Raw genomic sequence first — 112,751 nt, 5'->3', positions numbered from 1 at the left:
GGCGCTCGGCACTGCGATCCGCGATGCCCAGCACGAAGCTCACCTCGGCTGCCGCCGCGCGATGCGTCATCTCCGCGCTGCGGCTGTCCGACGGAAGCAGACCGCGCTCTTGCTCGGCGAGGCGCCCCACTTCGGCGAGCAGCTCCACCTTGCGCGCCTCCAAGCCGCGCTGCTCTTGCTCCACATCTTCCAGATCGGCGGCAAGCCGCTGCAACCGTGCGTGCGACACGGTGCCGGGAGCGAACGGAATCGAGGACATGGCTACAGTCTCCCCGGCACCACCGACGTCGAAGAGCCCTCGCAGGCCGATCCAGATTCAGAATCGCGGCTCGATCTTTGTTGTGCACCCTACAAACACAGGAAGCAGAATCAGAAGCGGCTCACAGCACGGCGTAGCCGTAGCGATCGGCGATGCGGTCGATGACGCCGGCCATCTCCGGGCGGTCGAGCCTGATGAGCGCCGACGGATGTTGCGGAAGCGCGTTCTCGGCCGGCTTCCAGAGCGCGACCACCCGCGCCGTCGGCACGAGGGAGGACGCCGAGACGACGCCGTCGAGCGACGGGTAGCGCTGGGCGATGGCCCGCGCCCAGGCGCGAGCCGCAGCACGACCGCCCGACGAGATGGCGGCATTGCCCCCGGCGACGGTGATCCAGTCGCTGTCGGAGAGATCGAGCAGACGCAGAGGCCGACGGGTCTCGAACACCGCGAGAGTCGGAGCGCCGACCCCCGTCCGGATCATGCGGGTCGACTGGAAGACCTCGAGCAGGGCCGCGGCGAACGACCCGTCCGCGCCACCACCGCCGGCCTCGCGCCCGAGGGTCTCGGAGCTCTCGAGCACGCCGTAGAGCACGCTCGCGTCGGTGTGCTCGCCGACGGGCTCGGGGTGGGGGTCGAAGCGGCCATCGAGCGGCCCGAAGGTGCGGAAGGCGTGCCATTCGCCCGAGTGGAGGCCCGAGGCGCGGAAGATGCGCGCGACCGCGGTACGGGGCGGCACCTCCCGGACCCACCTCGGATCCTCTTCGAGCTCGGGGAACCGCGCGGCGTCGGGTGGCGGGAGGTGCTCGCTCACGGCAGCCGGTTCAGCGCGTCATCGACGGCGGCGGCGGCGAGCGCGGGATCGCCGCCCTGCGCGAGCCATTCGAACGGAGCGAGTTCCTCGCCGCCGCTCACCAGGCGGGGGGCCGGGGTGGTGAGCACGCGCTCGGTGAGGAGCAGCGGCGTGCCGCGAGGGATCGCACGAGCGACCGCCGCCCAGCCGCGCGGTTCGCGGCCGTCGGGGAACTGGAAGAGCGGCAGATGCCAGCCGTCGGAGCGGCGCTGCGCGATGAGTGTGCCCTCCGCGCAGCGCTGGCGGACCCGTGCCGGGGTGACGCCGAGCCTGGCCGCGGCCTCGGCGACGGTGATGCTGTGCGCCGCGAACTCCCGTTCCCAGAGCCGCCCGCGCACAGTGGCGGGGAGCGCCGTCGGGGCGGTCAGCTCCGCTTCGTCGACCCCGAACCGCTCGAGAGCGGTGAGTTCGGAGGCGGTGAAGCCCCGGGTGCCGATGTGCTGGTGGGCGATGATCTCCGAGAGCAGATCCTCGGCTACGTCGAGGCGGTCGTCCTCGAGCTGCGTGACGAGTGCGCGCAGTCGATCGCGCGCGGGACCACCGCCGAGGGCACGACGGCCCCGGCCGGTGTTCTGGGGAAGCTGAGCGATCGACATGCCAGGTCCTTTCGTCTCCTTGTGTCAATAATACTCGAAAGCCTGGTTTTCGGAACTATGCCCTCCGCGAAACCCTCGTACATATGTTCGATTCGAGGCTCGGCACGGCCTAGAATGAGACGGTGATCTCGAATGCGCCTATCCGTTCATCCGCCGCCCACGCGCAGATCAGCGTCCGGGGCGCCCGCGTGCACAATCTGCAGAACGTCGACCTCGCGATCCCTCGCGATTCCATGGTGGTGTTCACCGGCCTCTCGGGCAGCGGCAAGTCGAGCCTCGCCTTCGACACGATCTTCGCCGAGGGGCAGCGGCGCTACGTCGAGAGCCTGAGCGCGTACGCGCGCCAATTCCTCGGGCAGGTGGATCGTCCCGACGTCGACTTCATCGAGGGACTCAGCCCCGCCGTCTCGATCGACCAGAAGTCGACCAACCGGAACCCCCGTTCCACCGTCGGCACCATCACCGAGATCTACGACTACATGCGCCTGCTCTGGGCGCGCGTGGGCGTGCCCCACTGCGCCGTCTGCGGAGAGCGCATCGAGTCGCAGACCGTGCAGCAGATCGCCGACCGGCTCATGGAGCTCCCCGAGCGCACCCGCTACCAGGTGCTCGCGCCGGTCGTGAGCAAGAAGAAGGGCGAGTTCGTCGACCTCTTCCAGGATCTCGCGGCCGCCGGCTACTCGCGCGCGCTCGTCGACGGCGAGCTGGTGCAGCTGAGCGACCCGCCCAAGTTGAAGAAGCAGGTCAAGCATGACATCTCGGTGGTCATCGACAGGCTCGTCGCCGGACCCGAGATGCTCGGCCGTCTCACCGATTCCCTGGAGACGGCGCTGCGTCTCGCCGGCGGCGTCGTCACGATCGACTTCGTGGATCGCGAGGCCGGTGCGGAGGATCGGCAGCAGCTCTTCTCCGAGCACCTGAGCTGCCCGAACCAGCACCCGGTGCAGCTCACGGAGATCGAGCCGCGCACCTTCTCGTTCAACGCGCCATTCGGCGCCTGCCCCGCCTGCTCGGGTCTCGGCACGAGCATGTCGGTGGACGAGGATCTGGTGCTCGGGGACCCCGAGCTCTCGATCTCCGAGGGTGTCATCGTGCCCTGGACGAGCCAGGGCAAGAGCCTCTACCAGTACTACGAGAAGCTGCTCGTCGGCCTTTCGGCCGACCTCGACTTCTCGCTCGATACGCCGTGGCAGGAGCTGAGCGACGAGGTGCGCGAGGCCGTGCTCTACGGCAACGACTTCAAGGTCAACGTGCGCTGGCGCAACCGCTTCGGCCGCGAGGTGAAGTATTCGAGCGGCTTCGAGGGTGTCATCCCGTTCATCGAGCGGCAGTACGCCGAGGCCGAATCCGACGCGAAGCGCGATCGCTGGCAGGAGTTCCTGCGCGAGGTGCCCTGTCACGTGTGCCACGGCCAGCGACTGAAGCCCGAGGTGCTCGCGGTGACCGTCGCGGGCGAGTCGATCGCGGGCGTCACCGAGTTCAGCCTCACCGACGCGAAGCGCTTCTTCGACGAGGTCGTGCTCACCGCGCGCGAGGCCAGGATCGCAGCTCAGGTGCTGCGCGAGATCCGGCTGCGCTTCGACTTCCTCATCGAGGTCGGCCTCGGCTATCTCACCCTCGCGCGCGCGGCCGGCACGCTCTCGGGCGGCGAGGCGCAGCGCATCCGTCTCGCGACCCAGATCGGCTCGGGTCTCACCGGAGTGCTCTACGTGCTCGACGAACCGTCCATCGGCCTGCATCAGCGAGACAACCGCCGCCTCATCGAGACGCTGCTCAAGCTGAGGGATCTCGGCAATACGCTGATCGTCGTCGAGCACGACGAGGAGACGATCGAGGCGGCCGACTGGATCGTCGACATCGGTCCGGGAGCGGGCGTCGAAGGCGGCACGGTCGTGCACTCCGGGGAGTACCGCGAGTTGCTGGGCAACCGCCGCTCGATCACGGGCGACTATCTCGCCGGCCGGCGCAGCATCGAGACCCCGAAGAAGCGCCGCAAGCGCGATCGCAAGCGCGAGCTCAAGGTCGTCGGTGCCCGCTCCAACAACCTGAAGAACGTCGACGCGACGTTCCCGCTCGGCGTCATGACGGCGGTCACCGGAGTGAGCGGTTCGGGCAAGTCGACGCTCGTCAACGACATCCTCTACCGGGTGCTCGCCAACCAGCTCAACGGCGCGCGTCTCGTGCCGGGCAAGCACACCCGAGTCACCGGCCTCGAACACCTCGACAAGGTCGTGCACGTCGACCAGGCGCCGATCGGCCGCACGCCCCGCTCCAACCCCGCGACCTACACGGGCGTCTTCGACAAGATCCGCACGCTCTTCGCCGAGACCCCCGAGGCGAAGACCCGCGGCTACCTGCCCGGGCGCTTCAGCTTCAACGTCAAGGGCGGCCGCTGCGAGGCCTGCTCGGGTGACGGCACGCTGAAGATCGAGATGAACTTCCTGCCCGACGTCTACGTGGCATGCGAGGCCTGCGGAGGCAAGCGGTACAACCGCGAGACGCTGCAGGTGCGCTACAAGGGCAAGAACATCTCCGAGGTGCTCGAGATGCCGATCGCGGAGGCCGAGGAGTTCTTCAAGCCGATCTCCTCGATCCACCGCTACATGAAGACGCTCGTGGACGTCGGGCTCGGCTACGTGCGTCTCGGGCAGAGCGCCACGACGCTGAGCGGCGGCGAGGCGCAGCGCGTGAAGCTCGCGACCGAGCTGCAGAAGCGATCGAACGGACGCAGCATCTACGTGCTCGACGAGCCGACCACGGGTCTGCACTTCGAGGATGTGCGCAAGCTGCTGCTCGTGCTGAACGGCCTCGTCGACAAGGGCAACACGGTCATCACGATCGAGCACAACCTCGACGTGATCCGCAGCGCCGACTGGGTGATCGACCTCGGCCCCGAGGGCGGCTCCGGCGGCGGCACGATCATCGCCGAGGGCACCCCGGAGCAGCTCGCCCGGCATTCGGAGAGCCATACCGGACGGTTCCTCGCCGAGGTGCTGCACGGCCGCCAGGCGAAGGCGGAGAAGGCGTCGGCGTGAGCCCCGACGACCACCGTCTCGCCTTCCGCCCGGCGCAGGGCGAGATCCCCACGAGCCCGGGCGTCTACCGTTTCAGCGACAAGCACGGCAGGGTGCTCTACATCGGCAAGGCGAAGAACCTGCGAGCCCGTCTCGCGAACTACTTCCAGCCGATGCACTCGCTCATGCCGCGCACCCGCACCATGCTCTCCCTCGCGGCGAAGCTCGACTGGACCGTGGTCGCGACCGACACCGAGTCGCTCGTGCTCGAGCACACCTGGATCACCGAGTTCAAGCCGCCGTTCAACGTCCAGTTCAAAGACGACAAGACCTACCCATACCTCGCCGTTACCCTGCGGGAGGAGGCCCCCAGGCTCATCATCACGCGCAACGAGCGCATCCGCGGCGCCCGCTACTTCGGCCCCTATCCGAAAGTGTGGGCGCTGCGCGAGACGACGTCGCTGCTGCAGCAGGCCTTCCCGATCCGCACCTGCAACGACGCCGACTACAAGCGAGCCGTGCAGAGCGGCCGGCCGTGTCTGGCGGGGCAGATCGGGCGCTGCAGCGGTCCCTGCTCGCAGAAGCTCACGATCGAGGAGCATCGCGAGCGCGTGAACGAACTCGTGGCGTTCCTGAACGGCGGCGACCGGAGCCATCTGCGCCGGCTGCAGCGCGCCATGCGCGATGCGGCTGCCGAGCAGCGCTACGAGGAGGCAGCGAGGCTGAGGGATCAGGCCCAAGCCGTCGAACACGTGATGGAGAGGAACGCCGTGGTGCTCGGCCTCGACGTGAACCTGGACGTGTTCGGGCTGAGGGCCGACGAGCTCGCGGCGGCGGCGCACCAGTTCATCATCCGCGGTGGACGTATCCGGGGAGAGCGCAGCTGGATCGTGGACGTGGAGCTCGACGATTCGCCCGGCACGCTGCTCGAACAGGTCATCCAGTCCGCCTACGAGGGCGATCGCGAGCCGCCCCCCGAGGTGCTCGTTCCTTCGCTGCCCGAGAACGCCCCCGAACTCGAGGAGGCGCTCAGCGCGAAGCGTCCGCGGCAGGGCAGGGTCCGGGTGCGCGTTCCCGAGCGGGGCGACAAGGCCCAGCTGATGGAGCGGGCCGTGCTGAACGCGGGGGAGCACCTCATCAGGCACAAGCTCAAGCGCGCTGCGGACCTCACCGCCCGCACCGATGCGCTCGCCGAGCTGCAGCAGGCGCTCGGCATGGAGGAGGCGCCGCTGCGCATCGAGTGCATCGATGTCTCGCACCTGCAGGGCACGGGGGTCGTGGCCTCGCTCGTCGTCTTCGAGGACGGCCTTCCCGCGAAGGGCGCCTACCGCAAATACCGCATCGAGGAGACGCGCGACGACACCGATTCGATCCACCAGGTGGTCTCCCGTCGCGCTGCCCAGCTGAACGCCTCGCGCGAGAGCGGGGAGCAGCCGTCGGGCGTCTACCGCGACCGGCCGCAGCTGCTCATCGTGGACGGCGGAGAGCCGCAGGTGCGCGCCGCCGAGCGCGCGCTGAGCGAGGCCGGAATCGACGATGTGGCCCTGTGCGGCATCGCGAAACGGCTCGAGGAGATCTGGCTGCCCGGCGATCCCTTTCCGGTGATCCTGCCGCGGACGAGCGAGGCGCTGTTCCTCGTGCAGCGCATCCGGGACGAGGCGCACCGCTTCGCGATCACCTTCCAGCGGCAGCGCCGCAGCACCGCGATCGCGAGCAGGCTCTCCGAGATCCCGGGACTCGGCCCGAAGCGGGTGCAGGGCCTGCTCAAGCACTTCGGATCGGTGACCCGGCTGCGGGCCGCTTCGCTCGAGGAACTCGCCGCCGCGCCCGGGCTCGGCGCGAAACTCGCCGAACAGGTCGCCGCGCACCTGCGGGAACCGGCCGCCGGAGCCCGCTCACAGTCTCCGAACGACTCCGCTGCCGCTAAGCTTGAGGAGAGCGTGGAACCGGAGCGCGGCGGGGAGGAATCGGAATGAACGACATGACGTCGACACAGGAGATCCTCATCGTCACCGGCATGTCCGGCGCCGGTCGCAGCACGGTCGCCAACACGCTCGAGGATCTGGGCTGGTACGTGGTCGACAACCTGCCGCTCGCCATGGTGAAGACTCTCGCCGACATGGCCGACAGGTCGGGCGGCGCTCTGCCCCGCATCGTCGCCGTCGTCGACATCAGGGGCCGGGACCTTTTCGAGGACATCCAGCAGACCGTCTCCGAGCTGCGCCAGAACGCGAAGGTGCGCGTCGTCTTCCTCGACGCGACCGATGAGATCCTGGTGCGGCGCTACGAGTCCGTCCGCAGGCCCCACCCGCTGCAGGCCGAGGCGGGCAGCCTGCTGGAGGGCATCAGGCTCGAGCGCGACCGCCTGCAGGAGCTGCGGGCCTCGAGCGATGTGGTCATCGACACCTCGCGCTACAACGTGCACGATCTGTCTACTGCCACCCGCGAACTCTTCTCCGACGAGGACACCCCGGGCCTGCAGCTCTCCGTCATGAGCTTCGGCTTCAAGTACGGTGCGCCCACGGACGTCGATCTCATGGTCGACATGCGCTTCCTCCCGAACCCGTTCTGGGAGCCCGAGCTCCGCGCGCTCACCGGCGTGGACACCGAGGTGAAGGACTACGTGCTGAGCCGCGAGGGCGCGGCCGAGTTCCTCGATCACTACGTCGCGGCGCTCACTCCGGTTCTCGCAGGCTTCCAGCGCGAGAACAAGCGCCACGCATCGCTCGCCGTGGGCTGTACGGGCGGCAAGCACCGCTCCGTCGCCTCGGCCCGGGAGCTCGCCGACCGTCTCGCCGGGCTGCCCGGCGTCAGCGTGAGCCTGCGCCACCGCGATCTCGGCCGCGAGTAGCTGCCACCGCGCGGCCGAGCGCCGCCGATTCCCATTCCACACCGCCCAGAGAGGATCATTTGTGCCGTCTACCGTCGAGGTGAAGAGCGAGCTCGTCCGTTTCCCCGCGTCCCAGACCGGAGAGCGGGTGGCCGAGGTCGCGACCGTTCTGCGCCTCGCCGGCGGTCTCCACACGATCTCCGGCCGCATCGCCCTCGAGGCCGAACTGCACACGCCGCAGATCGTGCAGCGCGTGCGCAAGGACCTCGCCGAGCTCTACGGCGTGCGCTCGGAGGCGAAGCAGCTGCCGCCCACGAGCACCCGCCCCGGAGCCCCGCAGTTCCTCGTGCGCGTCATCGACGGCGAGACCCTGGCCAGGCAGCTCGGGCTGCTCGATCAGCGCCGCAGGCAGATCCGCGGCCTCCCCAACCGCCTGACGACCGGCGCCCCCGCCGAGCTCGCGGCGATCTGGCGCGGGGCGTTCCTCGCCCGCGGTTCGATCACCCCTCCCGGCCGCTCTGTCGGCCTCGAGATCGGGTGCCCCACGAACGAGGTGGCCATGGCCCTCGTCGGGGCCGCGCATCGGATCGGGATCGACGCGAAGAGCCGCGAGATCCGCGGTCAGCACAAGGTGCTTATCCGCGACAGCGAGACGATCGGGCAGATGCTCGGCGCGATGGGCGCCTCCGAGGCTCGTGCGGCATGGGATGAGCTGCGGAAGGCCCGCGAGACGCGCGCCACCGCGAACCGTCTGGTGAACTTCGACGATGCGAACCTGCGGCGATCCGCGCAGGCATCCGTGGCCGCCTGCGCGCGCGTCGAACGCGCGCTCGAGATCCTCGGGGACGGAGTGCCCGAGCACCTGCGCTACGCGGGCAGCCTGCGGCTCACGCACCGCGAGGCCAGTCTCGACGACCTCGGCGCCCGCGCCGATCCTCCGCTCACGAAGGACGCCATCGCCGGCCGCATCCGCCGCCTCCTCGCGATGGCCGACAAGGAGGCCGCCGCGCGCGGCATCCCGGGGACCGAGGCGAACCTTCCCGAGGAGCTCGACTCCCTCTGAGAGCCCTCCGACTCCTCTCCGCCCGGCTGCGCGCCCCGCGCGCGAGGGCTAGGCTGGAACCGACAACTGTTGAACGCAGAGATTGGAGCGCCACATGGCCGCCTACTCACTTCCCGAACTGCCCTATGATTACGCTGCTCTCGAGCCGCACATCAGCGGCAAGATCATGCAGTTGCACCACGACAAGCACCACCAGGCCTATGTGACCGGCGCCAACACCGCGCTCGAACAGCTCGCCGAGGCGCGCGAGTCCGAGAACCTGGCCGCGGTCAACAAGCTGGAGAAGGATCTCGCCTTCAACCTCGGCGGCCACGTCAACCACACGGTCTTCTGGAACAACCTCTCGCCCGACGGGGGCGGGGAGCCCGAGGGTGAGCTCGCCGAGGCGATCAAGGATCAGTTCGGCTCGTTCGCCAAGTTCCAGGCCCACTTCACCGCCGTCGCGACGGGCATCCAGGGATCGGGCTGGTCGGTGCTCGCCTGGGATCCGATCGGCCAGCGCCTCGCGATCTTCCAGCTGTTCGATCAGCAGGCGAACGTGCCCCTGGGACTCACCCCGCTGCTCATGCTCGACATGTGGGAGCACGCCTTCTACCTCGACTACCTCAACGTCAAGGCCGACTACGTGAAGGCGTTCTGGAACATCGCCAACTGGCAGGACGTCGCGAAGCGCTTCGAGGCCGCTCGCGCGCAGACGCCCGGCCTCATCTGAGCCGTCCAGCCCCTCGTCCATCTCACCCGGGAGCCACACACCTCAATGCGCACACTCGAGTCGCTCGGCGACCTCAACGCGAAGACGGTCGTCATCCGATGCGACCTGAACGTCCCGCTGCGAGACGGCGTCATCACCGATGACGGCCGCATCCGCGCTTCGCTCACCACGATCCGCGAGCTGCGCGAGGCGGGTGCCCGCCTGGTGCTGATCAGCCACCTCGGGCGCCCCGCCGGTGCGCCCGAGGAGCGCTACTCGCTGCGCCCGGTCGCCGAGCGCATGTCGGAGCTGCTGGAGGCGCCCGTGGCGTTCTCCTCGGAGACGGTGGGCGAGGAGGCGGAGGCGGCACGCGCCGCGCTCGGCGACGGCGACGTGCTGCTGCTCGAGAATCTGCGGTTCAACCCGGGCGAGACGAGCAAGGACGAGGGGGAGCGACAGGCCTTCGCCGAGGAGCTCGCGAAGGGGGCCGACGCGTTCGTCTCCGATGGCTTCGGCGTCGTGCACCGCCGCCAGGCCAGCGTCACCGAACTCGCGGGCCTGCTGCCGAGCGCCGCCGGGCGCCTGGTCGCCGCCGAGTTGGAGGTGCTGCAGCGCCTCACGGAGAACGCGGAGCGGCCCTACACGGTCGTGCTCGGCGGATCGAAGGTCTCGGACAAGCTCGGCGTCATCGCCCACCTCCTGGAACGGGTCGACACGCTGCTCATCGGTGGTGGCATGCTGTTCACCTTCCTTGCTGCGCAGGGCCACGCCGTGGCCTCGAGCCTGCTCGAGAAGGACCAGCTCGACACCGTACGCGGGTACCTCGCCGAGGCCGAACGGCGCGGCGTGCGTATCGTGCTGCCGACCGATGTGGTCGTCGCGGAGGCCTTCGCGGCCGACGCGGCCCACGAGGTCGTCGCAGCCGATGCGATCGACTCCTCGAGCTTCGGCGAGGCCGGCATCGGCCTCGACATCGGCCCCGACTCCGCGGTGGCCTTCGCCGCGATCATCGCCGACTCGGCGACGGTGTTCTGGAACGGTCCCATGGGCGTCTTCGAGATGGAGGCCTTCGCGGGCGGCACGCGCGCCGTCGCGAAGGCGCTGACCGAGACACGGGGATTCACGGTCGTGGGCGGCGGCGATTCGGCTGCGGCCGTTCGCGCGCTCGGCTTCGCCGACGACCAGTTCGGACACATCTCTACCGGAGGCGGAGCCAGCCTCGAATTTCTCGAGGGGAAGGCTCTTCCCGGACTGGAGGTGCTCGCATGACCGAGCAGCGCACCCCGCTCATCGCGGGCAACTGGAAGATGAACTTCGACCACCTGCAGGCGATCGCCTTCGTGCAGAAGCTGTCGTGGAGCCTGAAGGATGCCAGGCACGACTACACCGACGTCGAGGTCGCGGTGTTCCCCCCGTTCACCGACCTCCGCTCGGTCCAGACGCTGCTGTCGGCGGACAAGATCTCGCTCTCGCTCGGCGCGCAGGACGTCTCGCCGCACGCCTCCGGCGCCTACACGGGCGACGTGTCGGCCGACATGCTGGCGAAGCTCGACGTCGGCTACGTGCTCGTCGGCCACTCCGAGCGCCGGCAGGGGCACGGCGAGGACGACGCGACCGTGGGCGCCAAGGCTCTCGCGGCGCACCGCGCCGGCATGGTCCCCATGATCTGCGTGGGCGAGACCGCCGAAGATCTCGAGGAGCACGGCGCCGCGGCCATTCCCGTCGCACAGCTCACCGCGGCGCTCGCGGAGCTCCCTGAGGACGCTGAGTTCGTCATCGCCTACGAGCCGGTCTGGGCGATCGGCAGCGGTCAGGCGGCGACGCCCGAGCAGGCACAGGAGGTCGCGAAGGCGATCCGCGACGCTCTGCGCGAACTGCGCGGGGACGAGCGCGCGGATGCGACTCGCGTGCTCTACGGCGGCTCCGTCGCGAGCCAGAACGTCGCCGGATTCCTCAGGCAGCCCGACGTCGACGGTGCGCTCGTCGGCGGCGCGAGCCTGAAGGTGGACGAGTTCTCGCGTATCATCCAGTTCAAGAAGCACGTCACGGGCGCGTGAGCCCGTCGCTCCCAGAGGGGAGCGGTATACTGTACGTTGGCCCATCGCGCCCTCATACCCGAAAGGTGAACGCGTGCTCATCCTCAAGATCGCCTTGATCGTCCTGCTCGTCCTCACGAGCCTGCTGCTCACGCTCTTCATCCTGCTGCACAAGGGACGCGGCGGCGGCCTGTCCGACATGTTCGGCGGCGGTGTCACCTCGAGCCTCGGCTCATCGGGCGTCGCCGAGCGGAATCTGAACCGGATCACCGTCGTCGTCTCGCTCGTATGGGTCGCCTCGATCGTGGGGCTCGGGCTCATCGCCCGGTTCTCGGTCGTGTAACGGGTCGCGTAACCACTCGATTCCAGACACTCAGGAAGGTTGTCGATGGCTGGCAGCAACGCCATTCGCGGCGCCCGCGTAGGTTCAGGCCCCATGGGGGAGAAGGACCACGGCGCGCGCGCCGACCGTATTCAGATCTCGTACTGGGACGCGCTCGGCAATGAGACCGTCCGCTACTTCGCCGCGGATGTCTCGCCGGAGGAGATTCCCGAGCAGATCGATTGCCCGAGCACGGGTCTTCCCGCGGGGCGCGATCGTGAGAACCCGCCGCTTCTGCCGAAGAACGAGCCCTACAAGACGCATCTCGCGTATGTGAAGGAGCGTCGCACGCCCGAGGAAGCGGAGGAACTGCTCGAGGCCGCGCTGCAGAAGCTGCGCGCGCGCCGCGGTTCCGCCAAGGTCTCGGCCTGAACGGGTCCCGCAGCACGAAGCAGAAGGCCCCGGGGATCTCTCCCCGGGGCCTTCTTCCGTGTCGTGCGGTCGGGATCCCTAGCTCGCGGCCAGTCTCGCCAGCTCGGCCTCGGCGTCGCCGCAGACGACCGTGATCACGGGGCGGCCGCGCTCGACGAGCACGTCGCGGTCGCCGCGGGCCTGGGCGGCGATGAGTGCGTCGAAGCCGCTCTCGGAGCCCGGGATCGCGAGGGATCCGGGCTCGGCGTCGACGATCTGCAGGTACGCGCCCTTCGCAGGCCCGCCCTTGTGCAGCTGGCCGGTCGAGTGCAGGTAGCTCGGGCCCCAGCCCAGCGCCACCGGCGCGCCGAGATCTGAGGCGAGGCGGTCGCGCAGCTCGCGGAGCGAGGCTGCGTGGGTCGCGCCGGGATCGAGGAAGGCCTGGATGACGACGTAGCCGCCGGCGGGGAGCGCAGAGCGCAGTTCGCCCAGGAGCGAGCCGTAGTCGGGAACGTTCGGCTGCTGCGCGGCCGTCTCCGACGCGGAGGCCGCCTCCGCGAGCGCGGCGCGCGCAGCGACCTTGGCCGATTCGACGTCGGGCTGATTGAAGGGATCGATGCCCATCAGCCTCCCGAGCGCGGCCGTCGCCGTCTCCCACAGCAGGAACTGCTCGCCCAGCCCGCCGCTCACGGCGACGCCCGAGGCGGGCGTGGAGGCCGTGCCCGCCGAGAGCAGGACGCCGAGCACATTCACCGGTGCGTCGTCCGAAAACTCGGGAGCCGTGCCGGTGAGGGAGACGGGGAGCACGCCGCGGCCGTCCTTGCCGGTGGACTCGGCGATGAGCTGCTCGATCCAGGCGCCGAGCTGCCAGTCGGCGTCGTCGCCGGCGCGTACGGCGAGCACGTAGCGCTCGGGCAGGCCCGAGGCGATCGCAGCCGCGAGCACGAGCGCCGGGTTGTCGTGCGCGTCACGCGCGAGGGCCTCGCGCGTCCCCTGCGCCTCTCCGACGAGCTTCGCCAGGTCGGTGCCCGCGAGCCCCGACGGCACGAGTCCGAAGGCCGTCAGCGCGGAGAAGCGCCCGCCCACGTTCGGGTCGGCGTTGAACACGTGCCGGCCGGCCGCACGCGAGTCGCGGTCGAGCGGCGAGTCGGGGTCGGTGACGATGACGATGCGGCTCTCGGGCGCGATGCCGGCGTCGCGGAAGGCCTGCTCGAAGGCCGCGAGGTGGCTGCGGGTCTCGATGGTGCTGCCCGACTTGGAGCTCACGACCACCGCGGTGCGCGCGAGGTCGCCCTCGAGGGCGCGGCGCACGGCCGCCGGATGCGTGGTGTCGAGCATGGTCAGCTCGACACCGGCCCAGCGGGTGATGACGGCTGGGGCGAGGCTCGATCCGCCCATGCCGCACAGCACGATGCGGTCGACGCCCGCCGCGGCGAACTCCGATCGCAGCCCCTCGATGGCGGGGATCAGCTGCTCCGCCGCGCCGGCGAAGTCGGTCCAGCCGAGGCGGATCGAGGCCTCTGCCTCGGCCTCGGGACCCCACAGCGTCGCGTCCTGCAGGAAGACGCGCGATGCGACGCGATCCCTCGCCAGCGCATCGAGCGACTCCCGGAACGCGGCACCTTCCGCGATCCCTTCCGCGAGTACAACCCGCAGGCTCATCGCTGCTCCTCGAGCGCCCGCTCGACGGTCTCGCAGAGCTCGTCCCACGAGGCGTCGAACTTCGACAGGCCCTCGGTCTCGAGCTTCGCGGTGACCTCGTTGTAGTCGATGCCCTGCGCGTCGATGGCGTTGAGCAGCTGGTTCGACTCGAGATATTCGGAGGTGACGGTGTCGCCGCGCACCTCGCCGTGATCGGCGAACGCGTTGAGCGTGGCCTCGGGCATGGTGTTCACGACGCCGGGGGCGACGAGCTCGCTCACGTAGAGGGTATCGGGCAGCGAGGGATCCTTGACGCCCGTCGACGCCCACAGCGGGCGCTGCGGGTTGGCGCCGAGACCGAGCAGCTGCTTCGCGCGCTCGGTGGCGAAGGACTGCTCGTAGACCTCGTAGGCGAGGCGCGCATTGGCGACCGCGGCCTTGCCCTTCAGTTCGAGAGCCTCGGGGGTGCCGATCGCCGTGAGGCGCGCGTCGATCTCGGTGTCGACGCGCGACACGAAGAACGATGCGACCGAGTGGATGGTCGAGAGGTCGATGCCCGCGGCGCGCGCCTGCTCGAGGCCCGTGAGGTAGGCGTTGATGACCTGGCGGTAGCGCTCGAGGCTGAAGATGAGCGTGACGTTCACGCTGATCCCCGCCGCGATCGTCTCGGTGATCGCCTCGAGTCCCTCGACCGTCGCGGGGATCTTGATCATGGCGTTGGGGCGGTCGACCTTCGCCCACAACTCGCGAGCCTGGGCGGCGGTGCCCGCCGCGTCGCGGGCGAGGCCGGGCTCGACCTCGATGGAGACGCGGCCGTCGCGGCCGCCGGTCGCGGCGTAGACGTCGGCGAAGATGTCGCAGGCGTCGGCGACATCGGCCGTCGTGAGCTCCACGATGGTCTCGGAGGCGCCGAGGCCCCGCGCTGCGCAACCGGCGATGCGGTCGCCGTAGCCGATACCGCCGCCGATGGCCGCGGCGAAGATCGTCGGGTTGGTCGTGACGCCGACGACGTCGCGGTCGCCGATGAGACGGGCGAGCTCACCGCTCTCGATGCGCGAGCGCGAGAGGTCGTCGAGCCAGACGCTCACACCGGCGGCGCTGAGGGACTGAGTGGGGGTCGTCATGCTTACTCTCCTGAGCTCTGGATGGAATCGCGGGCGGCGGCGACCACGGCGTCGGCGGTGATGCCGAACTCGCGGAACAGCGTCTCGTAGTCGGCGGAGGCGCCGAAGTGCTCGAGCGACACCGAACGGCCGTGCTGGCCGACGAAGCGCTCCCACCCGAGCGCGATGCCCGCTTCGACGCTCACGCGCGCCGTGACGTCGGAGGGGAGCACGCTCTCGCGGTACTCCTCGCTCTGCTCGGCGAACCACTCGACCGACGGCATGCTCACGACGCGTGCGCCGATCCCGTCGGCCGCGAGGCGCTCGCGCGCCTCGACGGCGAGCTGCACCTCGGAGCCCGTACCGATGAGCAGCACGTCGATGCTGTCGGTGGGGGAGTCGGCGAGCACATAGGCGCCCCGGCGCACGCCCTCGGCCGAGGTGCCCTCGAGCACGGGGACGTTCTGTCGGGTGAGAGCGATGCCGGTAGGCCCGGCGTGGCGGCTCAGCACCTCGTGCCAGGCCGCGGCGGTCTCGTTCGCGTCTGCCGGGCGCACGATGGCCAGGTTGGGGATCGCGCGCAGCGCGGCGAGGTGCTCGACCGGCTGGTGCGTCGGGCCGTCCTCGCCGAGAGCGATGGAGTCGTGGGTCCACACGAAGATGCTCGGCACGTTCATGAGCGCCGCGAGCCGCACGGCGGGGCGCATGTAGTCGGCGAACTGCAGGAAGGTGCCGCCGTAGCTGCGGGTCTTGCCGTGCAGCTGGATGCCGTTGAGGATCGCGGCCATCGCGTGCTCGCGGATGCCGAAGTGCAGCACGCGGCCATAGGGGGTCGCCGTCCACGCCCCGGTCGAGCGCTCGGCGGGAGCGAAGGAGGGGACGCCCGGGATCGTGGTGTTGTTCGAGCCCGCGAGGTCGGCGGATCCGCCCCACAGCTCGGGCATGATCGGGCCGAGCGCGGCGAGCACCTTGCCGCTCGCCGAACGGGTGGCGATGCTGTCGCCCACCTCGAAGGTCGGCAGCGCCTCGAGCGCGCCCTCGGGCAGCTCGCGCGCCTCGAGACGGTCGAACAGCGCCTTGCGCTCGGGGTTCGCCTCGGCCCAGGCGTCGAAGCCGCGCTGCCACTCGGCGCGGCGCTCGGCTCCTCGCTCGACCGCCTTGCGCGTGTGCGCCAGCACCTCGGGTGCGACGGCGAAGTGCTGCTCCGGGTCGAAGCCCAGCGCGCGCTTGAGGCCGGCGAGCTCCTCGGCGCCCAGCTTCGAGCCGTGGATCCCTCCCGTGTTCTGCTTGCCGGGCGAGGGCCAGCCGATGATCGTCTTCAGGATGATGAGCGAGGGCTTCGAGGTCTCGGCCCGGGCCGCCTCGATCGCCGCGTTCAGTTCGACGATGTCCTCGACGTAGTCGCCGGTCTTCTTCCAGTCGACCTCGATGACCTGCCACCCGTAGGACTCGTAGCGCTGCGCGACGTCCTCCGAGAAGGCGATGTCGGTGTCGTCCTCGATCGAGATCTGGTTCGAATCGTAGATGGCGATCAGGTTGCCGAGCTCCTGGTGGCCCGCCAGCGAGGAGGCCTCGGACGTCACGCCCTCCTGGAGGTCTCCGTCGCCCGCGATCACGTAGACGAAGTGGTCGAAGGGGCTGGCGCCCGGCGCGGCTTCGGGGTCGAACAGGCCGCGCTCGTAACGCGCGGCGTATGCGAAGCCGACGGCCGAGGCGAGGCCCTGACCCAGCGGGCCGGTCGTGATCTCCACGCCGGGCGTGTGACCGACCTCGGGGTGACCCGGTGTGCGGGAGCCCCAGGTGCGCAGGGCCTCGATGTCCTCGAGCTCGAGGCCGTAGCCTCCGAGGTAGAGCTGCACGTACTGGGTGAGCGATGAGTGCCCGACCGAGAGGATGAAGCGGTCGCGGCCGACCCAGTCGGCGTCGGCCGGATCGTGGCGCATCACTCGCTGGTGCAGGAGATAGGCGACGGGCGCCAGGCTGATGGCGGTGCCCGGGTGGCCGTTGCCGACCTTCTCGACCGCGTCCGCGGCGAGCACCCGGGCGGTGTTCACCGCAAGATCATCGAGCTCGTCCCACTGCAATTCGTTTCCCACAGATGCACCTTTCCAAGGGGAAGATTCGGGCGCGGTCGCGCACACCCCACTCATCTTATGGCAGCGGGGGTACGATGGTGAGTGATGTCCACCGAGATCTCAGCCCAGCCCCAGACCCTCGCGCCCCGGCGGAAGCGCTCGTTCGGCCGCACGGTCAAGAACTACGTCGCGCTCACGAAGCCGCGGGTGATGGAACTGCTGCTGGTCGTCACCGTGCCGGCGATGATCCTCGCCGCGAACGGCCTGCCCGACCTGTGGCTGGTGCTGGCGACCCTCGTCGGCGGCGCGATGAGCGCGGGCTCCGCCGGCGCGTTCAACTGCTACATCGACCGCGAGGCCGACCGGCTGATGAAGCGCACCAAGAACCGTCCGCTGGTGACGGGCGAGATCTCCGATCGCAACGCCCTCGTCTTCGCGTGGGTGCTCGGGGTGCTCTCGATCGCCTGGCTCTACCTCACGACCAACTGGCTCGCCGCCGTGCTCGGCGCCGCCGCGATCTTCACCTACGTCGTCGTCTACACGATGTGGCTCAAGGGCCGCAGCGAGCAGAACATCATCTGGGGCGGCATCGCGGGCTGCTTCCCCGTGCTCATCGGCTGGGCTGCCGTCACCGGATCACTCGACTGGCCCGCCTGGGTGTTCTTCCTCATCATCTTCCTCTGGACCCCGGCCCACTACTGGCCGCTCTCGATGCGCTACCGCGAGGACTACGCCGCGGCGGGCGTTCCGATGCTCGGCGTGGTGCGCGGGCGCGCGACCGTGGGCCTCCAGGTCATCCTCTACACCTGGGCGACGGTCGTCTCGAGTCTGCTGCTGATCCCCGCGAACGGCATCGGCTGGATCTACACGACTGTCGCGCTGCTCTCGGGCGGCTACTTCATCTTGCAGGCGCACCGGCTCTACGGCAGCGCGATCCGCGGGCAGGAGGGCAAGCCGATGCAGGTCTTCCACGGCTCGATCACCTACCTCTCCGTGCTGTCGCTCGCGATCGCGATCGACCCGCTGCTGCCGTTCTGACCCGAGGCCTGCGCGTGTAACGCGCGTGTTACGGCGGCGGGAGTAGCCTGAAGCTCATGCACCACGCCTCCGACCTCGACCCCAGCACCTCCGTCGTCGCCCTCGGGCGGCCCGCAAGGGAGACCGGCGCAGCGCTCAACCCGCACATCGCGCTGACGTCGACCTTCTTCGGCCGCGAGGCGCCGGGCGGCCCGGGTGACCGCGGCTACGCGCGATTCTCGAACGAGTCGTGGGAGCCGCTCGAGGAGGCCGTCGCGATGCTCGAGGGATCGTCGGTGCCCGCGCTCTCCTACGCCTCCGGCATGGCCGCCGTCGCCGCAGGACTCTCCCTCGTGCCCGTCGGGGGCGTCGCGCTCGTGCCGTCCACGTCGTACAACGGCTCGATCGGCCTGGCCCGATCCCTCGCGGAGAGCGGGGCGCTGCGGCTGCGTGAGATCGATCCCGTCGACATCGAGGCCACGGTCGCCGCGATGGAGGGCGCCGACCTCATCTGGCTCGAATCGCCCACCAACCCGCTGCTCGAGGTCGTCGACCTGCCCCGGCTGATCGCGGCGGCGCGCGAGCGAGGGCTCACGGTGGTCGTCGACAACACCTTCTCGACCCCGCTGCGCCAGCGCCCGCTCGAGCACGGCGCCGATGTCGTCGTGCACTCGGCGACCAAGTTCATCGCCGGACACTCCGACGTGCTGCTCGGCATCGCCGTCGTGCGCAATGCGGAGCTGCGTGCGCGCCTGCTCGCGCACCGCACGCTGCACGGCGCCATCCCCGGTCCGTTCGAGGCGTGGCTCGCCCTGCGCGGCCTGCGCACCCTCGCCCTGCGGCTCGACCGCGCCGAGGCCACGGCGGGCGTGCTCGCCGAGCGGCTGCTCTCGGCGCCCGGCGTGGCCCGAGTGCGCTATCCGGGGCTCGCGAGCGACCCCGGGCACGAACTCGCCGCGGCGCAGCTCGGGGGCTTCGGCGCGCTCGTCTCGATCGAGCTCGAGGGCGGAGCGGAGCACGCAGACGCCTTCGTGGCGGAGCTCGAGCTCATCACTCCGGCGACGAGCCTCGGCGGCGTCGAGTCGCTCGCCGAGCGGCGGCGCAGGCAGCCGGCCGAGCCCGTGCAGGTGCCCGAGGCGCTCGTGCGGCTGAGCATCGGCATCGAGCACGTCGAGGATCTGTGGGCCGACCTGAGCCGCGCTCTCGAGCGTTCGCGCGCCGGCCGCGCCTGAGGATGACCGCGCGGCCTTCGGGCCGCTCTCATCGCCCGCGCGGTTCGCGTCGGCGCACGGCCAGCACGGCGACGGTCTAACCGGCGGGCTCGGCGCTCTCTGCGGGCAGGACCGGCCGCTTGAGGCGCAGCACCACGACCGTCATCGTCGCGGCGGTGAGCGAGGCGAGCACCATGTGCACGCCCACGGCGAGGGGAGGCAGCCCGCTGCGGGCCTGGAAGATGCCCACCGCGATCTGCACGAGCATCAGGACGAGCAGCGCGATCAACCAGCGCAGCGGGCGAAGACGGCGCGCCGCCGCCCAGCCGAGCAGCACGAGCACGAGCACGAGCGTGATGTAGCCGGGCCACGCGTGCAGGTGACTGAGCACCGTCGCGTCGAAGCCGTCGCGCACCACATCCTCGTCGCCCGAGTGCGGCCCCGAGGCGGTGGTCAGCACCCCCATGAGCACGATCACCGCCATGCCGAGCGTGGCGACGTGCGCCAGGATCCCGAACCCCGAGGGCACCGCCCGCTCGCGCGGCCCGGGCGCCTCGCGCAGGCGCACGAGGAATGCGGCGGTCACGCAGACCAGCACGAGCGAGACGACGTAGTGGAAGCCGACGATGAAGGCGTTGAGCCTCGTGAGCACCGTGATGCCGCCCACGAACGCCTGGGCGACGACGCCGATGAGCACGAGCCAGGCGAGGATGACGAGGTCGTGTCGCCGCGGCGTCACGTCGAGCGAGCGCACCGCGGCGATACCGATGACCGTGAGCAGCACTGCAGTGAAGAACGAGAACACGGGAAGCCCGACGAGCGAGGCGGTGGTCCCGAACAGCACGCCCGCGGCGACGCCGTAGACCGCGTAGCCGAGCGCGTTGCGCACCGAGGGCCAGCCGCCGCACGCCTGCAGCAGCGCGAACAGCACCGCCAACGCGACGAACAGCAGCACGCCGGTGATCGTGCGGTTGCCGAACTCGATGATGCCGTGGATGCCCATCTCGGGCGTCGGGGTCAGCGACTCCGGCGTGCAGAGCGGCCACTCGTCGCAGCCGAGCCCCGAACCGGTGAGGCGCACGGCGCCGCCGGTGCCGATGATCAGGACGTTCAGCACGAACGAGGCCCACGCCGCCACGCGGAGGAGGCGGGAGGAGACTCCCACCCGGAGGCCCTGCTCGGGGGCCGGGGTTGCTGACGTACTCGCGCTGGACACCGAGTCTCCTCTCGTGAGCTTCCTCCGAGATCCGCGCTTCACAGGGCGCGGCACTCCCGAAACAGGCCGGAGTCTGTAGAATGGGAAGCTGTGGTTGCGTACTGCGAACCGACGACCGCTGCCGGGCAGCGCGTCGGAGCGGTTCGGTCCGAAGCCCAGACTACTGCACCGTTGCAGGGCCAGGTCTGTGCGCCCGAGTTCTTCGTGTGCGCACACGGGCCCTGCCCGGCGAGGACGAAGAATCAAGGGAGGGATCATGCCAGAGGTATTGATCGACCGACCCGAGCTCGAAGGCTTGGGCCAGTACGAGTTCGGCTGGCACGACAGCGATGAGGCGGGCGCGGTTGCGCAGCGCGGCCTCAGCGAGGACGTCGTGCGGAACATCTCGGGGCTGAAGAACGAACCGGAGTGGATGCTGCAGCGACGGCTCAAGGCCCTGCAGATCTTCGGCCGCAAGCCGATGCCGTCGTGGGGCGCCGATCTCTCGGAGATCGACTTCGACAACATCAAGTACTTCGTGCGCTCGACCGAGAAGCAGGCGACCACCTGGGAGGAGCTTCCCGAGGAGATCAAGGAGACCTACGAGAAGCTCGGCATCCCCGAGGCCGAGCGCCAGCGCCTCGTCGCCGGCGTCGCCGCGCAGTACGAGTCGGAGGTCGTGTACCACCAGATCCGCGAGGATCTGGAGAGCCAGGGCGTGCTGTTCCTCGACACCGACACGGCGCTCAAGGAGCACCCCGAGATCTTCGAGCAGTACTTCGGCACCGTGATCCCGTCGGGCGACAACAAGTTCGCCGCGCTCAACACGGCCGTGTGGTCGGGCGGCTCCTTCGTCTACGTGCCGAAGGGCGTGCACGTCGAGATCCCGCTGCAGGCCTACTTCCGCATCAACACGGAGAACATGGGCCAGTTCGAGCGCACGCTCATCATCGCCGACGAGGGCAGCTACGTGCACTACATCGAGGGCTGCACCGCTCCGATCTACAAGAGCGACTCGCTGCACTCCGCCGTCGTCGAGATCATCGTGAAGAAGAACGCCCGCGTGCGCTACACCACGATCCAGAACTGGTCGACCAACGTCTACAACCTCGTCACGAAGCGCGCGATCGCGGAAGAGGGCGCGACGATGGAGTGGGTCGACGGCAACATCGGCTCGAAGGTCACCATGAAGTACCCGTCGATCTACCTGGCCGGCGAGCACGCGAAGGGCGAGACCCTGTCGGTCGCCTTCGCGGGGCCCGGCCAGCACCAGGACGCGGGGGCCAAGATGATCCATCTCGCGCCGCACACCAAGTCGTCGATCCTCTCGAAGTCGATCGCGCGCGGCGGCGGCCGTACCGGCTACCGCGGCGAGGTGCGAGTGGAGGCGAACGCCCACCACGCGGCCAACTCGGTGGTCTGCGACGCGCTGCTCGTCGACACGATCTCGCGCAGCGACACCTACCCGGCGATCGACATCCGCACCGACGACGCCGAGCTCGGCCACGAGGCCACGGTCTCGCGCGTCAGCGAGGATCAGCTCTTCTACCTCATGAGCCGCGGACTCGCCGAGGAGGAGGCGATGGCGATGATCGTGCGCGGCTTCATCGAGCCGATCGCGCGCGAGCTGCCCATGGAGTACGCCCTCGAACTGAACAAGCTCATCGAGATGGGCATGGAAGGATCCGTCGGATAATGACCGAAGCTGTAGCAGAGAAGACCGCGCCGTCGGCGCAGGGCACCGAGCAGCACGGCGCGCGGGCGCACTCCGACGGGGACTGGGCGAACCGCGCCCCGGTGCAGACGCGCTCCGAGCGCCCCAAGTCGACCGATGTGGCCGACTTCCCGACGGTGACCGGCCGCGAGGCGGTCTGGAAGTTCTCGCCCGTCGCGAAGCTCGATGCGCTGCTGAACGGCGTGCTCGACGGCTCGCGCCCCCCGGTCTCGGTGAGCGAGGCGGCGGGGATCGCGAGCGAGTGGATCTCCCGCGACGACGCGCGCATCGGCCGCGCAGGCATCCCCGAGGACCGCGCCGCCGCAGCCGCGTGGAGCGCCTTCGGCGAGGCCCACCTGGTGACCGTCTCGTCCGAGGAGCAGGTCACGGCCGTCGTCGCGCGCGATGCGCTCGGCGCATCGCCGCGCGCCGCTCACACCGTGATCGAGGCCGCCCCGCAGAGCCGCGGCCTCGTGATCCTCGAGAACACGGGCGACGCGCGCGTCACCGAGAACGTCGAGATCGTCGTCGGAGACGGCGCGAAGCTGACCGTCGTCTCGGTGCAGCAGTGGGCCGACGACGCGATCCACCTCGCCGCCCACTACGCCACCGTAGGCCGCGATGCATCGCTCACCCACATCGTGGTGTCGCTCGGCGGAGGGATCGTGCGCCTCAACCCGGCGATCCACCTCGACCACGAGGGCGCGAACGGCGAGGCGCTCGGCGCCTACTTCGCCGATGCGGGCCAGCACCTGGAGCACCAGGTCTACATGGATCACGACGCCCCCCACACCCGCAGCCGCGTCACCTACAAGGGCGCGCTGCAGGGCGAGGGCGCGCACACCGTGTGGATCGGCGACGTGCTGATCCGCCAGAACGCGACCGGCACCGACAGCTACGAGCAGAACCGCAACCTGGTGCTCTCCGAGGGAACGCGCGCCGATTCGATCCCGAATCTCGAGATCGAGACCGGCGACATCGAGGGTGCGGGACACGCGTCGGCCACGGGCCGCTTCGACGACGAGCACATCTTCTACCTCCGGAGCCGGGGCATCTCGGAGGAGGAGGCGCGCAAGCTCGTGGTGCGCGGCTTCCTGCTCGAGGTCATCGCGCAGATCGGCGACGAATCGACCGAGGAGCGCCTGCAGGCCGCAGTCGAGGCCGAGCTGGCCGAGTCCGTCCGATAATGGCCCGCCACAAGGTGATCGCGGTCGGCGAGCTGGTGCAGGACCAGGCCGCCCGCGTCGTCGTCGAGGACGTGCCGATCGCGCTCGTGCTCGACGGCTCGGGCGAGGTGCACGCCATCGGCGACACCTGCAGCCACGGTCAGATCAGCCTCTCCGAGGGCTTCGTCGAGGGCGACACGCTCGAGTGCTGGGCCCACGGCTCGGCATTCTCGCTGCGCACCGGCGTCCCGCAGAACCTCCCGGCTTACGAGCCGGTACCCGTCTACGTCGTCGAGATCGAAGACGGCGACGTGTACATCGACCCCAACGTTACGAAAGAGATTGAACAATGAGCTCCGTTCTCGAGATCAAGGACCTGCACGTCAGCGTCGAGACCGATCAGGGTGAGAAGAAGATCCTGAAGGGCGTCGACCTCACCATCAGGCAGGGCGAGACCCACGCGATCATGGGCCCGAACGGCTCCGGCAAGTCGACGCTGGCCTACGCCATCGCGGGTCACCCCCGCTACGAGGTCACGAGCGGCTCCGTGCTGCTCGACGGCGAGGAGGTGCTCGACATGGAGGTGGACGAGCGCGCCCAGGCCGGCCTCTTCCTCGCGATGCAGTACCCGGTCGAGATCCCGGGCGTGACCAACGCGAACTTCCTGCGCACCGCGAAGACCGCGATCGACGGCGAGGCGCCCGCCATCCGCACCTGGATGAAGGACGTCAAGGAGGCCATGCAGCACCTGCGCATGGACGAGTCGTTCGCCTCTCGCAACGTCAACGAGGGCTTCTCGGGCGGCGAGAAGAAGCGCAACGAGATCCTGCAGCTCGAACTGCTCAAGCCGAAGTTCGCCGTGCTCGACGAGACCGACTCCGGCCTCGACGTCGACGCGCTGAAGATCGTGTCGGAGGGCGTCAACCGCGCCAAGGAGCAGACCGGCCTCGGCGTGCTGCTCATCACCCACTACACGCGCATCCTGCGCTACATCAAGCCCGACTTCGTGCACGTCTTCGTGAACGGCCGCGTGGCCGAAGAGGGCGGACCGGAGCTCGCCGAGCGCCTCGAGGAAGAGGGTTACGACCGCTTTCTCACGGGTGCTTCTGCCTGAGCGGCACGGTGTCCTAGGCTGATCGTATGAGCGAGGAAGCAACGACCGTTCCGCAGTCGATCGACCCGGAGTTCCGCGAGCAGGCGATCGAGGCGCTGAAGAACGTCTCGGATCCCGAGCTGGGCGTCAACATCGTCGATCTCGGCCTGATCTACGATCTGGCCTTCGACGAGGCCCACGACGCGCTCGTGATCAGCATGACGCTCACGAGCGCGGGCTGCCCACTGACCGACGTCATCGAGAACGACATCGCGGAGGCGCTCGACGGGCTCGTCACCGCCTTCCGCATCAACTGGGTGTGGATGCCGCCGTGGACGCCCGAGCGGATCACCGACGACGGCCGCGACATGATGCGCGCTTTGGGATTCGCCATCTGAGATGGCGAACTCCAACCCCCTTCGCTCGGCCGACGATCCTCGCCTCAGCAGGATCGCCGGGCCGAGCGCGCTCGTCATCTTCGGCGTGACCGGCGATCTGTCGCGCAAGAAGCTCATGCCCGCCGTCTACGACCTGGCGAACCGCGGTCTGCTCCCTCCCGGCTTCGCGCTCGTCGGCTTCGCGAGGCGGGACTGGGCGGATCGCGACTTCGTGGAGATCGTGCGCGAGGCCGTGCGCAAGCATGCCCGCACGCCGTTCCGCGAGGAGACCTGGGATCAGCTCGTCCAGGGCATCCGCTTCGTGCAGGGCCAGTTCGACGACCCCGAGGCGTACGCGCGGCTGAAGCAGACCGTCGACGCCCTCGACCGCGAGCGCGGCACGATGGGCAACCACGCCTTCTACCTGTCGATCCCTCCCCGCTCCTTCCCCGAGGTGGCGCGCCAGCTGTCGAGCTCGGGGCTCGTCGACCGCGCGGCGGATGAGGGGCCCTGGCGACGCGTGATCATCGAGAAGCCGTTCGGCCACGACCTCGAATCGGCCCGCCAGCTGAACGACGCGCTCGAGTCGGCGTTCCCGGCCGACGCGATCTTCCGCATCGACCACTATCTCGGCAAGGAGACGGTGCAGAACATCCTGTCGCTCCGCTTCGCGAACGCGATGTACGAGCCGATCTGGAACCGCAACTACGTCGATCACGTGCAGATCACGATGGCCGAGGACATCGGGGTGGGGGGCCGCGCCGGCTACTACGACGGCGTCGGCGCGGCGCGCGACGTGATCCAGAATCACCTGCTGCAGCTGCTCGCGCTCACCGCGATGGAGGAGCCGATCAGCCTGAGCGCCGAGCACCTGCGAGCCGAGAAGGAGAAGGTGCTCGAGGCCGTGCGCCTCCCCGACGACCTCGGCGCCGCGAGCGCCCGCGGCCAGTACGCGGGCGGCTGGCAGGGCGGAGAGCTCGTGAGCGGCTTCCTCGACGAGGAGGGCATGGACCCGCAGTCGCGCACCGAGACCTACGCCGCGATGAAGCTCCTGGTGAACACGCGCCGCTGGGCCGACGTGCCCTTCTACCTGCGCACGGGCAAGCGGCTCGGCCGACGCGTCACCGAGATCGCCGTGGTCTTCCGCAAGGAGCCGGGCGAGCTGTTCGGCAAGTCCGAGACGACCGAGCAGGGATCGAACGCCCTCGTGATCCGCGTGCAGCCCGACGAGGGCATCACGATGCGCTTCGGCGCCAAGGTTCCCGGAACCGCCGCGCGGGTGCGCGACGTGACGATGGACTTCGGCTACGGCCACGCCTTCACCGAGGCGAGCCCCGAGGCCTACGAGCGCCTGATCCTCGACGTGCTGCTCGGCGATGCGCCGCTGTTCCCGCGTCAGCGCGAGGTCGAGCTCTCGTGGCGCATCCTGGACCCGGTGGAGCAGCACTGGGCCTCCCGCGACGAGCCGCTGGAGCAGTACGCTCCCGGTTCGTGGGGGCCCGACTCCGCCGACGAGCTGCTCGCCCGCGACGGGCGGGCCTGGAGGAGACCGTGATCGAGGAACTTCCGCGCACGAGCATCAGCGCGGTCGCGCGCCGGCTCGTGTCGATGCGCCAGGAGAGCGGCGTCTCGGCGCTCGGCCGCGTGCTGACGCTCGTGATCGCCGCGAACGGACCGCTCGACGAGGCCGTGGTCGGCGCCGCCAACGACGCCTCGAACGAACACCCGATGCGCGTCATCGTGCTGCTGACCCGACCCGACAACCCCGAGGCGAGGCTCGACGCCGAGATCCGCGTTGGCGCCGACGCGGGTGCCAGCGAAGTCGTGGTGCTGCGGGCCTACGGCGAGGTGTGCAGCGGAGTGGAGAGCCTCGTCACCGGCCTGCTGCTGCCCGACGCGCCCGTCGTCGTGTGGTGGCCGGAGGAGGCGCCCCACCGCCCGGGATCCGAACCACTCGGACGCATCGCGCAGCGTCGCATCACCACGACCGCGGCGATCTCGGGCGGGGCGGAGCTCGCGCGCCGCTTCGCCGGCTACACAGCGGGCGACACCGATCTCGCGTGGACCCGTATCACGCGCTGGCGCGAGCACCTGGCGGCGATCCTCGACCAGCCGCCGCACGAACCGGTGCTGGCCGTCGAGGTGGTCGGTGCGGCAGGATCCCTCGCGACCCAGATGCTCGCCGCCTGGCTCGAACTCGCGCTGCGGGTGCCGACGACCTGCCGGCTGCCGCAGGGGGAGCCGCTCGCCGAGGGCGTGCGCTCGGTGACGCTGCGGAGGGCGTCGGGCGACGCGGTGATGGAGCGCGTCGGACCGTCGCGGACGCTGCTGCGGCAGCCCGGCCACCCGGAGCACGAGATCGTGCTGCCGCGCCGCACCCTGAGCGAGTGCCTCGCCGAGGAGCTGCGCCGGCTCGACGAGGACATCATGTACGGCCGAGTGCTGGAGCGGCTGAGCCGCATCCGCTCGGAGCAAGAGGCGAACGAGAACCGCACGAGTGAATGGAGCACCGGAGAATGAGTGATCGCACGGCGAACATCGGCGTGGTCGGCCTGGCGGTCATGGGTGCGAACCTGGCTCGCAACCTGGCCAGCCGCGAGGGCAACACCGTGGCGGTGCTGAACCGCAGCCGCGGGCGCACCGACGCGCTCGTCTCCGAGCACCCGGAGGCGGGTTTCGTGCCCGCATACTCCTACGAGGAGTTCGCGGCGAGCCTCGCGAAGCCCCGCACCGCGATCATCATGGTGCAGGCGGGTGCCGCGACCGACGCGACGATCGACGCGCTCGTCGAGGTCTTCGAGCCGGGCGACATCATCGTGGACGGCGGCAACGCCTACTTCCCCGATACCATCCGCCGCGAGCGCGCCGTGCGCGAGACCGGCATCAACTTCGTCGGTGCCGGCATCTCTGGCGGCGAGGAGGGCGCCCTCAACGGGCCGAGCATCATGCCCGGCGGCTCCGACGAATCGTGGGTCACGCTCGGACCGATCCTGAAATCGATCGCCGCGGTCGCGGAGGGCGAGCCCTGCGTCACGCACGTCGGCCACGACGGCGCCGGGCACTTCGTGAAGATGGTGCACAACGGCATCGAGTACGCCGACATGCAGCTCATCGCGGAGGCCTACGACCTCATCCGCCGCGGTACGGGGAAGAGCCCCGCCGAGATCGCCGAGATCTTCGCCGAGTGGAACCGCGGCGAGCTCGAGTCGTACCTCATCGAGATCACGGCGGAGGTGCTGCGTCAGAACGACGCAGCGACGGGCGAGCCCCTCGTCGACGTGATCCTCGACCAGGCGGGTGCCAAGGGCACCGGAGCCTGGACCGTGCAGACCGCGCTGTCGCTCGGAGTGCCCGTCTCGGGCATCGCGGAGGCGACCTTCGCGCGCTCGCTGTCCTCGCATCCCGAGCAGCGCGAGGCGGCGAGGGATCTGCCCGGCCCCTCGACCGCCACGCCGGTCGATGACGAGATCGCGTTCGTCGAGGATGTGCGCCAGGCGCTCTACGCGTCGAAGATCGTCGCCTACTCGCAGGGCTTCGACGAGATCCGCGCGGGCGCAGCCGAGTACGGCTGGAACATCGATCTCGGTGCGATCTCGAAGATCTGGCGGGGCGGCTGCATCATCCGCGCCCAGTTCCTGAACCGCATCGCCGAGGCCTACGCCGAGCAGCCCGAGCTGCCGCTGCTCATGGCCGCCCCCTACTTCGCCGACGCGCTCGGTCGGGGTCAGGAGGCGTGGCGTCGCGTCGTCGTGCACGCGACGAACGCCGGCATTCCGGCCCCGGCGTTCTCGTCGTCGCTCGCGTACTACGACGGGCTGCGCGCCGAGCGCCTGCCCGCGGCGCTCGTGCAGGGGCAGCGCGATTTCTTCGGGGCGCACACCTACCGCCGCGTCGACCGCGCCGGCAGCTTCCACACGCTGTGGTCGGGCGACCGCAGCGAGGTCGAGGCGTAGGCGGGCCCGATGCGCACCGTCGCAGCCCCCGACCTCGATGCGCTCTGCGTCGAGCTCGCGGCCGAGCTGATCGGCATCGTGCGGGACCGGCAGTCCGAGGGAGCGGTGCCGTGCATCGTCCTCACCGGCGGCAGCGGGGGAGCGGCCTCGCTCGCCGCGCTCGCGGCGCACCCCGACCGCGATGCCGTCGACTGGTCGCGCGTGCGCTTCCTCTGGGGCGACGAGCGCTGGCTGCCGGCCGGCGACCCCGAGCGCAATGACCGCCTCGCCGACGACACGCTGTTCGCGGCCGTCGGGGTCGACCCCTCGCTCGTGCACCGGGTCGGCGCGGCGGGCGGCGACCTCTCGCTCGACGAGGCCGCCGAGGAGTACGCGCGGCTCGTCGCGGGGATCGACCGCATCGACGTCGCGATCAACGGCGTCGGCCCCGACGGGCACGTCGCATCGCTCTTCCCGGGCCGCCCCGAGGTCGAGCTCGTCGGCGCCGAGGCACCCGCCGCGGTCGCCGTGCGGGAGTCGCCGAAGCCCCCGCCGGAGCGCGTCTCGCTCACGCTCCCGACGATCAACCGGGCGCACCGGGTGTGGCTGCTCGCCGCGGGCGAGGGCAAGCGCAATGCGGTGGGCGACGTGGTCGCGGGCCGTCCGACGCCCGCCGGACTGCTCTCCGGCACCGCCGAGACCGTGCTCTGGGCCGACGAGGCTGCGCTCGGGACGGCCGGCTAGCTAGACGGCGGCCTCGGGGCGAGCTCCGAGCCCCGGTCGGTAGACTAGTGCGGTTGCCCATTCCGGCATCGCCGCACGCGCAAGGAGCTGTTCACCATGATCATCGTCGAAGACCTCGCGATCGACGTCGGGGCCAGGCGTCTCATGTCCGAGGTGAGCTTCCGGGTGAACCCGGGCGACAAGATCGGGCTCGTGGGCCGCAACGGCGCCGGCAAGACGACGCTCACGCGCACGCTCTCCGGCGAGCTCCAGCCGGCCGAGGGATCGATCTCGGTCACGGGGGAGCTGGGCTTCCTTCCGCAGGATCCCCGCACGGGGGATCCCGAGCAGATCGCCCGCCACCGCATCCTCGACGCGCGCGGCCTCGGCACGCTGCAGCAGAACATCGCGAAGGCCACGGAGGACATGGCCTCCGAGGACCCCGTCGTCGCCGAGAAGGCGATGAAGCGCTTCGGCAACCTCACCGACCGCTTCCAGGCGCTCGGGGGCTACGCGGCCGAGTCGGAGGCCGCGACCATCTCGAGCAACCTCGGCCTGCCCGATCGCGTGCTCGACCAGCCGCTGAAGACGCTCTCGGGCGGCCAGCGCCGCCGTATCGAGCTCGCGCGCATCCTGTTCTCCGACGCCGACACGATGATCCTCGACGAGCCGACCAACCACCTCGACGCCGACTCGATCGTGTGGCTGCGCGAGTTCCTGAAGAGCTACCGCGGCGGCTGCATCATCATCTCCCACGACATCGACCTCGTCGGCGAGACGGTGAACCGCGTCTTCTACCTCGACGCCAACCGCCAGGTCATCGACGTCTACAACATGAACTGGAAGCTCTACCAGCGCCAGCGCGCCGCCGACGAGGAGCGCCGCCGCAAGGAGCGCGCGAACGTCGAGAAGAAGGCCTCCGCGCTCAAGGATCAGGCTGCGAAGTTCGGAGCCAAGGCGTCGAAGGCGGCGGCTGCGCACCAGATGGTGGCGCGAGCCGAGAAGATGCTCTCGGGCCTCGAGGAGGTGCGGCAGGTCGACCGGGTCGCGAAGCTGCGTTTCCCCGATCCCGCCCCGTGCGGCAAGACGCCCATCATGGCGCAGGGCTTGTCGAAGTCGTTCGGATCCCTCGAGATCTTCGCCGGAGTCGACCTGGCCGTCGACCGCGGCTCCAAGGTCGTCGTGCTCGGCCTCAACGGCGCGGGCAAGACCACGCTGCTGCGCCTGCTCGCGCAGGTCGACGAACCCGACACCGGCGAGATCATCGCGGGCCACGGCCTGAAGGTCGGCTACTACGCCCAGGAGCACGAGACGCTCGACGTCAAGGCCAGTGTGCTGCAGAACATGATCTCCGTGTCGCAGCACCTCACCGAGACCGAGGCGCGCAAGGTGCTCGGCTCCTTCCTCTTCACGGGCGACGACGTGCACAAGCCTGCCGGTGTGCTCTCGGGCGGCGAGAAGACGCGCCTCGCGCTCGCGATGCTCGTCGTGTCGAGCGCGAACGTGCTGCTGCTCGACGAGCCGACGAACAACCTGGACCCGGCGAGCCGCGAGGAGATCCTGGACGCGCTCGCGCACTTCAAGGGCGCCGTGATCCTCGTCTCGCACGATCCGGGCGCGGTCGAGGCGCTGAACCCCGAGCGCGTGCTCATCATGCCCGAGGCGACCGAGGATCACTGGTCGAAGGAGTACCTGGAGCTCATCGAGCTGGCGTAGCGCGGGCGGGCGGGGCCTCGGTTTCGATACTTCGACTCGTCGCGTCGCTCCTCGCTCAGCACAGCGCTCGCTTCGCCTCGCTCAACCGGCGGAGGAGGGGGCGCTCAATCAGCGGTGGCGTCCGCGTCGGGGTCGTCGCGTCCGCCCCGGTCGGGGACGGGCGGGTCGAGGCGGGCGATCGCGAACTCGGCGCCCTCGTCCTGCATGCCGTTGTCGAAGTACTCGACGTGGCCCTCCTCGTCGAGTTCGACGCCCTGCTGCAGGTCGAGGTTGCTCTGGCAGATGAAGTCGCGGGCGACGCAGTAGTCGCTGATGCGATCGGCGAACGGTGCGAGCGCGGCCTCTGGCCGGGGGAGGAGCCCGCCGAGCGCCGGGTCGAAGTCGCCCGCGTTGAAGGGCTCGGAGCCGACGAAGCGCGGGTCGCCGTAGAACACGATCGCGAGCACCCGCTCCGCGGCCTCCTCGCCGACCGCGCCCACGGTCGCGCCGATGATGCGAGCGTCGGCGCTGCTGAGGGCGTCGCCAATGATGAGCGCGCCCTGCGAGTAGCCGAGCAGCACGAAGCGCTGCTCCTCGCACGCCTCCGCCTGCACGTTGAGCGTGTCGATGAGCATGCGCACGCCCTCGGTCCCGCCCTCCTTGATGTCGGTGTCGGCCGGGTAGTCGAGGTCGAGGATCTCGACCTGGTCGGGGCGCGCCTTGGAGATCTTGCGGGCGACGGGGGAGAGCAGCTGGCCCTTGTGCGGCTCGCCCGTGCCGCGCACGGTGATCACGAGGTAGGGGGAGCAGTCGACGGGTTCGACGATCGGCTCGGGGTGCAGCTCGGCGTCGTACTCCTCGGCGGCCTCCGGCTGCGAGGGATCCTCCGTGACGTTCTCGAGCGATTCGCGCGCCACGGTGGGGTCGGGCGGCGAGGCGCAGCCGCTCAGCAGCGCCGAGCCCGCGAGGAGCGCGGCGGCGGCCGTCAGGAGGCGGCGCGCGCCTCTCCGGAGCGGGAACAAGCGGCGGAGCAGGAGCAGGCGGCGGAGCGCGCGGGAGCGGTCCGTGGCGTGTTCAGGCATCGAGCAGTGCATCCTCTTCCTCGGCGTCGCTGGGGCCGCGGCGGCGCCTGCGCTCGGCGCTGCGGCGATCCTGCTTCTCGACGGTCTCGCTCCCGGCGTTCAGGCCCCGGTACTCCCTGCGGGCCGCGTACGCGACCCCGATGCACGCGATCAGGATGAACACGTACCACTGCAGGGCGTAGGAGAGATGGGGCCCCTCGTCGCGCGCCGGTTTCGCGGGGAGCACGCCGTGCTCGCCCGCGGGCGTCTCGGAGACGAGCATGCCGTAGGCGCCGGTGTAGGCACCCGCGTGCGCCTCGTCGGCGCCCGTGAGCCTCGCCAGCTCGTCGAGCTCGATGCTCGCGACGGTGCGGTCTGACGCTGTGCGACCGGCGATGGGCGGTTCCGAGGCGCGGAGGCGCGCCTCGACGCGCACCTCGCCCTCGGGCGGCTGCGGCAGCGACGAGGGATCCGTGTCGCCCGCCGATGCTCCGTCGACGGGCACCCAGCCGCGGTCGACGAAGAAGACGCGGCCGTCCTCGGTGAGCAGGGCCTGGATGAGGTCGGACCCCACGCCGTCGGGGCCCGGGCGGTTGCGGGCGAGGACGGGGTCGCCCACGTACTCGCCGGTCACCGAGACGACGCGCCACTTCTGCGCGTCCTCGTCGAAGCGGTCGGGCCGCGGAAGCTCGGCCTCGAGCGGCACGGCCTCGGCATCGTAGTTCGCGTCGATCCTCGCGATCTCGGCCCGCGCCTCGGCGCGGCGATCGAACTGCCAGTTGCCGAGGAGCACGCAGGCGATCGCGAACACCAGCAGCATGGCGAAGTAGCCGATCCAGCGCGCCGAGTGGAGGAAGCGCCAGCCGATCCGCGTGTCTTCGGGGCGCGTCTCAGTCATCGAGTTCCTCCACCTCCCGCACCTCGAGCGGGAAGTCGCGGGCCGCGAGGAAGTCGCGCAGCACGTCGAGGTGCTCCGCGCACGCGAGCCAGGTCTTGCGGCGGTCGGCCGTGTGGAGCCGCGGGTTGCGCCAGAGGATCGCCCGTTCGGCCTCCGCCCGGCAGCCCGCGCGTGAGCACTCGAAGCGCCGGGCCGTCTCGCCCCCGAAACCGAGGTCGGGCAGCACGACGCCGCTCATGCGGAACCCTCGCCGCGTTCGCTCGGGCCCGAGGTCGGCCGTGCATCGCCGTCATCGGCAGGACCGACGCCGCCTGCAGCCGATCCCTCGCCCCCGCGTCTGGCCGGCTCGACATCGACCACGATCACCGCGTCGGACGGGAGCGATCCCTCGCCCCGCTCCTCCGGCCGCTCGGGCGCCGAGAGCTGCAGCGGCTCGGGCGCGTCGGGTGCCTCGCCGCCGCCGTGGGCGACGGCGTTGCCCACCATCACCGCGAACCAGGGGAGGAACACCGCGCCGGCGGCGACGAGCAGGACCCACCAGCCGCGCACCCAGAACAGCGACACCACGCACAGCACGCGCAGGCTCATCGCGATGAAGTACATGCGCATGCGGTGCGCGCGATCCTCCTCCGGGTTCACCCCGGCAGACGTCACGCTATAGCTCTTCGACATGCGCTCCCAACTCCGTACCCCACAAGCCTACGCGGTCTAGGCTGGTGCACAGCTGTCTGAACGGGCTGTCTGAACGGAAGGGATCCCTCATGACCACCTCGCGCACCGTACTCGTGACCGGAGGCAACCGCGGCATCGGCTACGCCATCGCCGAGCGCATGAACGCCGACGGCCACCGGGTCGCCGTGACCGCCCGTTCGGGCGAGGGCCCCGAGGGATCGTTGACGGTGCGCGCCGACATGACCGACGCCGCCTCCATCGATGCCGCGTTCGCCGAGATCGAGGCGCAGCTCGGCGCCGTCGAGGTGGTCGTCGCGAACGCCGGCATCACGAAGGACACGCTGCTGCTGCGCATGACCGAGGAGGAGTTCACGAGCGTCATCGACACGAACCTCACCGGCACCTTCCGCGTCGTCAAGCGCGCAGCCAAGGGGCTGCTCAAGGGGCGTTTCGGGCGCGTCATCCTCATCTCCTCGGTCGTCGGCCTCTACGGTTCGCCCGGCCAGATCAACTACTCCTCGTCGAAGGCGGCGCTCGTCGGCTTCGCCCGATCCCTCACCCGCGAGCTCGGCGCCCGCAACATCACCGCGAACGTCATCGCCCCCGGCTTCATCGAGACCGACATGACCGCCGCCCTGCCCGAGGAGCAGCAGAAGCAGTACCTCTCGAACATCCCCGCGAACCGCTTCGGCCAGGTCGCCGAGATCGCGGGCGCCGCCTCGTTCCTCGCGGGCGACGACGCCGCCTACATCTCGGGCGCCGTGATCCCCGTCGACGGCGGCCTCGGAATGGGGCACTAGGGGCGGCTGACCGGGGCTGCAGACCAGGGCTTCACCCGCCCCGCTTCTCGCCGGGCCGTTGCTCCCGCGCGAGGTGCAGCGCGAGCGCGGTGCGATCCCTCACCCCGAACTTGCGCAGCAGCGCCGAGACCGTGTTCTTGACCGTGCCGTGGGCGAGGTGCAGGCGCTCCGCGATCACGCGATTGCTGCAGCCCTCGGCGACGAGCCCGGCGACGGCGCGCTCCGTCGGGGTCAGACCGTCGCCCGCGGGTCGGTCGATGACGGTGCGGACCACCCGCGGGTCGACGACCGTGCCGCCCCGCATCACCTGCAGGATCGCCTCGCGGAGGCCCGAGGTTGACACGTCCTTGAGCAGGAAGCCGGCGGCGCCGGCGTCGAGCATGGCCCGCACCAGCTCGGTGTCGTCGAACGTCGTGAGCGCGAGCACCCTCGCCTCCGGGTGATCGCGAGCGCACCGCTCGGTGAAGCCGATCCCGTCGAGCACGGGCATCCTGGCGTCGACGAGCACGACGTCCGGAGACGACTCCGGCATCGCCGCGAGCGCGCGCCTGCCGTCCTCCGCCTCTCCCACGACCTCGATGTCGGGCTCCAGCTCGAGCAGCATCCGCAGGCCGCGCCGCAGGATCTCCTGGTCGTCCACGATCAGCACCCGGACCGGTGTCGAGACCGGGTTCACGAGCCGACCCGGCTCGTTCGGGGCTGCTGATGGGGCCGGTGCGGATGAGGCGGTGACAACGGAGATGGCACGGGTCGTACGGGCAGCACGACCCGCAGCCGGAAGCCGGTCGCGTCCGGCACGCAGTCGAACGTCCCGCCCAGCGCCTCGCTGCGTTCCCTGAGGGATCGCAGGCCGAAGCCCTCGGCGAGTTCCGGGGTGCTCTCGTCGGGGATCCCTTCATCACCATCGCGGATCTCTTCGTTGTTGCTGTTGTTGCTGTTGCTGCTGTTGCTGCTGTTGCTGCTGTTGCTGCTGCGGATGCCTTCGCCGCCGTCGCGGATCCCTCGGCCTCCGCCGTCGTCCGCGATCGTGGCCTCCACCCGGTCCGAGCCGACCCGCACGAGGATCTCGACCCGCTCCGCCTCGGCGTGCCGCACGACGTTCGTGAGCCCCTCCTGCACGAAGCGCACGAGCAGCAGCATCTGCTCCCGCGGCAGCTCCGCGAGCGGACCCTCGACGTCGAGCCCGATCGCCACACCGCTCGAGCGGAACCCGTCGGCGATCGCCGCGAGGGGATCGCCCTCGTCGAGCCGCAGCGCATCGAGCGGATGCATGGCACGCACCAGACGGCGCATATCGCGCAGTGCGTCGCCCGCCGTGAGCCGCGCCCGCTCGACCTCCTCCCACGCGCGATCGGGGTCGCGATCCCTCGCCCGCTCCGCGAACTCCAGCGAGAAGCCGATCGCCGTGAGTCGATGCCCCAGCCCGTCGTGCAGACCGTGGGCCGTTCGCGCGCGCTCCTGCGCCAGCACCAGTTCGCGCTCACTGCCGGCGTGGTCGCGCAGCTCCGCGTTCGCGCGCTGCAGCTCGCGCTCGGCCGTCTCGCCCGTGTGCAGCAGCACCGCGAACAGGCCCCCGATCAGCACGAACATGACAACCCCGAGCGCCTCGACGACGATCTGCGCCGGCGGCGTACCGAGGATGACATGCACACCCGAGCCGATGCCGACCACGATCGCCGCGTAGACCGCGACAGCGACGCCGCCGAGGCATCTCGCCACGACGAGCGCGGCCAGCCAGAGCATGCCGAGACCGAGGGTGCCGTTCGCGAGAAACGAGGCCGTCGTCGCGAAGCAGGCGAAGGAGACCCCGACGAGCGGTCGCGGGCGGTGCGCGCGGCGGGTCGGCCACCAGAGCAGCACGCAGCCGACCACGGACGCCGGCAGCAGAGCCGATGCCCAATCGGGCATGCGGCCGAGCGAGAGGAAACCGGCGAGCAGCGGTCCGACCGCCGCGACCGCCATCAGGCAGTCGAGCAGCAGTCTCCGCTTGTCGAGTCCCCGGCGCACACCTCAATGCTAGGCTGCGCCCGCTGCGGCACGCAGTGACCGCGGTCATCACTTCCGTGACCGCGGTTCGGTCCCGCTGCGCAGGGCGGATCGTAGCGTGAGGACATGACATCAGACACCGCACCCAGCGCCTCACCCTCACCCGGCCCTGAGCCCGTCTCCGTGCCCTCGCCCGCCCCGCGCCTCGGCGCAGGGCCGCTCGGCATCGGGCTCCGATCCCTCGCGGCGATCGCGATACTGGTCGTCGCGAACCTCGCCGTCGTTCCGTTCACCGCTGTGCTGAGCGCCGTGCCCGGGCTCCGGGAGCTGGGATCCGAGCTCTCGTGGGCCACGCTCGGAATCTACGCCTGCCTCGGATCGGTCATGTGGGGCACCGCGGTGCTGCTCGCCTGGCTGTGGGTGAGGTTCGTCGAGCGGCGCAGGCTCGCCGACATCGGGCTGCGTTTCACCCCGAGTTCGGCGCTCTGGCTGCTGCTCGCGACGCTCGCGGCGATGGGCGTGGTGCTCGGAACCGCGGCGGTGCTGCCGAGCACGGGGCCCGCGCCGTCGCCCGAGCAGGTCGCGGAGCAGGGGCCGTTCCTCATGGTGCTCCTGATGATGCTGATCCCGGCCTTCCTCGTGCAGGGGTTTCCCGAGGAGCTGCTGTTCCGCGGCATGCTGCTCTCGGCGATGCGGTCTCGACCCGTGCTCGCGGTCGCGGTCGCCACGCTGTCGTTCACGATCATCCACCTCGTGTCGAACGGGTGGCAGCAGACGCTCGGCGATCGCTTCCTCTTCCTCGTGATGCCCTTCGGCTTCAGCCTCTTCGCGACCGCGCTGCTCGTCTGGACGCGATCGCTCTGGGCCGCCGTGGGCGTGCACGGCGGCATGCACCTGGGCACGAACTTCTCCCAGCTCCTGCCTCCCACCGATCCTGCCCTGAGCTGGACCGTCGCGGGCGTGGTCTTCGCAGTGCTCGGCGTCGCGATCCTCGCGGTTCTGCTGAAGCGCGGGCGAGGGATCCCCGACGGCGCCGAGCGGTGGCGGTGATTTTTCGGGGGCGGCGGTGCCGGTCGGTGAGGGATCCCTGTCGAGACCCGGCCGCGGCACCGGCCCTGGGCGATCCGATCCGGGTGCGCGCCTCGTCGAACCGAGAATGTCGGAGGTCCGTGTTTCCATAGGGGCATGACCACCAGCCGCACCTTCGACACCCGCTCCGGGGCTCCGGGGGCGGGTGCTGCTGGCGCGGTTTCGGAGGCGCATCCGCTCGAGGAAGTGCTCGGGTGGCTCGAACGGATCGAGTCTCAGCAGCGCGCCTCCGACGCCGCGCGGATCATGCTCATCGCGACGGCGATGGACCAGACGGTCGGGGCCCCTGCGGGCGGCTCGGCGGCGGCCTCGCGGTCCGGTGCGGCTGCAGGCTCCGGTGCCGCCTCCGGCCCGGGTGCCCCCTCGGGCTCCGGTACCGCTACCGAGCTCGCATATCGTTCGTTGCGCGCCGAGCTCGCGGCCGCCTTCAACATCAGCGAGTACGAGGCGGAGCGGCAGATGGATCTCGCGCACCGCCTCTCGCACCAGTACGCCGCGACGCTCGCGGCCCTCGACCGCACGGAGATCTCCTACGCGCACGCTCGTGTCATCGCGACCGCCGGCCTTGTGATCGGCGCGGGCGATTCGCCCGAGTTGCGCCGCAGGCGGGCGGGGTACGAGGGAGAGATACTGGAGGTCGCGGTGCGCGAGACGCCCGGCCGGCTGCGGCCGATCGCGCGACGGCTCGCCGAACGGTGGGCCGAGCGCTCGCTCGACGAGCGGCATCGCGAGGCGGTCGTCGAGCGTCGCGTATGCATCGTCGACGGCGAGGACGGCATGGCCGAACTCTTCGCCCGACTGCCCGCGCTCGAGGCGCACGCGATCTACGACCGACTCACCCGAATCGCACGCGCGGCCGAACGAGGGGAGCGGAGGGTCCCGGCGCGGGGCGGGTCCGAGAACGAGGATCATGCGGCACCGAACGCGCAGGCGACACGTGAGCCGGAAGCGCAGCGGGGCCGGGAGCCCGCGCGGGAGCCCGCTCGGGAGACTGCGAACGCGGCCGAGACCCCTCCCGCTCGCACCCGCGATCAGCTGCGCGCCGACGCCTTCGCCGACCTCCTGCTCTCGGCCGACGAGTTCTCGCTGTTCGCGGGCAGCACGGGGGAGTCGGTGCGTGCGAACGTGCAGATCATCGTGTCGGGACAGGCGAGTCGGGCCGAGCAGTCGCCACGGACTTCGGCGGATGGAGCGGTGTTCGACGCCGGCGCCGACGCCGAACTCGCGGGATTCGGCCCGATGGACGGCGCGACCGCCCGGTGTGTCTCGTCGGAAGCCGAGCAGTGGGACGAGGTCGTACTCGATCCCGCGACGGGGAACGTGCTGTCGGTGGATCGGTACCGCCCGAGCGAGCGGATGCGCCGCCTGCTCGGCACCCGCGACCGGCACTGCCGCTTCCCGGGGTGCCGTGTGCCCGTGTCGCGCTGCGACCTCGACCACACCGTCGACGCCGCGCATGGAGGGTCGACCGCCACCGACAACCTCGCGCACCTGTGTCGCGGACACCACGTGCTGAAGCACCACGCCGAGTGGCGAGTCTCCCAGGAATCGGGCGGAGCACTCCGATGGCGCAGCCCGACGGGACGCGAATACGTCGACCGCCCGCTTGGCGCTATGAACGGGGGAGCATGCCGTGCCGGGCCCGACTGGCCTGCAGGGCAGACCAGACCGACCGGACCGACTGCGGATGCGGGAGCGCCGGCCACCGCGGCTGAGACTGCGAGCGAGACTGCGCGCCGGGCAGCACGCGTAGGCTCACGAAGGGCCGTGAGGTTCGTCACGTCCTCTGAACCAGTGCCGTAGAGGGGTGCGGAGCAGAGCGGTAGACGCTCAGCGCGGTAGGCGCCCGGCCGCGGGCAGCGCCGACGCCGGGTCGCTGCCGGCGGCGACTCGGCCGGCACGGGCGCGATCAGCCCAGGCGATCCAGCAGCGGGATCGCGAGCGCGAGATCGCCCTCGATCGACACGTCGGCCTGCTCCCGCACGATGGGCTTCGCGTTGTACCCGACTCCGAGCCCGGCGACCGACATCATGCGCAGGTCGTTCGCGCCGTCGCCGATCGCGACGGTCGCGGCGAGAGGGATCCCCGCCGCCTCGGCCCACTCGCGCAGCGCCTCTGCCTTCGCCTCCCCGTCGATGACGGGGCCGACGGTGCGCCCGGTGAGCGCGCCGTCCGCGACCTCCAGGCGGTTCGCCCGCCAGAAGTCGAGCCCGAGATCATCGGCGATCGGGTCGAGCACCTCATGGAAGCCGCCGGAGACCACACCGACCTTCCCCCCGCGCCCGTGCACCGCGGCGATGAGTTCGCGGATGCCGGGGGAGAGGCGCACGCGCCCATAGGCCTCGGCGAAGACGGTCTCGGGCGTTCCGGCCAGCGTCGCCACGCGCTCCGCGAGACTCTCCGCGAAGTCGAGCTCCCCGCGCATCGCACGCTCGGTCACCTCGGCCACCCGCTCGCGGGTCCCTGCGGCGTCGGCGAGGAGCTCGATCACCTCGTCCTGGATGGTGGTGGAATCGCAGTCGAGCACGACGAGGGGGGAGACGGTCATGCTCCCAGTCTAGGAGCCGGCGCGGCCGGTCGTGCGTCAGTCGATCCCTCACCAGCGCGCCGCGACCGCGGTCGCGGCGCGTCTCGTTAGGCTGGAGCACATGGTCAACGTGCTGCGACTCTCCGATGTCTCCTACGTGCGCAACGGTCGCCCCATCCTCGACGGCGTCGACTGGTCGGTCGACGACTCGGAGCGGTGGGTGATCCTCGGCCCCAACGGCGCGGGCAAGACGACCCTCATGAAGCTCGCCACGGCGAACGACTTCCCGACCTCGGGCACCGTCGACGTGCTCGACCACCGCCTCGGCAGGGTCGACGTGTTCGAACTGCGCAGCCGCATCGGCTTCGTGTCGTCGGCGACGGGGCGCCGCATCCCGCCCTCCGAGAAGGTGAGGGATCTGGTGCTCACCGCCGCGCGCTCGGTCGAGGGCCGCTGGAACGAGCACTACGACGACATCGACGTGCGACAGGCCGATCGGATCATCGCGGAGTGGGATCTCACCGAACTCGCCGAGCAGGCGTACGGAACGCTCAGCGACGGCGAGCGGAAGCGCGCGCTCATCGCCCGCGCCGTCATGACGGACCCCGAGCTGCTGCTGCTCGACGAGCCGAGCGCCAGCCTCGATCTCGGCGCGCGCGAGCGCCTCCTGCAGATGCTCTCGGGCTTCGCGCAGTCGCCCTACTCGCCCGCGATGATCATCGTCACGCACCACGTCGAGGAGATCCCTCCCGGATTCACGCACGTGCTCATGCTGCGCGACGGGCGTGTCGAGGCCGCGGGTCCCATCGCCGAGACACTCACGGCCGAGAACCTCGAGGCGACCTTCGGCATGCCGTTCGACCTCATGGTCGCGAACAGCCGCTACGCCGCCATCGCACGGCCGTAGCCGCCGCCGACCACCCACGAGACCGCCGCGGTGGACTCCGCGGGCCGTCGCCGCGGGAAACACCGTGGCCCAGCCGATGCCGCGCGGAACACCACGTCTCAGCCTCCGCCGCGCGATTCTCGTGATAAAGTAGATCCTTGGTGCGTCAGCGCCATCCACCCCAAGACCTCGGGGCGTGCTGCTACACGCCCTCATCAAGGCAACCGAAGGAACACTCATGAAGACCGACATCCACCCGGAGTACAACGCCATCGTTTTCCGCGACCTCGCGTCGGGAGAGACGTTCCTCACCCGCTCCACGCTGACCAGCGACAAGACCATCGAGCTCGACGGTGAGACCTACCCCGTCATCGACGTCGAGATCTCGAGCGCCTCGCACCCCTTCTACACGGGCAAGCAGCGCATCATGGACTCGGCCGGCCGCGTCGAGAAGTTCAACCAGCGCTTCAAGGGCTTCGGTGCGTAAAGCCCGGACCCCACAGAAATGGCGGAGGCATGCGCCTCCGCCATTTTTTGTGCCCGCGGCACTGCGCCGACGAGGTCCGGCCCGTCTACGAGGTCCGGCCCGTCTCCGAGGTCCGGCCCGCGCGCACGGGCCACCGACCGTCGGCGATGAACGAGGGATCCCTCACCCGCCGCATGTAGTCCTGGAAATTCGCGGCCTGCGCAGCGCTCCATTCCACCTGCGCGCAGTGCAGCTCGTCGAGCTCGCCCGGGATCACATCTGCGTACTTGACCGCGATGCGCTGCAGCACGCGCCCCGCCGCGATCGCGTCATCGCCGGCGTCGTGGGCCATGCCGATCTCCACGCCGTGATGCGCAGCGACGGCCTCGAGCGTGCGCTTGCCCTTGCGGTAGCGATCGAACTGCTTGTCGAGCACGAGCGGATCGATGACGGGGGAGAGGTCGGCGGGCCACTCCACGCCGTGCCGCCCAGCCTCGGCCGCCAGCAGCGAGAGATCGAAGGGCGCGTTGTAGGCGACGATGGGGAACCCGCGCTCCAGCATCTCGCGCAGCCGTTCCACGATCTGCCTCACGCCCACCGCCGCGGCGATGCCGCTCGCGCGCGCGACCTCCGTGCTGATGCCGTGCACCTGCACCGCGGCGGGAGGGATCTCGACCCCCGGATCGATCAGCCAGTCGTAGCGCTCGATCACCTCGCCGGCTGGCCCAAGGAGCGCGATCGTCGCACTCACGATGCGCGCGTGCGAGGTGTCGACACCCGTCGTCTCGGTGTCGAACACGGCCAGATTCGCGGCCCAGAGCGGCAGTTGTGCGGTCACGGCGATCCCTTTCGTCTCAGACGATGCTAGCGACTGCCGCAGGCGCGGCGTGCGCGAAGCCGCTTGTCAGGGCGCGCCGCTACTATCGATCCGTGACGAACGCACCCCACGCCATCTCCGTGCCGACCCTCGGCGTCGACACGCGCGCCTGGGAGCACGGCGACCCCGACGGGCGCACGATCATCCTGGTGCACGGCTTCCGCGGCGACCACCACGGCCTCGAAGGTCTCGCTGCCGGCCTCGTCGCAGCCCTGCCCGGAGTGCGCGCCCTGGTTCCCGACCTCCCCGGTTTCGGGGAGACCGCCGCGATTCCCGGCCGCACGCACGACATCGAGCTCTACGGCGAGTGGCTGCGGGAGTTCACGGCGAACGCGGCGCCCGGCGGCTTCGCCCTGCTGGGCCACTCGTTCGGCTCCCTCGTCGTGGGGGCCGCGATCGCTGGCGGCCTCGAGCCGAGCCGACTGATCCTCGTCAACCCGATCTCCTCGCCCGCCCTCGAAGGGCCGCAGGCAGCGCTCACGCAGCTGGCCATCGCCTACTACCGGGCCGCGGAGCTGCTGCCCGAGCGCGCCGCTCGCGGGCTGCTCGGCAACCCGGCCATCGTGCGGGTGATGAGCGAGGTCATGGCGAAGACGGGCGACGCGGAGCTGCGGACTTGGATCCACGGTCAGCACGCGAGCCACTTCAGCACCTTCTCGGATCCCTCGACCCTGCTGCAGGCCTTCCGCGCATCGGTGTCGCACACGGTCGCCGAGTTCGCGAGCTCCTTCTCGATGCCCACGCTGCTCATCGCGGGCGACCGCGACGACATCACCCCGCTCGCGAAGCAGCTCGACCTGCGGCACCGCGTGCCGGGCTCCGAGCTGCGGATCCTGCCGGGCGTCGGCCACCTCGTGCACTACGAGGCGGTCGACGACGCGGTGGCATTCATCGGGCGGTTCTTGACCGAGCCTCGGCCGGGCGCGCCGGCGTCGCGCATGACCTCGTCGGCCGTGGCCGTGCCGGCCGCCTTCGCTGGCGAGACTCGGGCATGAGACTGCGACGCATCGACGACCTCGCAGCGCCCGAGCTCGCCGATTACACCAGTCTGACCGACGTCGCGCTGCGACGCGTACGCGAGCCGGAGGAGGGCCTCTACCTCGCCGAGTCGCCGAAGGTCATCGAGCGGGCGCTCCGGGCCGGGCACCGGCCGCGCTCCGTGCTGCTGCTCGAGGAGTGGCTGCCCCGGGTCGAGCCCCTGCTCGTCGAGCACCCGGACGTTACCGTGTACGTAGGGGAGCCCGAGCAGCTCGAGGCGCTCACCGGGTTCCACATGCACCGCGGGGCACTCGCGTCGATGCACCGGCCCGCGCCGCTCGACCCAGCGGAGCTGCTGCGCGCTTCGCGGCGAGTGGTCGTGCTCGAGGATCTCGCCGATCACACGAACGTGGGTGCGATCTTCCGGTCCGTGGCCGCCCTCGGCGCGGATGCCGTGCTGCTGTCGCCCGCCTGCGCCGACCCGCTCTACCGTCGCGCGGTGCGCGTGAGCATGGGCGCCGTACTGCAGGTGCCTTGGGCGAGGCTGCCCGACTGGCGCGAGGCGGGTCCGATGTTCCGCGAGGAGGGGTACGAGCTCGTCGCCTTCGCGCTGCGCGACGACGCCGAGGACCTGGCCGACTACGTCGGGCACCTGCCCGAGCGCCTCGCGCTGATGTTCGGCTCCGAGGGGCCCGGCCTGTCGCGGCGCGCGCTCGCCTCAGCCGAGCGCTCGGTCGTGATCCCCATGGAGCACGGCGTGGACTCGCTGAACGTCTCCACGGCGGCCGCTCTCGTGCTGTGGGCCGTTCGGACGGCGTCTTCGGGGCGGAGCGAGGGATCCCTCGCCGCAGATGAGCGGGGCGACTCGTGAGCGCTCGCCCTGGTTCGCGCCGGCGCGCCCTCTGGTTCTCGCTGTTCTGGACCGCGGTCGGGGGAGCGTCGTATCTGCTCGGCGTGCAGAGCGCGCTCGGGCAGCGCGCGGAGGCCACCGTGCTCGACGCGGCGGAGTTCACGACGAACCCGCCGCCCCCGCTGAACCTCGTCTCGGAGGCGGGGATCGCGATCGCCCTCGCGGTCATCGGCCTGCTCGCGCTGGCCACTCACGGTTGGCGCAGGGCGATCGGCGTGGTCGCGGTGTCTGGAGTGGCGATCGGAGCGTCGCAGTTGCTGAAACTGCGGGTGCTGTCGCGGCCGGAACTCTTCGAACTCGACGCGCCCAACACCTTCCCGAGCGGGCACATGACGACGTTCACGGTGCTGGTCGCGGCGCTCATCTGGGCGGTTCCTGCCGTGGCGCGAGGGTTCACCGCGCTCGGGGGAGCGGTGCTGCTCTCCGTGGTCGCCTGGCAACTGCTGGCCTACGGGTGGCATCGCCCGAGCGACGTGTTCGGTGCGATCGCGCTCGGCGTGGCGGGCTTCGCCGCGGCGGCGCTGATCCGACCGCTGTCGAGCGGGCGAAGCGCGGTGATGGGGCGGTTGATCGCGATCGTTCTCGTTATGTCAGCTTGGGTGCTTCTGGCCATTGCGCTCGTCATGCTGGTCGTCGCCGTGTCGAGCGGGGACACCGACCTCATGCTCGGCGTGGGCCAGCTGGGCGCCTTCAGCATGAGTGCGTTCGCCACGCGCACCGTCATGCTGCTCGCCGAGCCGCGCTGAGCGAGCGCCGAAATTCTGGTTGCGCACCGGCTAACGCTTTGCTCGCCGACTCCGGCGGGTAGATGATCGGTGATTGCGGCGAACGGAAACGTATTCCAAGGAGGTGGCACGCACCTCGCCACAACCGCCGGTTTGCCCGCTGATCTCGGCCGTAGATTATCGGTGATTGCGGCGAACGGAAACGTATTCCGTGGAGGTGACGTGCACCGCACTGCAATCATCGGTCTGCTGCTGATCTCGGCCGCAGATTATCGGTGATTGTGGCGGATGGAAACGTATTCCAAGGAGATGATGCGCTCCGCGCCACAATCACCGATAATCTATATTATGTCAAATTAGATCGGGAAGGCCCGCTCGGCTCCTTCCCCTACGCAGCCCGCGGGCGTACCGTGAGGGTATGTGTCGCAGCATTCACACTCTCCACAACTTCGAGCCCGCGGCGACGACCGACGAGGTGCGCGCCGCCGCTCTGCAGTACGTGCGCAAGATCGCGGGCACGACCAAGCCGTCGCAGGCGAATCGCGAGGCGTTCGACCTGGCGGTCGACGAGATCGCCGGGTCCACCCAGCGCCTGCTCGACGGACTGGTGGCGCGGACTCCCCCGAAGAACCGTGAGGAGGAAGCGGCGAAGAAGCGGGAGCGTGCGATCGCCTCGGGTCGCTACGACCGCTGATCCCTGGCCGCTAGGAAGACCCGACGTAACCCGGCAGAATCCGGCCCCGAAGCGAGTGAGTGCGCCCGGAGGGACTCGAACCCCCGACCCTCTCGGTGTAAACGAGATGCTCTAACCAACTGAGCTACAGGCGCGCGCCCGCGAAACGGACCACCTCAGCATAGGGGAACCGGCACCGCCGCCGCGAATCGGGCGAGGCGCGCCGGTCCCCAGTGTGCGAGCGCCGCTCGCGAAGGCGAGGGATCCCTAACCCAGCGCCTCGATCGCCTCGCGGTAGGAGGCGAAGTCGCGCGCCTCCCCCGGCGCCGTCTCGAACGAGGCGAGCACGCGCCGGTCCTCGCCGATCAGCACGGTCGCGCGCGTGGCGATCCCTCGCTCCTCGACGAACGCGCCGTACTGCTGCGCCACCGCGCCGTGCGGCCAGAAATCGGAGAGGATCGAGAACTCGTAGCCCTCCTGCGCGGCCCACGCCTTCAGCGCCCAGACCGAGTCGACGGAGATGCCGAGCAGGCGCACGGAGCTGTCGGCGAAGACGGAGATGTTGTCGCGCAGCTCGCACAGCTCCCCCGTGCAGATGCCCGAGAAAGCCAGCGGGAAGAAGACGAGGGCGACCGGGCCCTCTTCGACGAGTTCGGAGAGCGTGAGCTCCTCGCCGTGCTGATCGGACAGCGTGAAATCGGGCGCCTGGGCGCCGACCTCGATGACCATGGGGTCTCCTGTTCCGGCGCCCGCGGCGCCATCGTTGCGGTGGGGTCTCCCCCAGGCTACTCCCGCATGGGCCGCCGCACCGTAGCCCGCACCGCCGCCCGCGCTGCCGACGGCGCACCGACGAGGATTGTGCCGTTGTGACACTCTCGACAACGGAATTGCGTGTTTTGCCGTGGAACTTCGCTAGTCTGGAGCGCAGCACGCGAATCCCGCGAGCTGTCGCAGTGCCCCGCGTCCGCGCATCAACCCGCGCGCCACCGGCACGCAACATGGTGATTGGAGCATCAATCTTGGCTGTGAACACTCAGGATCCCTACGCGCCGGACCACGACGACATCGATCCGCAGGAGACCGCAGAGTGGCGGGAATCGCTCGACGCTGTCGTCGACGAGCGCGGAGCGGGCCGGGGTCGGGAGATCATGACCAGTCTGCTCGACCGGTCGCGCCAGCTGCACCTGAACGTGCCGATGGTGCCGACGACCGACTACGTCAACACGATCGCGAGCGAGGACGAGCCCGAGTTCCCGGGCGATGAGAGCACCGAGCGCGAGTACCGTCACTGGCTGCGCTGGAACGCGGCGATGACCGTGCACCGCGCCCAGCGCCCGGGCATCGGCGTCGGCGGTCACATCTCGACCTACGCCTCGGCCGCCTCGCTCTACGAGGTCGGCTTCAACCACTTCTTCCGCGGCCAGGACCACCCGGGCGGCGGCGACCAGATCTTCATCCAGGGGCACGCCTCCCCCGGCATGTACGCCCGCGCCTTTCTCGAGGGCCGCCTGAGCGAGCAGCAGCTCGACGGCTTCCGCCAGGAGAAGTCGCAGGCGCCCAACGGCCTGCCGAGCTACCCGCACCCGCGCCTCCTGCCCGACTTCTGGCAGTTCCCCACCGTGTCGATGGGTCTCGGCCCGATCAACGCGATCTACCAGGCGCAGCTCAACAAGTACCTCACCAACCGCGGCATCAAGGACTGCTCCGACCAGCAGGTGTGGGCCTTCCTCGGCGACGGCGAGATGGACGAGGTCGAGAGCCGCGGACAGCTGCAGGTCGCGGCGAACGAGGGCCTCGACAACCTGAACTTCGTGATCAACTGCAACCTGCAGCGCCTCGACGGCCCTGTGCGCGGCAACGGCAAGATCATCCAGGAGCTCGAGAGCTTCTTCCGCGGCGCCGGCTGGAACGTCATCAAGGTGATCTGGGGCCGCGAGTGGGACGACCTGCTCGCCCGCGACACCGAGGGTGCGCTGCTCAACGTCATGAACACGACGCCCGACGGCGACTACCAGACCTACAAGGCCGAGAACGGCGCCTACGTCCGCAACCACTTCTTCGGTAAGGACGAGCGCGCACTGAAGCTCGTCGAGGACTACACCGACGACCAGGTGTGGGGTCTGCGCCGCGGCGGCCACGATTACCGCAAGGTCTATTCGGCGTTCAAGGCGGCGGTCGAGCACAAGGGCCGCCCCACCGTCATCCTTGCGAAGACGATCAAGGGCTACGGTCTCGGCCCGCACTTCGCCGGCCGCAACGCGACGCATCAGATGAAGAAGATGACGCTCGAGGATCTGAAGATGTTCCGCGACGCCATGCACATCCCGATCAGCGATGCGACGCTCGAGGAGAACCCCTACCTTCCGCCCTATTACCACCCGGGCGACGACAACCCGACCATCAAGTACATCCACGAGCGCCGTCGCGAGCTCGGCGGATACCTGCCCGAGCGCCGCACGAAGTCGCGGACGCTGGCGCTTCCCGAGAAGAAGAGCTACGCGATCGCCGCGAAGGGATCCGGCACGCAGGAGGCCGCGACCACGATGGTGTTCGTGCGCCTGCTCAAGGATCTCATGCGCGACAAGGGCATCGGCGACCGGATCGTGCCGATCATCCCCGACGAGGCGCGCACCTTCGGCATGGACTCCTACTTCCCCACGTCGAAGATCTACAACCCGCACGGGCAGAACTACGTGTCGGTCGACCGCGAGCTGCTGCTCGCCTACAAGGAGAGCCCGCAGGGCGTGCTGCTGCACGTCGGCATCAACGAGGCCGGCGCGAACGCCGCGCTCACCGCTGTCGGCACCTCCTACGCCACGCAGGGCGAGCCGCTCATCCCCGTCTACATCTTCTACTCGATGTTCGGCTTCCAGCGCACGGGCGACGCCATGTGGGCTGCGGGCGATCAGATGGCGCGCGGCTTCGTGATCGGCGCGACCGCAGGCCGCACGACGCTCACGGGCGAGGGCCTGCAGCACGCCGACGGCCACTCGCTCGCCCTCGCGGCGACGAACCCCGCCGTCGTCGCCTACGATCCGGCGTACGGCTACGAGATCGGCCACATCATGCGCTCGGGCATCGACCGCATGTACGGCGGAGAGCACCCCGACCCGAACGTGATGTACTACATCACCGTGTACAACGAGCCCATCGTGCACCCCGCGGAGCCCGAGAACGTGGACGTGGACGGCATCGTCCGCGGCATCCACAGGGTGAGCCCCGCGAGCGGCGACGGCATCCCCGCGCAGATCCTCGCGTCGGGCGTCGCCGTGCCGTGGGCGATCGAGGCCCAAGCGCTGCTCGCCGAGGACTGGGGCGTCGCGGCCGACGTGTGGAGCGTCACCAGCTGGGGCGAGCTCCAGCGCGACGGACTCGCCGCGGAGGCCCACAACTTCCGTCACTTCGACGAGGAACCGGGCGTGCCGTATCTCACCGAGAAACTGGCCGAGGCCGAGGGACCGTTCGTCGCTGTGAGCGACTGGGCGAGTCAGGTGCCCGAGCTGGTGCGCGCCTTCGTGCCGGGCGACTACTCGGTGCTCGGTGCCGACGGCTTCGGCTTCTCCGACACCCGTGCGGCCGCGCGGCGCTACTTCGGCATCGACCGCGAGTCGGTCGTCGTGAAGGTCCTGCAGCGTCTCGCTCACCAGGGCAGGATCGACGCCTCGATCCCGGCTCGGGCGGCCGAGAAGTACCGCTTGAACGACGTCAACGCCGGCACGACCGGCGGCGCGGGCGGCGAGGCCTGACCCGGCGGTCGTCCATGGATCGGACCAAGGAACAGGAGCTGGCCTGGCTGCGCTCCATCACCGGTGAGCTCTCGACGCGCACCATCACGCGGCTCGACGAGACGCTGCCCTGGTACGGCGACATGCCGCCGTCCAGGCGCAGCGCCGTCGGTCTCGTCGCGCAGACCGGCATCAGCTCGTTCATCCAGTGGTACGAGGATCCCTCCTCGACGCCGTGGATCGCCTCCGACGTCTTCGGCTCGGCACCCCGGGAGCTGCTCCGCTCGATCAGCCTGCAGGAGACGCTGCAGCTGATCCGCGTCGTGGTCTCCGTCGTCGAGGAGCGCGTGGCGCCCCGCAGCGAGGGGCTGCGGGAGGCGGTGCTGCAGTACTCGCGCGACGTGGCCTTCGCCGCCGCCGATGTCTACGCGCGGGCCGCGGAGGCCCGGGGACTCTGGGACGCTCGGCTCGAGGCGCTCGTCGTCGATTCGATCCTCACGGGCGAGAGCGATGACGAGCTGCCCAGCCGCATCGCGGCGCTCGGCTGGCACGGCGACGGCGAGTCGGCGGTGCTCGTGGGCACCGCCGACCGCGTCGTCGACGTGGACCAGCTGCGGCGCACGGCGCGCCACGCGGGCGCCGATCTGCTCGTCGGGCTGCAGGGATCCCGGCTCGTGCTCGTGCTCGGCCGAATGGAGCCGAAGCCGCGCGAGCCGGGCGCACCCCCCGAGGAGCCGCTGAGCTTCCTCGAGATCGCCGAGCAGCTCGCCGACGGCTTCTCCGACGGGCCGCTCGTGCTCGGTCCGCAGGTCGACAACCTCGTCGACGCCTCTCGCAGCGCCAGGGCGGCGCTCGCGGGGGTCGCGGTCGCTCGGGCCTGGCGCAACGCACCGCGCCCGGTCGCGGCCGACGACTTGCTGCCCGAGCGCGCTCTGGCGGGCGACGGCCTCGCCCGCCGCACCCTGATCGAGCAGATCTACGAGCCGCTGCGCGCGCACTCGGGCGAGCTGCTGGAGACGCTGTGGTGCTACCTCGACAACGGCCGGTCCCTCGAGGCGACGGCCCGTGAGCTCTTCGTGCACCCGAACACGGTGCGCTACCGCCTCAAGAAGGTGTCGGAGCTCATCGGTTGGAACGCCACGGGGGCCCGTGAGGCGCTCATCCTGCAGGCGGCGCTCATCGCGGGGTCGATCGCTCAGCAGGGCAGGCGGGGCGGTGCTCAGAAGCGCTGAGGCCCGATCCCCGCGGGTGAGGGATCTCCCCGCCGCCCCGCGTCGCCGCTTCCCTCCGTGTCCCGCCCCCGCGCCTCGAACCAGTGAGAAGTAGGCCCCTTTCAACAAAGGTTTCGCGATTTTGTCATCGACCATATGCAGAAACGCGGACCACGATCTGAGAAGATGAGAGACGTGATTGTTATCGCCTGCCCTGGACAGGGCTCACAGACCCCCGGATTCCTGAGCGAATGGCTCGAGCTTCCCGGCAGCCGCGAGTTCCTCGGCGAGGCCTCCGAGCGCGCCGGGGTCGACCTGATCGCGCACGGCACCGAGAGCGATGCCGAAACGATTCGCGACACCGCCGTGGCGCAGCCGCTCATCGTCGCTGCGAGCCTGCTCGCCTGGCGAGAGCTCTCGGCGCGCACCGACCCCGGAGGGGCCGGAGTCGCCGGGCACTCCGTCGGCGAGTTCGCGGCAGCAGCCGCGGCCGGCGTGCTCTCCGAGGGCGACGCGCTCGCCCTCGTCGGCGAGCGGGGTCGCGCGATGAGCGAGGCCGCGGCTCAGGTCGAGACCGGCATGTCGGCCGTGGTCGGCGGCGTCGAGGCCGATGTGCTCGCGAAGATCGAGGCCCACGGCCTCACCCCTGCCAACCGCAACGGCGGCGGCCAGATCGTCGCGGCGGGCGAGCTCGCCGCGCTGCGCGCCCTCGCCGACGACGCCCCCCGCGGAGCCCGTGTGATCCCGCTGCAGGTGGCGGGCGCGTTCCACACCTCCTTCATGGCGCCGGCGATCCCCGCGCTCGAGCGCGCGGCGGCGGGCGTCTCGGCCTCCGATCCGGGCAGGCCGCTCTGGACCAACTCCGACGGCTCCCGCGTGGAGAGCGGTGAGCGCTTCGTCGAACTGCTCGTCTCGCAGGTCGCGAACCCCGTCCGCTGGGACGCCTGCATGACCGGGTTCCAGGATGCCGGCATCACCGGCCTCATCGAGCTCACCCCGGCGGGCGCCCTCACCGGCATCGCGAAGCGGGCGCTGAAGGGCGTGCCCGCGGTCGCGATCAAGAGCCCTGCAGACCTCGACGCGGCGATCGCCCTGGTCGCCGAGTCCGCCTGACCGGAAGGATCACGTACATGGCATCACTCGTGCAGCCCACGGGGCCCGCCCACACCCGCATCCTGGGTCTGGGTGCCGCCCGCGGCGACCTGAACGTCCCCAACGACGACCTCGTGGGCCCCATCGACTCCTCCGACGAGTGGATCAGGCAGCGCACGGGCATCGTGCAGCGTCGTCGCGCGAGCGCGTCGGTGCAGGCCGTCGACCTCGCGGTCGAGGCCGGCGAGGAGGCGATCGCGAAGTCGGGGCTCGAGCGTTCCGAGATCGACGGCGTGATCATCTCGACCATCTCGAACGTCGCGGTGACCCCTTCGATGGCCGCCCTCGCCGCGCATCGCCTCGGCCTCACACCCGCCGCCGCCTTCGACATCTCGGCCGCCTGCGCCGGTTACGTGTACGGAGTCGCGCAGGGCGACGCGCTCGTGCGCGCGGGTGTCTGCAAGAACGTGCTCGTGATCGGCGCCGAGAAGCTCTCGGACATCGTCGATCCCACCGACCGCAGCATCTCCTTCCTGCTCGCGGACGGCGCCGGCGCCGTCGTCGTCGGCCCGAGCGACCGCACCGGCATCGGCCCCACCGTGTGGGGCTCCGACGGTGAGAAGTGGGACACGATCCGCGTCACCTCCACCTTCGAGGAGTACCGCGCGAACCCGACCGAGGTGCCGTGGCCGACGCTGCGGCAGGATGGGCAGACCGTGTTCCGCTGGGCCGTCTGGGAGATGGCGAAGGTCGCGAGGCAGACGCTCGAGGTCTCCGGCATCGAGCCGGGCGACCTGGCAGCCTTCATCCCCCACCAGGCGAATATGCGCATCGTCGACGAGTTCGCGAAGCAGCTCAAGCTCCCCGAGACGGTCGCGATCGCGCGCGACATCGAGATGCAGGGCAACACCTCCGCGGCTTCGATCCCTCTCGCCATGCACGCCCTGCTCGAGGAGCGGCCCGAGCTGTCCGGCGGCCTCGCGCTCACCATCGGCTTCGGCGCGGGGCTCGTCTACGGCGCACAGGTCGTCGAGCTGCCGTAGCCCCCGCGCGTCGCGCCGCGAGCGGCGCGCTCCCGGGTCAGACTGGTACGGCCGAATATACTTCCACAGTCCCATCGACACTCAACATCACCATCAACACAAGGAGAACCCACATGGCATTCAGCAACGAAGAGGTCCTGGCAGGTCTGGCCGAGCTCATCAACGACGAGACCGGCATCGCCGCTGACGTCGTCGCGCTCGACAAGTCGTTCACCGACGATCTCGACATCGACTCGATCTCGATGATGACCATCGTGGTCAACGCCGAGGAGAAGTTCGACGTGAAGATCCCCGACGAGGAGGTCAAGAACCTCAAGACCGTCGGCGACGCCGTCGACTTCATCGTCAAGGCTCAGGCCTAAGCCACCTGCACGGGGTCGGGCCGTTTCGGCCCGGCCCCTCCCCCACACACTTCCGTTCCACACCCGACCGCGGAGCACTCACACATGACGAAGAAGATTGTCGTTACGGGCATCGGCGCATCCACCCCCATCGGCGGAACCGCGCCCGAAAGCTGGACCGCCCTGCTCGCAGGAGAGTCGGGCGTGCGCACGCTCGACAACGACTGGGCCGAGCAGTACGGGCTCGCCGTGAACTTCGCGGGCACGGCCAAGGTCGACCCCGCCGAGGTGCTGGAACGACCGGTCGCGAAGCGACTGGATCCCTCGAGCCGATTCGCCCTGGTCGCGGCGCTCGAGGCCTGGGCCGACGCGGGCGAGCCCGAGGTGCCCTCCGAGCGTCTCGGCGTCGATTGGGCCACGGGGATCGGCGGTCTCTGGACCCTGCTCGACGCGTGGGACACCCTGCGCGAGAAGGGCCCGCGCCGCGTCATGCCCCTCACCGTGCCCATGCTCATGCCCAACGCGCCCTCCGCGGCGGTGTCGATGCACCTCGAGGCCCGCGCTTACGCGCGCACCGTCGCCTCGGCCTGCGCCTCGAGCACCGAGTCGGTGGTGAACGCCTACGAGCACCTGCAGGCCGGTCTCGCCGATGTCGTCATCGCCGGCGGCGCCGAGGCCGCGATCCACCCGATCACTCTGGCCTCCTTCAACTCGGCGCAGGCGCTCTCGAAGCGCGTCGACTCGCCCGAGACGGCGTCGCGACCCTACAACGTCGACCGCGACGGCTTCGTCATGGGCGAGGGAGCAGCAGCCCTGGTGCTCGAGACCGAGGAGCACGCCCTCGCGCGCGGCGCCAGGATCTACGCCGAGATCGCGGGCGGCGGAGTCACCGCCGACTCGTACCACATCACCGCTAACGACCCCGAGGGCCGCGGTGCTAGCCGCGCCGTGCACATCGCCCTCGAGCAGGCCGGCGCCACCCCCGATGACGTCACCCACATCAATGCGCACGCCACCTCGACCCCCGTCGGCGACATCGCCGAGTACACGGCGCTGCACAAGGTCTTCGGAGACCGCGTGAAGCAGATCCCCGTCTCCGCGACCAAGGCGGCCACGGGTCACCTGCTCGGCGGCACGGGTGCGCTCGAGGCGCTGTTCACGGTGCTCGCGGTGCAGAACCGCCTCGCTCCCCCGACCATCAACCTCGTCGAGCAGGATCCCGAGATCCCGCTCTCCGCCTCGCCCGAGGCGCAGCCGCTCGGCGATGGGCCGCAGCTCGCGATATCGAACTCCTTCGGGTTCGGCGGCCACAACGCCGTGGTCGCGGTCCGCTCCTACGACCGGTCCTGATCGGCGACCGGCATCGATCGGTCACCGCAGGTCATCCACTTCGATCCCAGAGGGATCCTGCCGCGCGTAACAGTTCGTGATCCGCTCGGCAGGATCCCTCGCCAACGCTACGGTAGTGAGCATGAAGCCGTTCCTCCTCATCACGACCCGGGGCGAGGACCTCGAGGCCGCTGACGAGCACGCGGCCTACTGCCGCCTCACGGGGCTCCTCCCCGAGGATCTCGAGTGGCGCCGCATCGACCGCGCCCCGCTCGGGCCGATCGACTTCGAACGCTACTCGGGCATCATCCTCGCGGGCAGCCCCTTCACCGTGAGCGAGCCCGTCGAGAGGAAGTCGCCGACCGAGCTGCGAGTGGAGCGCGAGCTCGCCGAGCTGCTCGACGAGGTCGTGCGGCTCGACGTGCCGTTCCTGGGCGTCTGCTACGGCATCGGCACGATCGGCGCGCACCAGGGCGCCCGCGTGGACCGCACCTACGGCGAGACCTCGCAGGCCGTGCTCATCAGCCTCACCGAGGAGGGCGCGCGCGACCGGCTGTTCCACGAGCTGCCCGCCGATTTCTACGCCTTCGTCGGACACAAGGAGGCCATCAGCGCGGTACCCGAGAGCATCGTCGTGCTCGCGGGCTCCCCCACCTGTCCCGTGCAGGCCTTCCGCGTCGGCAGCAACGTCTACGCCACCCAGTTCCACCCCGAACTCGACACGGCCTCGTTCTCCTCGCGGGTGCGCGCCTACGCGAGCCACGGCTACTTCGAGCCGAGCGAGGTCGACACGATTCTCGCCCGCGCGGCGAGCGTGGATGTGCGCGCCTCGCACATGGTGCTCGGGCGGTTCGTCGAGGAGTACCTCTGCTCGACCCCCGCGCCCGCGCCGAGCGTCGCGGCGTAGGGTTCTCCCGCAGGCTCGACGGGCGGAGCGAGTCGAATCCTGGATCGCTCCTCGATTTCGACTCGCTCCGCTCGCTCAATCCGCGGAGGGAGGCCTCGCCGACGCCGCCGCCCGCGCGGCGGCGGGCAGCGCCGCGATCACGCGTTCGATCGCGGCGTCGTCGTGCGCCGCGGTCACGAACCACGCCTCGAAGGCGCTCGGCGGCAGGTTGACGCCCTGCTCCAGCATCGCGTGGAAGAATGCCCGGTGGCGCCACGTCTCCTGCCGTTGCATGTCGGCGTAGTCCCGCGGCGCTTCGGTGTAGTCGCCGAAGACGGGGCTGAACAGTGTGCCCGCCCGCTGCACGCGGTGCGGCACCGAGGCGGAGGCGAGTGCCTCCGAGAGGCCGCTCGAGATCGCGTCGGCCGCGCGGCCCAGTCGAGCGTAGGCGCCGTCATCCGCAAGGCGGAGCGTCGTCAGTCCGGCGGCCACCGCGAGCGGATTGCCCGACAGCGTGCCCGCCTGGTAGACCGGGCCGAGCGGGGCGAGCAGCTCCATGAGGTCGGCGCGGCCCCCGAGCGCGGCGAGCGGGAGCCCGCCGCCCACCACCTTGCCGAAGGTGACGAGGTCTGGGGCGGCGCCCTCCGGCATGTCCGCGCGCTCGATGCCCCAGTATCCGCCCGGACCGGCGCGGAAGCCGGTGAGCACCTCGTCGAGAATCACGAGCGCGCCGTGCGCGTGCGCGAGCTCGATCATGCCCCGGGTGAAGCCGCGCTCGGGCGGCAGCACGCCCATGTTGGCGGCTGCGGCCTCGGCGATGACGGCGGCGATGCGGTCGCCGTGCTCGGCGAAGGCGCGCTCGAGGGCGCCGAGATCGTTGTAGGGCAGCACGAGGGTCTGCGCGGCGGTCTCGGCCGTGACGCCGGCGGAGCCCGGCAGGGCGAGCGTGGCGAGGCCGGAGCCGGCCTCGGCGAGCAGTCCGTCGGAGTGCCCGTGATAGTGGCCGGCGAACTTGATGAGGAGCGGGCGGCCCGTCGCGCCTCGGGCGAGCCGAATCGCCGTCATCGTGGCCTCGGTGCCCGTCGACACGAGGCGCACCCGCTCGACGAGCGGCACGCGCGCGATGATCTCCTCTGCGAGCTCGGCCTCCTCGGGCACGGAGGCGCCGAAGCCGAGCCCGCGGCTCGCCGCGCTGCGCACGGCCTCGACGACGTCGGGCTGCGCGTGGCCGAGCAGCGCAGGGCCCCACGAGGCCACGAGGTCGACGTACTCGGCGCCGTCGGCGTCGGTGACGTAGGGTCCGCTCCCCGAGACGAGGAAGCGCGGGGTGCCGCCGACGGAGCCGAATGCGCGCACCGGCGAATTCACACCACCCGGGATCACGCGGGAGGCCCGTTCCGCGAGTGCCGCGCTGCGGGCGGGGCCGGCGGGTGCCGCGGGAGTCGAAGCCGCAGGCACCGGCGCTCCGCCGATTCCGCCGCTCATCGGATCCACCCCGCGAGCTCGACGGCGAAGTAGCTCAGCACGGCATCGGCCCCCGCGCGCTTGATGCCGAGCACCGACTCCTCGATCGCTCGTCTGCGGTCGATCCAGCCGTTGGCGGCCGCCGCCTCGATCATCGCGGCCTCCCCCGACACCTGGTAGGCCCAGACGGGAACCGGACTGAAGGCCGCGACATCGGCCAGCACGTCGAGGTAGGACATGGCCGGCTTCACCATGAGCACGTCGGCTCCCTCGGCGAGGTCGAGCTCGGCCTCGCGCACGCCCTCGCGACGGTTCGCGGGATCCTGCTGGTACGAGCGGCGATCCCCCTGGAGCTGCGAGTCGACCGCCTCGCGGAACGGACCGTAGAAGGCCGAGGCGTACTTCGCCGAGTAGCCGAGGATCGCGGTCTCCTCGTAGCCGGCCTCGTCGAGCGCCTCGCGCACCGCCGCGACCTGCCCGTCCATCATGCCGGAGAGCCCGAGCACGGCCGAGCCGGCCGCCGCCTGAGCGAGCGTCATGGATCGGTAGCGTTCGAGGGACGCGTCGTTGTCGATGCCGCCGTCGCCGTCGGGGTCGAGCACGCCGCAGTGGCCGTGGTCGGTGAACTCGTCGAGGCAGAGGTCGGTCTGCACCACGAGGGCGTCGCCCGCCTCCTCCACGACGGCGCGCGTGGCGAGGTTGAGGATGCCGTCGGGGTCGTCGGCCGCGCTGCCGCGCGCATCGCGCTGCTCGGGCACTCCGAAGAGCATGATGCCTCCGACGCCGGCTTCGGCCGCTTCGGCCGCCGCGCGCCGCAGCGAGTCGATGGTGTGCTGCACGGTGCCGGGCATCGACGAGATCGGGCGGGGCTCGTCGATGCCCTCGCGCACGAACGCGGGCAGGATGAGCTCGGCCGGGTGGAGTCGGGTCTCGGCTGCGAGACGCCGCAGGGCCGGGGTGCGGCGGAGGCGTCGGGGTCTGATGACGGGTGGCCTGTTCATGCGTGGGTTCCTTCTGCGGGTGAGGGATCGGAAGCTGGGAGGGGGCGCCCGGCGAGCGCAGTGGTGAGCGCGTCGAGGAGCGCCTCGGGGGTGGGATGTTCGGCGACGGCCGCGACGGGGATCCCGTGCACGGCGAGTGCGCGGGCGGTGGGAGCACCGATCGCCGCGACGGAGATGCCCGAGGGGAGGTCGGTTCCACCTCCGGGGGCGGCACCGGCACCGGGCGCGGCGCCCTGCACCCGGGTGAGCGCGGGCCCGAATCGGCGGGCCGCCTCATCGGCGCCGGAGCCGCTGAGCACGAGAACGGCGTCGACCGCACCGGCGGCGACCCGAGCCTCGATGCCGGGGTCTCGCGGCGTCGGGAGCGTGCGGTAGGCCGTGACCCTCTCGGGCGCGTGACCGGCGCGGGCGAGGGCGGTCTCGATCTCAGTGCCCGCCAGCTCGGAGACGGGCAGGAGGATGCGCATGGCCGCCGCACCGACGGCCGTGCCCCCGCGCTCGACCGTCCCGATCCGCGAGAGCAGCGCCGCCGCGAGACCGACGGCCGTACAGTCCCGCTCGGGCTGCAGGGCCACCCGGAAGCCGCGCTCGCGAAGCGCAGCGGCGGTCGTCGGGCCCACCGCCGCCACATCGGCGTCCGCACCGGGCAGCGCGCCCGCGTCGGCGAAGGCGTGCGCGCCGTTCGCGCTCGTCACCACCAGCCAGTCGTACGCCCCGCGGTTCCACCGTTCGACGGCTGAGGCGAGCGGCGAGGGATCGCGGGGCGGCGCAGTCTCGAGGAGCGGCGCGACGATCGGCTCGCCGCCGCGCTCGCGGATCGCGTCGGCCCAGCGCGCGCCCGCGGCGCCGCCGCGCGGCACGAGGATACGGCGCCCCGCGAGCCCGGTGGTCATCGCGGTGCTCCCGGGAGTGATGAGTCGGGGCGGGACCCTCCCGGGCGGTCCGCCCCCGGTGCCGTCCCGGAGAGCGGAGCGATCATCGCGGCGCCCATCTCGAACAGGCGCTGCGCGACGGCCCGTCCGAGCCGCTGCGGGGTCTGCGCGTGCTCGGGGTCGCCTGCCGCCCAGGGCAGTTCCTCCACCGTGACGAGGCGCTGCGTGCCGTCGAGGCTCGCGACCTCGGCGCGCAGCACGAGCCTGCCCTCCCCGACGTGCGCGGTCGCGCCGACGGGCGCGCCGCAGCCGGCCTCGAGCGTGGCGAGGACGGCGCGCTCCGCGAGGGCGCTCGCGCGCGACTCCGCGTGGTCGAGCGCGGCGAGGGCCTCGGCGTATGGCGAGCGCGTCGCATCGTCGGCGCGCACCTCGATAGCCAGAGCCCCCTGCCCGGGTGCTGCCGGCGCCTCGTCGAGCGGGAAGCGCTCGGTGATCGACTCGGATCGCCCCAGCCGGTCGAGCCCGGCGCAGGCGAGCACGACGGCGTCGAGGTCGACGCCGACCCGGCCGAGGCGGGTGTCGACGTTGCCGCGCAGATCGCGCACGTCGAGGTCGGGGCGACGCGCGAGGAGCTGCGCGGCGCGGCGCGGCGATCCGGTGCCGACCCGCGCGCCGCTCGGCAGCGCGTCGAGCGTCAGCCCGTCGCGCGCGCAGAGTGCGTCGCGGGCGTCCGCGCGCTCGGGGATCGCGCCGATCCCGATGCCCGGGCAGGCCCCGGTCGGCAGGTCCTTCAGCGAGTGCACGGCGAAGTCGCACTCCCCCGCGAGCAGCGCGTCGCGCAGGGTGCTCACGAAGACGCCGGTGCCTCCGAGCTGCGAGAGCGGCGCGCGCGAGGTGTCGCCCTGCGTGGTGACGATCACGAGGGCGACGTCGAGCCCGGTCGCGGCGGCCATGATCTCGGCGACGGTCGTCGTCTGCGCGACGGCGAGGGCGCTGCCGCGCGTGCCCACCCGCAGCAGGCCGGGCGCGGCGTCGACGGCTCCCTCGGCGACGAACACGCGCGTCCCCTCTGCTCCGGTGTTGTGACGGTCGAGGGTGTTCATGCGGCTGACTCCTGGGGTCGGGCGGCTTCCCCGCGGTGCGGGTGGGGTGCGGTCGGACGGTGGCCGCCGCTGCGCGAGGGATCCCTCAGCGCCTCGAGCAGGCGGCCCGCCGCGGCGCGGGCGGCCGGCACGACCGAGGCGAGCCCCGTGCCCGCGACCCAGTCGCCGGTCACGTCGATCGCGGGCTCGGGTTCGCCCGTCGTGCGCGAGGGATCCCTCATCGCATCGAGCGGCGAGGGATCGGAGGCGGGCAGTGACATCTCCCACTGGTGCCTCGCGAAGGCGCGCACGTCGCGGGATGCGAGTTCGATCCCGAGTATGCGCGACGCGTCGGCCAGGGCGAGCGCGCGCGCCGCATCGTCGTCGAGACCGTCCGTCTCGGGCGAGCTGCCGGCGCGGCCGTAGGACAGCCTGAGCAGGTGTCTGCCCTCGGGGAGAGCGGCGGCGCGGTCGGGCCACTTCGCGGTGACGTGGGTGAGCGCCTTGGCGCGGATCCCGTGCTCCGCGCCGTCGGGGGCGACGAGCACACCGGTGCCGCGCGGGGCGCCGTCGAGGCGGGAGTCGTCGATCAGCAGTGCGATCACCTCGACGCGGTGCTCGGAGCCCGGCCGCTGCGGCAGGCCGAGGACGGCGCGGGCTCGAGACTCGGGAACCGCGAGCAGCAGCGCATCGGCCGAACCGGTTTCCTCGCCGGATGAGCCGCGCAGCAGCCAGCGGCCCCCGATCCGTTCGACGCCGCAGATCGGCGTGCGCGTGCGCACGGGAACGTCGGCCGCGGCGAGGTCCGTCTCCAGCGCCGCGACGAGCGGCGCCATGCCTCCCTCGAACGCCGCGACCGCCCCGCCGGCCGAGGTCGTGCGGTCGCGGAGCTCGCGGGCGGCGCGGAGCAGGGATCCGCGGGCGGCGAAGGCCTCGGCGAGTCCCTGCGCCGCCGTGACGGGCAGCTCCTCGGGGTCGGAGGCGTAGACGCCGAGCGTCACGGGACGCACGAGCCGTTCGACGACGCGGGCGCCGAGTCTGCTGCGCACCAGCGCGCCGAGCGAGCGCGAGCCGCGCCCCGCCCGGGCGGGCAGCAGGGGTTCGATCGCTGCGCGCAGCGCTCCCCTGATGCCGAGCACGCGGCGCGAGGCGGCCGACAGCGGCGCGACGGGAATGCCGAGGGTGCCGGCTGGCGGCAGCGGCGCAGCGACCCCGCCCGCGATCACCCAGCTGCCGAGCTGAGCCGGGGCCGCCACGCGATCGCCCAGCCCGAGCTCGTCCGCGAGGGCGGACACCGCTCCCCCGCGCGTCGCGAAGGCCTCGGCCCCGACGTCGAAGCGGTGGCCGCCGAACTCCGCCTGGGCGATCCTGCCTCCGAGCGCGTCCCCGGCCTCGTAGACCTCGACCGAGGCGCCGCCGCGGGCGAGGTCGCGCGCGGCCGTGAGACCTGAGATACCGCCCCCGACGACGGCGACCCGCGGTCGGTCATCGGGCATGGGCGAGCTCCACGATGCGCGTGAGCACCGTCGGGTCGGCCGTAGGCGGCACGCCGTGGCCGAGATTCAGCACGTGGGCGGGTGCCCGGAGACCGCGCCGCAGCACGTCGTCGAGGTGCGCTTCGAGGACGGGCGCGGGAGCGTCGAGGTAGGCCGGGTCGAGGTTGCCCTGCAGCGGCACCGCATCGCCGAGGCGGCGGCTGGCCTCGTCGAGCGGTGTGCGCCAGTCGACGCCGACGGTCACGGCGGTGTCTGTGTCCGTGTCTGTGTCTCGGCCGACCGATGCGATCTCCTCGAGCAGGTGGCCGGAGCCGACGGCGAAGTGGATCACGGGCACGAGGTCGCGCACGGGCGCGAGCGTGGCGCGCGAGGCGGGAGCGACGCGCTCGCGGTAGTCGACCGCGCTCAGGGAGCCGGCCCACGAGTCGAAGAGCTGCACGGCGCTCGCGCCCGCGCGCACCTGCGCCTCGAGGAAGGCACCGCTCAGCTCGGCGACCCAAGCGAGCAGTTCGCTCCAGGCCTCGGGATCGGAGTGCATGAGCGAGCGAGCCCGCAGGTGGTCCTTCGACGGGCCGCCCTCGACGAGATAGGCCGCCAGGGTGAAGGGTGCTCCGGCGAAGCCGATGAGCGGCGTTCCGCCGAGCTCGGCGACGCTCGCGGCCACGGCGTCTGCGACCGGTCCGAACGATTCGCGCAGGCGCTCGACGGGGTGCTCCCGCCTGCAGCGCGCGACGTCGGCCGCCGTGCGCACGGGGTCGGCGAACACCGGCCCGCGGCCCGCGACGAGCTCGACGTCTACCCCGGCGAGCAGGAGCGGCACCACGATGTCGCTGAAGAAGACGGCCGCGTCCACGCCGTGCCTGCGCACCGGCTGCAGGGTGATCTCCGACGCCGTAGCGGAGTCGAGGCATGCCGCGAGCATCGGGATGCCCGCGCGCAGCTCGCGGTATTCGGGCAGCGACCTGCCTGCCTGACGCATGAACCAGACCGGGGTGCGTTCGGGGCGGTCCCCGCGCAGGGCGCGCACGAGCGGGGCATCGGCCGTACGGCCGTCGAGCAGCGGGTGTCCGGCGGGAAGCGCGGCGGACCGGGTGTCGGTGAGATCGTTCATCGGATGGAATGCTAGCTTATAGATCTGATGAGATAGATCAGATCTACGGACTATCCTCATCCCAGCGACCAGAAATCCACCGAACCACCGGGCCGCGAGGCCGTCGAGAACCATCTTCACATGCTGCTCTGCCTTTCCGCTGACTACCGCAGGACCCCGATCCCGCTGCTCGAGCACCTCGAGCGACGCTCGGCCGAGATCGCCCGATCCCTCGCCGAACCGGGCTTCGCGCGAGGATCCGTGATCGTCGCGACCTGCAACCGCTTCGAGGCCTACCTCGACCTGCGAGAGGGCGACCCCGATGTCTCGGTCGGCCGGATCGCCGAGGCGGCCGGGGTCGAAACGGCCGAACTCTCCGAAGCGCTGGGCGTGCACACCGACGAGCTCGCCGCGGAGCACCTGTTCGCGGTCGCGTGCGGTCTCGAGTCGGCGGCCGTCGGCGAGGGCGAGATCGCCGGGCAGGTGCGCCGCGCCCACTCCGCCGCACACCGCGCGGGCACCGTCTCCGACCCGCTCGAGCGCCTGTTCCAGGCGGCGCACCGCGTCTCCCGCGACGTCAAGAACCGCACCGGCATCCAGGGCGAGGGCCGATCCCTCGTGCGCCTCGGGCTGCTGCTCGCCGAGCGCCGCATCGAATCGTGGGCCCAGGCGCGCGTGCTGCTCATCGGCACCGGCGCCTACGCGGGAGCGACGGTGGCCGCGCTGAACGCGCGGGGCGCGCAGCGCATCGCGGTGCACTCCCCCTCGGGCCGCGCCGCCGCTTTCGCCGACGCCCGCGGTATCGGCGCCGTGCCGCCCGAGGGCTTCGGTCATGCGCTCGCCACGGCCGACCTCCTCATCGCGTGCAGCAGCGTCAGCGATCCGCTGATCACGGCGCCCGACCTCGCCCGACTCGAAGCGCGCCCCCGGCTCCTCCTCGACCTCGGCATGCCCCGCAACGTCGACCCGGCCGTCGGATCCCTCGATGGCGTCGAACTGCTCGACATCGACGCCATCGCGCGGCACGCCCCCATCCCCGAGCTCAGCGCGGGCGCCGAGGCCCGCAGGCTCGTGCGGGAGGCCGCCGTCGAGTTCGCGGCCTCGCAGGCCGAGCGCGAGGCGCTGCCGACTCTCGTCACGCTGCGTGAGCACGTGCTCGGTCTTCTGGAGGACGAGCTCTGCCGCGCGAGGCGCGGCCCGCGCGCCGAGCGGGACGGCGACGCCGGGTCGAGCACCGAGATCGAGAGCGCTCTGCGCCGCTTCACCGGCCGGCTGCTGCACGAGCCGAGCGAGCGTATCCGCGCGCTGGGCAGGGCCGGTCGTGCCGACGAGGCGCGCAGCGCGACCGCGGCGCTCTTCGGGATCGGGGCCGACGCCTGACGGGAGCGGCTTCCGACCGCTCTCAGTCGAACAGCCGCTGCCCGACGAACTCGCCGCGGCGCACGCCCCCCGGAACGGCCCACAGGCCGGAGGAGATGTGCCTGATGTACTCGCCCAGCAGATCGTGCTTCAGGGATCGCTGCAGCCGCACGAACGCCGCGGGATCCCTCTGGAACGAGATGAAGAACAGCCCGGCCCCGAGCTGCCCGAGCTCGTTGGAGCCGTCGACGTAGTTGTAACCGCGCCGCAGGATGCGCGTGCCGCCGTTCTGATCGGGGTGCGCCAGACGCACGTGCGCGGCCATGTCGATGACCGGGGCGCCGTCGCGCTCGGCCGCGAAGTCGGGATGGTCGAACTCGCCGCCGCCCGTGAGCGGCGCGCCCGCGAGCTTGGTGCGGCCGAAAGTGCGCTCCTGCTCCGCGAGCGACGCGCGATCCCACGCCTCGATCGTCATGAGGATCTTCCGGGTGACGATGTAGCTGCCGCCCCGCAGCCATGCGGGAGCCTCGTCGCCGACCCAGACGTGCTCGGCGAGGGCCTCCGTCTCGTCGGACATCACGTTCATCGTGCCGTCCTTGAAGCCGAAGAGGTTGCGCGGCGTGTCCTGCCTGCGCGACGTCGAGGCGGTGCGGCCGAAGCCGAGCTGGCTCCAGGCCAGGTGCGTACGACCCACGGCGATGCGGGCGAGGTTGCGGATCGCGTGCACGGCGACCTGCGGGTCATCGGCGCAGGCCTGCACGCAGAGGTCGCCTCCGCTCTGCGCCGGCTCCAGCAGGTCGAATGCGAACGACGGCAGCGGCTCGAAGGCCGCGGGCAGCTGCGAGCGGATACCGTAGGGATCCTCGGAGCCTCCCTCCCCCGATCCGGTGAAGAGGGATCGCCCGAGCCCGAAGGTGAGCGTGAGGTTTCCGGCCTGCAGCCCCTCGGCCTCGCCCGTGTCGTCGGGCGGCAGCAGCGCGTCGCCCGGCTCGAGGCCGGTGCCGAGCGGCCTGCCCTGCGTGAGCCGCTCGGCGGCCTCGCTCCAGTCGCGGAGCAGTTGGATGAGATCGTCGCGGGAGGAGCCGGAGACCATGTTGAAGGCCGCGAAGTGCAGCCGATCCTGGGCGGGCGTGACGATGCCGGCCTGATGCTCGCCGTGGAACGGCACGACCGACGAGCGGCCCGCCGCGGTCTGGCCGCCGGCCGCCGAGGCGGCGATCGCGGCGCCGCCCGCTCCGCCGACCGCGAGGCCGGCCACTCCCGCCCCGAGCAGGCCGAGCAGTCCGCGCCGCGATGGGCGCAGGGCACCGGTCTCTCCGGATCCCTCGCCCTCGACTTCCTCGGGCTCCCCGCCCGCGGGTTCCATCGCTCCGTTCATGCCCGCTAGTTCTTCACGACCGCCGCGGTGAGCCTGGACATGGGCTCGCTCAGCGCGTTCAGCTTCGCCGCGAGCTCCTGCCGCTCGCCCTCGCCGACGGTGTCGTAGAAGACGAAGCCCTTCTCGTAGGAGCCGTAGGTGCCGAGCAGCGCGAACATGTCGTCGAAGGCGGTGTCGAGTTCGGCGACGAGATCCTCGGAGCCGTTCGCCTCGGCGAGACCGCGCACGGTGTCGAAGGCCACGTACGATCCCTCGACGTTGGCCGTGAAGTCCCAGAGGTCGGTGTGCGCGAACTCGTTCTCCTCGCCCGGCAGCTTGCCGTCCGGGGCCGCGATCTCGTCGAGCAGTCCTTTGGCGCCCTCGGTGATGTCGGCGAGCGTGAGACCGAAGTCGGGCGAGGCCACCTTCTCCTTGAGTTCCGTGATGTCGGCGACGAGCCGATCGCCGAGCTCGGCGCGCTGCTCCGGGGTGAGCGGGGTCAGATCGGGATCGCCCGCGTAGTCGCCGTTCGCGACCGCGGCGTCGTGCCAGAGGTCCATCTCGATGCGGTGGAACCCGGTGAACGGCAGTCCCTCCTCGTCGGCTCCCGGCTTGCGGTAGTCGATCTTCGGGTCGAGGTCGCCGAACTGCTCGGCGGTCGGCTCGATGCGCTCGTAGCTGATGCGAGCCACGGGGAAGAGCGACTTGGCCCGCTCGTCGTCGCCCGCCTTGTAGGCCTCGACGAGGGCCTCGACCTGCGGCACGAGCTCCTCGGTCTGCGCCTTCACGTAGGCGATGTACTGCTCCACGACCGCGTCCTCCTCGGGCGAGGTCTCCAGCGCCTCGCCGGTGACGGTGAACGCGGCCTGGCCGACGCCGGCGCCGATCATGCCCGGCTTGCAGCTGGTGAAGTACTCCCCGGGGTTCACCTGCACGGTGAGCTCGCGCGTCGCCCCCGGCGCGATGTTCTCGACCTCGCCGACGATGGTGAGCGCGTTGCCGCCGAGCACGTAGAACTCGTTGACCTTCGTGCCCTCGTTGGTGACACTGAAGGTGACGTTCCCGCTCTCGGCCTTCGGGGCTTCGACCGCGCAGTCGGTGTCGCTCGCTGTGACCGCGATGCTCTGGGCGTCGGGCGCCGCGTTGGGAACGCAGCCGGTGAGCAGCAGGGCTCCCGCCGCTGTCGCGGCGAGGGAACCGAGCGCGGCGAGGCGCGGAGTGCGGCGGGAGGTGCGTGGATTCACGGGGTTCCTTTCGAGAGGGCGACGGCCGGCGCGGCGGCGCGGCGTTCGCGGGTCGCGCGTCCCTGTGCGAGCGAGCGGCGCAGGAACAGCACGAGGGTCGGGACGAGGTAGAGGGCCCACACGAGCAGTTCGAGCTTCGTCATCTCGGGCGAGAAGCCGAAGGCGCCCTTGAGCAGCGCGCCGACGAAGCCGTCGGGGGCGATGATGTGAGGGATCCGGAAGGCCCATGCGGCGTCGCCGTACCAGGCGGCGAGGAGCGGCGCGGCGCCGGCCGGGGCCTCGGCGAAGGGGCCGGGCAGGAAGGCAGCCTCCTGCAGGTCGTGCACGCCGTAGGCGAGCACGCCGGCCGCGAAGACGATGAGCAGCACGCCGGACCAGCGGAAGAACCTCGTCAGGTCGATCCGCAGCATGCCGCGGAACAGTGCCCAGCCGAGGAGCACCGCGAGCACGATGCCAGAGACCGCGCTGAGGAAGCCGACGAGCGGCGAGATCTCGCTGGCGCGAGTGGTGGCCCAGATGAAGAGCGCCGTCTCGATCCCTTCCCGCCCGACCGAGATGAAGCCGATGGCGGCGACGCCCCAGCCGCCCCCGATGAGCGCGCGGTCGACCTGCTCGCGCAGCTCGCCGCTGAGCCCGCGCGCGGCGCGGAGCATCCAGAACACCATCCAGGTGACCATGGCGACGGCGATGATCGACAGGGATCCCCCGATCGCCTCCTGGGCGCGGAAGGAGAGCCCGTAGGCGCCGTAGGTGAGCACCGCGCCGATGACGAGCGAGAGCAGCACCGCGGCCGCGACGCCGAGCCGGATCTTGCGTGCCGCGTCGGGGCGCCCGATGCGCTTCACGTAGGCGAGCAGCACGCTCACCACGAGCGCGGCCTCGAGGCCCTCGCGCAGGCCGATCATCAGGGTTCCGATCATCTGCGCAGCCTTCCGTCTATCGTGAGATGTAGGTAAGGCATGCCTTACGAGTAGAACCTAGCACACTTCATCAGATCTATTCGCGGTTTTCGGCGCACAAAAGGGGCGGGAGCGGATTCGAGTGAATCCGCTCCCGCCCCTTCGGGTGTGCGACCTCGAGTCGGCGACTCGACCCCCCCTACTCCGCGTAGTGCGAGAACAGGAACCAGCGATCCTTGTCGAGCTGCTGCGCGATCGCGATGACGATGTCCTGGCTGACGAGGTCGATCTCGTCGAGCCCCTTCACCGCCGCGTACAGCGTCTCCAGCGTCGCGTCGAGCTGTGCGACGACCTCGCGCACCGTGATGTCGGACTGCTGGAAGCCGTCGCTCATCTCCGGCGTCGTGGTGCGGGCCGCGACGGTGCCGATGCGGCCGTCGACGGGCAGCCCGAGGGCCACCACGCGCTCCGCGACCTCGTCGGCCGCGTCCTGCGCGTGCGTCACGACCTGGTCGAGGAACTCGTGAACGCCCATGAAGTTCTCGCCCCGCACGTGCCAGTGGGCCTGCTTGCCGTTGACGCCGAGGGCGATGAGGTCGTGCAGCACCGGGCTGAGGTACTGCGCGACGCCGGTGGGGCGCTGCAGGTCGCCCTGCGCTGCGGGAATGTTGATCTGCTTGGTAGCCATCGAGTGGTTCCCCTTTCGTTCGTGCGAACTGTCACGTTCAAAGCTACGCCGATTCCTCGTGCGCGCAAGCAAGGTGAGGCTGCGCTCACTTCCCGTTCACCCGGAAGGCGAGGTCGAAGAGGCGTTCAGCGGAGCGCGCGGGCGAGCAGTTCCTCGGGGGCACGGCGCGGGCCCGTGAAGAACGGCGTCTCCTCGATCACGTGCCGCCTCGCACCCGTCGCCCGGAGCTCGCGCATGAGGTCGACGATGCGCGTGAGATCGTCGGCCTCGAAGGCCAGCAGCCACTCGTAGTCGCCGAGTCCGAACGAGGCGACGGTGTTGGCGAGCACGTCGCCGTAGTCGCGCGCCGCGGCGCCGTGCTCGCGCAGCAGCTCGCGGCGCTCCTCGTCGGGCAGCAGATACCACTCGCGCCCGCGCACGAAGGGATAGACGCAGAGGTAGCCGTGCGGCTCCTCCCCCGCGAGGAACGCCGGCACGTGCCCGCGATTGAACTCCGCGGCTCGGTGCACGCCGATGTTCGACCACACCGGCTGCAGGCGGCCGCCGCCCCACTCGAGCACGGCGCGATACGCCTCCTGCAGCGCCTCGGAGGTGGGCGCATGCCACCAGACCAGCACGTCGGCGTCGGCACGGAAGCCCGCGACGTCGTACCAGCCGCGAGTGGTCAGCCCCTCGATCGCGTCGAGCTCGCGGAGCAGGCCGCCCGCAATCTCGCGCCAGGCGGGCGAGACGCCGAGGCGGCCGCTGTCGCGCTCGATGCGGAACACCGCGTACATCGTGTAGTTCACATCGGCATTGATCCGCTCCGCGATCCCGCTGTGGTCGATCTGCGGCCGCTCCGCTGACGTCTCATTCGTCATTCGTCTGCTCCTCGTCTGGTTGCTTCGGCGTGCTTCGGTGCTCGTGGTCCGCGCTCGGGGCCTCAGTCGGCGGTGCCGGCGATCACGGGGATCCCGGTCACCTCTCCGTGGCGCATGCGGCAGCTGCCCGGGGGCGCGACGTCGGGAAGCGCGGGGAGGGATCCCTCGACACGCGGCTCTACGGCTTCGCCGCGCTCGCGAGCCGCGCGCTCCAGCACGAGATCCACGAGGCCCGAGACGAAGACGGGGCGCACGCCGACGGTGCCCGCGCGCACGGCGGCGATGCCCTGCTCGGCGGCCGTCTCGAGCGCCTCGACGTCGAGGTCGAACGCGACCTCCATGTGGTCGGAGATGAAGCCGATCGGCGCGATGATCACCTTCTTCACGCCCTGCGCCGCGAGTTCCTCGAGGTGGTCGTTCACATCGGGCTCGAGCCACGGCACGTGCGGGCTGCCCGAACGCGAGCAGTAGGCGAGCGACGATGAGATCTCGATCCCGTGGCGCTCGTGCAGCGCGGCGTCGATCGTGGCGCGCACGTCCTCGTGCTGCTCCCGGTAGCCGGGACCGGTGACAGCGGAGGCCTCCTGCATCGTGTCGGGGATGGAGTGCGTGACGTAGACGATGCGCGCGCCGTCGAGGCCTCCCTCGAGACGGGCCGCCGCCTCCTCGATCGCTTCGAGGTTGCCCCGGATGAAGCCCGGGTCGTTGAAGAAGGGGCGCACGATGTCGATCTCGGGCGCCTCGGCCCCGAGTTCGGCGATCGCGGCGGCGAGGTGCTCGCGGTACTGGCGGCTGCCCGAGTACGAGGCGTACGCGCTCGTGACGATGACGAGCACCCGCTTCGCCCCGAAGGCGCTCGCGTCGCGCAGCGTGTCGACCGTGTAGGGCGGCCAGTTGCGGTTGCCCCAGATCACGGGCAGCGCGGTCCCTCGCCGCTCCAGCTCGTCGCGCAGCGCCGCGACGAGCGCGAGGTTCTGCTCGTTGATCGGGCTGCGGCCGCCGAAATGGTGGTAGTGCTCGCCGACCTCGGCGAGGCGCTCCTCGGGGATGCCCTTGCCGCGGGTCACGTTCTTGAGAAAGGGGATCACGTCGTCGGGGCCGTTCGGGCCGCCGAACGAGCAGAGCAGGAGCGCGTCGTAGGGCAGGGCGTTTTCCGTCATGCCTGGAACGCTAGCACCAGGTCGCCTGTAGATCTGATGTATAAGATCTGATCTGGCGTGTCGGGGTACGCGTCCCGGTTCCCGCGTCTCACGCGGGCCGCGCGGACCGCGCCGATGGGCCCGCTCGATATAGTTGACCCAGGTTTCTCGCACATCAACAGGGGTCGTACATGACAAGCTCGACTCGCGGCTCTCAGAAAGCACGCGACACGCTCGATTTCCTCCGCGGACGCATCTCCAGCGGCGAATGGGCCGTCGGATCGCTGATCCCGAAGGAAGCCGAGCTCATGGAGTTGATCGGCGTCGGCAAGTCCACCGTGCGCGAGGCCGTGCGATCCCTCGCGGCCTTCGGCATGCTCGAGACCGTGCCCGGCGTCGGCACCTTCGTCCGCTCGCGCACCCCGGTCAGCACCATCCTCACCGAGTTCCTCGCCGAGCACGACCTCGAGGAGGTGCTCGTCTACCGCCGATCCCTCGAGATCGAGGCGGCGCAGCACGCCGCCGTGAACCGCAGCGAGGAGCAGCTCGAGGCGCTGCGCGACGCCTACGCGCGGTCGACCGCCGCGGGCGAGGGCACCACCGATACCTGCGACCGCAGCGCCACCCCCGGCGCCTTCCACCTGCTCGTCGTCGAGGCCAGCGGCAGCAAGCTGCTGCTCGACCTCTACATCGGCGTGCTCTCGATCCTGCAACGCGCGAGCACCGAGGGGCGCGTCATCCTCGGCACCACCATCGAGACGATGCACCGCGACCACGGAGCCGTGCTCGAGGCGATCGAGGCGCGCGACGTGCGCAGCGCGGCGCACTCGATGGCGCTGCACGTCGACCGCGACCTCGGGCTCCGCACCGACATGCTCGACTTCGCGCAGCAGACCGAGCGCGCAGCCTCCCTCATCGACGCCGGCTACGACCCCGAGTCCGGGCGGTAGCGGCGCTCTGCGGACGCGCTGCCGGGAGGTGCGCGGGCCCCGCTCGTGCTATCGCGTCGCGCGATCCCTCGCGAACACTGGTAGGGCGTGCGGGGCTTGAACCCGCGACCGACGGATTATGAGTCCGCTGCTCTGACCGACTGAGCTAACGCCCCCTGGCAACTGCTCCATCTTAGCGGGACCGGCCAGGGGGCGGAGCCATGTCGTCGTGCGGGTCGGTCGCCGGACGCCCCTACTCGATCGTCGTGTCGACGACTCCGTCGCGCCTGCGGCGCACGAGCAGCAGGATGAGTCCCAGGAAGAAGACGATCGCGCCCGCTCCCATCAGGATGTAGCCGATCAAGTCGAGGTTGACGACGTCGACCTGCACGTTGACCGCGAAGACGAGGATCGCTCCGATGACGAAGAGGACGATGCCGGTTCCGATGCTCATGATGAGTACCTCCGTTCCGCTCCCCATCGTGCCCTTCCGCGGCCGCCGTGCCGACCCCGTTGACGCGGCCGCTGCAAGCGAGTATGAGTGCGCCGCGACCCGCGGTCCGCGCGCGACTCACGGGCCCGCTCAGCGGCGCGTTCCGCCGCCCTGCCACAATGGAGCGCATGCAGCGCGACTTCTTCCTGCCCGACGCTCTCGAGGTGGCCCCGCGCCTGCTCGGGGCGACGCTGCGGCTCGACTCCCCCGACGGGGCGGTCGCCGTGCGCATCACGGAGGTCGAGGCCTATCACGGCGTGGGCACGGCGGGGCCCTACGACGCGGGATCCCACTCGAAGGACCGTCGCACCGAGCGCAACGCCTCGATGTTCGGCCCGCCCGGTCACGCCTACGTCTACTTCAGCTACGGCATGCACTTCGCGCTGAACCTGGTCTGCTCCCCCGCGGGCACGGCATCGGGGGTGCTCATCAGGGCCGGCGAGGTGGTCGAGGGATCCGAACTCGCGCAGCTGCGCCGCTCGGCGAGGCGAGGGATCCCCGTCGAGCCCCGCATGCTCGCCCGCGGGCCGGGAAACCTCGCCTCCGCGCTCGGGGTGCGGCGCGAGACCCATGACGGGCTCGATCTGCTCGCGGCACCGTTCGCCCTGCGACTCCCCGGGGCGGGCGAGGAGCCCCGCGAGATCGCGCGCGGTCCGCGCGTCGGCGTGGCGGGCAAGGCAGGAGGGCCCGCGTTCCCGTGGCGTTTCTGGATCGCGGGCGAGCCGACGGTGTCGTCGTTCAGGCCCGGGCGCGGGGCTCAGCCCTTCATCGCCACGCCGCGACGCCAGTAGCCCATGAACGCGACCTGCGAGCGCGCGATCCCGAGCTCGCGCACCAGGTGGCGGCGCAGCGTGGTCACCACCCCGCTCTCCCCCGCGATCCAGTAGTAGCGGTCGTGCCGGTCGTGCCGGGGGCCGATCTCCTCGCCGAGGCCCGAGTACTGCGGCGTCTCCCAGAGCAGCTCCTCACCCGCGACGTCCTCGATCGCGGGCTCCGCCCGCTCCCCCAGGTGCGCGAGCACTTCCGGGATGAGCGACGTGCCGTGCAGCGCCTCGCCGCGCGGCAGCCAGCGCAGCTCGACGCCGGCGGGCGCCGCGACGGGAAGGCGGTCTCCAGCCTCAGGCACCTCGATGAACGCGATGCCCCGCGCGTCGGCCGGGAGCTCCTCGAGCACGCGCGCGATGGCGGGCGCGGCGGTCTCGTCGCCCGCGAGCAGCACGCCGGCGGCTTCGCCGGGCTCGAACTCGATGCCGCCCCCGTCGAGGCGACCTCGGCGCGGTCCGATGATGAGCAGTTCGTCGCCGGCGGCGGCGCGGCTCGCCCAGAGCGATGCGGGTCCCGTCGCCCCCGGGGCGAGGTGCAGCACGAAGTCGACGACGAGCCGTGTCGCGCCGTCCGGCTCGACGCGCAGATCCCGGATCGAGTAGGTGCGCATCGATCCCCGCTCCGCCTCCGGGATCGCGAGCCACGCCGCGTACCAATCGGCGTCGTCTGCGAGTCGGGGCAGCTCCCCCGACGCGGGCGGGAAGATCAGCTTGATGCGCTGGTCGAGTGTGCGCTCGGGGTTGCCGATCTCGCGGAGATCCTCGCCGCCGAAGGTCACCCGCACGAAGGTCGGCGAGACCCGTTCGACAAACTCAACCGTCGCTCGGGCCACCCCGAACGGATTCTGCTGCGCCTGCGGGTTCGGTCTGGTTCTGGACATGATGCCTTCCGATCGGGATGACGAGTGGGGTGCCGCACACCGGGTCGGCGATCACCTGGCAGTCGAGCGCGAACACCTCGCGCACGAGCGGCGGCTCGAGCACCGTCGCGGGCGAGCCGACGGCGCGCACGCTGCCCTCGCGCATCGCGACGAGCACGTCGGCGTAGCGGGCCGCCAGGTTGAGGTCGTGCAGCACCATCACGATGGTGGTGCCGCGCGAGCGGTTGAGTTCGCGCAGCAGGTCGAGCACCTCGAGCTGGTGGGTGACGTCGAGGTAGGTGGTCGGCTCGTCGAGCAGCAGCACCTCGGTCTCCTGCGCCAGCGCCATCGCGATCCACACGCGCTGGCGCTGACCGCCCGAGAGCTCGTCGACCGCGCGTTCGGCGAGGTCGCCGGTGCCGGTGGCGTCGAGGGAGGCGGCGACCGCCTCGTAGTCGTGGGCGGTCCAGCGCGCCATCGCGCGCTGGTGCGGGTGCCGGCCACGGCCCACGAGGTCGGCGACCGTGATGCCCTCGGGCGCGATGGGGTTCTGCGGGAGCAGGCCGAGCACGCGGGCGAGCTCCTTGGTCGAGCGGGTGTGGATCGCGCTGCCGTCGAGCGTCACCGCGCCCGCGAGCGGCTTCAGCAGTCGCGCGCAGCTGCGCAGCAGCGTGGATTTGCCGCAGCCGTTCGGTCCGACGATAGCGGTGATGCGGCCCGGCTCGAAGACCAGGTCGAGGCCGTCGATGATGCGGCGGTCGCCGTAGGCGACGCCGAGCCCCTCTGCGGCCAGCCGGTGGGGGGAAGCGGTCATGAGGTCTGTCCTGTGCGGTTCATGCGGATGAGGAGGAGGATCAGGTAGGGCGCACCCAGCACGCCCGTGATGACCCCGACGGGGTAGCGCTCCCCGAAGAGGTTCTGACCGGCGAGGTCGGCGAGCAGCACGAGCAGCGCTCCGGTGCACCCCGCGGGCAGCAGCAGCGAGGAGCCCGGCCCCACGAGTCGGGCGGCGATCGGTCCCGCCATGAACGCCACGAACATGATGGGTCCGCTGCTGGCGGTAGCGAAGGCGAGCAGCGCCACCGAGGCGACGATCAGGACGAGACGCGCCCACGTCACCGGCACGCCGAGCGCCGTCGCCGTGTCGGAGCCGAAGCGCAGCAGCTCGAGGGACCGGCTGCCGAGCAGCAGCACGGGCAGCAACGCGCACGTCGCGAGGGCGAGCGGCAGCAGCTGCTCCCAGCTCGCGCCGTTCAGGCTGCCGGAGAGCCACTGCATGGCGCGCTGGATGTCCCACTCCGCGGCGCGTGCGAGCATGTACGAGGTGATGCTCTGCAGCATGGCGGCGAGACCGATGCCGATGAGGATGAAGCGCGTGCCGACGAAGCCCCCGCGATTCGAGAGCAGGAAGATGGCCCCCGCCGTGGCCAGCGCTCCGATGAGGGCGAACGCAGAGGTGGCCGACTCGTTCAGACCGAGCACGACGATCCCGAACACCGCGGCGGCCCCGGCTCCCGAGCTGATGCCCAGGATGTCGGGCGACGCGAGCGGGTTGCCGAGCATCGTCTGGAAGGTCGCGCCCGCAATTCCGAACGCGAAGCCGGCGAGCACGGCGAGCGTCGCGCGGGGCAGCCGCAGCTCGCCGACGGTGAACGATGCGCCCGGGACCGGCTCTCCGAGCACGACGCGGACCACCTCGTCGATGCCGTAGAACGTGCGGCCGACCATGAGCATCGCGAGGAACCCGATGAGCACCGCGACGGCGAGTCCGACGGTCGCGACTCCCCGACGGCGCAGCCGTCGCCTGCGCCCCTCCGCAACCAGCGCGGCGCTCACAGCTCCCTCACCCGCTGCCGGCGCACGATCCAGATGAGGAACGGAGCGCCGAGGAAGGCCGTGATCACGCCCGCCTCGACCTCTTCCGGACGCGCGATCACGCGCCCGAGCACATCCGCGGCGAGCAGCAGCACCGCACCGCCCAGCGCAGAGCAGGGCACCAGCCAGCGGTGATCCGGACCGATGAGGGTGCGGCACGCGTGCGGCACCAGCAGTCCGACGAAGCCGATGGGTCCGGCGACCGCGGTCGCCGCCCCGCAGAGCACCACCGCGCCGCACGCGGCGATCGCGCGCGTGCGCATCACGTGCTCACCGAGGCCCGTCGCGAGGGCGTCCCCCAGCGCGAGGCTGTTCATGCCGCGCGCCGTCCAGACGCAGACCGCGGCGCCGACGGCGAAGAAGGGCATGGCCACGGCGATGCTCTCCCAGCTCGCGCCGCCCACACTCCCCACCCGCCAGAACTGGAAGGTGCGCAGCAGGTCGACGCGCGGCAGCATGATGGCGTTCGTGAGCGAGATGAAGGCCGCGGCGCTCGCGGCACCCGCGAGCGCCAGCTTGTAGGGCGTCGCTCCCCCGCCGCCGAGCGATCCGACGACGTAGACGAAGAGGGCTGCGCCCGCCGCGCCGGCGATCGCGATCCCCATGAGCGGGAAGGGGCGGTGCACGCCGAGGAAGCTGATGCACGCGACCACGGCCAGCGCGGCGCCGCTCGAGACGCCCATGATGCCGGGCTCTGCGAGCGGGTTGCGGGTCACCGCCTGCATCGCCGTGCCCGCGACCGCGAGCGCCGCGCCGACGAGCGCGGCGAGCACCGTGCGCGGCAGGCGCTTGAGCACGGCACCCTCGCCGACGCTGTCGGAGGATCCCTGGAACGCGCCGATGATGTCCGCGAGCCCAACGTCTCGGGCGCCGAGCGCCACCGAGACGACGCCGAGCAGCAGCACCGCGACGCCGAGCACGAGCAGCCAGCCCGTGCGGCGCGCGGCGCCGCGACGCAGCACCTCCGCGGCGGGAGACCCGGGTCTCGCCGCCGCCCCGGTGGACGCCGCAGGCGGAGCGGCCGGTCGCCCGAGGATCCGAAGGGTCACTCGCCGCCCGAGCCCGCGGTCGCGTCGGCGAGCAGCGCGAAGTAGTCGTCGATGCCCCAGCCGATGGAGAGCGGCGACGGGTTCGCGGACGCGGCGAGCGGCGTCGAGTCCTCGAGGATCGCGATGCGTCCCTCCGCGATCGCCGGGATCTGCGAGAGGAGCGGATCCGCCTGGAGCTGCTTCACGAGCGCGCCGTCGGCATCGCCGTAGGTGACGAACACGTCGACGTCGGCGAAGCGGTCGGCCACGTCGGAGCTGAGCTCGACGTAGAACTCCTCCGTCTCGCCGCTCTCCTCCTCGACGATTTCCGGCTGGGGCAGCCCGAGGCCCGCGAGGAAGCCGGGCCGCGTGTCGTGCACGGTGTAGAAGCCGATCTTCGAGAGGTCGGAAGGGTTGAGGTAGGCGAAGAGCAGCTTCTTGCCGTCGAGCTCGGGGTGCGCGGCGAGCGAGGCCTCGATCTCGCCGTTGAGCTCGTCGATGAGCTCGCCTCCCTCCTGCTGCATGCCGATCGCCGCCGAGTCGAGCTCGATCATGTCCTCGAGCGAGGTGCCCCACGGCGTGTCCGGGTAGGCGACCACGGGCGCGATCTTGGAGAGCGTGCGGTACTCCTCCTCGGTGAGGCCGGAGTAGGCGGCGAGGATCACGTCGGGATTCGTGTCGTTGACGGCCTCGAAGTCGATCCCGTCGGTCTCGTCGAAGAGCACCGGCGTCTCGGCGCCGAGCTCCTCGAGCCGGTCCTCGACCCAGGGCAGCACCCCGTCGCCGTCGTCGTCGCCCCAGGCCGCCTTGCTCATGCCGACCGGTACGACCCCGAGGGCGAGGGGCACCTCGTGGTTCGCCCAGGCGACCGTCGCGACGCGCTCGGGCTTCTCTGCGATGGTCGTCGTGCCGTACACGTGCTCGATCTGGATCGGGTAGCCGTCGGCCGATGCCGCGGCGCCGTCGTCGGTCTGCGCCGATCCTCCCGAGGAGCATGCCGCGAGAGCGGCGGTGAGGGAGAGTGCGGCTGCGCCGCAGAGAAGACGTGAGACGCGCAAGAGCGTTCCCTTTCTGCCGGACCGTCGAGCATCGGAGGCTCGAGGCGCACCGTCCGGAGCGCCACATCATATGATGGTTAGGATGACCTAAATTGTCAAGTGTTGCGGTCACCCCTTCCGAGGCGAAGTCAAGGCTGCGAGGTCTCCCCTGCCTCGCCGGCCTCCGCGGTCTCCAACGCCGACTGCCCGGTCTGCGGATGGAACTTCGCGAGCCCCAGCACGCCCGTGACCGCGAGCGCGCCCGACACGACGAAGACGAGCGCCGCCCAGATGGGCGCGCCCGCGGCCTCGTGCAGCACGACGATGCCGATGAGCACGGCCACGATGGGGTCGATGACGGTGAGTCCGGCCACGACGAGGTCGGGCGGCCCGGAGGAGTAGGCGTTCTGCACGAAGACCATGCCGAGCAGGGCGCCGGCGGCGAGAGCCGCGACGCACGCCCAGGTGAGCCACTCGAACTCGCCCTGCTGCAACCGGCCGATGACCGCCTTCGCGAAGGTGGCGACGAAGCCGTAGAGCACCCCGGCCCCCACGATGTAGATGATCGCCACACCCCGGTGCCTGAATGCGATGAAGAGCAGCAGGGCGGTCAGCAGCACGACCCCGAACGTGACGAGGATCACGATGAGCTTCGCGTCGGTCACGGGCTGGTCGGCCGCGGTGAAGGCGGCTACGCTCACGAACACGACGATGCCCAGAACCGCGAGTGCGATGGAGCCCTTGACCCGCTTGCCGAGGCGCACGCCGCTCACGCGGGAGTTCAGCACGGAGGTGATCACGAGCCCCACGACCCCGATCGGTTGCACGATGATGATCGGCGAGAGGGCGAGGGATCCGATCTGGAACACGACGGCGAGACCGAGCAGCAGCGTGCCCGACACCCAGGAGGGCCGGCGCAGCAGCCCGATCACGTGGCGCAGCGAGAGCCCCGATCCCGCACTCTCGCCCATCAGGCGCTCGACCTTGTTGAGGCCGCGCGACTGGTACTGCGCACCGAATGCGAGCAGCGCCGCGCCGATGAGCGCGAGCGGGATGCCGAGGAACTGGCGCGGGTCGAGCTCGGTGACCTGGTCGAGCATGCTCAGCGGCTCTCGGAGTGCTCGCCCCGCATGAGGTCGACGAGGCGCGCCGCGGCGCGGGGCACCTCGTCATTGACGATGATCTCGTCGAATTCGTCTGCTGCGGCGAGCTCGACCTTCGCGGTCTCGAGCCTCCGGGTGCGCTCCTCCTCGTCCTCGGTGCCGCGGCCGACGAGTCGGTTCACGAGTTCGTCCCAGCTGGGCGGCGCGAGAAACACGAGGCAGGCCTCGGGCATGCTCGCGCGCACCTGGCGCGCGCCCTGGAGATCGATCTCGAGCAGCATGAGCTCGCCGCGCTCTGCGGACTCGACGACTGGGCCGCGCGGGGTGCCGTAGCGGAACCTGTTGTGCACGGTCGCCCACTCGAGCAGCTCGCCTTGGGCGAGCATGCGGTCGAAGCCCTCGTCGTCGACGAAGAAGTAGTGCACGCCGTCCTGCTCGCCCGGCCGCGGAGCCCGTGTGGTCGCGGAGACGGAGAGCCGCACCTCGGGGTAGTGCTCCCGGATGTAGGCCGCAACGGTGCCCTTGCCGACCGCGGTCGGCCCCGCGAGCACCGTGAGCGGGGGCCGCTCGCCCGAGGGATCGGCGCCGGTGCGTTCGCGCACGAAGCGCTCGAGGCGTTCGCGCTGCAGCTTGCCCAGCCCGCCGAGCCGCTTCCGATCGGAGATCTCGAGCTGCTCGCGGATGCGCTCCGCCTTGACCTCTCCGATGGCGGGGAAGGACAGGAGGTAGTCGGTGATGCGGAGCGTCGCGGCGGGGTGTCCGGGCACGCGGGACTGCTCGAGCACGCGCAGCGGAGAGGCCTCGCCGCTGCGCAGGCGCCTCTTGAGCTCTGCCCGCGCCTGCCTGGCGGCGATGGCGGCGCGGTTGGCGGCAGCGCGGTCCACCTCGGGCATCCGACGCGCCGCTTCCTGGGTTTCGGTCATGTGAGCTCTCCCCTTTCTCAGGGATCCAGCCTAGGCGCCACCGGCGAGCGCCGCAGCGATCGCATCGGCGCGGCCTCGGACGCGGGCGGACAGGCCTTCGGCGCCGCCCGCGAGGATGCTGCGGGACTCGTTGGCGAGCAGGGCGTGGCCGATACCGCCGAAGAGGCGCCCGGCGTCCTCGATCCGCGCTCCCTGATGGCCGAAGCCGGGGGCCAGCACGGGCAGGGCGGGACCGAGGCCGCGCTCGGCGGTGTCGATGCCGAAGGCCCCGAGGTCGAGCGTTGCGCCGAGCACGACGCCGATCGACCCGACCGCGGCACCGGGTGCGTGCTCTGCGTTCCAGTGCATCGCGTCGTCGACCATCGCCGAGGCGAGGGTGCGGCCGTCGGAGCGACGCGCGAGCTGCACGTCGCGCGCCTCCGGATTCGAGGTCGCCGCCAGCACGAAGAGGCCCTTGCCGTGCTCGCGCACGTGAGGGAAGGCGCCCGAGAGGGTGTCGAAGCCCATGTAGGCGGCGACCGTCATGGCGTCGGCCTCGAGCGGCGACCCCGGCGAGAGCCATGCGTCGGCATAGGCGGCGAAGGTGGAGCCGATGTCGCCCCGCTTCACGTCGGCGACGACGAGCAGCCCCGCGTCGCGCGCGTCGGCGAGCACCCGTTCGAGCGCTGCGAAGCCGCGCGATCCGAAGCGCTCGAAGAAGGAGATCTGCGGCTTCACGCACGCGGCGAGGCCCGCGGCTGCGGCCACGACCTCGCGCCCCATGCGCTCGGCCCCGGCCGCGTCGTCGTCGAGCCCCCACTCCGCGAGCAGCGGGGCGTGCGGGTCGATGCCGGCGCACAGGTGCCGGCCCGCGGCGAACTCCGCCGCGAGCCGGTCCCCGAAGGAGGCGGTTCCCATCAGGAGGCCGCCGCGCGGGCGCCGTCGCGATCCGCCTGGTACTCCTGCAGCGACTTCACCTCGAAGCCGCTCTTCTGCGCGGAGATCGCGCCGACCGCGGCTGACAGCTCCGAGACGGTCGTGAAGATCGGCTTGTCCGCGGCGACGGCCGCGGCACGGATCTCGTAGCCGTCGGCGCGGGCCGAGGAGCCCGAGGGCGTGTTGATGATCATGTCGATCTCGCCGCGGTTGATGAGGTCGACGATCGTGTCGCCCTCGGCGTGCGCCGAGTGCTTGCGCGCGACCTCCGAGGAGATGCCGTTGCGGGCGAGCACGACCTGGGTGCCCTGCGTCGCGAGGATGCGGTAGCCGAGCTCCTGCAGGCGCAGCGCCGGCAGCACGACGGCGCGCTTGTCGCGGTCCGCCACCGACAGGAACACGGTGCCGGAGGTGGGCAGCTCGCTGCCCGCGGCCGACTGGCTCTTCGCGAACGCGGTCGGGAAGTCGCGGTCCATGCCCATGACCTCGCCCGTCGAGCGCATCTCGGGGCCGAGCAGCGAGTCGACGACGAGCCCCTCGTGCGTGCGGAAGCGCTTGAAGGGCAGCACGGCCTCCTTGACCGCGATCGGCGCGTCGATCGGCGCGCGCGAGCCGTCGCGCTCGGGCAGGAAGCCGGAGTCGATCAGCTGCTGGATCGTCTCGCCCGCCATGATGCGGGAGGCGGCCTTCGCGAGAGGGATCCCGAGCGCCTTCGACACGAACGGCACCGTGCGCGAGGCGCGAGGGTTGGCCTCGAGCACGTAGAGCACGCCCTGGCCGATCGCGAACTGCACGTTGAGCAGGCCGCGCACGCCGATCCCCTCTGCGATGCCGAGCGTCGCCTCGCGCACCTGAGCGATCTGATCGTGGCCGAGCGTCACGGGCGGCAGGGTGCAGCTCGAGTCGCCCGAGTGCACGCCGGCCTCCTCGATGTGCTCCATGACGCCGCCCACGTACAGCTGCTCGCCGTCGTAGAGGGCGTCGACATCGATCTCGATCGCGTCGTCGAGGAAGCGGTCGACGAGCAGCGGGTGACCGGGGCCGACGAGGGCGTGGCCCTCGATGCGCTCGAAGTAGCCGCGCAGCGAGGCGGTGTCGTAGACGATCTCCATGCCGCGACCGCCGAGCACGAAGGAGGGGCGCACGAGCACCGGATACCCGATCTCCTCGGCGACGCGGATCGCACCCTCCTCGTCGATCGCGGTGCCGTTGCGAGGCGCGAGCAGTCCCGCGCGCTCGAGGATGCGGGCGAAGGCGCCGCGCTCCTCGGCGAGGTCGATGGCCTCGGGGGTGGTGCCGAGGATCGGCACGCCCGCGTCCTTGAGCGGCTGCGCGAGGCCGAGGGCGGTCTGCCCGCCGAGCTGCACGACGACGCCCAGCAGCTCGCCCGACGCCTGCTCGGCGTGGATGACTTCGAGCACGTCCTCGAGCGTGAGCGGCTCGAAGTAGAGGCGATCGCTCGTGTCGTAGTCGGTGGAGACCGTCTCGGGGTTGCAGTTGATCATGATCGTCTCGTAGCCCGCGTCGCTCAGCGCGAAGGAGGCGTGCACGCACGAGTAGTCGAACTCGACGCCCTGGCCGATGCGGTTGGGGCCCGAGCCCAGGATCACGACCTTCTTGCGGTCGCTCGCCGCGACCTCGGTCTCGAGGTCGTAGGACGAGTAGTGATAGGGCGTGAGCGCCGGGAACTCGCCCGCGCAGGTGTCGACGGTCTTGTAGACGGGGCGCAGGCCGAGGCCGTGGCGCAGGCCGCGGATCTCGCTCTCGCTGACCCCGCGGATCGCGGCGATCTGCGCGTCGGAGAAGCCGTGATCCTTCGCCTCGCGCAGCACATCGAGCGTGAGCTGCGGAGCGGCCTTGACCGTCTCGGCGACCTCGTTGATGAGCTGGATCTGGTCGAGGAACCAGGGATCGATCGCGGTCGACTCGAAGACCTGCTCGATGGTCGCACCGAGGCGCAGCGCCTGCTGCACGTCGACGATGCGGCCGTCGGTGGGGCGCTTGATGGACTCGAGCAGCTCCTCGACCGTGCGGTCCTGCGGTCCCCAGTGGAACGAAGTGCCGCGCTTCTCGAGCGAGCGCAGCGACTTCTGCAGCGCCGTGGTGAAGTTGCGGCCGATCGCCATCGCCTCGCCCACCGACTTCATGGTGGTGGTGAGGGTGTCGTCGGCGGCCGGGAACTTCTCGAACGCGAAGCGGGGCGCCTTCACCACGACGTAGTCGATGGTGGGCTCGAAGCTCGCGGGGGTCTTCTGCGTGATGTCGTTCGGGATCTCGTCGAGGCGGTAGCCGAGCGCCAGCTTGGCGGCGATCTTCGCGATCGGGAAGCCGGTGGCCTTCGAAGCGAGCGCCGAGGAGCGGGAGACGCGGGGGTTCATCTCGATGACGATGATGCGGCCGGTCTTCGGGTCGACGGCGTACTGGATGTTGCAGCCGCCCGTGTCGACGCCGACGCGTCGGATGATGTCGATGCCGATGTCGCGCAGCTTCTGGAACTCGCGGTCGGTCAGGGTGAGCGCGGGCGCCACCGTGATCGAGTCGCCCGTGTGCACGCCCACGGCGTCGACGTTCTCGATCGAGCAGACGACCACCGTGTTGTCGGCGGTGTCGCGCATGAGCTCGAGCTCGTACTCCTTCCAGCCCAGGATCGACTCCTCGAGCAGCACCTCGCTGGTCGGGCTGTAGTGCAGGCCGTCACCGGCGATGCGGACGAGGTCCTCCTCGGTGTAGGCGAAGCCCGAGCCGAGGCCGCCCATCGTGAAGGAGGGGCGCACGACGAGCGGGTAGCCGAGATCCTTCGCGAACTCCTTCGCCTCGTCCAGCGTGTGCGCGATGTGGGAGCGGGCCACGTCGGCACCCGACTCGATCACGAGATCCTTGAAGATCTGGCGGTCCTCGCCGCGGCGGATCGCGTCGACCTTCGCGCCGATGAGCTCGACGCCGTGCTTGTCGAGGATGCCCTGCTCGTGCAGCGCCATGGCCGCGTTGAGCGCGGTCTGGCCTCCGAGGGTGGGCAGGATCGCGTCGGGCCGCTCCTTGACGATGATCGACTCGATCACCTCGGGGGTGATCGGCTCGACGTAGGTCGCGTCGGCGAAGTCGGGGTCGGTCATGATCGTGGCCGGGTTCGAGTTGACGAGGATGACGCGCACGCCCTCCTCGCGCAGCACGCGGCAGGCCTGGGTGCCCGAGTAGTCGAACTCGCAGGCCTGACCGATGACGATCGGGCCCGAGCCGATGACGAGGACGGAGTTGATGTCTGAACGCTTGGGCATTAGTGGGTCTCCTTTGCGTCGTTCATCTCGACAGGCTCGATGAACGGAGCGCCGCTGGTCGAGCTCGTCGAGACCGAGGTGCGGTCCTTCACGAGCTGGCGGAAACGATCGAAGAGGTAGAAGGCGTCGTGCGGGCCGGCCGCGGCCTCCGGGTGGTACTGCACCGAGAACGCGGGGATATCGAGGCACTCGAGCCCCTCGACCACCTGGTCGTTGAGGCTGTAGTGGCTCACCTGCACGCGGCCGAAGCCCTCGGGCGCCTCGAGCTCGCCCTCGATGGGCGCGTCGACCGCGAAGCCGTGGTTCTGCGCGGTGATCTCGACGCGACCGGTGCGCTTGTCGAGCACGGGCTGGTTGATGCCGCGGTGGCCGAAGGGCAGCTTGTAGGTGCCGAAGCCGAGGGCGCGGCCGAGCAGCTGGTTGCCGAAGCAGATGCCGAAGTAGGGCAGCCCGTCGCGCAGCAGCTCGCGCAGCACGAGCACCTGCGCCTCGGAGGCGGCGGGATCGCCGGGCCCGTTCGAGTAGAACAGCGCGTCGGGCGCGATCTCGCGGATCTCCTCGACCGTGGTGGAGGCGGGCAGCACGATCACGTCGAAGCCGTGCTCCGAGAGGTACTGCACGGTCGCGCGCTTGATCCCGAGGTCGAGCACGGCGATCGAGCCGACGCGCTCCGATCCCTCGGCGGCCGGGACATCGTAGCGCTCCTGCGTGGAGACCTCGGCGGAGAGGTTGCGGCCCGCCATCTCGGCCTGACCGCGCACGAGCTCGAGCTGCTCGGCCTCCGAGAGCTGCAGATCCTCACCGGAGAACACCCCCGCCCGCATGGCGCCCGCCGAGCGGATGTGGCGGGTGATGGCCCGAGTGTCGACGCCCGAGATGCCCACGACCCCGTCGTTCACCAGGTCCTCGTCGAGCGAGCGCTCGGCGCGGAAGTTCGAGACGCGGCGGGCGGGATCCCTCACGACGAAACCCGACACCCAGATCTTGCGCGACTCCATGTCGGTGTCGTTGGCGCCCGTGTTGCCGATGTGGGGCGCGGTCATGAGCACGATCTGCCCCGCGTAGGAGGGATCGGTGAGGGTCTCCTGGTAGCCCGTCATACCGGTCGAGAACACGACCTCGCCGAGTGTGCGGCCGGTGGCGCCGTAGGCGCGGCCGGTGTAGCGCGAGCCGTCCTCGAGCACGAGCACCGCGGCGCCGTCGGGCACCGCCGTCGCGGGCGGAGCGGTGATTTCAGTTGTGGTGGTCATTTCGCGCCCTCCTGAGACGTCGAAGGTGTGAGTGAGATGCTGTCGATCGCCTCGGCGAACGCCGCCTGCTCGGCGGGATCCGCGAGGCGGAAGGATGATTCGACGACGCGGTCGCCCGCGCGCCAGCGCAGCAGCGAGAGGCCGTCGCGCTCGACCGCCTTGCCGACGCGGCCGCTCGCGGTGCCGGTGCCCCGGATGTCGGCGGCAGGAATGAACACCGGCCGCTCCCCCGTCACCGCGATGGTCGCGCCGCCCCTGCTCACGGTCAGCTCGGCGTATCCCCGGTACCGGAGGCCGGGGATCGCGAGTCGCTCGAACGGCGAATCGGCTGGCGTGGTCGAGACGTAGCTCACGCGGGGGAAGCTCGCGATCGGGGCGTCGTCGCGCGGGGTCGCTCCGCGCGATCCGACGCCGGGCATGATGTCCGCGTCGCGTCGCGCCCTGGCGCGCCAGGCCAGCCACATGCCCGCCAGCGCCAGCACGCCGACGGCGGCGAAGATCAGCGCGATCTGGGAGGCGCTCATCGGGCCCCGCCCGCCGCGGCCGCGACCGTCTCGGGGCTCACCACGTCGCCGCCGTCGAGCGTGAGGTAGCCGCGGCGCACGGTATAGGCCACCCTTCCGGGCAGCTCCATGCCGAGGAACGGCGAGTTCACGCTCTGGCCGCGCAGACGGTCGAGGTCGAAGACGCTGGATCCCGAGGGATCCACGAGCGCGATATCGGCGGGCTGCCCGACCTCGAGCGAGGCGGGGTGGCCCTCCAGCCGCCCGATCTCGGCGGGCTTCTGCGAGAGCAGCGTCTCGATCTCGGCCCAGCTGGCGTGGCCCTCGTTCACGAGCGTGAGCTGCGCGATCGGAAGCGCGGATTCGAGACCGACCATGCCGAACGCCGCGACGTCCCACTCGCACTCCTTGGCCTCGACCGGGTGCGGGGCGTGGTCGGTGGCGACGATGTCGATGACGCCGTCGGCGACCGCCTGCCGCAGGGCGCGCACGTCCTCGTCGCGGCGCAGGGGCGGATTCACCTTGTAGCGCGCGTCGTAGCTGCGGGCGAGCTCCTCGGTGAGGATGAGGTGGTGCGGGGTGACCTCTGCGGTCACCTGCACGCCGCGGGCCTTCGCCCAGCGGATCACCTCGACCGACCCGGCGGTCGAGAGGTGGCAGATGTGCAGGCGCGCACCGATGTGCTCGGCCAGCAGCACGTCGCGGGCGATGATCGACTCCTCGGCCACGGCGGGCCAGCCCTTGAGACCGAGCTCGCTCGACAGGGATCCCTCGTTCATCTGCGCACCCTCGGTGAGGCGGGGATCCTGCGCGTGCTGCGCGATGACGCCGTCGAAGGTCTTCACGTACTCGAGCGCACGGCGCATGAGCAGCGGGTCGTGCACGCACTTGCCGTCGTCGGAGAACACCCGCACCTGCGCGCGCGACTGGGCCATGGCACCGATCTCGCTGAGCCGTTCGCCCGCGAGATCCTCGGTGACGGCGCCGATGGGGCGCACCGTGGCGTAGCCGGCGGCGTCGCCGAGCGACTGCACCTGCTCGACCACGCCGGCGGTGTCCTGCACCGGCATCGTGTTGGCCATCGCGAACACGCTCGTGAAACCGCCGGCCGCGGCCGCGCGGGTGCCGGTGAGCACCGTCTCCGACTGCTCGAAGCCGGGCTCGCGCAGGTGGGTGTGGAGATCGACGAGGCCGGTCAGCGCGATGAGGCCGTCGGCCTCGATCACGCGCTCCCCCTCGCGCGGGGCGAGGTCGCCGCCGCGCTCCACGATCCGCCCGCCGGAGATGCGGAGGTCGACGGGGGCCGCGGAGCGGGGGTCGGCGCCGCGCTCGGTGAGCTCGGCCGCGATGCGGGCACCGCGGATCAGGATGTCGGGGTTGACTGCGTTCTCGACCGTTTCGCTCATGCGCTCGCCTCTCGTTCGCCGGACAGAAGAAGGTACAGGGCGGCCATGCGCACCGAGACGCCGTTCGCGACCTGCTCGAGCACGGTCGAGCGATCCGAGTCGGCGGCGCGGGACGAGATCTCGAGGCCGCGGTTCATGGGGCCGGGGTGCATGACGATGGTCTCGTCGCCGAGCCGGCCGAGACGCGCGTCGTCGAGTCCCCAGTTGCGGGCGTACTCGCGCTCGTTCGGGAAGAACGCGGCGTGCATGCGCTCGGTCTGGATGCGGAGCAGCATCACGACCTCGGGGCGCTCCTCGCGCAGCGCGGCGTCGAGGGAGTGGTGGATCTTCACCGGCCAGTCGCGTGCGCCGTAGGGCAGCAGCGTCTCGGGGGCGACGAAGCTGACGTGCGCGCCGAGCGCGTTCAGCAGCCACAGGTTCGAGCGGGCGACGCGCGAGTGGGCGACGTCGCCGACGATCACCACGGAGACGCCGTCGAGATCGCGGCCCCGGCTCGCATCGCCGAACAGCCGGCGGCGCATCGTGAAGGCGTCGAGCAGGGCCTGCGTCGGATGCTCGTGCGTGCCGTCGCCGGCATTGAGCACTCCGGCATCGATCCAGCCGCTGCGCGCGAGCCGGTCGGGTGCGCCGGATGCGGGGTGGCGGATCACGACGCCGTCGGCGCCGATGGCCTGCAGCGTCTGCGCGGTGTCCTTGAGCGACTCGCCCTTCGACACCGAGGACCCCTTGGCGCTGAAGTTGATGACATCGGCCGAGAGGCGTTTGGCCGCCGCCTCGAACGAGATGCGGGTGCGCGTCGAATCCTCGTAGAACAGGTTCACGACGGTCTTGCCGCGCAGCGCTGGCAGCTTCTTCATCTCGCGCTGCTGCGCCGCCGCCATGTCCTCGGCCGTGTCGAGGATCAGGATCGCGTCGTCGCGGCTCAGCGTGCGCGTGTCGAGCAGGTGCCTCATGCGTGCTCCTCCGATCCCTCGCTGATGCTCACCGCGTCGACCCCGTCGAACTCCACGAGACTCACGGAGATGCGCTCGTGCTTCGCGCTCGGCAGGTTCTTGCCGATGTAGTCGGCGCGGATCGGCAGTTCGCGGTGGCCGCGGTCGATGAGCGCCGCGAGTCGCACAGCCTTCGGGCGGCCGTGGTCGTTCAGCGCGTCGAGCGCGGCGCGCACGGTGCGGCCCGAGTAGAGCACGTCGTCCACGAGCACCACGGTGGCGCCGTCGACGCCCGCGACGGGCATGTCGGTGGGCTGCGGCGCCCGCGTCGGGTGCTTCGCGAGATCGTCGCGGTACATCGTGACGTCGAGCTGGTAGGCGGGAACCCCGACACCCTCGATGCGGGAGATGTTCGCGGCGATGCGCCTAGCGAGCAGCGTGCCGCGCGTCGGAATGCCGACGAGTACGAGGCCTGCGACACCCTTGTTCGCTTCGATGATTTCGTGCGAGATTCGAGTCAGCGCCCGCGAGATCTCAGCGCCTTCCAGCACTGTTCGCGTACCCATATTCGAGCCCCCCTTCTGCGCCTCACGGGACGCCAGTTAAAGAAAAGCTGCAACTTCTCCAGCTTAGCGCACGGCGCGGTACGCCCGCGCGGTTGCCGCGCCGCAGCATCACGGAGCGAGGCTCAGCCGCGCGGCACGGGAGGGCCGAGCTGCAGCAGCACGACGAATGCGACGGTGACGAGCGCGACGAGGATCGCGACCGACCACCAGGGGTTGCGCAGGATCCAGGCCTGCACGTGCTCGACGAACCCGCGCGGGGTCTCGCCGCCGGGCGCGAGCCGCCAGGGGCCGGCGAGCAGGCCGCGCCGATCGGTCATCAGTTCGAACGGCACGGTGGCGAAAGGGATCACCGCGCAGGCGAGGCCGAGGATCCCTCGCCCTGCGCTCCAACGCTGATTCACCCACACGAACACCGTCGACACGCAGTAGCAGAGGAACACGAAGCCGTGGATGCCACCCGCGACGGGCACCGCGGCCGCCGTCACCCCCGCGCCGCGCAGGACGAGGGCCGTGATGAGCCCCGCCCAGGTGACGACCTCTGCGAAGGCGAACAGGCGGAAGAGCTGGCGGGGAGACATCCTGCCAGCGTAGCGCGGCATCGCATCGGGGCACCTGGGGATCCCTCGCCCGTGACGGCCGCCGCTACTCTCGCCGCCCCTACTCCCCCGCGAGCTGACGGGTCAGCGCCGCCTCGTCGCTCAGCCGGGGCTCGGTGCGATACTCGGGGCGCACGCCGGTCTTCGACGCGTAGAAGGCCCGCACGCGGTCCATGTCGGCCTCGACGTCGCCGGTGAGTCGGATCGTCTCGCCGAGCCCGGCCGTCTTGGTCGAGCCGTCGGCGTAGCCGAGGGTGACGGGTAACTCGGCCGCCATCGCGATCCGGTAGAAGCCGCTGCGCCAGCCGTTGCCTTTCCGCGTTTCCTCCGGGGTCACCACCAGCAGGAAGCGATCAGTCTCGCGTGCCCTCGCGACGACCGCTTCGACGACGCCCGCGGCATTCGAGCGGTCGACGGGGATACCGCCGATCGCGCGCATGACCGGCCCCGCGATCCCTCGGAACAGCTCGCGCTTGCCGAGCCAGTGGATGCGCATGCGCGCGTCCCAGGCGATGCCGAGCATCAGCACGAAGTCGAAGTTGGAGGTGTGCGGTGCCCCGATCAGCAGCCTCGGGCCGGCGACGGGCTCGGCCTCCCGCACGAGGCGCCACGACGAGAGTCGCCAGAAGGCGCGGGCGATGGCCGCGCGTATCGAGTCCCAGAGCATGGCCTCAGCGTAGAGCATGGGTGCACGCCGAAGGCCCCGCCCTCCTCGGAGGAAGACGGGGCCTTCGGCGGCAGGGCTGAAGCCGCTACGCCTTCGCGTGGTCGGCGATGCGGCCGAGCACGCCGTTCACGAAGCGGCCGGAGTCGTCGGTGGAGTACTCCTTGGCGAGTTCCACGGCCTCGTCGATCGCAACGGCCGTGGGCACCTCGTCGTTGAAGAGGATCTCCCATGACGCGAGGCGCAGCAACGCCCGGTCGACATTGGGCATACGGTCGAGGGTCCAGCCCTGCGCATAGCTCATGATGAGCTCGTCGATCTCGTCGCGGTGGTCGGAGACCCCGTCGACGATCTCGCGCGCGTAGAGCCAGGAGGCGGCGCGATCCGGCTCGCCGACGGCGCGCTTCGCCTCGGCGGCGACGACCGCGGGCAGCGCTTCGCCGCGCACGTCCGCCTGGAAGAGCATGTCAAGGGCGCGCTTGCGCGCCTTCGTGCGTGCCGACAACGGTTCAGTCGTTCACGCGGCCGAGGTAGTCGCCCGTGCGGGTGTCGACCTTGACCTTCGTGCCGGTCTCGAGGAACAGCGGGACCTGGATCTCAGCGCCGGTCTCGACGGTGGCGGGCTTGGTGCCGCCGGTCGAGCGGTCGCCCTGCAGACCGGGCTCGGTGTAGGTGACCTCGAGCACCACCGAGGCGGGCAGCTCGAGGTAGAGGGGCTCCCCCTCGTGGAGGGCGATCTGCACGTCCTGGTTCTCGAGCATGAACTTCGCGGAATCGCCGACGACGGTGCCCGAGACGGTCAGCTGGTCGTAGTCGCTCTTGTCCATGAAGACGAAGTCGGCGCCGTCCTGGTAGAGGTACTGGTAGTCGCGGCGATCGACGTTCGCGGTCTCGATCTTGGCGCCCGCGTTGTAGGTCTTGTCGATGATCTTGCCCGAGACGACGTTCTTCTGCTTGGTGCGCACGAACGCACCGCCCTTGCCCGGCTTGACGTGCTGGAACTCGACCACGCTCCAGAGCTGACCGTTCTCCTTGATCACGGTGCCGTTCTTGATGTCGTTCGAGGTTGCCATGCGGGTGTTCTCCAAGGGTTCTGTGATGTTCGAGCGAATGATCGCAACGATCAATCCTACACCGGCGTCGCCGGGCACGCCCTGAAGGGACCCGACAAAGCGAGCCGTCATCGACGGGGATCCCTCTAGGCTCGCACCATGCACATGATCTTCCGCACCCTCTGGCACCTGTGGTTCGTGGGCCCCCGCGGCCGTCGCCTCGGCTTCGGCGATGTCTCTCGATCGCGCTTCCGCGTCTGGCCGACCGACCTCGACGTGCTGCGCCACATGAACAACGGGAAATACCTGTCGGTGATGGACGTGGCTCGTTTCGACCTGATCCAGCGCAACGGCGTGCTGCCGCTGTTCAAGCGGGAGGGGTGGTACCCGGTGGTCGTGGGGCAGACCATCTCCTACCGCAAGTCGCTCAACCCGTGGATGCGGTTCTGGATCGAATCGCGGATCCTCGGCTTCGACGAGCAGGCGGTCTACATCGAGCAGCGCTTCGTGCGGCCCGACGCGCAGCGCCGCCCCGAGATCTACGCACGAGCGATCGTGCGGGGTCGCATTCTGCGGCGCAGCGGCGGCACGGTGCCGGTCTCCGAGATCATCGAGAAGAGCGGCGCCGATCCCGAGCAGTTGCGCGTGCCCGAAGAGGTGCTCGCGTGGGGTCGTTCCACGCGGCTCCCCGCGACGCGGGCCGAGGCCCCCAGCATCTGGGAGGGTGAGGGATCCGCGCAGCGCGCTACTCGGCCTCGGGCGTGAAGTTCAGAGAGAGCGAGTTCATGCAGTAGCGCTGGCCGGTCGGCGTGCCGAAGCCGTCGGGGAACACGTGACCCAGGTGACCGCCGCAGCGGGCGCAGCGCACCTCGGTGCGCTCCATGCCGAGCGAGTGATCCTCGAGCAGCTCGACGGCGTCGGGATCCACCGCGTCGTAGAAGCTCGGCCAGCCGCAGTGCGAATCGAACTTGGTGCCGCTCTTGAACAGCTCCGCCCCGCAGCCCGCACAGGTGTAGAAGCCCGCGCGCTCCTCGTCGAGCAACTCACCCGTCCAGGCGCGCTCGGTCGCGGCCTGGCGCAGCACCGCGTACTGCTCCTCGCCGAGCTCGCGACGCCATTCTTCTTCGGTCTTCTCGACTTCGTATGCCATGGTTCGAGTCTACGCCCGTCCGGTGGGAGCAGCATCGGAGGCCGCTCGACTCGGCCGAATGCGACGGCGGGTGACGCCCGGCGACGCGGCGCGCTCCGCCCGCATGCCACCGAATCGTAAACTGGTGGGATGACTGACTCACGCGCGCAATCGACGTATCAGGTCCGCCTCGGCTGGGGCACGGAAGGGATCGAGCGCCTCGCGCAATCCGGCATCGTCGTCATCGTCGACGCGATCGGCGACTCCGCCGAACTCGCCGCGAGCGCGGCCTCGCTCCTCCACGCGCCGACGGTGTATCGCGGATCCCTGCGCAACGCGACGGCCACCGCGCGCGCGATCGTCGACGAGCAGCTCGCGCGCGGGGGTCGCACCGCGATCAACCTCGTGCTCGCCGGCGACGACGGTGCCTTCGCCGTCGAGGACTACCTCGCGGCCGGCGCGATCGGCGACGCGCTGTCCGCGCTCGGCCTCGATCACTCGGCCCCCGATGTCGCCGTGGCGACCGAAGGGTTCCGGGCGCTGAAGCGCGCGCTCAAGCACCTGCTCTCGGCGAGCGCGGCGGGCCTCGTGCTCGCGGCAGAGGGACGCCGTGACGAGGTCAGGGCCGCCGCCGAGCTCGACGCCGAGAGCGAGGCCGTGCGGGTCTGATCCCTCACGACGCCTGCTGTGCTGCTACCGGGCGACCACCTGGCGCTTCGATGAGATCACGCCGGTGTCGAAACCGGCGAGGTGCAGGCCGCCGTGGAAGCGGGCATGCTCGATCTTGATGCACCGGTCCATGACCACGTCGAGGCCGGCCTCCTCGGCGATCGCCGCGGCCTCCTCGTTCCACGAGCCGAGCTGCAGCCACAGCGCCTTCGCGCCGATCTCGACGGCCTCGCGGGCGACCCCGGGCAGATCCTCGTGCTTGCGGAACACGTCGACGATGTCGGGCACGACCGGCAGATCGGCGAGCGACGCATACACGGGCTGCCCGAGGATCTCGTCGGCGCGGGGGTTCACGAAGTAGACGTCGTAGGGCGAACTCGTCAACAGGTAGGTCGCCACGAAGTAGCTCGCGCGCGCCGGGTTGTTCGAGGCCCCCACGATCGCGATCGATTTCGCGCGGCGCAGAATGCCGAGCCGGGCGGCGGCGCTCGGCGCCTGCCAGGTGCGCTCGACGCGCTGCTGCTCGGGAGCCGGTGCTGGAAGCGCGCAGGCGGCTCCGGCCGCTGCGGCGTCTGCTCGGGTGCTGTCGTTCATCGCTGCTCTCCTGTCGCCGCTGCGAGTGCCTGATCCAGATCCCACACGATGTCCTCGGGATCCTCGAGGCCCACCGAGATCCGGATCAGATCGGCGGGCACGCCGCCCGCCTCGAGCTGCTCCGGGGTGAGCTGCTGGTGCGTCGTCGACGCGGGATGGATGACCAGCGTGCGCGCGTCCCCGATGTTCGCGAGGTGGCTCGCCAGCTGCAGCGAGTCGATGAGCTTCGCACCCGTCTCACGGGCAGCCTGCAGGCGCTCGGCATCGCTCCCGAACTCCGCCGACGGCCGCACGCCGAAGGCGAACACCGAACCGGGCCCGAGGGGGAGGTACTTCTGCGCGCGCTCCTGATGCGGGTGGCCGTCGAGGCCGGCCCAGGTCACGAACGAGACGCGGGGATCGCTCGCGAGCCACTCGGCCACGATGCGGGCGTTCGCCACGTGGGCGTCGATGCGCTGCGGCAGGGTCTCGACACCCTGCAGCAGGTTGAACGCCGACTGCGGGCTGAGCGCGGGGCCGATGTCGCGCAGCTGCTCGCTGCGGAGCTTCGTGAGGAATCCGTACTCGCCGAAGTTGTCCCACCAGCGGATGCCGCCGTACGAGTCGACGGGCTCCGTCATCGACGGGAACCTGCCGTTGCCCCAGTCGAAGGTGCCGGCCTCGACCACGACGCCGCCGAGGGTCGTGCCGTGCCCGCCCAGGAACTTGGTCACCGAGTGGATCACGATGTCGGCGCCGTGCTCGATGGGCCGCACCAGGTAGGGCGTCGCAAGAGTCGAGTCGACGACGAGCGGGATGCCCGCCTCGTGGGCGACCGCTGAGAGCCCCTCGAGGTCGGCGATCTCGCCGCCCGGGTTGCCGATCACCTCGACGTACAGCGCCTTCGTGTTGGCGCGGATGGCCTTGCGGAACTCCTCGGGGTCGGAGCTCGCGACGAAGGTGGTGTCGACGCCGAATCGGCGCAGCGTCACGTCGAGCTGGGTCACCGTGCCTCCGTAGAGCTGCGCGGCGGCGACGATATGATCGCCGCTCCCCGCGAGCGCGGCGAAGGTGATGAACTCGGCCGACATGCCGCTCGCGGTCGCGACCGCTCCGATGCCGCCCTCGAGCGAGGCGATGCGCTCCTCCAGCGCGGCGACCGTGGGGTTGCCGATGCGGGAGTAGATGTTGCCGTACTTCTGCAGCGCGAACAGGCTCGCCGCGTCCTGCGCGTCGTCGAACACGAACGACGTCGTCTGGTAGATCGGCACGGCCCGCGCCCCCGTGGCCGCGTCGGGCGTGCCGCCCGCGTGGAGGGCCCGGGTGCGGAACCCGAACTCGTGCTCGCTCATCTGTTCTCCTTCGCTGGAACGTGCTGTTTCGCCGGAACGCGCTGCGCGCTCGACTGCTCGTGATCGGCCCTCGGGCTCTGAGCCAGGCGCACGGCTTCGCGCACGCCTTCGACGGCCCAGGGGTTCTGCAGGCTGGTGGTATCGCCGAGTGTATCGCCCTGCCACAGCTGCGAGAGCAGCCGGCGCAGGATCTTGCCCGAGCGGGTCTTGGGGAGTTCGGGCACGCGCACCACGATGCGCGGCTTCGCTATCGGTCCGATGTCGCGCGCGACACGCGCGCGCAGCTCGTCCGGGTCGGCCTTCCCCGCCGAGCCGTCCACCACGAAGGCCGCGACGGCCTGCCCGGTGAGCGGATCGGAGACGCCGGTCACGCCCGCCTCCCCCACCGCCGGGTGGGCGACGAGCGACGACTCGATCTCGATGGTCGAGAGCCGATGCCCCGAGACGTTCACGACGTCGTCGAGGCGGCCGAGGATCCAGATGCAGCCGTCGGCGTCGATCGTCGCGCCGTCGCCGGCCACGTAGTAGCAGCCGTGTTCGCCGCACCCCGCGTAGGGTGCCCAGTACGAGTCGCGATACCGCTCGGGGTCGCCCCACACGGTGCGCGCCATGCCCGGCCACGGCCGCCGCGCGACGAGAGTGCCGGCGCGACCGGGCTCGACCGGCTCCCCGCGCTCGTCGACCACCGCCATGTCGATGCCGGGCAGCGCGACCGTCGCCGAACCCGGCTTCAGCGTCGTGACGCCGGGCAGCGGGGCCACCATGGCGGCACCGGTCTCCGACTGCCACCAGGTGTCGATCACGGGCGTCTCGTCGCGCCCGAAATTGCGGCGGAACCACACCCAGGCCTCGGGATTGATCGCTTCACCGACCGTGCCCAGCAGGCGGATCGACGAGAGATCGTGCCCGGCGGGCAGCGATTCGCCGAACCACGTCATGAAGGTGCGGATCAGCGTCGGCGCGGTGTAGTAGACGGTGACGCCGTAGCGCTCGATGATCTCGAGGTGCCGCTCGCGGTGCGGCGCATCGGGCGTGCCCTCGTAGATCACCTGGGTCAGCCCGTTCGAGAGCGGGCCGTAGATCTCGTAGGTGTGCGCCGTGACCCACGCGAGATCGGCCGTGCACCAGTGCACGTCGTCGGGCTTCGCGTCGAAGTGCGCCCAGTGCGCCCAGCTCGCGTGGGCGAGATAGCCGCCCGAGGTGTGCACGAGGCCCTTCGGCTTGCCCGTCGTGCCCGAGGTGTAGATGATGAACAGCGGATGCTCCGAGTCGAATGCCTCCGCCTCGTGCACCTCCGACTGCGAGCCGACGGCGTCGTGCCACCACACGTCGCGGCCCTCCGTCCACGGGACGGGTTGACCCGTGCGCCGCACGACGAGCACGTGCTCGAGAGCCGGCAGATCCCTCGCCGCATCGTCTGCGATCGACTTCACCTCGACCGGCGCGCCCCTGCGGTGCTGCCCGTCGCTCGTGACGAGCAGCTTGGCGCCCGTGTCCTGCAGCCTGAAGCGCACGGCCTCGGCAGAGAAACCGCCGAATACGAGCGAGTGCACCGCCCCGATCCGCGCGCACGCGAGCGCGATGACGACGGTCTCGACGAGCACGGGCAGGTAGACGACCACACGGTCGCCCGGCTCGATGCCGAGCGCGATCAGCCCGTTCGCCGCCTGCGAGACGCGGCGCTGCAGCTCGGCGTAGGTGACCGTCTCGCGGTCGCCCGGCTCGCCCTCGAAGAAGAGGGCCACCTTCTCGCCGCGTCCCGCCGCGACGTGGCGGTCGACGCAGTTGACGGCGACGTTGAGGCGGCCGCCGACGAACCACTCGGCGCGCGGCACCGACAGGCCGTCGGGGCCCGGAACGGGCGGCTGCCAGGTGTGGGCCGTGTGCCAGGGTCGCGCCCACTCGAGCCTCGACGCCGCAGCCTCCCAGAAGGCGAGCGGATCCGCGTTCGCGGTCTCGTAGATCGACGCGTCGACGTTCGCCTGAGCGGCGAACGCCTCGGCAGGCGGGAACGACCGGCTCTCGCCGAGGCGCGCCTCGGGCAGCGGCTCGGCCGCGATCCCTGTCCCGGTTCCGGTCTCGACCGCCGTCACATCCACCTCCTGAGCACCGCCTTCTCGAACAGAACGAGGATAGCGTTCGTGATCGTGCCGAGCAGCGCAAGCAGCACGATCGAGAGCAGGATCCTGTCCACGCGGCCGCTGGTCTGCGAATCGCTCAGCATCCAGCCGAGGCCCATCGACGCGCCGAGCAGCTCGGCGGCCACCAGGAAGAGCCAGGCCTGGGCGAGAGCGAGGCGCAGACCCGACACCACCGACGGCACGACGGCCGGCAGCTGCACGGTGCGGAAGAGCGACCAGCCGCGCAGACCGAAGGTGCGCCCCGCCTCGACGAGCTGCGGGTCGACGTGGCGCAGGGCGTCGGCCACCGTCGTGTAGACGGGGAAGAAGGCGCCGATCGCGATGAGGATGATCTTCGACTGCTCGCCCACCTGGAACCACAGGATCAGCAGCGGCACCCACGCGAGCGACGGCACTGCGCGCAGGGCGACGAGCATCGGCGCGAGCAGCACGCTGCCCACGCGAGACAACCCGACCACCGCCGCGAACGCGAGGGCGATGGCCGAGCCGAACAGGAAGCCGATGAAGACGCGCTGCACGGAGATGGCGATGTGCAGCCAGAGCTCGCCGCGCTCCACGAGCTCGATGCCGGCCTCGACGACCGACCAGGGCCCGGGCAGACGATACGGCGGCACCGCGCCGGTCGCCGTCACGAACTGCCACACGGCCACCACGAGAACCGGCACGACGAGACCGCCGGCGACCCGCACCCAGGTGCGCGACCACAGGGGCGTGCGCTGCTGCGCCGCCCCCGTGGTCGCGATCGTGCCAGCGGTCACTCGGTCGCCTTGATCGCGAACTCGTCGTGCACGATCGTGTCGATCGCCTCGTCGAGCGCCTCCTGCCCGCCGGAGACGTCGCCCGACTCGGCGATGATCGGCGAGATCTTCCGCAGCACCTCGATCTGCGCGTCGCCGGGAACGCCCGAGACGTCGAGGTTGGAGCGCTCGTCGATCACGGTCTTCGCGACCTCCGGGTCGATCGACGCAGCCTCGGCGAGCAGCTGCGCGGTCTCCTCCGGGTGCTCGATCGCCCAGGCGCGCGCCTCCTCGTAGGCGTCGACGACGACCTGCGCCACGTCGGCGTGATCGGTGATGAACTCCTCGGTGGCGTTGAGGAAGCCGTAGGTGTTGAAGTCGACGTTGCGGTAGACGAGCTCGTCTCCCGACTCCACCTCGGCCGCCGCCATGATCGGGTCGAGGCCGGCCCATGCGTCGACCGAGCCGCCGTCGAGCAGCGCGCGCCCGTCGGCGTGCTGCACGTTCTGCACCTCGACGTCGTCGAGGCCGAGGCCGGCCTCCTCGAGCGCCTGCAGCAGGAAGAAGTAGGGGTCGGTGCCCTTGGTCGCCGCGACCGACTTGCCCTTGAGCTGGGCGACGTCGGTGATGTCGCTGTCCGGGCCGACGACGATCGCCGACCACTCGGGCTGCGAGAAGATGTCGATCACCTTGATGGGCGAGCCGTTCGCGCGGGCGAACAGGGCGGCCGAGCCCGCGGTCGAGCCGACGTCGACGGAGCCCGAGCGCAGCAGCTCGTTGGCCTTGTTGCTGCCGGCGGACTGCTGCCACTCGACCTCGACGGACTCGCCGAGCGCCTCCTCGATGAGGCCCTGATCCTTGACCACGAGGCTGAGCGGGTTGTAGGTCGCCCAGTCGAGCGAGAGCGTGCTCGTCGACCACTCGCTGTTCTCGGCGGGCTCGTCGCCCCCGCTCCCCTCGCCCTGCACGCAGCCGGCGAGGAGGAGCGCCATCGCTCCGGCCAGCGCGGTGGCGGGGATGATCCGACGGGTGATGCTGCTCATGCGTTCTCCTTGTTCGTGAGCCTGTGGTGCACGCCCAGCCCGTCGAGCAGGCTGGTGCGCAGATCGGTGAAGGTTCGCGCGCCGCGGTCGCGGGGCCTGCTACCGGGTACGGGGACGAGGCGGGCGAGGGATCCGTCGCTGCGACGGGGGTCTGCGGCGACCTCCGGCGCGCGCACCGCCGTGCGTGCCGCGCCCAGCGCGTCGATGCCCGAGGACGAGCCCAGCGCGACGACGCGCGCCCGCGGCCTCGCCGGTTCGGCCTGCGCGGCGTGCAGGTTGCGGAGCAGCAGCACGCGGTCGGCGAGGTAGAGCGCCTCTTCGACGTCGTGGGTCACGAGCACGACGGTGGTGGGTTGCGCGCGGTGCACGTCGAGCAGGAGGTCGTGCATCTTCAGCCGTGTGAGCGCGTCGAGTGCGCCGAAGGGCTCGTCGAGCAGCAGCACGCGGGGGCTGCGGGCGAGGGCGCGGGCCAGGGAGGCCCGCTGCGCCATGCCGCCCGAGACCTCGCGCGGACGCTGCTCGGCCGCGTGGCCGAGCCCCACGAGTTCGAGCAGCTCGGCGACGCGCTCCCTCGCCTCCCCGCCGCGGGTGCCCCGGGGCAGTCCGAGCGCGACGTTCTGCGCGATCGTGCGCCACGGCAGCAGGCGCGGCTCCTGGAACGCGATCGCGGTCGAGTCGTCGTGCGCCCTGACGGGCACGTCGTCGAGCGTGATGGTTCCCGCGGTCGGCAGGTCGAGCCCGCCGATGAGCCGGAGCAGCGTGGACTTGCCGCAGCCGGACGGGCCGACGACGGCGATGATCTCCCCCGCGCGCACCTCGAGCGTCAGCTCGCGCAGCACGGTGCGGGGCCCGTCGGCCGTCGCGAAGGTGCGCTCGACATCGGCGATGCGCACGCGGCCGGCCTGCGCGGCACTGCGAGGGTCGTGGTGTTCGGCCATACCGAACAGCATGCACGAGCGGCCGTCGAGGGGTGAAACGGGGCTGTAACGCGGCGACGCATTCGGGGCGCGAGTGCGGGAGCGCGAGGACGTGCGGCCGTCAGGGAGCGAGAGCGCGGGACTTGCGGCCGGCGGGGCGTGCGGGCTGCCGGGCTCGCGGTCGACGGAGCTTGCGACCGGCGGAGCGCGGTCGGCTCAGCCGACGGGCGGGCGGGCGCCGAGGTGCGGCCCCTGGCTGCCGACCTCGCGGCAGCTGATCCGCACGACCCCGTCGCTCGCGTCGTAGACGTGACGGGCCGCGAGGCGTCCATCTGCGAGGGATCCCGACAACCAGGTGAAGCTCTCCGCGTCGACCGGCGGCTCCCCGCTCATCACGCGCATGAGCTGCAGCATCAGCATCTCGGGCAGGGTCGGGTGCGGCCCGTGGGAGAAGCCGAGCCCCAGCCGCGCGGGGCGATGCCCCGCGGGCACGAGCCTGAGGGTCCAGCGCACTCCGCCGGGCGCCTCGACGGCGGGGGGCGCTGCCTCGCCGGTCGGGGTCGCGTCGAGCGCGTCGAGCGCGTCGAACTCCCGCAGCGCCTCGGTGGCGAGCACGAGTCCGTCGACGTCGCCGTGCGCGAAGGCCCGCCGCCATCGCTCCGACCCCAGCCCGTGGGGAGCCGGCACGGGCAGCAGTTCGGGGTCGGCCGCCATCGCCGATGCGAGGCGCTCGAACGGAACCCCCGCGGCGGTGAATGCCTCGGGTTCGGGCAGGGGCGCGCCGAGCCGATCCGCCGCTGCGCGCGCCGCGGCGAACGCCGCCTCGAACCGCGCTGAGATCGCGGGATCGGCCACCTCGTCGAAGCCGATGCCCCCGAGCATCTCGGTCGCCGCCCCGTCGAGCCAGTCGTCGAACGACGCGGTGTCGTCGCCTCCGTGGCGCGCGAGCGCCCCGTCGAGCTCGGCCGCGAGGTCGGGGAAGAGCGCTCGTGCGAGGCGCACGCGCTCGAGCGGCGGTCCCTCGGTCATGGTCGGCTCCTCCCCCCATCGACGGTCGACGGCACCGCTCATCACGCTAGCCCATCCGCGACCAGGGCCTCCAGCCGATCCGGGATGTCGCGGGGGTCGTCGACCCGGTGCCCGTGGGGCGCATAGCGGAAGGCGATCTCGTCGTCGCCGATGCCGATGCCGTGCACCTCGACGCCCACGGAGCGCAGTCGCCTCAGCTCCCGCTCCGCGGAGGCCGGGTCGTTCGATCCCCCGTCTCCGACGAGGATCACGATGCGGCGGCGCTCGAGCCCGTCGGGGGCGGGCCGCGGGCGTTCGCCGCGCACCAACCCGAGCTCCGCCGCCGCGGCGCGCAGCGCGGCCCCATCGTCGGTCGAGCCCCTGGGCGAACGGGCCGCCGCGTGCACCGCGCGTCTCGTGGCGTCGTCGACTCCGCGCGACAGCGGTTTCAGCACCTCCGGTTCGGCGTCGAACACGACGACCGCGGTGCGCACGTCGAGTTCGAGCGACGCGCCGGTGCGGGCCTCGGCGTGGTCGATGTCGCGGTCGACCCCGGCGAGCGCCTCGGTCATCACGAGCACCGCGTCGGCCGCGGCTTCGGCGGCCGGGCCCTGCATCGAAGCCGAGCGGTCCACGAGCAGCACGTAGTCGGTGCTCCCGGCGCGCCTGGTGCGGCGCGGTCGTTCGACGCGGCTCAGGAACGCGGCGGGGCGAGGGATCCCCGACCGCGCCTCGGCCACGGCGCCCGCGAGGTGCTCGACGGCCAGCTCGTCCCCCTCCGGCAGCGGGCGGCGTCCGGGGGCCGGGCGGGGTGCGATGCGCTCGGCGATCACGCGCTGCCACAGATCGCGCATGCGCTCGATTGCGGGAGAGAGTTCGGCCACACGACTGCGGTAATCGGCGAGAGCGCCGCCCCCGCTCCCGCCGCCGATGCGGCCGGCCGCGGTCTCCCGGGGATCTGCCCGTCCCTCCGCGCGCGCCTCGGCCGCGAGGTCGAGCACCGCCTCGACGAGCGCACCGCCGCCCGGCAGCGGAGTGGCGAGCACCGTGCGGGCGAAGCCGGCCTGCTCCGCGGCGAAAAGGTCGGATCCCTCGGCCGCCTGTCGACCCTCGCCGCGCCTGGCGCTCTCGTCCGATCCCTCGGGCACGGATCCAGAGTCTCCGCCCGCCTCGGCGGCTTGTTGATCGCCCGCGCCCGCCCCACCGCCCGGCTCGCCGCCGAGCGACGGCGTGTCGACGGCCTCGGAGGGCGCCTCGGCCCCGTCCGGGTGCGTCTCGGCGATGCCCCGCTCCGCGAGATCGAGCGCGAGCAGCCGCAGATACGGGGGCCGCAGCAGCGCGACCGCCCGCTCCAGGCGGCGCACCGGCGTCCGCGAGGGATCGGGGGCGAGCACCCGGCGCAGCGGGTCGACCCCCGCCCCGGCGAGCGCGCGCAGATCGCTCCACTCGCGCCGCACCTCCGGCGCGAGCCCTGCGGGAGCGCCGCCGTCGATCCCCCGCGAGAGCAGCATCACGACCCACTGCAGGTGACGCGGCAGCGCGGAGGGATCGGGCGGCAGCTCGCGCGCGAGGGCCGCCGCGAGCGGGCGCCGCAGCCCCGGCATGGCCGCAAGCAGCTCCGCGGCGGCCTGCAGTCGAGCGATCGCCGCGAGCATCGGCGCCTCGGCGGGGCTCCGCCGCTCGAGCGTGCGTCGGCGCCGGGCCCTGGCCGGGGCGCGCAACTCCTCGCGCGGGCCCTCCCAGAGCTGCAGCGCGGCGAGCGCGAGCGCCTCCCACTCCCCGTGGCCGCGCTCGGCGTACCAGCCGAGCCCCACCCGCAGCTCTCCTCCGGCGAGTTGCCAGAGCGCCCCGTCGGTCACCACGACCGGCACCCCCAGCATGGCGCCGGCCGCGCGCAGTCCGGCCCGCAGGCCCTCGCCGGCGCCGGCGCCCGTCGTTCCGTCGGCCATGCGCCCAGCCTAGCGGCGGGCCCGGCGGCGCGGACCGACCCGGTGGTAGCGTGGCGGCATGCTCCCCTTCGACGCGAACCCCGTGCTCGCCGAGGCCCGCGAACTCGCCGACGAGCGGCGCACCGTGCGGCTCGCGCTGGCCGCGCACCGCGGGCGGCCGACCCGCCCCGGGCAGGCCGCCGACGCCGACGACGCATCGCCCCTCGTCGCCGAACTCTCAGACGAGCTCGACGCCGTCGAGTCGAGGCTCGACGCCCTGCTCGCCGACCCCGAGCACCGCGCCGAGATCGGCACGGCGCTCACCGAGCGCGCACGTACGCTCAGGATCGCCGTCTCGGCGCGCGCCGAGGAGCTGACGCGGCGCGCGCGCCTCGCAGCGGCCGCTCGCACCGTCGACGCCGCCGTCGCGGCCGCTCGGCCGCTCACCCGCGGCGAACGGCACCGCGTGGCCCGACTGCGGGCCGAGACGCGGTCAGAGGCACGGGCCCCGGAGGAGCGCGGCGCCGATCCCTCATCCCGGCACTGGAGCGACGGCATCCGCACCCCGGAACGACGCGACGGCGTGCTCGACGCGCTCGCCGCGATGCGGCTGCGGGAGGCGCGCGACCAGCTCCGCGACGGGCTGCTGCTCACGGAGCAGATGCGGGAGATCATCGCCGAGGCGCTTCCCGCGATCCTGCGCGGCGACCCCGTGCTGCTCGTCGGTGAGACCGGCGGCGCGAAGACCGCACTCGCCGAGCACCTCGCGCGGCGCGGGATCGGCCGCGAACCCGAGCTCGTCTCCGGCTACGGCGATATCACGAGCGCTCAGCTCATCGGCACGCACGAGCTGCGCTCCGAGGGAGGGGCGACGGTGAGCGCCTTCGTACCCGGCCCGCTGCTGCGCGCCATGACGGAGGGCAGGCCCGTCATCCTCGACGAGATCAACGCGATGCCGCCCGAGTTCCTGAAGCGGCTCAACCGCATCCTGCAGCTGCGCCCCGGCGACGAGATGGGAGTGCAGGAGGACGCGGGTCGGCGCGTGCGCATCGCACCGGGATTCGCGATCATCGCCACCGCCAACGAGCAGACCCCGCACCGCTACCGCGGGCTCGACCGGCTGAGCGCCGAACTCGTCAACCGCTTCGGAGCGAACGGCTACCGCGTGCGCTACCCCGACTCGGGGCTGGCCTACGAGCAGTTCCCCGTCGAGAACGGCCTGCTCGCCGCGGCCGCAGTCGTCGACTCGCGCGGCGCGCTGCCGTTTGGACTCACCGCAGACGAGCTCATCCGCGTCGCCCGCGCCGCCTTCATCAGCCAACAGGTGTTCGCCGGCGAGCACGGCGGAGGCTTCGGCGACTACGTCAGCACCGAGCGCGAGATCGACGGCAGGCCGGGCCTCGAGGAGGCGGTGCTCGCGCCCCGCACCCTCGTCGCGATCCTGCAGAAGGTCGCTGGCAGCGCGGGCGGGGTGACACTCGAGCGTGCGCTCGAGCGCTTCGTCGAGAGCGTGATGCACCGCGAGGATCGACGCGTCCTGGGGCTCATCCTCGAGGGGCAGGGCTTCAGGGTCGGCTGACGGGCGGCAGGGATCCCTCGCCCCGCATCGTTGCTACGAGGCGATCTCCTGATACGCGAACTGCAGCAGCGCATCGTCGGCACCGGCGAGCACGCGCGGCTTCGCGATGTCGTCGAGCACGATGAAGCGCAGCATGCCCGCGCGGGCCTTCTTGTCGCGCTGCATCGTGGCGAGCAGGCCGGGCCAGCGCCCCGCGGGGTAGCTGAGCGGCAGTGTGAGCGATGAGAGGATGCGGCGGTGGCGCTCCACGACCTCCTCGGAGAGGGATCCCGCCAGACGCCCGAGCTCCGCCGCGTACATCATGCCGATCGAGATCGCCACGCCGTGGCGCCACTGGTAGCGCTCGGCGTGCTCGATGGCGTGTCCCAGGGTGTGTCCGTAGTTCAGGATCTCGCGCAGCCCTCCCTCGCGGAAGTCTTCGGAGACGACCCGCGCCTTCACCCCGATCGCCAGCTCGATCAGCCGCTGGAACTCGGGGGTCGAGGGATCGGTCGCGCGATCCACGTCGGCCTCGAGGATATTGAGGATCTCGGGCTCTGCGATGAAGCCGCACTTCGCGACCTCGGCGAAGCCCGCCAGGATCTCGTTGCGCGGCAGCGTCGCCAGCAGGTCGAGGTCGCAGATGACGGCGGCCGGCGCGTAGAAGCAGCCGACCAGGTTCTTGCCCTCCGCCGTGTTGATGCCGGTCTTTCCCCCGACCGACGCGTCGACCATGCCGAGCACGGTCGTCGGCACCTGCACGAGCCGCACCCCGCGCAGCCAGGTCGCGGCCACGAAACCCGCGAGGTCGGTCACCGCTCCCCCGCCCAGGCCGATCACGGCGTCGGTGCGGGTGAAGTCGGCCTGGCCCATGATCTGCCAGCAGAAGGCGGCGACCTCAACGCGCTTGGCCGACTCGGCGTCGGGCACCTCGGCGAGCAGCACCTGGTGGTAGCGCTGCTGCAGCGACTCGCGCAGCTCGTCTGCGAGCTTGCCGACCGTCGCCGTGTGCACGATGAGCACCTTCGCGACGCGGTCGCCGAGCGCCTCCGGCAGCCGGTCCAGCACCCCGCGCCCCACCGTCACCCCGTAGGCGTTCTCGCCGGTGACCTCGATGACGGTCGCGTTGTCGCTCATCTCTGCTCCTTCGTCTCGCCCGCCTCGGGCAGGCGCTTCCGATAGCTTCGCGCCCACTGCGCGATGCGGCGCGCGAGCTGATCCTTGGTGGCACGGTCGGTGCGGTAGGTCACGTCTGCGACCGCCTCGTAGAGCGGACGGCGCTCCTCGAGGATGCGCCCCCACGCAGCCGGGTCGTTGCGCAGCAGCGGCCTGCGCGCCAGATTCGCCGTGCGCAGCACGGCCTCCTGCGTGGTCATCAGCAGCACGACGGGGTGGCCGGCGAGCAGCAGGCGCGTGCTCTCGGTGAGCACGGCACCGCCGCCGAGCGCCACGATCCGTGTGCCGGGCACGGCGAGCTCGGCCGCGATGACCTCGGCCTCGACCCTGCGGAACTCCTCCTCACCGTGCGCGGTGAAGTAGTCGGTGATCGGGCCGTGCTCGCGCACGATCACGGCATCGGTGTCGACGAAGGGCACGCCGAGTTCGCGGGCCACCCGCTTGCCGAGGCTCGTCTTGCCCGCTGCCATGGGGCCCACGAACACGATCGCCCGGTCGGGGAGGGATCCACGCCTGCGGCGGCGCCTGCGCCGCTTGCGGGGCGTGCGCGACGGCGCGTCCTGATCCCGACCGCGCGTGGCCCGGCCGGCGGCTCCGTCATCCGCCGAGACGGCGCCGGAGGCTCCGCGCGCCTTCCCCCCTGCCTGCACCGAAGGGGGCGGCGAGGGCTTGGGGCGCGGATCGGAGGACTCGGCCCCGGGATCCGCGCGCCGACGGTCGCTCACGACTCGATGACGGTCGCGAGCCGCTCGGGAATCGCCGCGAGATACGATTCGAGGTTGCGCTTCGTCTCCGCGACGCTGTCGCCGCCGAACTTCTCGGCGACGGCATCGGCCAGCACGAGCGCGACCATCGCCTCGGCGACCACACCGGCTGCGGGTACGGCCGTGACGTCGCTGCGCTGGTGATGCGCCTTCGACTCCTCGCCCGTCGCGACATCGACCGTGGGGAGGGCGCGCGGCACCGTGGCGATCGGCTTCATGCCGGCGCGCACCCGCATCACCTGTCCGGTGGTCATGCCGCCCTCGATGCCGCCCGCGCGATCGGTGTCGCGCGCGATGCGTCCGTCTTCGAGGTGCAGCTCGTCATGTGCGAGGGATCCACGGCGCCTCGTCGTCTCGAACCCATCGCCGACCTCGACGCCCTTGATCGCCTGGATGCCCATGAGCGCGCCGGCGAGACGGGAATCGAGACGGCGATCCCAGTGCACGTAGGAGCCGAGCCCCGGGGGCAGCCCGTAGGCGAGCACCTCGACGATGCCGCCGAGCGTGTCGCCCGACTTCTTGGTGTCGTCGACCTCCTCGACCATGCGCGCGCTCGTCTCGGCGTCGAAGCAGCGCAGCGGGTCGGCGTCGAGCGCGGCGACGTCGTCGGGCCCTGGCAGCGGGGAGCCCGCGGGCACCGCGACCTCGCCCATGGAGATCGTGTGGCTCACGAGGCGGATGCCGAGCTCGGCGAGGAACGCGCGCGCCACGGCGCCGAGGGCCACGCGCGCGGCGGTCTCACGGGCGCTCGCGCGCTCGAGCACGGGGCGGGCCTCGTCGAAGCCGTACTTCTGCATGCCGACGAGGTCGGCATGACCGGGGCGCGGCCGCGTCAGCGGCGCTCCGCGACCGCGCGACTTCTCGGAGAGCTCGGTCTTCTCGGCCGACATCACCTCGGTCCACTTCGGCCACTCGGTGTTGCCGATGCGGATGGCGACGGGGCCGCCGATCGAGACGCCCTGCACCACTCCGCCCGAGAGGTGCAGTTCGTCCTGCTCGAACTTCATGCGCGAGCCGCGACCGTAGCCGAGCTTGCGACGGGCGAGATCCTCGCGGATCCCTTCGAGAGAGACTGGCACCCCCGCGGGGAGCCCTTCGAGAACGGCAATGAGTTCGGGGCCGTGGGATTCTCCGGCCGTAAGCCAACGCAGCATGAGGACTATCCTCCCACACTCGCGGCTCGCATCGCCGCGAGCACGGACGGCTCGTCCTCGAGCGCGATGGAGGGATCGCCTCCGACGAAGATGCGCACCTGCGCGAGGGCCTGCTCCACGAGCATCTCCGTGCCCGCATGCGCGGTGCCGCCCGCGTCCCGCCAGCGCGCGGCGAGGGGCGAGGGCCAGGGATCGTAGGCGACGTCGAAGAGCGGCACCTCCGTCAGCCCCGTCGGCAGCGCGAGCTCGGCGCCCGCCGGTCCCGGAAGGGTGGAGATCACGAGCGTGGGAGACGCGATGCGCGCGTCTATGCCGGCCGCCGCGACGGCGGCGATATCGGCAATGAGATTCACCGCGTGGGGCAGGACGGTGCCCGAGACGTGGAGCGGCGAGTCCGAGCCGGGCTCGCGGGTCTCGCCGAAGCGGGCGACCAGGCGGCCGACCGCGTCGACGTTGCGGGCGACGACCTCGACGTGCCGCGCGCCGAGGCGGCGAGCGGCGAGGATCGCCGAGACGGCCGTGGCCCCCGAGCCGATCACCACGGTGCTCGTCGCGTCGAGGCCGGCGTTCGAGATCGCCATGGCGAGCCCGGCGACATCGGTGTTGAAGCCCGCCCAGCGCGGGGCGCCGCTCGTATCGCTCGCGATGCGCAGCAGGGTGTTCACCACCCCGCTCTCCTCCGCGATGGGGTCGAGCACCGTCGACAGGCGGTGCGCCTCCTCCTTCAGCGGCATCGTCACGGAGAAGCCCCTCCACTGCGGCCCTCGGGAGGCCAGGAAGTCTGCGAGCTCCGCCGCCTCGAGCTGCTGCCTGCCGTATCGCCAGTCGAGCGCGAGCCGCTCGTAGGCCGCCGCGTGGATCGCCGGCGACTTCGAGTGCGCGATCGGCGAGCCGAGCACGGCGAGGCGCTCGGCCAGCACGCCGTCCTCCTGCGGAACGGTGTCAGTCACAGCGGGTACCGCCCTGCGAGCGATGCGCCTCGCACCATTCGCCGAGCCGCGCGACCGACTCCTCGTGCTGCTCGGCGGTCTCGCTGAAGACGGTCTCGCCCGTCTCCAGGTTGATCGGCATGAAGAACATCCACGGCCCGTCGGCCGGGTGCACGGCCGCGTCGATCGCGACGTCGCCGGGGTTTCCGATCGGCCCGACGGGCAGGCCGGGGTTCGCATAGGTGTTGTAGCGGTTCGAGGCGTCGGCGCGCTCCTCGGGCGTGGTCCACACCGTGTGGGTGTTGCCGGTGCCGTAGGCGACGGTCGCGTCCGACTGCAGCAGCACGCCCTGATCGAGACGGTTCTGGAACACGCGCGCGATCTTCGGGAAGTCGTCGAGGTTCGAACCCGCCTCCCGCTGCACCACGGAGGCGAGTGTCAGCACGCGCCACTCGTCGCCCTGCGCGACGCCGTGCTCGGCGAGCGCCTGGCGCATGCGGTCGACCATCTTCTGCACGACGGAGTGCGCCGTGTCCTCCGGCTCGAAGGTGTAGGTCGCCGGGAACAGGAAGCCCTCCACGCTCGGGAACTGCGCGGGAATTCCGAACGCCGCCGGGTCGGCGATCGCCGCGTCGAACTCCTCCATCGGGATGCCGAGGATGTCGGAGGCGCGCTGCAGCGCATCCTTCGCGGCCATACCCTCGGGGATCGTGACCGTCAGCTCCATGAGGTTGGCCGGGTCCTGCAGCGCGTCGAGGGCCGCCTGCGAACTCATCTGCTGCTTCATCCGGTAGGTGCCGACCTGGAAGTCGACCTGCGGATCCTGTTCGAGCAGCAGCTCGTAGAACGCGTCGGAGGTCTTCACGACGTCCGCCTCGGCGAGGGTGTCCGCAACATCCGCGCCGACCTGGCCCGAGGTCACCGTGATGAGCACCTCGCCGTGGCCCTCGCCCTCGTAATCGTTGCTGGTCCAGCCCATCGCGAGCGAGATGCGGTCGCCGAACTGCGACCACAGGTACCCTCCCGCTGCGGCGAGGCCGCCGAGCAGCACCGCGAGCACGACGAGCGTGATCGCGATCCGCTTGCCCCTGCGCTTCGATCCCTCGCTGCGCGCGTTCATGTGCGATCTCCTTCCGCCGTGCCCGACGGCACGGCTGCGCGACCCGGCGCCTCGCCCCGCGAGCGCTCGATGTCGAGCGCGTGCTGGAGGATGACGACCGCGGCCGCCTGGTCGATGATCGACCGGGTCTGCTTCGTCTTCTTGCCCGTCTGCCGCAGCTGGCCCTGGGCCGACACGGTCGAGAGCCGCTCGTCGACCAGCCGCACCGTCACACCGGAGGGCGCGAGCCGCGCCGCGAGCCGCACCGCGAACGCCTCCGCGTCGTCGGTCGACGGCGTGCGCTCCCCCCGCAAGTTGATCGGCAGGCCGACCACGGCCTCGAAGGCTTCGAGCTCCGCGGCGATCGCCGCGATCCGCGCGATGTCGGCGTCGCCGCTCGAGTCGCGCGGCACCGTCTCGACCGGTGTCGCGAGCATGCCGTGCAGGTCGCAGCGGGCGACGCCGACGCGGGCCCTGCCCACGTCGACGCCGAGGCGCACGCCCGGCCGCACTAGCCTGCCAGGCTCCGGCGGATCTCCGCCAGAGCGTCGTCGATCTTGGAGGCGTCGGCGCCGCCGCCCTGCGCGAGGTCGGGCTTGCCGCCGCCGCCGCCGCCGAGCACCTGCGCGCCGAGCTTGGCGAGATCGCCGGCCCGCACGCCGCGATCGCGCGCGGCCTCGGTCGTCGCCGCGATGACGACGGGCTTGCCGCCGCCGTCGGCGGGCACCTCGCCGGCGAGCACGACGACCCCGGCCTCGGCGCTCAGGCGATCCCTCAGCCGCAGCGCGAGACCGCGCAGATCGTCGGCGGAGCCGACCGTGCCGAGCGAGCCGAGCACCGCGCGAACGCCGCCGATCTCCTGCGCCGCGGCGAGCAGCTCGGGAGCCCGCTGCGACAGCTTCTCGGCCTCGAGCGCCGCGATCTTCTTCTCGGCCGCGCGCAGCTGGGCGCCCAGATCCTGCACCTTCGTCACGAGCTCGGTGCGGGGCACCTTGAGCCCGCTCGTGAGCTGCTGCACGATGGCGCGCTCGGCCGCGAAGTTGCGGAACGCCTCGATGCCGACGAGCGACTCGACGCGGCGGTTAGTCGAGCCGACCGAGCTCTCCGAGATCAGGCTGATCATGCCGATCTCGGACGAACTCGCGACGTGCGTGCCCGCGCAGAGCTCGCGAGACCAGGGACCGCCGATGTCGACGACGCGCACGCGGTCGCCGTACTTCTCGCCGAACAGCGCCATCGCGCCGAGCGCCTTGGCCTCGTCGAGCGCCATCTCCCGGGTGACGACCTCGTAGTCGGAGCGGATGGCGAGGTTCGAGATTTCCTCGATCTCGCTCTTCGTCTCCGACGAGAGGGCGTCGCCGTGCGTGAAGTCGAGGCGCAGGTAGCCGGCCTTGTTGTACGAGCCCGCCTGGTGCGCGTTCGGGCCGAGCACCTCGCGCAGCGCCGCGTGCACGACGTGCGTGCCCGAGTGCGCCTGCGCAGCGCCCCGCCGGTAGTCGCGATCGACGCGGGTCTCGGCGCGCGCGTCGAGGGCCACCGTTCCGACGGTCACGCGCACGGTGTGCACGATGAGCCCGGGCACGGGCTTCTGCACGTCGAGCACCTCGGCCTCGAAGCCGTCGCCGACGATGACGCCCTGATCAGCGTCCTGGCCACCCGACTCCGCCCACAGCGAGGTCTCGGCGAGCACGAGCTCGGCGACCTGCCCCTCCTGGGCGGCCTGCACCGGGGCGCCGTCGACGACGATGCCGAGCACGCGGCTCTCGTGATCGAACTCGTCGTAGCCGACGAAGGCGGTCTCGCCGAGACCGCGCAGCTCCTTGTACACGGAGAGGTCGGCGCGCTGGCCCTTCTTCGCCTTCGCGTCGGCCTTGGCCCGGTCGCGCTGTTCCTGCATCAGACTCGCGAAGACATCGCGGTCGACCGGCACGCCGGCCTCCTCCGCGATCTCGAGCGTGAGCTCGATCGGGAAGCCGTAGGTGTCGTGCAGCAGGAACGCGGTATCGCCCGAGACCGTGGTCTCGGCCGCCTTCGCCGCCTCGATCGCGGTGTCGAGCGTCTGGCTGCCCGAGGCGAGCGTGCGGAGGAAAGCGCGCTCCTCGGCGTACGCGGTGCGCGAGATGAAGTCGAAGTCGCGCGCGACCTCGGGGTAGGCCGCCTGCATCGCGTCGCGCGACACCGGGAACAGCTCCGCGAAGCTCGGGCCGTCGACGCCGAGCAGACGCATCGAGCGGATCACGCGGCGCAGCAGGCGGCGCAGGATGTAGCCGCGGCCCTCGTTCGACGGCGTCACGCCGTCGGCGATCAGCATGAGGCCGCTGCGCACGTGGTCGGCGATGACGCGCAGGCGCACGTCGTCCTCGTGATCGGCGCCGTAGGTCTTACCCGCCAGCTCGGCCGCGCGGTCGAGCACGGGGCGCACCTGGTCGATCTCGTACATGTTGTCGACGCCCTGCTTGATGAACGCGACGCGCTCGAGCCCCATGCCGGTGTCGATGTTCTTGTTCGGCAGCTCGCCCACGATCGTGAAGTCGGTCTTCGACTTCACATCGGTGATCTGGTACTGCATGAACACGAGGTTCCAGATCTCGACGTAGCGGTCATCGTCGGTGGCGGGGCCGCCGTCGACGCCGTACTCGGGCCCGCGGTCGAAGAAGATCTCGGAGCAGGGGCCGGCGGGGCCGGGCTGGCCGGTCGACCAGTAGTTGGTGTCCATGCCGAGACGCTGGATGCGCTCCTCGGGCAGGGTCGAGTGCTGCTTCCACAGCTCGATCGCCTCGTCGTCGTCCTCGTAGACCGTCACCCAGAGATCGTCGGGCGAGAAGCCGAGGCCGCCCTCGTCCTCGCTCGTCGTGAGCAGCTCCCACGCGAACCTGATGGCCTCCTCCTTGAAGTAATCGCCGAAGGAGAAGTTGCCGCACATCTGGAAGAACGTACCGTGGCGGGGGGTCTTGCCGACCTCCTCGATGTCGTTCGTGCGGATGCACTTCTGCACGCTCGTGGCACGCGGGTACGGCGCGGGGACGAGGCCCGAGAGATAGGGCACGAACGGCACCATGCCGGCCACCGTGAACATGAGGCTCGGGTCGTCGCTCACGAGGGACGCCGAGGGCACGACGGTGTGTCCGCGCCTCTCGAAGAAGTCGAGCCAACGGCGGTGGATTTCAGCGGTCTGCATCGTGATCCTATTCGTGGTCCGTCGAGGATCCCTGACGAGGGATCCGGGTACGTCTTTACTGCTGCTTCGCGTCGGCCGGGGTATCGGCCGCCCCTTCGCCCGTCGCCTGCGCCTCGACGTCGTGATAGCCGGCCGCGAAGGCGCGGCCGAACTCGTCGACCCCGCGATTCAGCCGGTCGAAGAACCGCCGACCCTCCGGGGTCCGGTTCACGAAGTGGGCGGCCACGAATCCGAGCGCCACACCGCTCAACAGCCACATCAGCTTGCGCATGTTCCGTTCCTCCTGGCGACATCGGGCGCAGCGATGACCGCCGCGCGTGAAAGCACCCCTCAAGCTTAGCGGTTGGGGTGAGCGCAGCCCGGGAATACGGCGAGGGGCGCCGGAGTGAAAACTCCGACGCCCCTCGTGCGGCGACTCGTCGCCCGGCGAGCTGCGCAGGCTCTGCTTGTCGGTACTACTAGCGAGCTGCGTAGGCTGCGCTTGCCGGTACTACTAGCGAGCTGCGTAGTACTCGACCACGAGCTGCACCTCGCAGGTCACGGGGACCTCGGCGCGCTTCGGGCGGCGCACCAGGCGGGCCTGGAGCTTGTCGAGCTCGACCTCGAGGTAGCCGGGAACGTTGGGCAGCACCTCGGCGTGACCGCCGGCAGCGGCGACCTGGAAGGGCTCGAGACCCTCCGAGCGCTCCTTGACGTGGATGAGCTGACCCGGCTTCACGCGGAACGACGGGCGGTCGACGATCTTGCCGTCGACGAGGATGTGGCGGTGCACGACGAGCTGGCGGGCCTGCGCGGTGGTGCGGGCGAAGCCGGCGCGCAGCACGAGCGCGTCGAGGCGCATCTCGAGCAGCTCGACCAGGTTCTCACCGGTCAGGCCGTCCTGACGACGCGCCTCCTTGAAGGCGATGACGAGCTGCTTCTCGCGGATGCCGTACTGGGCCCGGAGACGCTGCTTCTCGCGCAGGCGGACGGCGTAGTCGCTGTCGCTCTTGCGCTTGGTGCGGCCGTGCTGGCCGGGGCCGTAGGGGCGCTTCTCGAGGTAGCGCGCGGCCTTCGGGGTGAGGGCGATGCCGAGCGAGCGGCTCAGGCGGGTCTTGGAACGGGTACGCGACGTAGTCGACACGTGGATCCTTTCGGGTTTCTGTGCATATCGCCGCCCGGCGGGCGGCGTGTTCTCTCGGCCTTGCTGCGCCCGCATCAACTGGTGATGCACGCGACGCAGCGAACCGTCTTCGGTGAGGGAACGACCAGTGCAGAAACCCGGCTACAGGGCGCCTGCCGCCCTCCGCCCGTCTGCAGCCTGCGACGAGCGGGGCGTTGGCCAGCGTCTAGCTTAGCAGATGCCTCACGCGCCGCGAGTGATGCGGCGGATCTTCTCGAGACGCTCGGAGACCTCGCGCTCGTTGCCGTGCTGCGTCGGAGCGT

At 71.1% G+C, this 112,751-nt stretch carries 109 protein-coding genes and 2 tRNA genes (2 of these 111 running past the window's edge); 43 read left to right on the top strand and 68 right to left on the bottom strand.

Features of this window, described 5'->3' with window-relative positions:
* The 3 genes from J4H91_RS05340 to J4H91_RS05330 form a co-directional block, all read right to left on the bottom strand.
* A protein-coding gene (locus tag J4H91_RS05340; protein WP_208045222.1) for an HNH endonuclease signature motif containing protein crosses the window boundary here: on the bottom strand, nt 1-259 show its start. It extends 1,433 nt beyond the left edge of the window; the window shows 259 of its 1,692 coding nt (coding positions 1-259); the start codon lies at nt 257-259; its stop codon lies beyond the left edge, outside the window.
* Nucleotides 260-380: 121 nt separating this feature from the next.
* Nucleotides 381-1,070, bottom strand: a complete 690-nt coding sequence (locus J4H91_RS05335) for a hypothetical protein (RefSeq protein WP_208045221.1) — start codon at nt 1,068-1,070, stop codon at nt 381-383.
* A complete protein-coding gene (locus tag J4H91_RS05330; RefSeq protein ID WP_208045220.1) occupies nt 1,067-1,705 on the bottom strand; it encodes a hypothetical protein in 639 nt (212 codons plus the stop codon). Before J4H91_RS05330 ends, J4H91_RS05335 begins: the two co-directional genes overlap by 4 nt.
* A gap of 122 nt (nt 1,706-1,827) precedes the next feature.
* On the opposite strand from J4H91_RS05330, the gene uvrA reads away from it, so the two are divergent.
* The 9 genes from uvrA to J4H91_RS05285 all read left to right on the top strand — a co-directional run bounded on the left by uvrA (nt 1,828) and on the right by J4H91_RS05285 (nt 12,093).
* Complete coding sequence (gene uvrA / locus J4H91_RS05325; RefSeq protein ID WP_424960827.1) at nt 1,828-4,740, top strand: excinuclease ABC subunit UvrA; 2,913 nt, start codon at nt 1,828-1,830, stop codon at nt 4,738-4,740.
* Nucleotides 4,737-6,695, top strand: a complete 1,959-nt coding sequence (uvrC, locus tag J4H91_RS05320; protein ID WP_208045219.1) for an excinuclease ABC subunit UvrC — start codon at nt 4,737-4,739, stop codon at nt 6,693-6,695. The genes uvrA and uvrC overlap by 4 nt, the downstream gene beginning before the upstream one ends.
* Entirely contained in the window at nt 6,692-7,570 is an 879-nt protein-coding gene (rapZ, locus tag J4H91_RS05315) for an RNase adapter RapZ (protein WP_208045218.1), read from the top strand. Before uvrC ends, rapZ begins: the two co-directional genes overlap by 4 nt.
* A 61-nt stretch (nt 7,571-7,631) precedes the next feature.
* Complete coding sequence (whiA, locus tag J4H91_RS05310; RefSeq protein WP_208045217.1) at nt 7,632-8,612, top strand: DNA-binding protein WhiA; 981 nt, start codon at nt 7,632-7,634, stop codon at nt 8,610-8,612.
* Between the two features lie 94 nt (nt 8,613-8,706).
* Nucleotides 8,707-9,324: a superoxide dismutase gene (locus J4H91_RS05305; RefSeq protein WP_208045216.1), complete on the top strand. Its 618-nt coding sequence runs from the start codon at nt 8,707-8,709 to the stop codon at nt 9,322-9,324.
* Between the two features lie 45 nt (nt 9,325-9,369).
* On the top strand, nt 9,370-10,572 hold the full coding sequence (locus J4H91_RS05300; RefSeq protein WP_208045215.1) for a phosphoglycerate kinase: 1,203 nt from the start codon (nt 9,370-9,372) through the stop codon (nt 10,570-10,572).
* Nucleotides 10,569-11,360 (top strand): triose-phosphate isomerase, encoded by a 792-nt coding sequence (gene tpiA / locus J4H91_RS05295; protein ID WP_208045214.1) that lies wholly within the window; start codon nt 10,569-10,571, stop codon nt 11,358-11,360. The genes J4H91_RS05300 and tpiA overlap by 4 nt, the downstream gene beginning before the upstream one ends.
* A gap of 73 nt (nt 11,361-11,433) precedes the next feature.
* A complete protein-coding gene (gene secG, locus J4H91_RS05290; RefSeq protein ID WP_208045213.1) occupies nt 11,434-11,682 on the top strand; it encodes a preprotein translocase subunit SecG in 249 nt (82 codons plus the stop codon).
* Nucleotides 11,683-11,727: 45 nt separating this feature from the next.
* Nucleotides 11,728-12,093, top strand: coding sequence for an RNA polymerase-binding protein RbpA (locus tag J4H91_RS05285; protein ID WP_208045212.1), 366 nt, complete (start codon nt 11,728-11,730; stop codon nt 12,091-12,093).
* A gap of 78 nt (nt 12,094-12,171) precedes the next feature.
* Here the strand turns inward: J4H91_RS05285 and J4H91_RS05280 are convergent, their stop codons facing one another.
* Genes J4H91_RS05280 through tkt form a run of 3 tightly spaced genes read right to left on the bottom strand, consistent with a single transcriptional unit; the run spans nt 12,172 to nt 16,912 of the window.
* Nucleotides 12,172-13,734, bottom strand: a complete 1,563-nt coding sequence (locus J4H91_RS05280; protein ID WP_208045211.1) for a glucose-6-phosphate isomerase — start codon at nt 13,732-13,734, stop codon at nt 12,172-12,174.
* Nucleotides 13,731-14,837, bottom strand: a complete 1,107-nt coding sequence (gene tal, locus J4H91_RS05275) for a transaldolase (protein WP_208045210.1) — start codon at nt 14,835-14,837, stop codon at nt 13,731-13,733. Before tal ends, J4H91_RS05280 begins: the two co-directional genes overlap by 4 nt.
* A 2-nt stretch (nt 14,838-14,839) precedes the next feature.
* Nucleotides 14,840-16,912, bottom strand: coding sequence for a transketolase (tkt, locus tag J4H91_RS05270; RefSeq protein ID WP_341783448.1), 2,073 nt, complete (start codon nt 16,910-16,912; stop codon nt 14,840-14,842).
* An 84-nt stretch (nt 16,913-16,996) separates the two neighbouring features.
* On the opposite strand from tkt, the gene J4H91_RS05265 reads away from it, so the two are divergent.
* Nucleotides 16,997-17,929, top strand: a complete 933-nt coding sequence (locus J4H91_RS05265) for a heme o synthase (RefSeq protein WP_243752646.1) — start codon at nt 16,997-16,999, stop codon at nt 17,927-17,929.
* 56 nt (nt 17,930-17,985) lie between these two features.
* Nucleotides 17,986-19,140 (top strand): trans-sulfuration enzyme family protein, encoded by a 1,155-nt coding sequence (locus J4H91_RS05260; RefSeq protein WP_208045208.1) that lies wholly within the window; start codon nt 17,986-17,988, stop codon nt 19,138-19,140.
* Between the two features lie 76 nt (nt 19,141-19,216).
* Here J4H91_RS05260 and J4H91_RS15485 read toward each other — a convergent pair whose 3' ends face one another.
* On the bottom strand, nt 19,217-20,284 hold the full coding sequence (locus J4H91_RS15485) for a COX15/CtaA family protein (RefSeq protein ID WP_424960829.1): 1,068 nt from the start codon (nt 20,282-20,284) through the stop codon (nt 19,217-19,219).
* A 307-nt stretch (nt 20,285-20,591) separates the two neighbouring features.
* On the opposite strand from J4H91_RS15485, the gene sufB reads away from it, so the two are divergent.
* The 10 genes from sufB to J4H91_RS05205 all read left to right on the top strand — a co-directional run bounded on the left by sufB (nt 20,592) and on the right by J4H91_RS05205 (nt 31,035).
* On the top strand, nt 20,592-22,010 hold the full coding sequence (gene sufB / locus J4H91_RS05250; RefSeq protein WP_208045207.1) for a Fe-S cluster assembly protein SufB: 1,419 nt from the start codon (nt 20,592-20,594) through the stop codon (nt 22,008-22,010).
* The gene (gene sufD, locus J4H91_RS05245; protein ID WP_208045206.1) at nt 22,010-23,215 is read left to right on the top strand and encodes a Fe-S cluster assembly protein SufD; all 1,206 of its coding nucleotides are present in this window, start codon (nt 22,010-22,012) and stop codon (nt 23,213-23,215) included. Before sufB ends, sufD begins: the two co-directional genes overlap by 1 nt.
* Entirely contained in the window at nt 23,215-23,547 is a 333-nt protein-coding gene (locus tag J4H91_RS05240) for a non-heme iron oxygenase ferredoxin subunit (RefSeq protein ID WP_208045205.1), read from the top strand. The genes sufD and J4H91_RS05240 overlap by 1 nt, the downstream gene beginning before the upstream one ends.
* Complete coding sequence (sufC, locus tag J4H91_RS05235) at nt 23,544-24,308, top strand: Fe-S cluster assembly ATPase SufC (protein ID WP_208045204.1); 765 nt, start codon at nt 23,544-23,546, stop codon at nt 24,306-24,308. The genes J4H91_RS05240 and sufC overlap by 4 nt, the downstream gene beginning before the upstream one ends.
* Nucleotides 24,309-24,334: 26 nt before the next feature.
* Nucleotides 24,335-24,685, top strand: a complete 351-nt coding sequence (locus tag J4H91_RS05230; protein ID WP_208045203.1) for a metal-sulfur cluster assembly factor — start codon at nt 24,335-24,337, stop codon at nt 24,683-24,685.
* A gap of 1 nt (nt 24,686) precedes the next feature.
* Nucleotides 24,687-26,219 carry a glucose-6-phosphate dehydrogenase gene (gene zwf, locus J4H91_RS05225; protein WP_208045202.1) on the top strand — a complete coding sequence of 511 codons (1,533 nt, stop codon included), beginning with the start codon at nt 24,687-24,689 and terminating at the stop codon, nt 26,217-26,219.
* Complete coding sequence (locus J4H91_RS05220) at nt 26,216-27,184, top strand: glucose-6-phosphate dehydrogenase assembly protein OpcA (RefSeq protein WP_208045201.1); 969 nt, start codon at nt 26,216-26,218, stop codon at nt 27,182-27,184. The genes zwf and J4H91_RS05220 overlap by 4 nt, the downstream gene beginning before the upstream one ends.
* Nucleotides 27,181-28,617: an NADP-dependent phosphogluconate dehydrogenase gene (gndA, locus tag J4H91_RS05215; RefSeq protein WP_208045200.1), complete on the top strand. Its 1,437-nt coding sequence runs from the start codon at nt 27,181-27,183 to the stop codon at nt 28,615-28,617. Before J4H91_RS05220 ends, gndA begins: the two co-directional genes overlap by 4 nt.
* Before the next feature lie 9 nt (nt 28,618-28,626).
* Entirely contained in the window at nt 28,627-29,340 is a 714-nt protein-coding gene (pgl, locus tag J4H91_RS05210; RefSeq protein ID WP_208045199.1) for a 6-phosphogluconolactonase, read from the top strand.
* Between the two features lie 96 nt (nt 29,341-29,436).
* A complete protein-coding gene (locus J4H91_RS05205; protein ID WP_208045198.1) occupies nt 29,437-31,035 on the top strand; it encodes an ABC-F family ATP-binding cassette domain-containing protein in 1,599 nt (532 codons plus the stop codon).
* 104 nt (nt 31,036-31,139) lie between these two features.
* On the opposite strand, the gene J4H91_RS05200 is transcribed toward J4H91_RS05205, so the two are convergent.
* The 4 genes from J4H91_RS05200 to J4H91_RS05185 are packed head-to-tail and all read right to left on the bottom strand — an operon-like array spanning nt 31,140 to nt 33,645.
* Entirely contained in the window at nt 31,140-32,096 is a 957-nt protein-coding gene (locus J4H91_RS05200; protein WP_208045197.1) for a cutinase family protein, read from the bottom strand.
* On the bottom strand, nt 32,089-32,973 hold the full coding sequence (locus tag J4H91_RS05195; protein ID WP_208045196.1) for an SURF1 family cytochrome oxidase biogenesis protein: 885 nt from the start codon (nt 32,971-32,973) through the stop codon (nt 32,089-32,091). Before J4H91_RS05195 ends, J4H91_RS05200 begins: the two co-directional genes overlap by 8 nt.
* Nucleotides 32,966-33,211 carry a hypothetical protein gene (locus tag J4H91_RS05190; protein WP_208045195.1) on the bottom strand — a complete coding sequence of 82 codons (246 nt, stop codon included), beginning with the start codon at nt 33,209-33,211 and terminating at the stop codon, nt 32,966-32,968. The genes J4H91_RS05195 and J4H91_RS05190 overlap by 8 nt, the downstream gene beginning before the upstream one ends.
* Nucleotides 33,208-33,645 (bottom strand): DUF3099 domain-containing protein, encoded by a 438-nt coding sequence (locus J4H91_RS05185; RefSeq protein ID WP_208045194.1) that lies wholly within the window; start codon nt 33,643-33,645, stop codon nt 33,208-33,210. The genes J4H91_RS05190 and J4H91_RS05185 overlap by 4 nt, the downstream gene beginning before the upstream one ends.
* Before the next feature lie 89 nt (nt 33,646-33,734).
* On the opposite strand from J4H91_RS05185, the gene fabG reads away from it, so the two are divergent.
* Nucleotides 33,735-34,445, top strand: a complete 711-nt coding sequence (gene fabG, locus J4H91_RS05180; RefSeq protein WP_208045193.1) for a 3-oxoacyl-ACP reductase FabG — start codon at nt 33,735-33,737, stop codon at nt 34,443-34,445.
* Between the two features lie 31 nt (nt 34,446-34,476).
* Here fabG and J4H91_RS05175 read toward each other — a convergent pair whose 3' ends face one another.
* Both J4H91_RS05175 and J4H91_RS05170 read right to left on the bottom strand, forming a co-directional pair.
* Complete coding sequence (locus J4H91_RS05175) at nt 34,477-35,121, bottom strand: response regulator transcription factor (protein ID WP_341783446.1); 645 nt, start codon at nt 35,119-35,121, stop codon at nt 34,477-34,479.
* Complete coding sequence (locus tag J4H91_RS05170; RefSeq protein WP_208045192.1) at nt 35,118-36,452, bottom strand: histidine kinase; 1,335 nt, start codon at nt 36,450-36,452, stop codon at nt 35,118-35,120. Before J4H91_RS05170 ends, J4H91_RS05175 begins: the two co-directional genes overlap by 4 nt.
* 105 nt (nt 36,453-36,557) lie before the next feature.
* Here J4H91_RS05170 and J4H91_RS05165 point away from each other — a divergent pair, with 105 nt between their 5' ends.
* A complete protein-coding gene (locus tag J4H91_RS05165) occupies nt 36,558-37,481 on the top strand; it encodes a CPBP family intramembrane glutamic endopeptidase (protein WP_208045191.1) in 924 nt (307 codons plus the stop codon).
* A gap of 135 nt (nt 37,482-37,616) precedes the next feature.
* Entirely contained in the window at nt 37,617-39,323 is a 1,707-nt protein-coding gene (locus tag J4H91_RS05160; protein WP_208045190.1) for an HNH endonuclease signature motif containing protein, read from the top strand.
* A 106-nt stretch (nt 39,324-39,429) separates the two neighbouring features.
* On the opposite strand, the gene serB is transcribed toward J4H91_RS05160, so the two are convergent.
* Nucleotides 39,430-40,068: a phosphoserine phosphatase SerB gene (gene serB, locus J4H91_RS05155; protein ID WP_208045189.1), complete on the bottom strand. Its 639-nt coding sequence runs from the start codon at nt 40,066-40,068 to the stop codon at nt 39,430-39,432.
* Between the two features lie 100 nt (nt 40,069-40,168).
* On the opposite strand from serB, the gene J4H91_RS05150 reads away from it, so the two are divergent.
* Both J4H91_RS05150 and J4H91_RS05145 read left to right on the top strand, forming a co-directional pair.
* Entirely contained in the window at nt 40,169-40,954 is a 786-nt protein-coding gene (locus tag J4H91_RS05150; protein WP_208045188.1) for an ABC transporter ATP-binding protein, read from the top strand.
* Between the two features lie 217 nt (nt 40,955-41,171).
* The gene (locus J4H91_RS05145) at nt 41,172-41,420 is read left to right on the top strand and encodes a type B 50S ribosomal protein L31 (RefSeq protein WP_208045187.1); all 249 of its coding nucleotides are present in this window, start codon (nt 41,172-41,174) and stop codon (nt 41,418-41,420) included.
* 85 nt (nt 41,421-41,505) lie between these two features.
* Here J4H91_RS05145 and J4H91_RS05140 read toward each other — a convergent pair whose 3' ends face one another.
* Nucleotides 41,506-42,237: an exonuclease domain-containing protein gene (locus J4H91_RS05140; RefSeq protein WP_208045186.1), complete on the bottom strand. Its 732-nt coding sequence runs from the start codon at nt 42,235-42,237 to the stop codon at nt 41,506-41,508.
* 92 nt (nt 42,238-42,329) lie between these two features.
* Here J4H91_RS05140 and J4H91_RS05135 point away from each other — a divergent pair, with 92 nt between their 5' ends.
* From J4H91_RS05135 to J4H91_RS05120, 4 genes are all read left to right on the top strand, one after another.
* Nucleotides 42,330-43,271 (top strand): alpha/beta fold hydrolase, encoded by a 942-nt coding sequence (locus J4H91_RS05135; protein ID WP_341783445.1) that lies wholly within the window; start codon nt 42,330-42,332, stop codon nt 43,269-43,271.
* Nucleotides 43,268-44,125 (top strand): TrmH family RNA methyltransferase, encoded by an 858-nt coding sequence (locus J4H91_RS05130; RefSeq protein WP_208045184.1) that lies wholly within the window; start codon nt 43,268-43,270, stop codon nt 44,123-44,125. The genes J4H91_RS05135 and J4H91_RS05130 overlap by 4 nt, the downstream gene beginning before the upstream one ends.
* Nucleotides 44,122-44,910 (top strand): phosphatase PAP2 family protein, encoded by a 789-nt coding sequence (locus tag J4H91_RS05125; RefSeq protein ID WP_208045183.1) that lies wholly within the window; start codon nt 44,122-44,124, stop codon nt 44,908-44,910. The genes J4H91_RS05130 and J4H91_RS05125 overlap by 4 nt, the downstream gene beginning before the upstream one ends.
* A gap of 397 nt (nt 44,911-45,307) precedes the next feature.
* Nucleotides 45,308-45,583 carry a DUF2277 domain-containing protein gene (locus J4H91_RS05120; RefSeq protein WP_208045182.1) on the top strand — a complete coding sequence of 92 codons (276 nt, stop codon included), beginning with the start codon at nt 45,308-45,310 and terminating at the stop codon, nt 45,581-45,583.
* Nucleotides 45,584-45,643: 60 nt separating this feature from the next.
* On the opposite strand, the gene J4H91_RS05115 is transcribed toward J4H91_RS05120, so the two are convergent.
* Nucleotides 45,644-45,717 (bottom strand) — tRNA-Val (locus tag J4H91_RS05115).
* A gap of 112 nt (nt 45,718-45,829) precedes the next feature.
* Complete coding sequence (locus J4H91_RS05110) at nt 45,830-46,291, bottom strand: peroxiredoxin (RefSeq protein ID WP_208045181.1); 462 nt, start codon at nt 46,289-46,291, stop codon at nt 45,830-45,832.
* A gap of 290 nt (nt 46,292-46,581) precedes the next feature.
* Between J4H91_RS05110 and aceE the strand changes: the two genes are divergently transcribed.
* From aceE to J4H91_RS05075, 7 genes are all read left to right on the top strand, one after another.
* Nucleotides 46,582-49,308 carry a pyruvate dehydrogenase (acetyl-transferring), homodimeric type gene (aceE, locus tag J4H91_RS05105; RefSeq protein WP_208045180.1) on the top strand — a complete coding sequence of 909 codons (2,727 nt, stop codon included), beginning with the start codon at nt 46,582-46,584 and terminating at the stop codon, nt 49,306-49,308.
* A 14-nt stretch (nt 49,309-49,322) separates the two neighbouring features.
* A complete protein-coding gene (locus J4H91_RS05100; RefSeq protein ID WP_208045179.1) occupies nt 49,323-50,519 on the top strand; it encodes a PucR family transcriptional regulator in 1,197 nt (398 codons plus the stop codon).
* A gap of 174 nt (nt 50,520-50,693) precedes the next feature.
* Nucleotides 50,694-51,611 carry an acyltransferase domain-containing protein gene (locus J4H91_RS05095; protein WP_208045287.1) on the top strand — a complete coding sequence of 306 codons (918 nt, stop codon included), beginning with the start codon at nt 50,694-50,696 and terminating at the stop codon, nt 51,609-51,611.
* A gap of 17 nt (nt 51,612-51,628) precedes the next feature.
* Nucleotides 51,629-52,633, top strand: coding sequence for a beta-ketoacyl-ACP synthase III (locus J4H91_RS05090; RefSeq protein WP_208045178.1), 1,005 nt, complete (start codon nt 51,629-51,631; stop codon nt 52,631-52,633).
* A 113-nt stretch (nt 52,634-52,746) separates the two neighbouring features.
* A complete protein-coding gene (locus J4H91_RS05085) occupies nt 52,747-52,995 on the top strand; it encodes an acyl carrier protein (RefSeq protein WP_017794148.1) in 249 nt (82 codons plus the stop codon).
* An 84-nt stretch (nt 52,996-53,079) separates the two neighbouring features.
* A complete protein-coding gene (locus J4H91_RS05080; protein WP_208045177.1) occupies nt 53,080-54,324 on the top strand; it encodes a beta-ketoacyl-[acyl-carrier-protein] synthase family protein in 1,245 nt (414 codons plus the stop codon).
* 121 nt (nt 54,325-54,445) lie between these two features.
* Nucleotides 54,446-55,210, top strand: coding sequence for a glutamine amidotransferase (locus tag J4H91_RS05075; RefSeq protein WP_208045176.1), 765 nt, complete (start codon nt 54,446-54,448; stop codon nt 55,208-55,210).
* A 75-nt stretch (nt 55,211-55,285) separates the two neighbouring features.
* On the opposite strand, the gene J4H91_RS05070 is transcribed toward J4H91_RS05075, so the two are convergent.
* Genes J4H91_RS05070 through hemE form a run of 6 tightly spaced genes read right to left on the bottom strand, consistent with a single transcriptional unit; the run spans nt 55,286 to nt 62,215 of the window.
* Complete coding sequence (locus J4H91_RS05070) at nt 55,286-56,674, bottom strand: glutamate-1-semialdehyde 2,1-aminomutase (protein WP_208045175.1); 1,389 nt, start codon at nt 56,672-56,674, stop codon at nt 55,286-55,288.
* Complete coding sequence (gene hemB / locus J4H91_RS05065; RefSeq protein ID WP_208045174.1) at nt 56,671-57,654, bottom strand: porphobilinogen synthase; 984 nt, start codon at nt 57,652-57,654, stop codon at nt 56,671-56,673. Before hemB ends, J4H91_RS05070 begins: the two co-directional genes overlap by 4 nt.
* On the bottom strand, nt 57,651-58,547 hold the full coding sequence (locus J4H91_RS05060) for a uroporphyrinogen-III synthase (RefSeq protein ID WP_208045173.1): 897 nt from the start codon (nt 58,545-58,547) through the stop codon (nt 57,651-57,653). The genes hemB and J4H91_RS05060 overlap by 4 nt, the downstream gene beginning before the upstream one ends.
* Nucleotides 58,544-59,629, bottom strand: coding sequence for a hydroxymethylbilane synthase (gene hemC / locus J4H91_RS05055; RefSeq protein ID WP_208045172.1), 1,086 nt, complete (start codon nt 59,627-59,629; stop codon nt 58,544-58,546). The genes J4H91_RS05060 and hemC overlap by 4 nt, the downstream gene beginning before the upstream one ends.
* A complete protein-coding gene (locus tag J4H91_RS05050; RefSeq protein ID WP_208045171.1) occupies nt 59,626-61,104 on the bottom strand; it encodes a protoporphyrinogen/coproporphyrinogen oxidase in 1,479 nt (492 codons plus the stop codon). Before J4H91_RS05050 ends, hemC begins: the two co-directional genes overlap by 4 nt.
* On the bottom strand, nt 61,094-62,215 hold the full coding sequence (gene hemE, locus J4H91_RS05045) for a uroporphyrinogen decarboxylase (protein WP_208045170.1): 1,122 nt from the start codon (nt 62,213-62,215) through the stop codon (nt 61,094-61,096). The genes J4H91_RS05050 and hemE overlap by 11 nt, the downstream gene beginning before the upstream one ends.
* Before the next feature lie 120 nt (nt 62,216-62,335).
* On the opposite strand from hemE, the gene J4H91_RS05040 reads away from it, so the two are divergent.
* Nucleotides 62,336-63,574 carry a glutamyl-tRNA reductase gene (locus J4H91_RS05040; RefSeq protein ID WP_208045169.1) on the top strand — a complete coding sequence of 413 codons (1,239 nt, stop codon included), beginning with the start codon at nt 62,336-62,338 and terminating at the stop codon, nt 63,572-63,574.
* A gap of 22 nt (nt 63,575-63,596) precedes the next feature.
* Here J4H91_RS05040 and efeB read toward each other — a convergent pair whose 3' ends face one another.
* The 6 genes from efeB to J4H91_RS05010 all read right to left on the bottom strand — a co-directional run bounded on the left by efeB (nt 63,597) and on the right by J4H91_RS05010 (nt 69,761).
* Complete coding sequence (gene efeB, locus J4H91_RS05035) at nt 63,597-64,931, bottom strand: iron uptake transporter deferrochelatase/peroxidase subunit (protein WP_208045168.1); 1,335 nt, start codon at nt 64,929-64,931, stop codon at nt 63,597-63,599.
* Between the two features lie 5 nt (nt 64,932-64,936).
* Nucleotides 64,937-66,154: an iron uptake system protein EfeO gene (gene efeO, locus J4H91_RS05030; protein ID WP_208045167.1), complete on the bottom strand. Its 1,218-nt coding sequence runs from the start codon at nt 66,152-66,154 to the stop codon at nt 64,937-64,939.
* Nucleotides 66,151-67,074 (bottom strand): iron uptake transporter permease EfeU, encoded by a 924-nt coding sequence (gene efeU / locus J4H91_RS15785; protein WP_208045166.1) that lies wholly within the window; start codon nt 67,072-67,074, stop codon nt 66,151-66,153. Before efeU ends, efeO begins: the two co-directional genes overlap by 4 nt.
* 178 nt (nt 67,075-67,252) lie before the next feature.
* Nucleotides 67,253-67,741: a Dps family protein gene (locus J4H91_RS05020; RefSeq protein WP_208045165.1), complete on the bottom strand. Its 489-nt coding sequence runs from the start codon at nt 67,739-67,741 to the stop codon at nt 67,253-67,255.
* 125 nt (nt 67,742-67,866) lie between these two features.
* A complete protein-coding gene (hemQ, locus tag J4H91_RS05015) occupies nt 67,867-68,601 on the bottom strand; it encodes a hydrogen peroxide-dependent heme synthase (RefSeq protein WP_208045164.1) in 735 nt (244 codons plus the stop codon).
* Nucleotides 68,602-68,663: 62 nt separating this feature from the next.
* Complete coding sequence (locus tag J4H91_RS05010) at nt 68,664-69,761, bottom strand: ferrochelatase (protein WP_208045163.1); 1,098 nt, start codon at nt 69,759-69,761, stop codon at nt 68,664-68,666.
* 170 nt (nt 69,762-69,931) lie between these two features.
* On the opposite strand from J4H91_RS05010, the gene J4H91_RS05005 reads away from it, so the two are divergent.
* Nucleotides 69,932-70,690 carry a FadR/GntR family transcriptional regulator gene (locus J4H91_RS05005; protein ID WP_208045162.1) on the top strand — a complete coding sequence of 253 codons (759 nt, stop codon included), beginning with the start codon at nt 69,932-69,934 and terminating at the stop codon, nt 70,688-70,690.
* A gap of 78 nt (nt 70,691-70,768) precedes the next feature.
* On the opposite strand, the gene J4H91_RS05000 is transcribed toward J4H91_RS05005, so the two are convergent.
* Nucleotides 70,769-70,845 (bottom strand) — tRNA-Ile (locus J4H91_RS05000).
* Between the two features lie 77 nt (nt 70,846-70,922).
* The gene (locus J4H91_RS04995) at nt 70,923-71,123 is read right to left on the bottom strand and encodes a DUF6458 family protein (protein ID WP_208045161.1); all 201 of its coding nucleotides are present in this window, start codon (nt 71,121-71,123) and stop codon (nt 70,923-70,925) included.
* 167 nt (nt 71,124-71,290) lie between these two features.
* On the opposite strand from J4H91_RS04995, the gene J4H91_RS04990 reads away from it, so the two are divergent.
* A complete protein-coding gene (locus J4H91_RS04990) occupies nt 71,291-71,953 on the top strand; it encodes a DNA-3-methyladenine glycosylase (RefSeq protein WP_208045160.1) in 663 nt (220 codons plus the stop codon).
* Here the strand turns inward: J4H91_RS04990 and J4H91_RS04985 are convergent.
* The 18 genes from J4H91_RS04985 to efp form a co-directional block, all read right to left on the bottom strand.
* A complete protein-coding gene (locus J4H91_RS04985) occupies nt 71,920-72,867 on the bottom strand; it encodes a siderophore-interacting protein (RefSeq protein ID WP_208045159.1) in 948 nt (315 codons plus the stop codon). The two genes, J4H91_RS04990 and J4H91_RS04985, sit on opposite strands and share 34 nt — an antisense overlap.
* On the bottom strand, nt 72,800-73,660 hold the full coding sequence (locus J4H91_RS04980) for an ABC transporter ATP-binding protein (protein WP_208045158.1): 861 nt from the start codon (nt 73,658-73,660) through the stop codon (nt 72,800-72,802). Before J4H91_RS04980 ends, J4H91_RS04985 begins: the two co-directional genes overlap by 68 nt.
* Nucleotides 73,657-74,682, bottom strand: coding sequence for a FecCD family ABC transporter permease (locus J4H91_RS04975; protein ID WP_341783444.1), 1,026 nt, complete (start codon nt 74,680-74,682; stop codon nt 73,657-73,659). Before J4H91_RS04975 ends, J4H91_RS04980 begins: the two co-directional genes overlap by 4 nt.
* Nucleotides 74,679-75,770, bottom strand: a complete 1,092-nt coding sequence (locus tag J4H91_RS04970) for a FecCD family ABC transporter permease (protein WP_424960826.1) — start codon at nt 75,768-75,770, stop codon at nt 74,679-74,681. The genes J4H91_RS04975 and J4H91_RS04970 overlap by 4 nt, the downstream gene beginning before the upstream one ends.
* Nucleotides 75,767-76,807: an ABC transporter substrate-binding protein gene (locus J4H91_RS04965; RefSeq protein ID WP_208045157.1), complete on the bottom strand. Its 1,041-nt coding sequence runs from the start codon at nt 76,805-76,807 to the stop codon at nt 75,767-75,769. Before J4H91_RS04965 ends, J4H91_RS04970 begins: the two co-directional genes overlap by 4 nt.
* A 128-nt stretch (nt 76,808-76,935) precedes the next feature.
* On the bottom strand, nt 76,936-77,886 hold the full coding sequence (locus tag J4H91_RS04960) for a DMT family transporter (RefSeq protein ID WP_208045156.1): 951 nt from the start codon (nt 77,884-77,886) through the stop codon (nt 76,936-76,938).
* Nucleotides 77,887-77,888: 2 nt separating this feature from the next.
* Nucleotides 77,889-78,812 carry a guanylate kinase gene (gene gmk / locus J4H91_RS04955; protein ID WP_208045155.1) on the bottom strand — a complete coding sequence of 308 codons (924 nt, stop codon included), beginning with the start codon at nt 78,810-78,812 and terminating at the stop codon, nt 77,889-77,891.
* 30 nt (nt 78,813-78,842) lie between these two features.
* On the bottom strand, nt 78,843-79,709 hold the full coding sequence (gene pyrF / locus J4H91_RS04950) for an orotidine-5'-phosphate decarboxylase (RefSeq protein WP_208045154.1): 867 nt from the start codon (nt 79,707-79,709) through the stop codon (nt 78,843-78,845).
* Nucleotides 79,709-83,002 carry a carbamoyl-phosphate synthase large subunit gene (gene carB, locus J4H91_RS04945; RefSeq protein ID WP_208045153.1) on the bottom strand — a complete coding sequence of 1,098 codons (3,294 nt, stop codon included), beginning with the start codon at nt 83,000-83,002 and terminating at the stop codon, nt 79,709-79,711. The genes pyrF and carB overlap by 1 nt, the downstream gene beginning before the upstream one ends.
* Nucleotides 83,002-84,252, bottom strand: a complete 1,251-nt coding sequence (gene carA, locus J4H91_RS04940) for a glutamine-hydrolyzing carbamoyl-phosphate synthase small subunit (RefSeq protein ID WP_243752644.1) — start codon at nt 84,250-84,252, stop codon at nt 83,002-83,004. Before carA ends, carB begins: the two co-directional genes overlap by 1 nt.
* Nucleotides 84,249-84,776 (bottom strand): PH-like domain-containing protein, encoded by a 528-nt coding sequence (locus J4H91_RS04935; protein WP_208045152.1) that lies wholly within the window; start codon nt 84,774-84,776, stop codon nt 84,249-84,251. Before J4H91_RS04935 ends, carA begins: the two co-directional genes overlap by 4 nt.
* Complete coding sequence (locus tag J4H91_RS04930; RefSeq protein ID WP_243752643.1) at nt 84,773-86,161, bottom strand: dihydroorotase; 1,389 nt, start codon at nt 86,159-86,161, stop codon at nt 84,773-84,775. Before J4H91_RS04930 ends, J4H91_RS04935 begins: the two co-directional genes overlap by 4 nt.
* Nucleotides 86,158-87,114 (bottom strand): aspartate carbamoyltransferase catalytic subunit, encoded by a 957-nt coding sequence (locus tag J4H91_RS04925; RefSeq protein ID WP_208045151.1) that lies wholly within the window; start codon nt 87,112-87,114, stop codon nt 86,158-86,160. Before J4H91_RS04925 ends, J4H91_RS04930 begins: the two co-directional genes overlap by 4 nt.
* The gene (gene pyrR / locus J4H91_RS04920) at nt 87,111-87,659 is read right to left on the bottom strand and encodes a bifunctional pyr operon transcriptional regulator/uracil phosphoribosyltransferase PyrR (protein ID WP_208045150.1); all 549 of its coding nucleotides are present in this window, start codon (nt 87,657-87,659) and stop codon (nt 87,111-87,113) included. The genes J4H91_RS04925 and pyrR overlap by 4 nt, the downstream gene beginning before the upstream one ends.
* Nucleotides 87,660-87,781: 122 nt before the next feature.
* Nucleotides 87,782-88,237: a DUF3817 domain-containing protein gene (locus J4H91_RS04915; protein ID WP_208045149.1), complete on the bottom strand. Its 456-nt coding sequence runs from the start codon at nt 88,235-88,237 to the stop codon at nt 87,782-87,784.
* 79 nt (nt 88,238-88,316) lie between these two features.
* On the bottom strand, nt 88,317-88,922 hold the full coding sequence (locus tag J4H91_RS04910; protein WP_208045148.1) for a 1-acyl-sn-glycerol-3-phosphate acyltransferase: 606 nt from the start codon (nt 88,920-88,922) through the stop codon (nt 88,317-88,319).
* Between the two features lie 85 nt (nt 88,923-89,007).
* On the bottom strand, nt 89,008-89,424 hold the full coding sequence (gene nusB / locus J4H91_RS04905; protein WP_208045147.1) for a transcription antitermination factor NusB: 417 nt from the start codon (nt 89,422-89,424) through the stop codon (nt 89,008-89,010).
* Between the two features lie 4 nt (nt 89,425-89,428).
* Nucleotides 89,429-89,992, bottom strand: coding sequence for an elongation factor P (gene efp / locus J4H91_RS04900; RefSeq protein WP_208045146.1), 564 nt, complete (start codon nt 89,990-89,992; stop codon nt 89,429-89,431).
* Nucleotides 89,993-90,130: 138 nt separating this feature from the next.
* Between efp and J4H91_RS04895 the strand changes: the two genes are divergently transcribed.
* A complete protein-coding gene (locus J4H91_RS04895; RefSeq protein ID WP_208045145.1) occupies nt 90,131-90,736 on the top strand; it encodes a thioesterase family protein in 606 nt (201 codons plus the stop codon).
* On the opposite strand, the gene msrB is transcribed toward J4H91_RS04895, so the two are convergent.
* Complete coding sequence (gene msrB / locus J4H91_RS04890) at nt 90,717-91,121, bottom strand: peptide-methionine (R)-S-oxide reductase MsrB (RefSeq protein WP_208045144.1); 405 nt, start codon at nt 91,119-91,121, stop codon at nt 90,717-90,719. The genes J4H91_RS04895 and msrB overlap by 20 nt on opposite strands.
* A 129-nt stretch (nt 91,122-91,250) precedes the next feature.
* Here msrB and J4H91_RS04885 point away from each other — a divergent pair, with 129 nt between their 5' ends.
* Nucleotides 91,251-91,769: a 2-phosphosulfolactate phosphatase gene (locus tag J4H91_RS04885; RefSeq protein WP_208045143.1), complete on the top strand. Its 519-nt coding sequence runs from the start codon at nt 91,251-91,253 to the stop codon at nt 91,767-91,769.
* A gap of 24 nt (nt 91,770-91,793) precedes the next feature.
* Here the strand turns inward: J4H91_RS04885 and J4H91_RS04880 are convergent, their stop codons facing one another.
* From J4H91_RS04880 to J4H91_RS04845, 8 genes are all read right to left on the bottom strand, one after another.
* Nucleotides 91,794-92,363 carry a CoA-binding protein gene (locus J4H91_RS04880; RefSeq protein ID WP_208045142.1) on the bottom strand — a complete coding sequence of 190 codons (570 nt, stop codon included), beginning with the start codon at nt 92,361-92,363 and terminating at the stop codon, nt 91,794-91,796.
* Nucleotides 92,360-93,694: an O-acetylhomoserine aminocarboxypropyltransferase/cysteine synthase family protein gene (locus tag J4H91_RS04875; RefSeq protein WP_208045141.1), complete on the bottom strand. Its 1,335-nt coding sequence runs from the start codon at nt 93,692-93,694 to the stop codon at nt 92,360-92,362. The genes J4H91_RS04880 and J4H91_RS04875 overlap by 4 nt, the downstream gene beginning before the upstream one ends.
* Complete coding sequence (acs, locus tag J4H91_RS04870) at nt 93,691-95,787, bottom strand: acetate--CoA ligase (RefSeq protein WP_208045140.1); 2,097 nt, start codon at nt 95,785-95,787, stop codon at nt 93,691-93,693. Before acs ends, J4H91_RS04875 begins: the two co-directional genes overlap by 4 nt.
* Nucleotides 95,784-96,593 carry an ABC transporter permease subunit gene (locus tag J4H91_RS04865; RefSeq protein ID WP_208045139.1) on the bottom strand — a complete coding sequence of 270 codons (810 nt, stop codon included), beginning with the start codon at nt 96,591-96,593 and terminating at the stop codon, nt 95,784-95,786. The genes acs and J4H91_RS04865 overlap by 4 nt, the downstream gene beginning before the upstream one ends.
* Nucleotides 96,590-97,615 carry an aliphatic sulfonate ABC transporter substrate-binding protein gene (locus tag J4H91_RS04860; protein WP_208045138.1) on the bottom strand — a complete coding sequence of 342 codons (1,026 nt, stop codon included), beginning with the start codon at nt 97,613-97,615 and terminating at the stop codon, nt 96,590-96,592. Before J4H91_RS04860 ends, J4H91_RS04865 begins: the two co-directional genes overlap by 4 nt.
* On the bottom strand, nt 97,612-98,553 hold the full coding sequence (locus tag J4H91_RS04855; RefSeq protein ID WP_243752642.1) for an ABC transporter ATP-binding protein: 942 nt from the start codon (nt 98,551-98,553) through the stop codon (nt 97,612-97,614). Before J4H91_RS04855 ends, J4H91_RS04860 begins: the two co-directional genes overlap by 4 nt.
* A gap of 195 nt (nt 98,554-98,748) precedes the next feature.
* Nucleotides 98,749-99,561 carry a hypothetical protein gene (locus J4H91_RS04850; protein WP_208045136.1) on the bottom strand — a complete coding sequence of 271 codons (813 nt, stop codon included), beginning with the start codon at nt 99,559-99,561 and terminating at the stop codon, nt 98,749-98,751.
* A gap of 41 nt (nt 99,562-99,602) precedes the next feature.
* Nucleotides 99,603-101,489 (bottom strand): vWA domain-containing protein, encoded by a 1,887-nt coding sequence (locus tag J4H91_RS04845; protein ID WP_208045135.1) that lies wholly within the window; start codon nt 101,487-101,489, stop codon nt 99,603-99,605.
* 58 nt (nt 101,490-101,547) lie between these two features.
* On the opposite strand from J4H91_RS04845, the gene J4H91_RS04840 reads away from it, so the two are divergent.
* The gene (locus J4H91_RS04840; RefSeq protein ID WP_208045134.1) at nt 101,548-103,047 is read left to right on the top strand and encodes an AAA family ATPase; all 1,500 of its coding nucleotides are present in this window, start codon (nt 101,548-101,550) and stop codon (nt 103,045-103,047) included.
* 33 nt (nt 103,048-103,080) lie between these two features.
* Here J4H91_RS04840 and aroB read toward each other — a convergent pair whose 3' ends face one another.
* The 10 genes from aroB to J4H91_RS04790 all read right to left on the bottom strand — a co-directional run.
* Nucleotides 103,081-104,163, bottom strand: coding sequence for a 3-dehydroquinate synthase (gene aroB, locus J4H91_RS04835; RefSeq protein ID WP_208045133.1), 1,083 nt, complete (start codon nt 104,161-104,163; stop codon nt 103,081-103,083).
* Nucleotides 104,160-104,927: a shikimate kinase gene (locus J4H91_RS04830; protein WP_208045132.1), complete on the bottom strand. Its 768-nt coding sequence runs from the start codon at nt 104,925-104,927 to the stop codon at nt 104,160-104,162. Before J4H91_RS04830 ends, aroB begins: the two co-directional genes overlap by 4 nt.
* Nucleotides 104,924-106,120, bottom strand: a complete 1,197-nt coding sequence (gene aroC, locus J4H91_RS04825) for a chorismate synthase (protein ID WP_208045131.1) — start codon at nt 106,118-106,120, stop codon at nt 104,924-104,926. Before aroC ends, J4H91_RS04830 begins: the two co-directional genes overlap by 4 nt.
* Nucleotides 106,121-106,125: 5 nt before the next feature.
* Entirely contained in the window at nt 106,126-107,070 is a 945-nt protein-coding gene (locus tag J4H91_RS04820; RefSeq protein ID WP_341783443.1) for a shikimate dehydrogenase family protein, read from the bottom strand.
* Nucleotides 107,063-108,169: an endolytic transglycosylase MltG gene (gene mltG, locus J4H91_RS04815; RefSeq protein ID WP_208045130.1), complete on the bottom strand. Its 1,107-nt coding sequence runs from the start codon at nt 108,167-108,169 to the stop codon at nt 107,063-107,065. The genes J4H91_RS04820 and mltG overlap by 8 nt, the downstream gene beginning before the upstream one ends.
* A complete protein-coding gene (gene ruvX, locus J4H91_RS04810; RefSeq protein ID WP_208045129.1) occupies nt 108,166-108,660 on the bottom strand; it encodes a Holliday junction resolvase RuvX in 495 nt (164 codons plus the stop codon). Before ruvX ends, mltG begins: the two co-directional genes overlap by 4 nt.
* Complete coding sequence (gene alaS / locus J4H91_RS04805) at nt 108,660-111,326, bottom strand: alanine--tRNA ligase (RefSeq protein WP_208045128.1); 2,667 nt, start codon at nt 111,324-111,326, stop codon at nt 108,660-108,662. The genes ruvX and alaS overlap by 1 nt, the downstream gene beginning before the upstream one ends.
* 55 nt (nt 111,327-111,381) lie before the next feature.
* A complete protein-coding gene (locus J4H91_RS04800) occupies nt 111,382-111,597 on the bottom strand; it encodes a hypothetical protein (RefSeq protein WP_208045127.1) in 216 nt (71 codons plus the stop codon).
* A gap of 222 nt (nt 111,598-111,819) precedes the next feature.
* Complete coding sequence (gene rpsD / locus J4H91_RS04795; RefSeq protein ID WP_208045126.1) at nt 111,820-112,449, bottom strand: 30S ribosomal protein S4; 630 nt, start codon at nt 112,447-112,449, stop codon at nt 111,820-111,822.
* Between the two features lie 222 nt (nt 112,450-112,671).
* A protein-coding gene (locus J4H91_RS04790) for a replication-associated recombination protein A (protein WP_208045282.1) crosses the window boundary here: on the bottom strand, nt 112,672-112,751 show its 3' end. 1,306 nt of this gene lie beyond the right edge of the window; only the last 80 of its 1,386 coding nucleotides appear in the window; its start codon lies beyond the right edge, outside the window — the gene reads right to left on this strand; its stop codon occupies nt 112,672-112,674.

It is taken from the genome of Leucobacter ruminantium (genome assembly GCF_017565705.1).
Taxonomy (GTDB): Bacteria; Actinomycetota; Actinomycetes; order Actinomycetales; family Microbacteriaceae; genus Leucobacter; species Leucobacter ruminantium.
The sequence above is the reverse complement of the archived record's forward strand: the minus strand, read 5'-3'. Positions and strand labels throughout refer to the sequence as shown.

Coding starts and splice junctions, on each gene's coding strand:
- J4H91_RS05230 (WP_208045203.1), top strand. CDS start 24,335: ATGAGCGAGGAAGCAACGACCGTTCCGCAGTCGATCGACCCGGAGTTC.
- pyrR (WP_208045150.1), bottom strand. CDS start 87,659: ATGGGTACGCGAACAGTGCTGGAAGGCGCTGAGATCTCGCGGGCGCTG.
- J4H91_RS05205 (WP_208045198.1), top strand. CDS start 29,437: ATGATCATCGTCGAAGACCTCGCGATCGACGTCGGGGCCAGGCGTCTC.
- J4H91_RS05110 (WP_208045181.1), bottom strand. CDS start 46,291: ATGGTCATCGAGGTCGGCGCCCAGGCGCCCGATTTCACGCTGTCCGAT.
- hemB (WP_208045174.1), bottom strand. CDS start 57,654: ATGAACAGGCCACCCGTCATCAGACCCCGACGCCTCCGCCGCACCCCG.
- J4H91_RS04895 (WP_208045145.1), top strand. CDS start 90,131: ATGCACATGATCTTCCGCACCCTCTGGCACCTGTGGTTCGTGGGCCCC.
- J4H91_RS05100 (WP_208045179.1), top strand. CDS start 49,323: ATGGATCGGACCAAGGAACAGGAGCTGGCCTGGCTGCGCTCCATCACC.
- J4H91_RS05075 (WP_208045176.1), top strand. CDS start 54,446: ATGAAGCCGTTCCTCCTCATCACGACCCGGGGCGAGGACCTCGAGGCC.
- serB (WP_208045189.1), bottom strand. CDS start 40,068: ATGACCGTCTCCCCCCTCGTCGTGCTCGACTGCGATTCCACCACCATC.
- sufB (WP_208045207.1), top strand. CDS start 20,592: ATGCCAGAGGTATTGATCGACCGACCCGAGCTCGAAGGCTTGGGCCAG.
- J4H91_RS05160 (WP_208045190.1), top strand. CDS start 37,617: ATGACCACCAGCCGCACCTTCGACACCCGCTCCGGGGCTCCGGGGGCG.
- rapZ (WP_208045218.1), top strand. CDS start 6,692: ATGAACGACATGACGTCGACACAGGAGATCCTCATCGTCACCGGCATG.
- J4H91_RS05200 (WP_208045197.1), bottom strand. CDS start 32,096: ATGCCTGAACACGCCACGGACCGCTCCCGCGCGCTCCGCCGCCTGCTC.
- J4H91_RS05070 (WP_208045175.1), bottom strand. CDS start 56,674: ATGAGCGGCGGAATCGGCGGAGCGCCGGTGCCTGCGGCTTCGACTCCC.
- tpiA (WP_208045214.1), top strand. CDS start 10,569: ATGACCGAGCAGCGCACCCCGCTCATCGCGGGCAACTGGAAGATGAAC.
- J4H91_RS04850 (WP_208045136.1), bottom strand. CDS start 99,561: ATGACCGAGGGACCGCCGCTCGAGCGCGTGCGCCTCGCACGAGCGCTC.
- J4H91_RS04995 (WP_208045161.1), bottom strand. CDS start 71,123: ATGAGCATCGGAACCGGCATCGTCCTCTTCGTCATCGGAGCGATCCTC.
- J4H91_RS05150 (WP_208045188.1), top strand. CDS start 40,169: ATGGTCAACGTGCTGCGACTCTCCGATGTCTCCTACGTGCGCAACGGT.
- J4H91_RS04990 (WP_208045160.1), top strand. CDS start 71,291: ATGCAGCGCGACTTCTTCCTGCCCGACGCTCTCGAGGTGGCCCCGCGC.
- J4H91_RS04800 (WP_208045127.1), bottom strand. CDS start 111,597: ATGCGCAAGCTGATGTGGCTGTTGAGCGGTGTGGCGCTCGGATTCGTG.
- gndA (WP_208045200.1), top strand. CDS start 27,181: ATGAGTGATCGCACGGCGAACATCGGCGTGGTCGGCCTGGCGGTCATG.
- J4H91_RS05020 (WP_208045165.1), bottom strand. CDS start 67,741: ATGGCTACCAAGCAGATCAACATTCCCGCAGCGCAGGGCGACCTGCAG.
- J4H91_RS04930 (WP_243752643.1), bottom strand. CDS start 86,161: ATGAGCGAAACGGTCGAGAACGCAGTCAACCCCGACATCCTGATCCGC.
- J4H91_RS05165 (WP_208045191.1), top strand. CDS start 36,558: ATGACATCAGACACCGCACCCAGCGCCTCACCCTCACCCGGCCCTGAG.
- hemC (WP_208045172.1), bottom strand. CDS start 59,629: ATGAACACCCTCGACCGTCACAACACCGGAGCAGAGGGGACGCGCGTG.
- J4H91_RS05120 (WP_208045182.1), top strand. CDS start 45,308: ATGTGTCGCAGCATTCACACTCTCCACAACTTCGAGCCCGCGGCGACG.
- J4H91_RS04860 (WP_208045138.1), bottom strand. CDS start 97,615: ATGAGCAGCATCACCCGTCGGATCATCCCCGCCACCGCGCTGGCCGGA.
- carB (WP_208045153.1), bottom strand. CDS start 83,002: ATGCCCAAGCGTTCAGACATCAACTCCGTCCTCGTCATCGGCTCGGGC.
- J4H91_RS05265 (WP_243752646.1), top strand. CDS start 16,997: ATGTCCACCGAGATCTCAGCCCAGCCCCAGACCCTCGCGCCCCGGCGG.
- J4H91_RS05145 (WP_208045187.1), top strand. CDS start 41,172: ATGAAGACCGACATCCACCCGGAGTACAACGCCATCGTTTTCCGCGAC.
- J4H91_RS05090 (WP_208045178.1), top strand. CDS start 51,629: ATGGCATCACTCGTGCAGCCCACGGGGCCCGCCCACACCCGCATCCTG.
- J4H91_RS05195 (WP_208045196.1), bottom strand. CDS start 32,973: ATGACTGAGACGCGCCCCGAAGACACGCGGATCGGCTGGCGCTTCCTC.
- J4H91_RS05060 (WP_208045173.1), bottom strand. CDS start 58,547: ATGACCACCGGGCTCGCGGGGCGCCGTATCCTCGTGCCGCGCGGCGGC.
- J4H91_RS04875 (WP_208045141.1), bottom strand. CDS start 93,694: ATGAGCGAGCACGAGTTCGGGTTCCGCACCCGGGCCCTCCACGCGGGC.
- J4H91_RS04925 (WP_208045151.1), bottom strand. CDS start 87,114: ATGAGGCACCTGCTCGACACGCGCACGCTGAGCCGCGACGACGCGATC.
- hemE (WP_208045170.1), bottom strand. CDS start 62,215: ATGAACGATCTCACCGACACCCGGTCCGCCGCGCTTCCCGCCGGACAC.
- pyrF (WP_208045154.1), bottom strand. CDS start 79,709: ATGGGAACCGCCTCCTTCGGGGACCGGCTCGCGGCGGAGTTCGCCGCG.
- J4H91_RS05330 (WP_208045220.1), bottom strand. CDS start 1,705: ATGTCGATCGCTCAGCTTCCCCAGAACACCGGCCGGGGCCGTCGTGCC.
- J4H91_RS04985 (WP_208045159.1), bottom strand. CDS start 72,867: ATGTCCAGAACCAGACCGAACCCGCAGGCGCAGCAGAATCCGTTCGGG.
- tal (WP_208045210.1), bottom strand. CDS start 14,837: ATGACGACCCCCACTCAGTCCCTCAGCGCCGCCGGTGTGAGCGTCTGG.
- hemQ (WP_208045164.1), bottom strand. CDS start 68,601: ATGACGAATGAGACGTCAGCGGAGCGGCCGCAGATCGACCACAGCGGG.
- pgl (WP_208045199.1), top strand. CDS start 28,627: ATGCGCACCGTCGCAGCCCCCGACCTCGATGCGCTCTGCGTCGAGCTC.
- J4H91_RS04935 (WP_208045152.1), bottom strand. CDS start 84,776: ATGAGCGCCTCCCAGATCGCGCTGATCTTCGCCGCCGTCGGCGTGCTG.
- J4H91_RS04960 (WP_208045156.1), bottom strand. CDS start 77,886: ATGCTCGACCAGGTCACCGAGCTCGACCCGCGCCAGTTCCTCGGCATC.
- J4H91_RS05130 (WP_208045184.1), top strand. CDS start 43,268: ATGAGACTGCGACGCATCGACGACCTCGCAGCGCCCGAGCTCGCCGAT.
- msrB (WP_208045144.1), bottom strand. CDS start 91,121: ATGGCATACGAAGTCGAGAAGACCGAAGAAGAATGGCGTCGCGAGCTC.
- aroC (WP_208045131.1), bottom strand. CDS start 106,120: ATGCTGCGTTGGCTTACGGCCGGAGAATCCCACGGCCCCGAACTCATT.
- efp (WP_208045146.1), bottom strand. CDS start 89,992: ATGGCAACCTCGAACGACATCAAGAACGGCACCGTGATCAAGGAGAAC.
- J4H91_RS05185 (WP_208045194.1), bottom strand. CDS start 33,645: ATGTCGAAGAGCTATAGCGTGACGTCTGCCGGGGTGAACCCGGAGGAG.
- J4H91_RS04855 (WP_243752642.1), bottom strand. CDS start 98,553: ATGGCCGAACACCACGACCCTCGCAGTGCCGCGCAGGCCGGCCGCGTG.
- J4H91_RS04840 (WP_208045134.1), top strand. CDS start 101,548: ATGCTCCCCTTCGACGCGAACCCCGTGCTCGCCGAGGCCCGCGAACTC.
- J4H91_RS05005 (WP_208045162.1), top strand. CDS start 69,932: ATGACAAGCTCGACTCGCGGCTCTCAGAAAGCACGCGACACGCTCGAT.
- efeU (WP_208045166.1), bottom strand. CDS start 67,074: ATGATCGGAACCCTGATGATCGGCCTGCGCGAGGGCCTCGAGGCCGCG.
- J4H91_RS05010 (WP_208045163.1), bottom strand. CDS start 69,761: ATGACGGAAAACGCCCTGCCCTACGACGCGCTCCTGCTCTGCTCGTTC.
- J4H91_RS04910 (WP_208045148.1), bottom strand. CDS start 88,922: ATGCTCTGGGACTCGATACGCGCGGCCATCGCCCGCGCCTTCTGGCGA.
- J4H91_RS05050 (WP_208045171.1), bottom strand. CDS start 61,104: ATGCCCGATGACCGACCGCGGGTCGCCGTCGTCGGGGGCGGTATCTCA.
- mltG (WP_208045130.1), bottom strand. CDS start 108,169: ATGAACGCGCGCAGCGAGGGATCGAAGCGCAGGGGCAAGCGGATCGCG.
- J4H91_RS05240 (WP_208045205.1), top strand. CDS start 23,215: ATGGCCCGCCACAAGGTGATCGCGGTCGGCGAGCTGGTGCAGGACCAG.
- aroB (WP_208045133.1), bottom strand. CDS start 104,163: ATGAGCGACAACGCGACCGTCATCGAGGTCACCGGCGAGAACGCCTAC.
- carA (WP_243752644.1), bottom strand. CDS start 84,252: ATGACCACCACAACTGAAATCACCGCTCCGCCCGCGACGGCGGTGCCC.
- gmk (WP_208045155.1), bottom strand. CDS start 78,812: ATGACCGAAACCCAGGAAGCGGCGCGTCGGATGCCCGAGGTGGACCGC.
- J4H91_RS05040 (WP_208045169.1), top strand. CDS start 62,336: ATGCTGCTCTGCCTTTCCGCTGACTACCGCAGGACCCCGATCCCGCTG.
- J4H91_RS05305 (WP_208045216.1), top strand. CDS start 8,707: ATGGCCGCCTACTCACTTCCCGAACTGCCCTATGATTACGCTGCTCTC.
- J4H91_RS04845 (WP_208045135.1), bottom strand. CDS start 101,489: ATGGCCGACGGAACGACGGGCGCCGGCGCCGGCGAGGGCCTGCGGGCC.
- sufD (WP_208045206.1), top strand. CDS start 22,010: ATGACCGAAGCTGTAGCAGAGAAGACCGCGCCGTCGGCGCAGGGCACC.
- J4H91_RS04980 (WP_208045158.1), bottom strand. CDS start 73,660: ATGACCGCTTCCCCCCACCGGCTGGCCGCAGAGGGGCTCGGCGTCGCC.
- J4H91_RS05080 (WP_208045177.1), top strand. CDS start 53,080: ATGACGAAGAAGATTGTCGTTACGGGCATCGGCGCATCCACCCCCATC.
- J4H91_RS05085 (WP_017794148.1), top strand. CDS start 52,747: ATGGCATTCAGCAACGAAGAGGTCCTGGCAGGTCTGGCCGAGCTCATC.
- J4H91_RS04880 (WP_208045142.1), bottom strand. CDS start 92,363: ATGAACGACAGCACCCGAGCAGACGCCGCAGCGGCCGGAGCCGCCTGC.
- zwf (WP_208045202.1), top strand. CDS start 24,687: ATGGCGAACTCCAACCCCCTTCGCTCGGCCGACGATCCTCGCCTCAGC.
- J4H91_RS05190 (WP_208045195.1), bottom strand. CDS start 33,211: ATGAGCGGCGTCGTGCTGCCCGACCTCGGTTTCGGGGGCGAGACGGCC.
- efeB (WP_208045168.1), bottom strand. CDS start 64,931: ATGAACGGAGCGATGGAACCCGCGGGCGGGGAGCCCGAGGAAGTCGAG.
- sufC (WP_208045204.1), top strand. CDS start 23,544: ATGAGCTCCGTTCTCGAGATCAAGGACCTGCACGTCAGCGTCGAGACC.
- J4H91_RS05285 (WP_208045212.1), top strand. CDS start 11,728: ATGGCTGGCAGCAACGCCATTCGCGGCGCCCGCGTAGGTTCAGGCCCC.
- J4H91_RS05300 (WP_208045215.1), top strand. CDS start 9,370: ATGCGCACACTCGAGTCGCTCGGCGACCTCAACGCGAAGACGGTCGTC.
- J4H91_RS05260 (WP_208045208.1), top strand. CDS start 17,986: ATGCACCACGCCTCCGACCTCGACCCCAGCACCTCCGTCGTCGCCCTC.
- J4H91_RS05280 (WP_208045211.1), bottom strand. CDS start 13,734: ATGAGCCTGCGGGTTGTACTCGCGGAAGGGATCGCGGAAGGTGCCGCG.
- J4H91_RS04885 (WP_208045143.1), top strand. CDS start 91,251: ATGACTGACTCACGCGCGCAATCGACGTATCAGGTCCGCCTCGGCTGG.
- J4H91_RS04915 (WP_208045149.1), bottom strand. CDS start 88,237: ATGTCTCCCCGCCAGCTCTTCCGCCTGTTCGCCTTCGCAGAGGTCGTC.
- alaS (WP_208045128.1), bottom strand. CDS start 111,326: ATGCAGACCGCTGAAATCCACCGCCGTTGGCTCGACTTCTTCGAGAGG.
- fabG (WP_208045193.1), top strand. CDS start 33,735: ATGACCACCTCGCGCACCGTACTCGTGACCGGAGGCAACCGCGGCATC.